The 115,343-nt window shown below is 62.4% G+C and carries 90 protein-coding genes, 1 pseudogene and 1 CRISPR repeat array (2 of these 92 cut by a window edge); of the genes and pseudogenes, 61 read left to right on the forward strand and 30 right to left on the reverse strand.

The features are described 5' to 3' along the window. The 14 genes from H7A12_00255 to H7A12_00320 form a co-directional block, all read left to right on the forward strand. On the forward strand, window positions 1-579 hold the 3' end of the coding sequence (locus H7A12_00255; protein ID MCP5319260.1) for an IS1634 family transposase. It extends 1,062 nt beyond the left edge of the window; 579 of the gene's 1,641 nt are visible here — the last part of the coding sequence; the start codon falls outside the window, past its left edge; it ends in the stop codon at window positions 577-579. Window positions 580-849: 270 nt separating this feature from the next. Continuing rightward, entirely contained in the window at window positions 850-3,552 is a 2,703-nt protein-coding gene (cas10, locus tag H7A12_00260) for a type III-A CRISPR-associated protein Cas10/Csm1 (GenBank protein ID MCP5319261.1), read from the forward strand. A 15-nt stretch (window positions 3,553-3,567) separates the two neighbouring features. Next, complete coding sequence (csm2, locus tag H7A12_00265) at window positions 3,568-4,020, forward strand: type III-A CRISPR-associated protein Csm2 (protein MCP5319262.1); 453 nt, start codon at window positions 3,568-3,570, stop codon at window positions 4,018-4,020. A gap of 27 nt (window positions 4,021-4,047) precedes the next feature. Continuing rightward, window positions 4,048-4,767: a type III-A CRISPR-associated RAMP protein Csm3 gene (gene csm3 / locus H7A12_00270; protein MCP5319263.1), complete on the forward strand. Its 720-nt coding sequence runs from the start codon at window positions 4,048-4,050 to the stop codon at window positions 4,765-4,767. A gap of 278 nt (window positions 4,768-5,045) precedes the next feature. Continuing rightward, entirely contained in the window at window positions 5,046-6,170 is a 1,125-nt protein-coding gene (locus tag H7A12_00275) for a transposase (GenBank protein ID MCP5319264.1), read from the forward strand. A 184-nt stretch (window positions 6,171-6,354) separates the two neighbouring features. Beyond that, window positions 6,355-7,209, forward strand: a complete 855-nt coding sequence (locus tag H7A12_00280) for a CRISPR-associated protein Csm4 (protein ID MCP5319265.1) — start codon at window positions 6,355-6,357, stop codon at window positions 7,207-7,209. Further along, on the forward strand, window positions 7,206-8,858 hold the full coding sequence (locus H7A12_00285) for a hypothetical protein (protein ID MCP5319266.1): 1,653 nt from the start codon (window positions 7,206-7,208) through the stop codon (window positions 8,856-8,858). The genes H7A12_00280 and H7A12_00285 overlap by 4 nt, the downstream gene beginning before the upstream one ends. Beyond that, the gene (gene cas6 / locus H7A12_00290) at window positions 8,855-9,859 is read left to right on the forward strand and encodes a CRISPR system precrRNA processing endoribonuclease RAMP protein Cas6 (GenBank protein ID MCP5319267.1); all 1,005 of its coding nucleotides are present in this window, start codon (window positions 8,855-8,857) and stop codon (window positions 9,857-9,859) included. Before H7A12_00285 ends, cas6 begins: the two co-directional genes overlap by 4 nt. A 30-nt stretch (window positions 9,860-9,889) precedes the next feature. Next, the gene (locus tag H7A12_00295) at window positions 9,890-11,062 is read left to right on the forward strand and encodes a TIGR02584 family CRISPR-associated protein (GenBank protein ID MCP5319268.1); all 1,173 of its coding nucleotides are present in this window, start codon (window positions 9,890-9,892) and stop codon (window positions 11,060-11,062) included. A gap of 113 nt (window positions 11,063-11,175) precedes the next feature. After that, on the forward strand, window positions 11,176-11,460 hold the full coding sequence (locus H7A12_00300) for a CRISPR-associated endonuclease Cas2 (protein ID MCP5319269.1): 285 nt from the start codon (window positions 11,176-11,178) through the stop codon (window positions 11,458-11,460). 11 nt (window positions 11,461-11,471) lie between these two features. Beyond that, entirely contained in the window at window positions 11,472-12,443 is a 972-nt protein-coding gene (gene cas1, locus H7A12_00305) for a CRISPR-associated endonuclease Cas1 (GenBank protein ID MCP5319270.1), read from the forward strand. Between the two features lie 4 nt (window positions 12,444-12,447). After that, entirely contained in the window at window positions 12,448-13,218 is a 771-nt protein-coding gene (locus tag H7A12_00310) for a CRISPR-associated endonuclease Cas1 (protein MCP5319271.1), read from the forward strand. Between the two features lie 20 nt (window positions 13,219-13,238). Next, window positions 13,239-13,550: a CRISPR-associated endonuclease Cas2 gene (gene cas2 / locus H7A12_00315; protein MCP5319272.1), complete on the forward strand. Its 312-nt coding sequence runs from the start codon at window positions 13,239-13,241 to the stop codon at window positions 13,548-13,550. Between the two features lie 190 nt (window positions 13,551-13,740). After that, window positions 13,741-15,591: direct repeats of the CRISPR family, unit length 36 nt; unit sequence GATTGAATCCTTCCCTGATTCCGAAGGGATTAAGAC. Window positions 15,592-16,090: 499 nt separating this feature from the next. Then, complete coding sequence (locus H7A12_00320; GenBank protein MCP5319273.1) at window positions 16,091-16,657, forward strand: peptidoglycan-binding protein; 567 nt, start codon at window positions 16,091-16,093, stop codon at window positions 16,655-16,657. Between the two features lie 129 nt (window positions 16,658-16,786). Here the strand turns inward: H7A12_00320 and H7A12_00325 are convergent, their stop codons facing one another. From H7A12_00325 to H7A12_00335, 3 genes are read right to left on the reverse strand one after another with little or no spacing between them, the layout of a single operon-like run. After that, window positions 16,787-19,183 (reverse strand): sucrose synthase, encoded by a 2,397-nt coding sequence (locus H7A12_00325; protein MCP5319274.1) that lies wholly within the window; start codon window positions 19,181-19,183, stop codon window positions 16,787-16,789. Further along, window positions 19,180-21,336: an HAD-IIB family hydrolase gene (locus tag H7A12_00330; protein ID MCP5319275.1), complete on the reverse strand. Its 2,157-nt coding sequence runs from the start codon at window positions 21,334-21,336 to the stop codon at window positions 19,180-19,182. Before H7A12_00330 ends, H7A12_00325 begins: the two co-directional genes overlap by 4 nt. Then, window positions 21,333-22,334 (reverse strand): carbohydrate kinase, encoded by a 1,002-nt coding sequence (locus H7A12_00335; GenBank protein ID MCP5319276.1) that lies wholly within the window; start codon window positions 22,332-22,334, stop codon window positions 21,333-21,335. Before H7A12_00335 ends, H7A12_00330 begins: the two co-directional genes overlap by 4 nt. Window positions 22,335-22,511: 177 nt before the next feature. Here H7A12_00335 and H7A12_00340 point away from each other — a divergent pair, with 177 nt between their 5' ends. Continuing rightward, complete coding sequence (locus H7A12_00340) at window positions 22,512-22,955, forward strand: MarR family transcriptional regulator (GenBank protein ID MCP5319277.1); 444 nt, start codon at window positions 22,512-22,514, stop codon at window positions 22,953-22,955. Between the two features lie 374 nt (window positions 22,956-23,329). On the opposite strand, the gene H7A12_00345 is transcribed toward H7A12_00340, so the two are convergent. Both H7A12_00345 and H7A12_00350 read right to left on the reverse strand, forming a co-directional pair. Next, window positions 23,330-24,742 (reverse strand): hypothetical protein, encoded by a 1,413-nt coding sequence (locus tag H7A12_00345; GenBank protein ID MCP5319278.1) that lies wholly within the window; start codon window positions 24,740-24,742, stop codon window positions 23,330-23,332. A gap of 5 nt (window positions 24,743-24,747) precedes the next feature. After that, window positions 24,748-25,515 carry a hypothetical protein gene (locus tag H7A12_00350; GenBank protein MCP5319279.1) on the reverse strand — a complete coding sequence of 256 codons (768 nt, stop codon included), beginning with the start codon at window positions 25,513-25,515 and terminating at the stop codon, window positions 24,748-24,750. A 439-nt stretch (window positions 25,516-25,954) separates the two neighbouring features. Between H7A12_00350 and H7A12_00355 the strand changes: the two genes are divergently transcribed. Genes H7A12_00355 through H7A12_00370 form a run of 4 tightly spaced genes read left to right on the forward strand, consistent with a single transcriptional unit; the run spans window position 25,955 to window position 32,716 of the window. Continuing rightward, a complete protein-coding gene (locus tag H7A12_00355; protein ID MCP5319280.1) occupies window positions 25,955-27,430 on the forward strand; it encodes a DUF3375 domain-containing protein in 1,476 nt (491 codons plus the stop codon). Between the two features lie 36 nt (window positions 27,431-27,466). Beyond that, window positions 27,467-28,156 carry a DUF4194 domain-containing protein gene (locus H7A12_00360; protein MCP5319281.1) on the forward strand — a complete coding sequence of 230 codons (690 nt, stop codon included), beginning with the start codon at window positions 27,467-27,469 and terminating at the stop codon, window positions 28,154-28,156. Further along, entirely contained in the window at window positions 28,149-31,520 is a 3,372-nt protein-coding gene (locus H7A12_00365) for an ATP-dependent exonuclease SbcCD, C subunit-like protein (protein ID MCP5319282.1), read from the forward strand. Before H7A12_00360 ends, H7A12_00365 begins: the two co-directional genes overlap by 8 nt. Continuing rightward, window positions 31,517-32,716 carry a hypothetical protein gene (locus H7A12_00370; GenBank protein ID MCP5319283.1) on the forward strand — a complete coding sequence of 400 codons (1,200 nt, stop codon included), beginning with the start codon at window positions 31,517-31,519 and terminating at the stop codon, window positions 32,714-32,716. Before H7A12_00365 ends, H7A12_00370 begins: the two co-directional genes overlap by 4 nt. 214 nt (window positions 32,717-32,930) lie before the next feature. On the opposite strand, the gene H7A12_00375 is transcribed toward H7A12_00370, so the two are convergent. The 13 genes from H7A12_00375 to H7A12_00435 form a co-directional block, all read right to left on the reverse strand. Then, the gene (locus tag H7A12_00375; GenBank protein MCP5319284.1) at window positions 32,931-34,286 is read right to left on the reverse strand and encodes an HlyD family type I secretion periplasmic adaptor subunit; all 1,356 of its coding nucleotides are present in this window, start codon (window positions 34,284-34,286) and stop codon (window positions 32,931-32,933) included. Window positions 34,287-34,509: 223 nt separating this feature from the next. Then, window positions 34,510-43,194 carry a putative Ig domain-containing protein gene (locus H7A12_00380; protein ID MCP5319285.1) on the reverse strand — a complete coding sequence of 2,895 codons (8,685 nt, stop codon included), beginning with the start codon at window positions 43,192-43,194 and terminating at the stop codon, window positions 34,510-34,512. 514 nt (window positions 43,195-43,708) lie between these two features. Next, the gene (locus H7A12_00385; protein ID MCP5319286.1) at window positions 43,709-44,158 is read right to left on the reverse strand and encodes a hypothetical protein; all 450 of its coding nucleotides are present in this window, start codon (window positions 44,156-44,158) and stop codon (window positions 43,709-43,711) included. Then, window positions 44,155-44,667 (reverse strand): hypothetical protein, encoded by a 513-nt coding sequence (locus tag H7A12_00390; protein MCP5319287.1) that lies wholly within the window; start codon window positions 44,665-44,667, stop codon window positions 44,155-44,157. Before H7A12_00390 ends, H7A12_00385 begins: the two co-directional genes overlap by 4 nt. Window positions 44,668-44,762: 95 nt before the next feature. Further along, entirely contained in the window at window positions 44,763-45,254 is a 492-nt protein-coding gene (locus H7A12_00395) for a hypothetical protein (protein ID MCP5319288.1), read from the reverse strand. After that, complete coding sequence (locus H7A12_00400) at window positions 45,251-45,706, reverse strand: hypothetical protein (GenBank protein ID MCP5319289.1); 456 nt, start codon at window positions 45,704-45,706, stop codon at window positions 45,251-45,253. The genes H7A12_00395 and H7A12_00400 overlap by 4 nt, the downstream gene beginning before the upstream one ends. Then, window positions 45,703-47,841, reverse strand: coding sequence for a peptidase domain-containing ABC transporter (locus tag H7A12_00405; protein MCP5319290.1), 2,139 nt, complete (start codon window positions 47,839-47,841; stop codon window positions 45,703-45,705). Before H7A12_00405 ends, H7A12_00400 begins: the two co-directional genes overlap by 4 nt. A 153-nt stretch (window positions 47,842-47,994) precedes the next feature. Continuing rightward, window positions 47,995-48,858, reverse strand: a complete 864-nt coding sequence (locus H7A12_00410) for an LLM class F420-dependent oxidoreductase (GenBank protein ID MCP5319291.1) — start codon at window positions 48,856-48,858, stop codon at window positions 47,995-47,997. Window positions 48,859-48,918: 60 nt separating this feature from the next. Continuing rightward, a complete protein-coding gene (locus tag H7A12_00415) occupies window positions 48,919-49,200 on the reverse strand; it encodes an STAS domain-containing protein (protein MCP5319292.1) in 282 nt (93 codons plus the stop codon). Continuing rightward, window positions 49,197-49,841, reverse strand: coding sequence for an ABC transporter substrate-binding protein (locus H7A12_00420; protein ID MCP5319293.1), 645 nt, complete (start codon window positions 49,839-49,841; stop codon window positions 49,197-49,199). The genes H7A12_00415 and H7A12_00420 overlap by 4 nt, the downstream gene beginning before the upstream one ends. Window positions 49,842-49,845: 4 nt before the next feature. Next, the gene (mlaD, locus tag H7A12_00425; GenBank protein ID MCP5319294.1) at window positions 49,846-50,352 is read right to left on the reverse strand and encodes an outer membrane lipid asymmetry maintenance protein MlaD; all 507 of its coding nucleotides are present in this window, start codon (window positions 50,350-50,352) and stop codon (window positions 49,846-49,848) included. A 12-nt stretch (window positions 50,353-50,364) separates the two neighbouring features. After that, window positions 50,365-51,153 (reverse strand): lipid asymmetry maintenance ABC transporter permease subunit MlaE, encoded by a 789-nt coding sequence (gene mlaE, locus H7A12_00430; protein MCP5319295.1) that lies wholly within the window; start codon window positions 51,151-51,153, stop codon window positions 50,365-50,367. Further along, window positions 51,150-51,962 carry an ABC transporter ATP-binding protein gene (locus tag H7A12_00435; protein MCP5319296.1) on the reverse strand — a complete coding sequence of 271 codons (813 nt, stop codon included), beginning with the start codon at window positions 51,960-51,962 and terminating at the stop codon, window positions 51,150-51,152. The genes mlaE and H7A12_00435 overlap by 4 nt, the downstream gene beginning before the upstream one ends. Window positions 51,963-52,156: 194 nt before the next feature. On the opposite strand from H7A12_00435, the gene H7A12_00440 reads away from it, so the two are divergent. The 4 genes from H7A12_00440 to H7A12_00455 are packed head-to-tail and all read left to right on the forward strand — an operon-like array spanning window position 52,157 to window position 57,080. After that, on the forward strand, window positions 52,157-53,326 hold the full coding sequence (locus tag H7A12_00440) for a sulfotransferase (protein ID MCP5319297.1): 1,170 nt from the start codon (window positions 52,157-52,159) through the stop codon (window positions 53,324-53,326). A gap of 35 nt (window positions 53,327-53,361) precedes the next feature. Then, window positions 53,362-54,387, forward strand: coding sequence for a TIGR03617 family F420-dependent LLM class oxidoreductase (locus H7A12_00445; protein MCP5319298.1), 1,026 nt, complete (start codon window positions 53,362-53,364; stop codon window positions 54,385-54,387). Between the two features lie 39 nt (window positions 54,388-54,426). After that, window positions 54,427-54,960 (forward strand): VOC family protein, encoded by a 534-nt coding sequence (locus H7A12_00450; protein ID MCP5319299.1) that lies wholly within the window; start codon window positions 54,427-54,429, stop codon window positions 54,958-54,960. Between the two features lie 38 nt (window positions 54,961-54,998). Next, window positions 54,999-57,080: a PQQ-dependent dehydrogenase, methanol/ethanol family gene (locus H7A12_00455; protein MCP5319300.1), complete on the forward strand. Its 2,082-nt coding sequence runs from the start codon at window positions 54,999-55,001 to the stop codon at window positions 57,078-57,080. A gap of 3 nt (window positions 57,081-57,083) precedes the next feature. Here the strand turns inward: H7A12_00455 and H7A12_00460 are convergent, their stop codons facing one another. Next, on the reverse strand, window positions 57,084-57,413 hold the full coding sequence (locus H7A12_00460) for a hypothetical protein (GenBank protein ID MCP5319301.1): 330 nt from the start codon (window positions 57,411-57,413) through the stop codon (window positions 57,084-57,086). 164 nt (window positions 57,414-57,577) lie between these two features. Here H7A12_00460 and queC point away from each other — a divergent pair, with 164 nt between their 5' ends. From queC to queE, 3 genes are read left to right on the forward strand one after another with little or no spacing between them, the layout of a single operon-like run. Next, window positions 57,578-58,279 (forward strand): 7-cyano-7-deazaguanine synthase QueC, encoded by a 702-nt coding sequence (queC, locus tag H7A12_00465; protein MCP5319302.1) that lies wholly within the window; start codon window positions 57,578-57,580, stop codon window positions 58,277-58,279. Beyond that, window positions 58,276-59,352 (forward strand): 6-carboxytetrahydropterin synthase, encoded by a 1,077-nt coding sequence (locus tag H7A12_00470; protein MCP5319303.1) that lies wholly within the window; start codon window positions 58,276-58,278, stop codon window positions 59,350-59,352. The genes queC and H7A12_00470 overlap by 4 nt, the downstream gene beginning before the upstream one ends. Continuing rightward, window positions 59,349-59,990: a 7-carboxy-7-deazaguanine synthase gene (queE, locus tag H7A12_00475; protein MCP5319304.1), complete on the forward strand. Its 642-nt coding sequence runs from the start codon at window positions 59,349-59,351 to the stop codon at window positions 59,988-59,990. Before H7A12_00470 ends, queE begins: the two co-directional genes overlap by 4 nt. Before the next feature lie 30 nt (window positions 59,991-60,020). Here queE and H7A12_00480 read toward each other — a convergent pair whose 3' ends face one another. The 3 genes from H7A12_00480 to H7A12_00490 all read right to left on the reverse strand — a co-directional run bounded on the left by H7A12_00480 (window position 60,021) and on the right by H7A12_00490 (window position 65,617). Continuing rightward, the gene (locus H7A12_00480; protein MCP5319305.1) at window positions 60,021-64,139 is read right to left on the reverse strand and encodes a hypothetical protein; all 4,119 of its coding nucleotides are present in this window, start codon (window positions 64,137-64,139) and stop codon (window positions 60,021-60,023) included. 66 nt (window positions 64,140-64,205) lie between these two features. Continuing rightward, complete coding sequence (locus tag H7A12_00485; protein ID MCP5319306.1) at window positions 64,206-64,760, reverse strand: hypoxanthine phosphoribosyltransferase; 555 nt, start codon at window positions 64,758-64,760, stop codon at window positions 64,206-64,208. Continuing rightward, the gene (locus tag H7A12_00490) at window positions 64,760-65,617 is read right to left on the reverse strand and encodes an SMP-30/gluconolactonase/LRE family protein (GenBank protein ID MCP5319307.1); all 858 of its coding nucleotides are present in this window, start codon (window positions 65,615-65,617) and stop codon (window positions 64,760-64,762) included. The genes H7A12_00485 and H7A12_00490 overlap by 1 nt, the downstream gene beginning before the upstream one ends. Window positions 65,618-65,700: 83 nt before the next feature. Here H7A12_00490 and H7A12_00495 point away from each other — a divergent pair, with 83 nt between their 5' ends. From H7A12_00495 to H7A12_00510, 4 genes are all read left to right on the forward strand, one after another. Further along, on the forward strand, window positions 65,701-65,970 hold the full coding sequence (locus H7A12_00495; protein ID MCP5319308.1) for a hypothetical protein: 270 nt from the start codon (window positions 65,701-65,703) through the stop codon (window positions 65,968-65,970). Continuing rightward, window positions 65,970-66,947 (forward strand): peptidyl-prolyl cis-trans isomerase, encoded by a 978-nt coding sequence (locus H7A12_00500; GenBank protein MCP5319309.1) that lies wholly within the window; start codon window positions 65,970-65,972, stop codon window positions 66,945-66,947. The genes H7A12_00495 and H7A12_00500 overlap by 1 nt, the downstream gene beginning before the upstream one ends. A gap of 443 nt (window positions 66,948-67,390) precedes the next feature. Then, window positions 67,391-68,761, forward strand: a complete 1,371-nt coding sequence (locus H7A12_00505) for a phosphotransferase family protein (protein MCP5319310.1) — start codon at window positions 67,391-67,393, stop codon at window positions 68,759-68,761. 12 nt (window positions 68,762-68,773) lie between these two features. Further along, window positions 68,774-69,181 carry a nuclear transport factor 2 family protein gene (locus H7A12_00510; protein MCP5319311.1) on the forward strand — a complete coding sequence of 136 codons (408 nt, stop codon included), beginning with the start codon at window positions 68,774-68,776 and terminating at the stop codon, window positions 69,179-69,181. A gap of 183 nt (window positions 69,182-69,364) precedes the next feature. Here H7A12_00510 and H7A12_00515 read toward each other — a convergent pair. Continuing rightward, window positions 69,365-69,565 (reverse strand): annotated as a pseudogene (locus tag H7A12_00515) (transposase). A gap of 112 nt (window positions 69,566-69,677) precedes the next feature. On the opposite strand from H7A12_00515, the gene H7A12_00520 reads away from it, so the two are divergent. From H7A12_00520 to H7A12_00565, 10 genes are all read left to right on the forward strand, one after another. Next, the gene (locus tag H7A12_00520; protein ID MCP5319312.1) at window positions 69,678-69,962 is read left to right on the forward strand and encodes a hypothetical protein; all 285 of its coding nucleotides are present in this window, start codon (window positions 69,678-69,680) and stop codon (window positions 69,960-69,962) included. 97 nt (window positions 69,963-70,059) lie between these two features. Then, on the forward strand, window positions 70,060-71,298 hold the full coding sequence (locus H7A12_00525; GenBank protein ID MCP5319313.1) for a DUF1214 domain-containing protein: 1,239 nt from the start codon (window positions 70,060-70,062) through the stop codon (window positions 71,296-71,298). 192 nt (window positions 71,299-71,490) lie between these two features. Beyond that, window positions 71,491-72,792 (forward strand): DUF1214 domain-containing protein, encoded by a 1,302-nt coding sequence (locus H7A12_00530; protein ID MCP5319314.1) that lies wholly within the window; start codon window positions 71,491-71,493, stop codon window positions 72,790-72,792. Between the two features lie 16 nt (window positions 72,793-72,808). After that, window positions 72,809-74,998: a TonB-dependent receptor gene (locus H7A12_00535; protein ID MCP5319315.1), complete on the forward strand. Its 2,190-nt coding sequence runs from the start codon at window positions 72,809-72,811 to the stop codon at window positions 74,996-74,998. Window positions 74,999-75,602: 604 nt separating this feature from the next. Next, window positions 75,603-77,354, forward strand: coding sequence for a DUF3604 domain-containing protein (locus tag H7A12_00540; GenBank protein MCP5319316.1), 1,752 nt, complete (start codon window positions 75,603-75,605; stop codon window positions 77,352-77,354). A gap of 109 nt (window positions 77,355-77,463) precedes the next feature. Continuing rightward, complete coding sequence (locus H7A12_00545; protein MCP5319317.1) at window positions 77,464-78,060, forward strand: TetR/AcrR family transcriptional regulator; 597 nt, start codon at window positions 77,464-77,466, stop codon at window positions 78,058-78,060. Between the two features lie 452 nt (window positions 78,061-78,512). Further along, window positions 78,513-79,511, forward strand: coding sequence for a HupE/UreJ family protein (locus H7A12_00550; protein MCP5319318.1), 999 nt, complete (start codon window positions 78,513-78,515; stop codon window positions 79,509-79,511). After that, a complete protein-coding gene (vanZ, locus tag H7A12_00555; GenBank protein MCP5319319.1) occupies window positions 79,508-79,897 on the forward strand; it encodes a VanZ family protein in 390 nt (129 codons plus the stop codon). Before H7A12_00550 ends, vanZ begins: the two co-directional genes overlap by 4 nt. Beyond that, complete coding sequence (locus H7A12_00560) at window positions 79,783-80,349, forward strand: NAD(P)H-dependent oxidoreductase (protein MCP5319320.1); 567 nt, start codon at window positions 79,783-79,785, stop codon at window positions 80,347-80,349. Before vanZ ends, H7A12_00560 begins: the two co-directional genes overlap by 115 nt. Window positions 80,350-80,379: 30 nt before the next feature. Further along, the gene (locus H7A12_00565) at window positions 80,380-80,988 is read left to right on the forward strand and encodes a nucleotidyltransferase family protein (GenBank protein ID MCP5319321.1); all 609 of its coding nucleotides are present in this window, start codon (window positions 80,380-80,382) and stop codon (window positions 80,986-80,988) included. A gap of 18 nt (window positions 80,989-81,006) precedes the next feature. Here the strand turns inward: H7A12_00565 and H7A12_00570 are convergent, their stop codons facing one another. Further along, window positions 81,007-81,915: a LysR family transcriptional regulator gene (locus H7A12_00570; GenBank protein ID MCP5319322.1), complete on the reverse strand. Its 909-nt coding sequence runs from the start codon at window positions 81,913-81,915 to the stop codon at window positions 81,007-81,009. Between the two features lie 105 nt (window positions 81,916-82,020). On the opposite strand from H7A12_00570, the gene leuC reads away from it, so the two are divergent. The 16 genes from leuC (at window position 82,021) to H7A12_00650 (ending at window position 100,319) form a co-directional block, all read left to right on the forward strand. Next, window positions 82,021-83,445, forward strand: a complete 1,425-nt coding sequence (gene leuC / locus H7A12_00575) for a 3-isopropylmalate dehydratase large subunit (GenBank protein MCP5319323.1) — start codon at window positions 82,021-82,023, stop codon at window positions 83,443-83,445. A gap of 14 nt (window positions 83,446-83,459) precedes the next feature. Next, window positions 83,460-84,107, forward strand: coding sequence for a 3-isopropylmalate dehydratase small subunit (gene leuD / locus H7A12_00580; protein MCP5319324.1), 648 nt, complete (start codon window positions 83,460-83,462; stop codon window positions 84,105-84,107). A 33-nt stretch (window positions 84,108-84,140) separates the two neighbouring features. Continuing rightward, window positions 84,141-85,220: a 3-isopropylmalate dehydrogenase gene (gene leuB / locus H7A12_00585; GenBank protein ID MCP5319325.1), complete on the forward strand. Its 1,080-nt coding sequence runs from the start codon at window positions 84,141-84,143 to the stop codon at window positions 85,218-85,220. Window positions 85,221-85,250: 30 nt separating this feature from the next. Next, entirely contained in the window at window positions 85,251-86,273 is a 1,023-nt protein-coding gene (locus H7A12_00590) for an aspartate-semialdehyde dehydrogenase (GenBank protein MCP5319326.1), read from the forward strand. 81 nt (window positions 86,274-86,354) lie between these two features. Next, entirely contained in the window at window positions 86,355-88,562 is a 2,208-nt protein-coding gene (locus H7A12_00595; protein MCP5319327.1) for a FimV family protein, read from the forward strand. A 4-nt stretch (window positions 88,563-88,566) separates the two neighbouring features. Next, on the forward strand, window positions 88,567-89,376 hold the full coding sequence (truA, locus tag H7A12_00600; GenBank protein ID MCP5319328.1) for a tRNA pseudouridine(38-40) synthase TruA: 810 nt from the start codon (window positions 88,567-88,569) through the stop codon (window positions 89,374-89,376). A gap of 60 nt (window positions 89,377-89,436) precedes the next feature. After that, window positions 89,437-90,063, forward strand: a complete 627-nt coding sequence (locus H7A12_00605) for a phosphoribosylanthranilate isomerase (GenBank protein ID MCP5319329.1) — start codon at window positions 89,437-89,439, stop codon at window positions 90,061-90,063. A gap of 22 nt (window positions 90,064-90,085) precedes the next feature. Next, window positions 90,086-91,012, forward strand: coding sequence for an acetyl-CoA carboxylase carboxyltransferase subunit beta (locus H7A12_00610; GenBank protein ID MCP5319330.1), 927 nt, complete (start codon window positions 90,086-90,088; stop codon window positions 91,010-91,012). Between the two features lie 26 nt (window positions 91,013-91,038). After that, window positions 91,039-92,307 carry a bifunctional tetrahydrofolate synthase/dihydrofolate synthase gene (folC, locus tag H7A12_00615; GenBank protein MCP5319331.1) on the forward strand — a complete coding sequence of 423 codons (1,269 nt, stop codon included), beginning with the start codon at window positions 91,039-91,041 and terminating at the stop codon, window positions 92,305-92,307. Between the two features lie 30 nt (window positions 92,308-92,337). Then, window positions 92,338-92,967, forward strand: a complete 630-nt coding sequence (locus H7A12_00620; GenBank protein MCP5319332.1) for an SPOR domain-containing protein — start codon at window positions 92,338-92,340, stop codon at window positions 92,965-92,967. A gap of 6 nt (window positions 92,968-92,973) precedes the next feature. Continuing rightward, a complete protein-coding gene (locus H7A12_00625; GenBank protein MCP5319333.1) occupies window positions 92,974-93,531 on the forward strand; it encodes a CvpA family protein in 558 nt (185 codons plus the stop codon). A gap of 16 nt (window positions 93,532-93,547) precedes the next feature. Next, on the forward strand, window positions 93,548-95,074 hold the full coding sequence (purF, locus tag H7A12_00630) for an amidophosphoribosyltransferase (protein ID MCP5319334.1): 1,527 nt from the start codon (window positions 93,548-93,550) through the stop codon (window positions 95,072-95,074). A 24-nt stretch (window positions 95,075-95,098) separates the two neighbouring features. Then, entirely contained in the window at window positions 95,099-96,313 is a 1,215-nt protein-coding gene (locus H7A12_00635; GenBank protein ID MCP5319335.1) for an O-succinylhomoserine sulfhydrylase, read from the forward strand. A 72-nt stretch (window positions 96,314-96,385) separates the two neighbouring features. Next, complete coding sequence (locus H7A12_00640) at window positions 96,386-97,303, forward strand: AAA family ATPase (protein ID MCP5319336.1); 918 nt, start codon at window positions 96,386-96,388, stop codon at window positions 97,301-97,303. Then, entirely contained in the window at window positions 97,303-98,295 is a 993-nt protein-coding gene (locus H7A12_00645) for a DUF58 domain-containing protein (GenBank protein MCP5319337.1), read from the forward strand. The genes H7A12_00640 and H7A12_00645 overlap by 1 nt, the downstream gene beginning before the upstream one ends. Continuing rightward, on the forward strand, window positions 98,292-100,319 hold the full coding sequence (locus H7A12_00650) for a DUF3488 domain-containing transglutaminase family protein (protein ID MCP5319338.1): 2,028 nt from the start codon (window positions 98,292-98,294) through the stop codon (window positions 100,317-100,319). The genes H7A12_00645 and H7A12_00650 overlap by 4 nt, the downstream gene beginning before the upstream one ends. Before the next feature lie 106 nt (window positions 100,320-100,425). Here the strand turns inward: H7A12_00650 and acnB are convergent, their stop codons facing one another. The 3 genes from acnB to H7A12_00665 form a co-directional block, all read right to left on the reverse strand. Then, window positions 100,426-103,068 carry a bifunctional aconitate hydratase 2/2-methylisocitrate dehydratase gene (acnB, locus tag H7A12_00655; protein MCP5319339.1) on the reverse strand — a complete coding sequence of 881 codons (2,643 nt, stop codon included), beginning with the start codon at window positions 103,066-103,068 and terminating at the stop codon, window positions 100,426-100,428. 171 nt (window positions 103,069-103,239) lie between these two features. After that, entirely contained in the window at window positions 103,240-104,013 is a 774-nt protein-coding gene (locus tag H7A12_00660; protein MCP5319340.1) for a UDP-2,3-diacylglucosamine diphosphatase, read from the reverse strand. After that, the gene (locus tag H7A12_00665) at window positions 104,010-104,501 is read right to left on the reverse strand and encodes a peptidyl-prolyl cis-trans isomerase (protein ID MCP5319341.1); all 492 of its coding nucleotides are present in this window, start codon (window positions 104,499-104,501) and stop codon (window positions 104,010-104,012) included. Before H7A12_00665 ends, H7A12_00660 begins: the two co-directional genes overlap by 4 nt. Before the next feature lie 110 nt (window positions 104,502-104,611). Between H7A12_00665 and H7A12_00670 the strand changes: the two genes are divergently transcribed. Together H7A12_00670 and H7A12_00675 are read left to right on the forward strand one after the other, a co-directional pair. Continuing rightward, window positions 104,612-106,291: a glutamine--tRNA ligase/YqeY domain fusion protein gene (locus H7A12_00670; GenBank protein ID MCP5319342.1), complete on the forward strand. Its 1,680-nt coding sequence runs from the start codon at window positions 104,612-104,614 to the stop codon at window positions 106,289-106,291. A gap of 4 nt (window positions 106,292-106,295) precedes the next feature. After that, window positions 106,296-107,705 (forward strand): cysteine--tRNA ligase, encoded by a 1,410-nt coding sequence (locus H7A12_00675; protein ID MCP5319343.1) that lies wholly within the window; start codon window positions 106,296-106,298, stop codon window positions 107,703-107,705. Between the two features lie 37 nt (window positions 107,706-107,742). Here H7A12_00675 and feoB read toward each other — a convergent pair whose 3' ends face one another. Together feoB and H7A12_00685 are read right to left on the reverse strand one after the other, a co-directional pair. After that, window positions 107,743-110,061 (reverse strand): Fe(2+) transporter permease subunit FeoB, encoded by a 2,319-nt coding sequence (feoB, locus tag H7A12_00680; GenBank protein MCP5319344.1) that lies wholly within the window; start codon window positions 110,059-110,061, stop codon window positions 107,743-107,745. Next, on the reverse strand, window positions 110,058-110,300 hold the full coding sequence (locus H7A12_00685; GenBank protein MCP5319345.1) for a ferrous iron transport protein A: 243 nt from the start codon (window positions 110,298-110,300) through the stop codon (window positions 110,058-110,060). Before H7A12_00685 ends, feoB begins: the two co-directional genes overlap by 4 nt. 125 nt (window positions 110,301-110,425) lie before the next feature. On the opposite strand from H7A12_00685, the gene mnmH reads away from it, so the two are divergent. Both mnmH and H7A12_00695 read left to right on the forward strand, forming a co-directional pair. Beyond that, complete coding sequence (gene mnmH / locus H7A12_00690; protein MCP5319346.1) at window positions 110,426-111,592, forward strand: tRNA 2-selenouridine(34) synthase MnmH; 1,167 nt, start codon at window positions 110,426-110,428, stop codon at window positions 111,590-111,592. 33 nt (window positions 111,593-111,625) lie between these two features. Continuing rightward, on the forward strand, window positions 111,626-112,882 hold the full coding sequence (locus H7A12_00695; GenBank protein MCP5319347.1) for an HD-GYP domain-containing protein: 1,257 nt from the start codon (window positions 111,626-111,628) through the stop codon (window positions 112,880-112,882). 32 nt (window positions 112,883-112,914) lie between these two features. On the opposite strand, the gene H7A12_00700 is transcribed toward H7A12_00695, so the two are convergent. Then, window positions 112,915-113,226, reverse strand: coding sequence for a hypothetical protein (locus tag H7A12_00700; GenBank protein ID MCP5319348.1), 312 nt, complete (start codon window positions 113,224-113,226; stop codon window positions 112,915-112,917). Between the two features lie 201 nt (window positions 113,227-113,427). Here H7A12_00700 and uvrA point away from each other — a divergent pair, with 201 nt between their 5' ends. Continuing rightward, window positions 113,428-115,343 carry the 5' end (the start) of an excinuclease ABC subunit UvrA gene (uvrA, locus tag H7A12_00705; GenBank protein ID MCP5319349.1) on the forward strand. It continues 3,535 nt past the right edge of the window, so the window shows 1,916 of its 5,451 coding nt (coding positions 1-1,916); it begins with the start codon at window positions 113,428-113,430; the stop codon falls past the right edge of the window.

Genomic DNA, 115,343 nt, shown 5'->3' on the forward strand with positions numbered 1-115,343 from the left:
CTTGTCGCCAAGCTCGACGCGCAGGACAAAGGCCTCACCGAACGCGGCCGCAAGGCCAGCGACCGCGGTGCCTACAGCCGCTTCCAGCAAGCCGTTGCCGAGGCCGAGTTGACTCGCTTCGTGAAGCCGCAATACCACGCCGAGCGCTTCAGCTATACCCTCGACGAGGCGGCCATCGCACGCGCGGAGACCTTCGACGGCAAGCTGGTACTGCTGACCAATGTCGAGGACTTTACAGCCGCGCAGATCGTCGAGCGCTACAAGAGCCTGGCCGACATCGAGCGCGGCTTCCGGGTGCTCAAGAGCGACCTTGCGATTGCACCGGTGTACCACCGCCTCCCGGATCGCATCCGCGCGCACGCGCTGATCTGCTTCCTGGCGCTGCTGCTGTATCGGGTGATGCGCATGCGCTTGAAGCAGCACGGCAGCGTCCACAGCCCGAAGACCGCGCTGGAGCTGCTGCGGCGAATCCAGCAGCACCGCGTCACTATCGGCACGCAACACCTGACCGGTATTGGCAAGATCACACCCCAGCAACTCCAACTCTTCGAGGCCTTGACCGTCAAAGCACCCGCCTGAAGCGCTTGTTGTGGCATTTTTGACTTACGTCACCAAGTCAAATCAAACACTTGCGTGATTAGCTGCGGAACTTGGGGCTGCTAGATTCAGTGAGTGCTTTTCGCAAGATTGCGAATTGGTTGCGTTGAATGCACAAGGATAGTCTGAAACAGCAGAAATTCAGCCTCGGCGTGCTCATCGACTCTGCTGGTGTGCAGGCTGATTCAAAGCACCTAGAACATGCCGCATATGAACTCTTCTATCAACCGCCAGGGACAGGAGCGGGGCAGGATGACCGAACGACTTGATGCAGCCAGTCGCATTGCCTTGGCGGCGATGCTTCACGATCTGGGGAAGTTCGCCGAACGAGCGAGGCCCGAAGACATCTCCGGTAGCGAAGCACGGCTGGCAGACCACGAGCAGATGTATTGTCCGCGCAAGATGGCCGGCAGCAAGTTCTGGTACACGCATAAACATGCGGCGTGGACTGCGCTTGCGCTCGATGCGATCGAGCCGTTACTGCCACCACTGAAGGGTGTTGCCGTACCACCCTTCGCCTCATGGGGTGAGCCCGGCGTAGAGGACTCGCTGATCAACGCGGCTGCCATGCACCACAAGCCCGGAACCATGCTGCAGTGGATCATCGCCACGGGTGATCGCGTGGCATCCGGTTTCGAACGTAGCGAGTGGGAAAAATACAACACCGCCGAAGATCAGCCGGAAACGGGGCGCAACCATTACCAGGCACGAATGCTGTCCTTGTTCGAGCAGATCGAGGCACCAAAGCTGGATGCGACAAGCCTGCGTTATCGCTATCCGCTGGTGCCACTGTCGCCGGAGGGGATCATTCCTCGCCTGCGCGAGGAAGTGGAGCCGGCTGATAACGCACGCGCACAACGCGAGTATCGTGTGTTGTGGGATGCATTTCTCGACGGACTGCAACGGATTCCGTCCTCGCATCGCGCCAGCCTACCGTTATGGCTGGATCATTTCGACAGTCTGTGGGCGACTTTCACACAGGCCATACCGGCTGCAACCGCGTTCGGCACCAGGCCGGATGTCTCTCTGTACGACCACTCGCGAACCGCTGCCTCCGTGGCAACCGCATTGTGGCGTTATCACCACGACTGCGGTCATGACCCAGAGCACATTGTTGCGGGCCTGCGTTCGCGTGAAGGTGTTCATGGCTGGGGCGAAGGAACGCTGTTGCTGGTTCAGGGTGACTTCTTCGGCATCCAGGATTTCATCTTCGCTCACGGTTCCGAAACGAACCGACGCGCCGCGAAGCTGCTGCGTGGACGATCTTTCTATGTGTCACTGATTACTGAATGCGCTGCTGTGCGTGTGCTCGAAGCACTCGAGTTGCCACCAACATCTCAGGTAATCAACGCGGCGGGGCGTTTTCTGATCGTTGCCCCGAACACCGAGGAGGTGCGTTCGCGTCTTGAGTCACTACGCGCGGAATTCTCGCAATGGTTCATCGAGCACACTTTCGGGCAGGCCGGCCTCGGGTTGGTCTGGCAGTCAGCTTGCTGTAACGACTTCTGTTCGCGTAACAGCAACGAGTCGTCCTCTTTCATGAGGCTCATGGGCAAGCTCGGTGCCCAGCTTGAAGACGCCAAGATGCGTCGCTTCGATCTGTGCGGCGCGGGCGCACCACCGCCAGTATTTTCCGATTACCTCGAACGTGTCGGTACTGGCGGTGGTGTCTGTGCCATCGATGGTCGTTCGCCGGCAAACTCTTTCGAAGGTGGGTTGTACCTGTCGGCATTGGCGCGTGACCAGATCCGTATTGGTAGTTATCTGGTCAGCAGCAATCGTGAGCGGGTGCTGGTTTGCAAGGAACGGCTGGACGGAGATGGATCTCTCGATGTGGCGCTGTTTGGCCTGCATGTGCATTTCAAGGCGGGTGAAGAAGCGAGTGGCCGATTCGGGGAGGCAGTTCGTAGCCGAAGCCTGCTGCGCTGCTGGGACTATTCGCTGCCGGCGGATGCAAAGGCAGCACTGTGGAACGGGTATGCGCGCAGGAACATCAGTGCCTACGTACCGTTGTTCGATCCCGCACATACGGTGGATGATGAACGTTATGACCGGCTGCGCGAAGATCATCGGGTCGACGCGCGACCCGGTATGGTCAGAACTTTTCATCATCTTGCCTGTGAAGATCGCTGGATGGATGTGAATGCACGCGGAGGCAAAGGTGCATGGCGTGGAGTACCTGCAATTGCTGCGCTGAAGGGTGATATCGACAACCTGGGTTGGTTGTTTTCGAAGGGGGTTGAAGGGTGCAGCAACGGTGGATCGACACGTGCAAGTTTTGCCCGCTGGGCATCGCTTTCCCGCCAGATCAACAACTACTTCGCGGTTTATCTTCCATGGCTCTGCCGCAGCGAATTTTCCGATACCTACACCGTATTTGCCGGTGGTGACGATTTTTTTCTTGTCGGACCGTGGCGATCGCAACTGCGACTCGCGCAACGCATGCATGATTCCTTCGCAGCGTACGTGGCACACAATCCGAAGATTCATTTTTCTGCGGGTTGTGTGGTGGTGAAGCCTTCGTTGCCTGTTCGCTACCTGGCCGATTCTGCGGAAGAGGCCCTTCACGCTGCGAAAACAGCGGGAAAAAATCGGATTACCGTATTTGGCCAAACGGTAACGTGGGATGACTACGCAGCCTTGCTCCAGGCCCAGCAGAGATTGGAAGAACTGGCGCTGGAACACGGTTTGTCGACTGCGTACGTGTATTCACTGCTCGGGCTGACAAACAAGGCGGCGGATACCTCGTTGCCGGAAAACAGTCTGTGGCGCGCGCACCTGAACTACCGGACGTGGCGGCATCTGGTGTCACGGTATCGCGGCAAGGACAACGAGGGGCGGCGCAGGCAGATCCATGAAGTGCTGATCGGCGATATCGGTGAACGCGGCATCGGACGATTCAGGGCGGATTATCGGATTGCCTTGCAGGCGCATCTTTATTCGTGGCGGGATTGAGAGGGAGAAAGTGTGATGAAACAAACTAACGGAAGTCCGAACAGGGGCGGTGCGAACCAGCCGTCAGCCGTCGAGCTTGATACCAGCCGGATACAGCTCGGCGGTGAAAAATTGCCACCAAACCTGCTCGATGAAGTGGCCGAGTCCTGCGCAAAGGCGATTGGCGTCGATATGCGCAGTGGTAACAAGGCGTCGCAACTGCGTGGTTTCTACGATGAGGTGGTGCTGTGGGAAGAGCGGGTGCGACGCGAGCCGGGTCGCTACGACGAGTACCTGCCTCTGATCCGCATGCTGGTTGCCAAGGTCACGTATGCGCGTGGTCGCGGTCACGTCACTCCAGACTTCGAAAACATGATCCGTGCTTGTGTGAAACAGTTGAAGGAGGGCAATCCGCGGTCTCTTCGGCATTTCAAGTTGTTCTTCGAGGCATTCATGGGTTTCTACAAAGTACATGGGCCACGCGGCTGATTTTGGGCAAGGAACAAGAGGCAAATCATGAAACTGAATGCGATTCATACCCTAAGGGGTGCCCTGGAACTGGTTACCGGACTGCATATTGGCGGCGGCAGTGACGAGATGCATATCGGTGGCACCGACAATCCGGTGGTGAAACACCCGTATACGCAGGAGCCCTTCATCCCGGGCTCCAGCCTCAAGGGCCGCATGCGCAGTCTGCTCGAGTGGCGTGCCGGTATTGTCGGTCCGTGCGAGGGGCAGCCACTGAGTGTCAAGGCATTGTCGAAGTTGAGCGGCGAGCAGGAGCGGCTGGCACGGCGTATCGCGCAACTGTTTGGTGTAGCCGGGCAGGCTGATGATGCACTGGCCATAGAGCTTGGGCCAACACGGCTGTCGTTCTGGGATTGCTCGTTGCAGCGTTCATGGGTGAAGGATCGCAACGAAGCAAACCAGCTCTACACCGAAAGCAAAAGCGAAAACATGATCGACCGCATTCGTGGGGGCGCCGAGCATCCACGGCAAACGGAACGCGTACCAGCGGGCGCCGTGTTTGAATTCCGGCTCAGTGTGCGTGAACTGGAAGGTGATCAGGATCTGCTGGACGATGTGCTTGCCGGGATGAAACTGATGGAGCTCGACGGCATTGGCGGATCGGGTTCGCGCGGCTACGGCAAGATTCGTTTCAGCAGCCTCGAGCTGAATGGGGACAGCGTGCAGACACGCTACGACGCCTTGCAGCCATTCGGCCAGGTTGCCTGAGTGTACGGTGACACCATGAAAATGCTGCGATGCCGACTCAGGCCGACTTCTGCGTTCGCGACACCACTGCGTGGCGACACGTTGTTCGGCCAGATGTGCTGGGCCTTGCGTCACCGCCATGGAGGGGCAGGGCTTTCCGATTGGTTGGAAGGCGAGCCTCTTGCAAAACGCATGAGGTAGCGTGGATTTTTTGCGATGGTGCGCGGAAAGGAAGGGAGAGTGGGCGGCCATTTCTGGCATGATGCAGTTGTCAAATCCAACACCATATCGCCCACGCCATGAATGCTACCCGTCGAGACCTGATCCTGCAACGCTGGCATGTCATCCAGCACGAGGTGCTTCCCGAATTGAAGCAAGACCTCGGCCAGACGACGCCGAAGCTCGAGCGATTGATCCACCTGCTGGAGTGGGTGCGGATCGAGGAATTCGTTGCCTCGTCCTGGTGCGGCGTCGGACGCCGTCCACACGATCGGGCGTGGCTCGCGAATGCCTTCGTGGCCAAGGCGGCGCTGGGGTTGACCACGACTGCGGCGCTGATCGAGCGATTGATGATCGATCGGGCTCTGCGGCGGATTTGCGGATTCCCGCTGTACCGCAAGTTGCCATCGGAAGCCACGTTTTCGCGGGCCTTCGAGGAGTTTGCGACCACGAAGTTGGCCGAGCGTGTGCATGAGACGTTGATCAAGACGCATCTCGGTGATCAGCTGATCGGTCACATCAGCCGCGACGGCACGGCGATCAAGGCGCGCGAGCGACCGGTGCGCGGTACGACGGCAACGGCGACCAATTCGATGTCGGGGCATACACCGTGCACGAAACGGGGTGGGCCACGGCGTGATGAAAAGTGCACGGTGGTCACGCGCTCGCCGATCGAGCGCCAACGCGGACAGTGCCTGGCTGAGATGCTGGCGGAGATTCCGACCGCCTGTGATCGCGGCACGAAGTCCAATGCGCAGGGCTACAAGGTCAGCTGGAACGGCTACAAGCTGCATCTCGACACCGCCGACTGTGGGGTGCCGATATCGGCGCTGCTGTCCGCGGCCTCGATGCACGACAGCCGCGCCGCGATCCCGTTGTCGCTGATCAGCGCCGAGCGCGTGACCAATCTCTACGATGTGATGGACGCCGCCTACTGCAGCCTCGATCTGCACGAGCACTGTCGTAGCCTGAACCACGTACCGCTGATCGATCACAATCCACGTGGCGGACTCAAGGAGTCGTTCGATCCGGCGGACGCCGTGCGCTACAACGAGCGCACCGTCGCCGAGCGCAGCAACGCGCGGCTCAAGGACGAGTTCGGCGGCAATCAGGTGCGCGTGCAGGGCGCCGCCAAGGTGATGAGCCATTTGATGTTCGGTGTGCTGGTGCTCAGTGCCGATCAGTTGATGCGGCTGCTCTTGTAGGTACGCTTCACCCGATCCCATCAAAGTCCTCCTCCCCACCCACGCGGGAACGGGCAGCTATCGACTGCGCCCGACAAAACGGCTCGAATGCGTCGAAATCGATCGCTGCGATCACATTCATGGGTTCGAAAATCCCGACAAAATGCTGCTACGCATGTGGTGGGACACATCAGGCGGTTGCGCAATGAAAAACGCAAAGAGTTTTGCAAGAAACTCAGGCTATACCAGCGGCGTGCCTTTCCTGGTGGTTTCTGACGCGTTTCCTGCTGGGTTCCTGCCACGTCCTTGTGTGCCGCTGGCGCAGCTGGGACTGGACCTTGAAAAACTCGAAAAACGCAAACAGATCAAGGCGCGGGTCTGGGTTCCTCTGGAATCGTTGGTCAATTCCTTGCCCGAATGGGGCAGTGCTGCTCGCACCGATAAGGAGCTCTGCGAGATCAACGGATTTGAGCGAAAGGGCGTATTGCATCAGCACAACAGCCTGAACCGGCTCACCATGACCACCGGTAAGGGAGCGGGTTTTGCGCCTTTTTCTATGCAGATGCACTGGTATGGCGAAACGACTTCGCTCGATGTGTACCTGTTGCTCGATGAAACGCGTATTGGCATGGAAGAGATACGGATCGCTCTGGTGGATGTGGGCACGATCGGTTACGGAAAGGAAGCCAGTACCGGCGCTGGGCGCTTCGACGTTCTCGAGTGTACGAAATGGCAACCACCAACGAGTGCCAACGCTTCCAACGCCTTGCTGACATTGGGTCCATGTGCACCACAGGGCGGTAACTGGAACACCGAGCGTTGCTGGTATCGGACGTTTGTTCGCTTCGGCAGGCACGGTGATGTGGGTGTGCATGGCAATGCGTTCAAGAACCCGGTGCTGCTCGCAGATACGGCAGCAATCATGACTCCCGCTGACGGTTCGCTGCCGTTGTGGATCGGGCGTGGCCTGGGCGGGGTTTCGCATAATCTGCCGGCTACGGTGCAGCAGGGTTATGCCCCGGTGTTTCCGGTTCAGCTCGGGGAGCAGGAGGCGGCATGACAACTTCCTGGATGACAAATGAAACTTTGAATGTTTCGACCCTGGGGCCATTGCACCTCGGTTGTGGAGAGGACTATCTGCCAACGGCGTATGTGATGGATGAGAATTATCTGTACGCAATTCCCGAGCTACGTTTACCGGCTGTGCTTGGAAAGCAGGCGATGGCCGAACTCGCCAAGGCCGCAATGGACGGTGGTGATGACGGTCTTCGCCGGATACAGGCTCGAATCGAGCGGGAAAAGGCGCGTCTGATTCCCTACGCAACGCATCGTGTTGTGGTACCGCAGGCGATCTTTCAACACTACAACACTCGCGTGGGGCAGGTGGCGCAGCGCGAACAGGACGGCAAGTCGGTGATAAACCGCCTGGCAATACAGCGTACCGCCCGCAATCCCATCGACCAGCGCGTGTTGCTTGCTGGCTGCGCCGTCAAAGGTGCCATTCGTACCGCCGTGCTCGACGCGCTCAATGCTGGGCACAAGGCGCCGCCCCCATCACGCGAGCTTCGTCCAGTTGAGCGTTTCGACAAGTTACAGAAGAAATTACTCGATTTCCGGGAGGTCAACGAAGATCCCTTTCGTTTGCTGAAACTCTCTGATGCTTACTATGCACACGCTGATGACCTGTTATCGGCAGAAATTCGGGTGGCGGTCAGCGTGAAACGCAAGCCGGTCGCAGGCCGCAGCGCTGCGACGATCAACACCTTCCTCGAATGTGTTGCACCGTGGCGCAGCCGATGTTTCGAATTGACGGTGAGTCTGCACGACCGCGAGCTTGCAGAGAACGATTCACGCCGCAAGGAAAGGACCGGAAAGCCGTTCAACTTGCCTAAAGATCTCGATGGCTTTTTCGATCGCTGCAACGCCTATTACCTGCCGAAGCTGCGCCAGGAACTCATCGAGCTGGGAGAGCACGGATATTTCGAACCCGAGAGCGGTGGAATACATTGGGTGAAGGAGCTTCAGAACCTTCTTGCGGGTGAACTTGGCGGTGCTCTCAAGAGCGGACAGGCTTTTCTGCTGCGTCTTGGAAAACACAGCGGCGCCGAAGACAAGACCCTGAATGGTGCCCGAGAAATTACCATTCGCGGCAAGAAGGGCGCAACGGATCAGATACGGGAGCGCACGAACGAAGTCAGGCTGGCGGCATTGCGCCAGAATGCCAACAGTGGGGTGTTGCCATTCGGCTGGGTTGTCGTCGAACGCCCCGGAACGCGGTTGCTACAGACGCATGCATTCCTGCGCCGCATGGCAGATCCGGCATATCAGCAGCTCGACCGGCTGCGTGAGTTGGACACAAAAGCCGTGGCTGCCCGCGAACAAGCTGAAATCAAGGAACGAGAGCGAATTGAGAGAGAAGAACAGGTCAGACTTGAGGCAAAAGCGAAAGAAGAGCGGCTGAAATCTCTTAGCGACAATGGGCGCGCGGTCGAAACACTGCGTCAGCGCATGGAGGCGGGCGAAGGCAAGGGGCTGGGTGCGGGCTGCACGCTTGCGTCCGACCTGAACAGGACGATCGAAAATGCCAGTGCATGGGATGCACAGGATCGCTCTGCACTACGCGAGCTGGCAGTTACCCTCTACACGCACCTTGGGATCGATCCGAAGCGCAATGACAAGGCACGCAAACGCCTGAGAACCCTTGAATGAACCTCACCGAATTCCCCGTCGCACGTTATCGCCTGGAGTGTGTGGCCGAAACGCAACACCGGTTGCCGTTCTACAGCGGTTCGATGCTGCGTGGCGTCTTCGGCCACGCGCTGCGCCGTACCGTCTGCATGACAGGGCAGCGTGAGTGCACCGGTTGTCCACTGGTGGCCACTTGCCCCTACACGCAGGTATTCGAGCCGACCGCGGCGCCTGACGTGCCACGTCATGCGACGCTGGTGCCTTATGTCGTCGAGCCGCCACCACTGGGTCGTGCAGTGGTCGAAGCGGGTGAGCATTTTCAATTTCACATGGTGCTCTTTGGCGCAGCACTCGGACAGTTGCCGTTGGTGATCTTTGCCTGGCAGCGTGCGCTCTCACGTGGCGTGAGCCGCCAGCGCAGCCAGTCGCAGCTGCTGCGTGTCGTACTCGAGGATCCGGTTGACGGAGATCTGACCGTGTATGGAGATGGGCTGGCGCGCGTGCTCGATCATTCACAGTGCGTGCAGATACCGTCTGTGTTGCCAGCGAGCAGCGAACTGAGCCTGGTGTTCAGCACCCCGACGCGACTGCAGCATCGGGGTGAACCGGTTCGTCCGTCGGGTTTTCGTGCGCGCGACCTTCTGGAAACACTGGCAAGACGGATTCAAAGGGCAGGACAGTTCGCCGGGTTGAGTGATGGCTTGCCAGATCCGCACCAGATTGGCAGAGCCGCTGATGAAGTGACGGTCGAGCACACGCTGCACTGGACCGACTGGCAGCGCTGGTCTTCGCGCCAACGTCAGGAAATGCACCTTGGTGGACTGACCGGCGAGTGCGTGTTGCGCGGCGACCTCGCACCGTTTGCCAAACTGCTCTACCTCGGGCAGTGGCTGCACCTGGGCAAGAACACGACGTTCGGCATGGGGCGGTACGAATGGATGGCCGAAGGCGTCGAAAGCCGGTATGAACCACCGAATGCAGAACCTGCAGGCTCGCACATCCGTGCGTTGCAGCACTTGTAACCCATCGTGTCGGATTCAACGGGAATCCACATGATGCGCATTGAGGGTGAATTTCCACGCCGAATACTCCTGTGCGCCTGCGGCATAACCCCGCAGGTGGTAACGGAAAGCCTGTACTGCCTGCGTGTCGCTGCCGAAGAGCGTTTTGCAGTCAACGAAGTGCATATCGTCACCACGGCCAGGGGGCGCGAGGTGGCAGAGGCGTCGCTATTGGTGGCGGGGCATTTCGCACAGCTTTGCAGGGATTACGACTTTGAAGATATCCGTTTCGATGCGTCACACATCGAAGTGATTCGTGATCCACTGGGTGGCGAACTCGATGATATTCGTAGCCCCGAAGAAAATGCGGCAGCGGCAGATTGCATCACGGAACTGATACGCCGCCTGAGCGGTGACGAAAGTGCCGCCTTGCACGTTTCCCTGGCCGGTGGGCGCAAGACGATGAGCTATTACGCTGGCTACGCTCTATCGCTTTTTGGTCGTCCTCAGGATCGACTCTCGCATGTACTGGTGAAGGAAGAATACGAAGCAGAGCCGGAGTTTTTCTATCCGACGCCGGATTCGCGTGCGATACGCTCCAGGAGCGGTAGGCACCTCGATGCTTCGCGTGCCACGCTCACCCTGGCGAACATACCGTTCGTGCGTCTGCGTGATACGCTGCCTGCGCATATCCTGTCGCAACAAACCAGTTTCAATGAGGCAGTGCGCCGTTCCAACCTGGATCAGGCCCCCGAATCCGTGGTGCTGAATTTGCACCAGCGCACTCTGCATGTGGCGGGAGAACTCGTGCCGCTGTCGGTGAAGGAACTTGCCTTCTACAGCGCTTTTGCGCGGGAATGCCAGGAAGATGATGCCGACTTCGAGGGCGGTGAGTGCAATATGCAGCTCACGCGAGCAATCGTTGAGGAACTGGTCAAAATCCTGTGCGGTTGCGAACCGGATGACAGTCTGGATGCGCTGTTCGATATGCTCGAAGATACGGAACTGGACCCACGCACCTTGCAGGCGTTGCGAGCAGGTATTGGCGTTCTTTACCTGCGGCCGATCCTGGCCGTCATTCGCGGCAAACTGGTAGAGGCGATTGGCGAACGTCTTGCGACGCGCTATGAAGTGGCTCTGCGCGCTCGTGTGGGAACAGGTTCACAAAAAATCCCGCTGTACGGTTTGCGTTTGCCTGCAGGTGCCATTCGTTTTATTTCGTGATTGTGCACACTGGTACGACACCAGTCCTTGCGTTGAAAACTTCCCAATATTGAGAAACGTGTACGCTTCATGTTTGCGGGTACGGTCTTTCCCGAGGACGTGAGGGCAAGAACATGACCCACCGCAGATTGTTTCTGGTTGCCTACGACGTGCGCCATCCCGGAAGGTTGCAGCGGACTTTGCGTGTCGTGAAGGACTACGCCTGTGGCGGCCAGAAGTCTGCGTATGAATGCTATCTCACGGATGCCGAGCGCAGCCGTATGTTGCTGCGCGTTGAATTCGAACTCGATCTGAACGAAGACCGCTTCATGGTAGTGCCCCTGCGCGCAGGTGGAGCCGTTCATTGTCTGGGAACGGCGGTTCCCGCGCGTGATGCCGGTTTTGTCTATATCGGGTGAGGGAAGTGACCATGGAAAGCCTGTTCATCGATCGGCGTGGCGTAAGTCTGGATGTGGAGGGCCAGGTGCTGCTGGTTCGACATCCGGACGAACGGAAACCGGCGAGTTTTCCGCTGCAGAATGTCGAGCGCGTGGTGATCGCGAGCAAGGCGCAACTGTCCAGCTCGGTAATCCAGGCCTGTACCCGTGCGGGTGTTTCCCTGCTTTTGCTGAATCCGCGTGCAATAGACCTTTGTGCAGTCACCATGCCCTGGCGTCACGGCAACGCAGCGCGCCGGGTTGCCCAGTATCGTTTGAACGGGACTGCCGAGTTCTGTCTCGATGCCAGCCGCGCTCTGGTTCGTTCGAAATTGTTGTCCCAGATCCGTACCCTGCGGCGCATGTTGCGTCATTACCCGGGGCAGCGTTTCGTCATTACGCGTGCGCAGGAACGCATTGGCGACTCGATACCTCGTGCGCTTCAAGCAACAGACATCTCAACGCTGCGTGGTATCGAAGGTGCTGCCGCACGCAGCTATTTTCTGGCTTTGTCCAGTTGTACGCCTACAGGGCTGAATTTCAGCGGACGCAATCGACGCCCACCCCGCGACCCCGTCAACGCGACCCTGTCATTGAGTTACGTGATTCTGCACGCTGATGCGGTAAGGGCCTTGTGTGCTGCGGGTCTCGATCCGATGCTCGGCTTCTTTCACGAACTGAGCTACAACCGCGAGTCGCTTGCCTGCGATCTGGTCGAACTGTTCCGCACTCACGTGGATTACTGGGCACTTGGCCTTTTTCGTCGACAAGTGCTGCGGGTCGAACATTTTTCACACCCGAATGATGGCACACGGGATGTTGCCTGCCTGATGGGCAAGGCAGGCCGAGCCAATTACTACCCCGAGTGGGACCGAATGGCGCGTGGTTGGCGGCTGTCGATGAGAAAGATCGCAACTCGCTGGGCTCGCACCGTGCTTCCTGCCAACGAACAGCGGGAGGAATAGCAGGATGGACCCGGTCACCGTCGTCATTGATGCTGCCGCGCTCGAGAGCATGCGGATCGACGGGCGTTCGTTGGTCGTGAAGGGACGGGGGCGTAGTGCGCAGCGCATTCCATTGCACAAAGTGCTGCGGATCGATATCACGGGATGCCCGACACATGCCTTTGATTGTCTGGTCGAACTGGCCAGCAAATCCATTCCGATTACGGTGTTTGCCACCAACGGCAGGCTTCGTGCCCAGATGTTCAATCCGCTGCCAAGTCCAAAGCCACTGGCGCACTGGATTGGCGATATGGTTGGCAACGGGCAGGAAGCCCGGTCGTATCGTGCCTGGCGGGAACATCATTTGCGCCGCCTGTTGCGCGCCTCGGGGTTACATGGGGGCAGACTGAGTACACAGTGCCATGAACACGACCGACTGCTGGACATCATGGTAGAGAAGAGTGGTCTGCGTTCCGCCTATGTGGCTTATGTTCAGGATCAGGAACCGATGTTACTCGCCCGCATTGGTGAACACCTGTTGCGTTGCGGGCTTACCCCAGGCGGGCCTGCGTACCAGCAGCTTGCCACTGACCTGGAGCTTCTTTCGCAACGCTGGTTGTGCACCAAAGCCATCGACTGGCTGGGGCGCTTGGGGAATGCGAAGCAGGTGCAACTTTTCGAGCGATTCCTGCGGGCAATAGGTTCCAATGGGCTCGATGACTGGTTGGGTCTGATGCTCGAACGGCTGAACGAGGCAGCCGTTGCCTGTGCGTTGCACCGTGACGGGGTGGATTGAAGGAAGGATGAGGCAACAGGATGAGCGAGTCACCGATGCTGCTTTGTTACGACATCCGGAATCCTCGTCGCCTGGTTCGCGTTTATCGCCGTGCCCGACGGTTTGGGCTCGCGCTTCAGTATTCGGTGTTCTATCTTGAGTTGAGCGAATCACGGCTGAATGACTTGCTGGATCAGATACATTCGGTGATCGATGAGACCGAAGATGATGTGCGTGTCTACCGGATCAGCGGGCTCCAGGCTGTTCAACAGATCGGGCGCAGCATCTTCCCGGATGGTGTGCTCGTCACGGGTTCGCGTGGCGGCGCGATGGGCATGGGGCAGGGCAAATGAATTCCCTGTCTGCGGATACTATGATCGAAATGGGTTGCCATAGACATGGCTTCACCTGTAAGGTGTCCGCCGTTGTAAAGAAATCGCGCTTCGTCAAGCTGTTTAAAAAATGAGCAACTTTCCACGAGATCGACTTTTCGTTATGGGGCTCTGTAACGCATTGATCTCGAAGGAGGAGTTTTATAGAGCGGATTGAATCCTTCCCTGATTCCGAAGGGATTAAGACGGCACGTCTGTCGCAAACTGCTTCAAAAAAAACCTGGATTGAATCCTTCCCTGATTCCGAAGGGATTAAGACCGCGCCGCAGGGTGACCTCCGCGAACGCGGAATCGATTGAATCCTTCCCTGATTCCGAAGGGATTAAGACCCCGCATACGGCGAATTATACCACGCGGCAGCAAGATTGAATCCTTCCCTGATTCCGAAGGGATTAAGACTTTCATTTCTCCTGGCCCGAAGACGGCGCCATCGCGATTGAATCCTTCCCTGATTCCGAAGGGATTAAGACGGTTTATTTCTGCCTGGGCTTGCGCCATGGACATGGATTGAATCCTTCCCTGATTCCGAAGGGATTAAGACGTCGAGTGGGTCGAGTTCCGGTACTAGCTTGACCGATTGAATCCTTCCCTGATTCCGAAGGGATTAAGACGGCAGGCAGCGCCTTGATCATCCAGTTGCTCAGGATTGAATCCTTCCCTGATTCCGAAGGGATTAAGACGAGAGCGTCGCCTTCGAGGTTTACAACCCCATCCGGATTGAATCCTTCCCTGATTCCGAAGGGATTAAGACATTGCTTGACTTGGTAATAATTCACAAAAGCGGCCTGATTGAATCCTTCCCTGATTCCGAAGGGATTAAGACTACAGATTTTGCCATTGGCGGATCTTCTGCTCGGATTGAATCCTTCCCTGATTCCGAAGGGATTAAGACTGCCCTCATTGTTGACTCTTGCGAATATTGGGATTGAATCCTTCCCTGATTCCGAAGGGATTAAGACCGACCCCGGAACGCGTTGTTCCGCATCGGCAGGCGATTGAATCCTTCCCTGATTCCGAAGGGATTAAGACATAAACCAATCCAGTTTGTCTGTAGTGCTCAGATTGAATCCTTCCCTGATTCCGAAGGGATTAAGACCACTATGTTGTGCCTCCCCCACCGGTTTCGTGTGATTGAATCCTTCCCTGATTCCGAAGGGATTAAGACTCCTCGCCATAGGGCTGGATTCTGGCTGCCTCCTGATTGAATCCTTCCCTGATTCCGAAGGGATTAAGACTGATCGCCCCTAGCGGGGCAATCATATGCTTTGGAGATTGAATCCTTCCCTGATTCCGAAGGGATTAAGACTGTGTCCCGGTGATATATTCTATCAGCCGGGGATGATTGAATCCTTCCCTGATTCCGAAGGGATTAAGACCTATGGGTTCGAGCATATGCTTTGCTGTTACCAGCGATTGAATCCTTCCCTGATTCCGAAGGGATTAAGACCGCACGACGTAATCGTGGTATGCCGCGAGCGAACAGATTGAATCCTTCCCTGATTCCGAAGGGATTAAGACGCCAGCCTCCAGCGCGTAATGTGCCAGCCGCACATCGATTGAATCCTTCCCTGATTCCGAAGGGATTAAGACGCCATGCGCGCTAACTTGCGCGCGCTATCTGGGATTGAATCCTTCCCTGATTCCGAAGGGATTAAGACCGATTCGCTGTTCAGCGTCGGCAGGCAGGCTGCGATTGAATCCTTCCCTGATTCCGAAGGGATTAAGACCGCCCTCTGTTTTGAATTGTAGCTCCCCATGATTGAATCCTTCCCTGATTCCGAAGGGATTAAGACGGAACTCTGTCCCAGTTACTTCCAGCCACTCGTGGATTGAATCCTTCCCTGATTCCGAAGGGATTAAGACCAGATGCGCGCGTCTATCCACGATACGGCTTTAGGATTGAATCCTTCCCTGATTCCGAAGGGATTAAGACGCTTTTTTCGCCGCGAGGTCTTTCCGGGCGGCGGATTGAATCCTTCCCTGATTCCGAAGGGATTTGCGGAGTGGGCGACCGCCGGTCGCCCCTACGGGCCCGATGCCATGATCGAATCTGTAGGGGCGAGCCGCGCTCGCCCGTGGCGTCCGATGTGCTGTGAGCCTTACCAAACTATCTGAGGGCCTTTTGGCCGTTTTTTTGTCACGGTTGGTGATGGACGGAAGCAAGGCCCCCTCGAAGAGCTTGCAAGAAGCCCTCCGAGGGGGTTGTCTCGTGTTCGACCAAGAATGCGAGACCGGTCCAATGTGCCATGCCCTGTTACGCGATGCCAGCTTCTGGCGGTTTTTGCAGCAGATCGATCACGACGTGGCGGAGCAGGAGAGCGCCGGCGGCTGCCCGGCGCGCGCGAGCAGCCCGGTTTGTCCGGCGCGCTTTGCTACTGAACTTCGAACTCCATTCCTTACCTAAACAATTGCAGGACGTACATGTTGGTGCAGGAGAGGTAGCCGGTTGATTGCTGACGATGTGTCCTCTTCGTGCATCACAGGATGCAGGAGTGCAAGACATGAACATCACCGGACATGCGACGAGACTGTTGATCGTGTTGTGTGCTGCGGCTTTTATCGAAGGCTGCAGTGATGATGCATCAACAGCGAAACACGAAGTGATCCAACCAGCGGCACCTCCCGTCACTCGATCGGCAACCGAACCTTCGGTATCGGGTGCGGACGACCGGGAGGAACCTCTTTTGTCGATGCCGCCAGATGAGGGAGCAGCGCAGGACCTTGCGCCACCCGATGATGCAACGGCTTCTGAGGCTGCTGACGAATCGGTCGGCGAAGTCGAGGCAATTGACAAATCAACAGCCAAGACAGCCGATGCAACGCTTTCCGCACCGATTCAAGAGCAAGAGACCGCAGGATCTGCAACCAGGCTGATACCAACGGCCGCGCAGGTCCGTCTCATGCAGCAATCACTGCGTGATGCGGGTTACGATCCCGGAGTTGTCGACGGGATAATGGGTCCGCGGACCGTATCGGCACTGAAGAGCTACCAGCAGCAGCACGGACTTGCCGTTGGCGAAGTGACCGAGGAGACGCTATCGGCACTGCAGCGAGTCGGGACGAAGTGAGCAGGAGACATATGCATGCGGGCGCGGTATCGCACCGCTCTTGGCCTTGGCTTCCCGGGCCAGGTGTGCTTCCTTCTGTGCCAACCACGAACTGTGGTTGCCCTTCCAGGGAATGCCGTGGCCGCCGTCCTAGCCATGCATACCTCCCTGTATCGACGCGACCAGCGGACGGAATTGCAGATGGTGGAACATCTGCAGATAACGCGCGGTTTCCCCGCGCTCCAGTTCGCTGACGAACTTCCAGAAACCGTAGATCCGCGCCAGGCTCATCATGCGCTGCGCATAACGGCGCCATGTGTAACGCTCACCGACGCGCGCCAGCGCGCCGCGCGAAATCCGTTCCCACTCCTCGGGCTCGCGAACGCAGCGCCGCAGGAATCCGGTGATGCGCCGCGCCGCGTCCGCGCCGTCGTTGGGATCGATATGGAAACCCGACACCCCGTCACGAATGATCTCCAGCGGGCCGCCGTGGCGGGTTGCGAACACCGGCAGTCCGGAGGCCATCGCCTCGATCACGGTCAACCCGAATGCCTCGAACAATGCCGGCTGCACGAACACGCCGCGACCGTCGGCCACGCAGCGATAGAGCTCGCCGGTCAACGCCTTGTCGAGCCGTCCGCCCAGCCAGCGCACCTGTCCGTCCAATCGGTGGCTGTCGATCAATTCGTGCATCAACCGAATCTGCTCACGCTCCTCCGCGTCATCGGATTCTGCGGCATCGACGTGGCCGCCGATCAGCAGCAGGTTGGCCGCCTCGCGCAGCGACTCGTTCTCTCCGAACCACCGGGCCAACCCCGTGAGGTTCTTGATCCGGTCCATGCGTGCCATGCTGAACACCAGCGGCTTGTCAGGATCGACAAACCGGCCTCGCCAGGGGATTCCCGGGTCGGCGTCCTGCAGCAGGTGCGCAATTGCCGGCTGCAACGAGCGCAGGCGACGCGCGGCATCGGTATAGGGGAAATAGACCCGTTCGTCGGCCCCGGGCGAGACGATGTTGAACTTCGGGTCGAAGGGATCGATACCGCTGACCACGCGATAGAGGCCCGGCATCGTGAATGCAGCGTAGCTCTCGTACTGGCCAACCGTTTCGGCGGTGCCGGCGATCTCCTGAAAGGTACTGGTGATGATGAAATCCGCACTGTTCATCGCGATCAGGTCGGCCGTGTACTGCGTCGCGAAGTGGTACTGCGCGTCGTTTTCGCGCCAGTACAGCGCCGAGTGCAGGTACTTGGTCTGCTCGAGCGCGTGCGCGATGTTGCATTGCGTGACGCCGAGCCGCTGGGACAGCAGCGAGGCGACCAGGTTGCCGTCAGAGTAGTTGCCGACGATCAGGTCCGGCCGCCCGCCGAAACGGGCCAGCGCTTCGCGTTCCACCTCCTGGGTGAAGTCCTCGAGGAAGGGCCAGATCTCGAAGCGCGAAACCCAGTCACGCACCACGCTACCGTCGGAATGCCGGAACGGTACCCGCACGATCGCCGCACCGTGGCAATCGTGGATCGGCTCGAACGCCTCCGCACAGGTCGTGTCCGCTGCTTCGGGAATCAGTCGCGTGACGACCAGGATCTGCGGCTCCACCGCAACGCCCTGCTCGGCCAGGCGGTCGCGCATCTCCTGCTCGAGTGCGCGCACCTGGTCCAGGATATAGACCACCTGCCCACCGGTGTCGGGCCGTCCGAGCACCCCGGATTGCGCGAAGTAGCCGTGCGGCGACAGGATCAGCAGTCGCGAGATCATCGGAATGCGTTCGAGGAAGGCTTCCAGCAGCTGCGCCGAGGGGGCCTCCAGAATGTCGCTCAACAGGCTCATCGACTCGGCCATACGGGCCCCGGTCGCCCCCCAGCCCGGCGCGAAACCGAGCCGACCGAGCGGCTCGGCGAGCTCCTCCCACGCGGCCGAGGGTGCGTGGCGTTCGAGCAGCGTTTGCGCCACACGCAGCGCCTCGCGCAGCGCCTGAACATCGTGGATGTGTTCGTAGATCATCAACTGCCGGCCCTCCAGCGCGTGCACGCGCAGGAACTCCAGCAGGCGCCGATTCCCGTCGGCGGCGCGCTGGAACATCACGCCTGCCAGATGACGGTTCAGGAAGTAAACCCCCTGTCCGATCGAGCGCGTCTCGCGCATCCGCGGGAACTCGCGGTTGAACGGTGCGAAGTCCACTTCCAGCGCTGGCCGCTCGGCGCCATCCGGACACACCAGGCCCTCCTTGAAGCGCAGGAACTGCGCCACATCGATTTCCTCCGGAACCGGGCTGTCGATATGGAAACGCAGGTAGCGCCACTGACCGGGCCGCTCGCGCAGCGCCAGGCACGTCCACGGTGATCGCAGCACCCCCTCCTGCAGCAGGCGCACGATGTCCTCGAATATCGAACCGGAAAGGCCATCGTCGAGTCGCTCGACCACGGATCCGAAGATTGCGCGCAGATCGCTCTGCAGCAGCAATGGCCGGCCGTCGGCGAAGCATTCGCGCACGAAACACTGCACGGCATCGCAATGCCCGGCCGCCCAGTCGCGGAAACTTTTGATCATGCCGCCCCCTCCGCATCGAGCGGATCGATGAAACCGTAATGCGCCATGCCCTCGACGATGCCGCCGGCGTAACCCGCACTCGCGAAGTAGATCTGCTCCAATCCGCGCAGCCGCTCCAGTTCGGGACTGTGGTTGCCCACGACGACGCCCATCGTGTCACCGAGCAGCATCTCCTCGTCGTTGCCGGAATCGCCCGCCACCAGGAAGTCGCGCAGCGCCATCCCCCATTTGTAGGCCAGATAGCGCACCGCCCGTCCCTTGCTGGCACGCATGGGCAGCACGTCGAGGAATTGGTCGTGCGAATACACCAGATTCGCGTGCAAGCGCTGCTCCCGCAGCAGTTCGCGCAGTTCGCGCATGACAGGCACCTCGCTCGCATCGACGTCGTAACTGAGCTTGAACTCGCGCTGGTTTTCAGGTGCCTGCGGCTGCAGCCAGGGCACCGCATCGAGCAGCTCGCGCAACGCATCACGGCGCCACAGGTGGCGGATGTGGTTGCGCCACCCCGTATCGGGCTGCAGCTCGCGTCCGTAGTGGATCTCGCTGCCCACGGAAGTGATCAGCAACTCGGGCAGTGGTACGCGCCACTGCCTGAGGATTCGCACGGTGCTCTCCAGCGGACGGCCGGTCGCGACCCCGAAGCCCAGGGTGCCGCCGTCGCGACGCAAGAGTTGCAGCAGGACATCCAGTTCCTGGCGATCGCCAAGCAAGGTGTTGTCGATATCGCTGATCAGCGTGCGCCGGCACAGGGCAAAGGGGCGGGCTGCGGGCAGCAGGCGACTCGCCTGTTCGCGTCGCACCTGCTTGCGTGTCCGCTTCAGGATCCGCTGCACGCTCTTCAGGTACTTCGTGACGTGCGCGTCCCACGTGAAGTGACGCGCCACGCCCGCGATGCCCCGCCGCGCGCGCCGTGGCCAACCCGGCAGGTCGAACACCACGTCCTCGAGTCCCCGTGCGATGGAGGTGGCGTCCAGCGGGTCGACCAGCACGCCGTTGTCACAGCTTGCGATGATGTCACGGGGACCGCCATCGGCGGTCGCCACCACCGGCAGACCGCTCGCCGCCGCCTCGATCAGCGTCAACCCGAACGGCTCGGTGAGCGCGGCGTTGACGAATACCCCTCGACGGGATGCCGCCAGCCGATACAGCTCCGGTACATCGTCGGATGCGTGCTGCTTCGGCAAGGCGACCTGGCCCCAGATGTCATGGCGATCGACCTCGAGCAGCAGGTCGGTCAGCACGGCAGCCTGATCGGATTCCAGCGTGCGTATATCGTCACGCTGTCCGGCAACGATGGCCAGATTGCTCATCGAGCGCAGGCGCGGTGAACTGGCGTATGCCGTCACCAGCCGGACCAGGTTCTTGCGCATCTCCGGCCTGCTGATCGCGAGGATCAGCGGTTTGCGCGGCTGTACGAGGAAGCGATCGATCATCGCCACGACGTGATCGGGTACGGGCACACGGCCTGCCGGCCGGAAGCGCGAGGTGTCGGTGCCCGGTGCAATGACCACGGCGTGGGCACGCTGGAAGCTGTGGTACTGCGCGTACTGCTCATCGCATTCCTGGTGCGTGCTGGTGACCACCATGCTCGCATGGGCGAGCACTTCCTCCTCGGCACCGATGCGACGCGCGAAGTTGAACTGGCGTTCGAGGGCCTGCGGCTTGCGTCCCAGGTCGAGCAGACGTCGGCGCTTGCAACGCCCCAGCGAATGGCCGGTATGCACCAGCGGCACACCGAGCAGTTGCGAGAGCTGCAGCCCCACGTAGCCGGCATCGGCGTAGTGCGAGTGGATCACGTCCGGGATGCGCCCCTCGCGCCTGATGTGCGCGGCGATGCGATCCACCAGTGAATCGAGGTGATTCCACAGGCCTTCCTTGCGCAGATACCGTGCCGGGCCGCAAGGCAGGCGCAGCAACCACGCACCGGGGCCGAGCGATTCCCGTTCACGCGCGTAATCGGCACCGATCGCCTGATCCTCGATGCGGCGCGTCACCAGATCGACGCGATCCACCGCCGGATTCCTGGCGAGTGCCCGCGCCAGCTCGAGCACGTACAGAACCTGGCCGCCTGTATCGGCGTCCCGCCCAAGCTCCGGTTTCGTGCCACGCACCAGCCCGTGCACGCTGATCATCATGATGTAGAGGGAGCTCATGCGATGTGCTCCACGGGTTCGCAGAATTCACGCCGAAACCCTTCGTAGAACTCAGGACGGTCAGGCACGGCGCCCCGGATGCGGCAGATCCCGCGCGCGAAGCGGTTCGCACGCCGTAGCCAAAGCTCCACCGGCCACCCGCGCACCAAACCGAGCAGACACACGGCCGCAAAGGCATCACCCGCACCGACGCTGTCCCGGAAATCCTCCGGCGTCGCCTCGGCCTCCGTGGCGACGAGGCTTGCGTTGCCGTCCACGGTCCACGCGCCATGCTCGCCCCGCGTCACGATCACGCGACCTATGCCGAAGCGCTCGATCAGCCGCAGCGCAACGGCACGCGGATCACCCGTACCGGTTCCAGTCAGGGCGGCAATACGGTGCAGTTCGTCTTCGTTGAGCTTCAGCACCTGAGCATGGCCGAGCGACCACTCGAGCACGTCGTGTGAAATTGCTTCCTCGCGCAGATTGACGTCGAGAAAGCCCGGGGTGACGTTCGCACCGAACAGCGAGCGCAGCGTTGCGCGGGAAACGCCACGTTGCGCGAGGGTCCCGAAGTAGATCCACGCAGGCTGCCGGCCATCCAGGACACGCAAGACCGGAGCCGGGGCAATGTAGTCCCATGCCTGCTCCGGATCGATCACGAAACGATGCCCACCGGCTTCCGGGCGGATTTCCGCATGCCCACTCGCATGGCAACCATCGAACTGGATGGCCTCGGTACCCAGGCCGAGTTCACGCAACCGTCGCAGAAGGAATTCACCGCGTGCGTCGTGGCCGACGCGACTCACCAGCAGCGGCTGGCCGTCTTGCTCATCCCGGAGCGCAGCAAGATGCGCCGCGACGTTGAAGGGCGCGCCGCCGGCAATCTCGCGATCGGGAAAACAGTCACTCAGAAGTTCGCCGAACAGCAACCACGTCGGTCGTGCGTCGCCGGTCGATCGGCTTTCGTCGATCGGCGACACGCCAGCACCATCGAGCGGCGGGGTTCGATTCCACATCATCGCCTCCGCATTTGTTTTGTATAAAAACGTTTTGTGAAATATAACATGGTGATACTACGGCTGTCGCACCCATGACACGGGCGCGCCTGCCCGCCACAATGCGGTGGATAACCCGAGCACCGATGAGCAATGCCGACCGACACCCAGACTGCCTCGCCTGAAAGAAGCCACCCGATGGATGTCTTGAAGAAGTTCCGCATCGTGGTCGGTGCGGTGCGTCGTCACACGCGGGATCTGGAACGCGCCTGTGGCATCGCCGGCGCACAGGTCTGGATGTTGGCTGCGATCGTGGAGACGCCGGGGATCACGGTGTCGGCGCTGAGCAGGGCACTGTCGATACACGTCTCGACTGCCAGCAACCTGATCGAGAGACTCGTTCAACGCGGACTGGTGGAACGCCTGCGCTGCGAGGACGACCGGCGTGCGGTCCGGGTGCGCGTGACGACAGAGGGAAAGTCCGTGCTCGCGAATGCACCGCAACCGTTGCGCGGACTGCTGCTCGATGCACTGTCCCGGTTGCCCGCGGACACGCTGTCGCGACTGGACGGCGATCTCGATTGCCTGATCGCCCATCTGAACGGTGGCGCCGACGTCGACGCAGCCAACGAACCACTCTGACGCGCCGCAGCCCTCCCTCCGCCCGCAGCGCTGGAGCAGCGAGACCGGCTATGGCAACCTGCACGCGCACTACTGCGCCGCGCCGTTTGTGCTGATGCCCGACGAGGCATTGCTGATCGAGGGCGAGTTGCCACCGTGCCGCTTCGCGAACGTGGTGCTGTGGAACCGCTACATGCAGAGCTTCGATTACACGCGTCGGCGCGTATCGCTTTCCCGCCACGGCGCACTGATCTCCTGTGCCGCCTCGAATATCTTTCCCGTCATCATGGCCACCTCGGAATGGAATGGCCAAAATCCATCCCGAACCATGCCGGTTACCCACTCGGAATTCACCAGAGCCACCATTCGCACTGGTAGACGAACGCGTTTTGCGTTCAACGATCGATCGCATTGGCTGGTGCCGGTGCATTCGCCGGTTGCGCATCAAGGCGCGTATCGGGCTTCGATGCTTTCGGCGCCCAGGTGCGAAAAGCCTGCTCGATCTCGGGCAAGGGTTTGCCGAGCGCCTTCTCAAGCAAGGCAACGGACTGCGCAGGCGCGGGCGTGAATTGTGCCGGCGTCTGTCGCTGCTGATAAGTCTGCAACACCCTTGTCAACATGCCGGCCTCCTGCAGGTACAGCATGAACATACGCGCATACGCCAGCATGTAGGCCTGCTCGTCGGGGCCGAGCCGGCGCTCGCCGGGCCACGCGGCCAGCGAGGGTTCATCCGAAAACCATGGCGAGGTGATCACGTCGTGCAGCGCCATGCGCGGGAACACATGCGAGAACTCGGCAAACACAGGCGAGCGCCAGTTGGGCGCACCGTGGTAACGGCCACCGGAAAACGTCGAGGTTTCATAGAGGCTGGCCATGCCTTCGTCCAGCCACTGCGGCGCATCACCATACGCACCGCGCAGCAGCAGATGAAACAGCTCGTGCAGAATCGTGCCGACCTGTGTCGACGGCACCATCGCCAGCACCGACAAATCGTTCTGCAACGAATACCCCAGCGTCATCGGACTGGCATCGAGGCCGTGCAGCCTGTCGGCCCACACCCGCAATTGCGGGATGTCGGGAAACAGGTAAATCGTTATGTAATGCCCAGGCGCCGGAAGCGCAAATTCACCCTGCAAAAAGACCGCGAACCGATCGAGCTGTTCGGCGATGCGCTTGAGCTGGGCATCGTCGTGCACTGCGCTGGCAATGGCGAACTGCCGACCGACATGCACCTTGAATTGTGGCGCCCGCGTCAGCAGTGCCTGCGCGATGGCATCGGGGTTCCCGACCTCGACCAGTCGCGCGGCAAATACCGCGTCATCGAGCTTGTGCTTGACTCGCACGGGGTACGCCGTCAGGCCACCCTTGTCCTGATTGCCCAGGTAAAACGTTTTGCCGCTGGCGCGCGCGGTGGCGCTGGTCCAGGCGCCGGCAAGCACGATGGTCGGCGCGCTACGCTGGCTGGTGGCGGCATTGAGCCAGTGCAGGCACAGATCGCGCTCCTGGCGAAACTTCATGCGCGTGGCTTCAGGCATGCTGTGAAAGTGATACGACCAGTCGAGCAGATCTGCGCCAGGCAATTCCGCTCCGCTCTGCCGACACCAGCTGGTGCCCAGCCAGTACGCGACATCGTAGGTGCGGCCGAACGGCACGGCATTCCAGTAGCGCGACAAACTTTCGCTGGCAGCGCTCCAGTGCTGCGCTGTCCACGCGCAGTAGCCGTTCACGTAATCGGGGTGTGGATCGACCTGCGCGAGCGATGCCGCGCCGGTCAATAAAAGCAGCAGGCCGGCAACAGCGCGCAACATGGGTTTCACCTCGAACTGGATGCAGCCGGCGGTTCCTGCAGTTGCCGCATCACACTGGCCGGCAGCGGCGGCATGGCCGCATCGATCGCACTGCCGGGCGGCGGGGCAGTGCCGGCAGATGGCGGCGCGGGCTCGACCATCGCCGGTGCATCGTGTGTCACGTTCTGCGGCGGGGCAAGCGCACCCGGGTTCACTACTTCGACCTGGCGCGGCAAATAGACTGCGGCGTCACTGGTTTCGACACTGGCCGGTACGTACAGCGTCAGGCCGATCAGCAGCGCGCCGGTAAAGGCGAGAAATACGCCGGGCGAGGAGGTCGTCAGCGAAGCCTTGATGCCGGAGCCTTCCGCGGACGCCTGCGTCACGGGTTCGCGCAGCTTGCCGAGCACGAACACACAGCCGCTGAAACACAGGATCATGCCGGTCAGAAAGCCCATCGCACGCGTCCACAGGCGCCCTTGCACGATCATCGATTGCAGCGCGAAGCGTTGTTCCAGCGCCGATTTCTCCAGCACCGCGCGCACGTACCATTCACGATAGCGATGATCGCGGGCAACTTCCCCGGACGCGGGCAGCGTGTTCATGATCGCGACCAGATCGGTCTGGCGGTATTGCACGCGTTCGGTCAAATCGGCGAACAGCCACAGCGTGGCGGCGAAGAAAAACGCTGCCATCACGATCAGGCTGGCGGTCATGAAGCGCAGCAAGCGGTTTTGCCAGCGCTGCAGCTCGCGCTCCGATTCTGCATTGGCGTTGTCAGGCGACGTAGTCATGGAGCCCCCTGCGTCGATGAATGAATAGTACATTGAAAGCCCATGTTGGCGCTGGTGTAGCGCGCTCCGGCGTCGTAACGCTCCAGGTGCGCCTGGACGTGGGGCTGGGATGTTGGCGCACGAGCCCGACCACTTCGGGCGCAATCCTCGATCGTCGGGTTCGCGAGCGTGAGGATCATCGGTTCCGCCGCCATCGTCGCGCACCACGCCGAACAGGGCAGGGTGTTGCCCGCGTGCGTCGTCGGTTCTGCAAAATTCCTCACGCGGCCTCTGCATGCGTTTCAGCCCAGCATGGGTAGCGCACCGGCTTCCTTCAGCCCGTACGCCACCACCGCCGCTCGCCCGAACACCCGTCGATGAGGCTGCGCAGGCGGCAGGCTTCTGGCAATATTCGTCGCCGTGAATGATCGAGTCGCAGCGGCGCAGCCAGACCACATCCATGGATCACACAACCCTCGCCAGTCTGCGTGACAGGCATCCGGCCTGGCGGCTGCTGGCATCGCCGCATGCGCCGCTGGTGGCGAGTTTCCTGTACCGGGTATTCGTTGCGCCGAACATGCGCGTGATCAGTGAGGCGGATCTGGTCGAGGCACTGGAAGACGAGCTGTTTGCGCTGCGCGAGCAGCTCGGAGCAGATGCCTACCCGAAAGCTGCCGCGGATTACCTGAACGACTGGTGCGCGCCGGACAAGGGCTGGCTGCGCAAGTTCTACAAGCCCGGCACCGACGAGGCGCAGTACGATCTGACGCCGGCCACCGAGAAGGCAATCGCCTGGTTGCAGTCGTTGACGGAGCGCTTGTTCGTCGGCACCGAGTCGCGCCTGCTGACGCTGTTTGCGCTGCTCGAACAGATCAGTGCCGGTACCGAAGTCGATCCGGCCAGACGTCTCGAGGATCTGCACCGCAAGCGTGATGAGCTGGATGCCGAGATCGCGCGTGTGGAGACCGGTGAGGTGCCGTTGCTCGACGACACCGCGGTGCGGGATCGCTTTCAGCAATTTCAGCAACTGGCGCGCGAGCTGCTCGCGGATTTTCGCGAAGTGGAACACAACTTCAGGCAGCTCGATCGCAAGGTGCGCGAAAAGATCGCGCTGTGGGAAGGTAGCAAGGGCACCTTGCTCGACGAGATCATGGGCGACCGCGACGCTATCGGCGATTCGGACCAGGGTCGCAGCTTTCGCGCCTTCTGGGACTTTCTGATGTCGAGCCGGCGCCAGGAGGAACTCTCCGATCGGCTGGACCAGATACTCGCACTGCCCGCGGTGGCGCTGCTGAAACCCGAGCCGCGCATCCGCCGGGTGCATCACGACTGGATGGAGGCAGGTGAACACACGCAGCGCACCGTCGCGCAGCTTTCACAGCAGTTGCGCCGTTTCCTGGACGATCGTGCCTTTCTGGAGAACCGGCGCATCCTCGATCTGTTGCATGGCATCGAGAGCAAGGCGCTGGCACTGCGTGAATCGTCACCTCCGCCCGGGGTGATGGGCATCGATGCGATGGGTGCCGAGGTCGAATTGCCGCTGGAGCGACCGTTGTTCACGCCGAGCGTGAAGCCGCGCCTGGCCGAACTGGTGGTCCTCGCCGGTGAGGAGGAGATCGACACGGCGCGGCTGTTCGACCAGATCGTGGTCGACAAGCAGCGGCTGCGTGCTTCGGTACAGCGTGCGCTGCGCAACAAGCCACAGGTCACTCTGCGCGAGCTGCTCGAAACCGAGCCGCTGCTGCACGGTCTGGCCGAGCTGGTGGGGTATCTGGAGCTGGCGCACGCCGGGGCTGAAGGTGGCGGTGCTGTCGATGGTCTGCGCGCGCTGGTCGATGAAACCGTGACGGAGCCGATCCGGTGGCAATCGCGCGATGCGCAGGAAGAGGTGGTGGTACGCGAGGCGTGCGTGCCGCGCGTGATCTTCACGCGCTGAAACCCCGTGCGGGCCGAGACGAAAGGAATACACGAGATGATGGACACCGACGAGGCGATCGAGACACTGCCCGACAGCCTCCCCGTCGTACCCGAGTTGTCACAGCTCATGGTGCAACTGCTGAAGGGGGTGCTTTATCGAGAAGACGACGAGCGGCTGTGGGCGAGCCTGCTGCGCCTGCAGGCCCGGGTGCGTGAGCAGGCTGCCGTGCTGTTGCTCGACCTGGTGCTGGACGAGGCCGAAGGCCATGCATTCCTGAAGAGCCGCCCGGAGGCGGACGAAGCGGCTGGTGCGCCACGTCTGCCGCGGCTGGTCGCTCGGCGTCAGTTGTCGTATCCGGTGAGCCTGATGCTTGCGCTGTTGCGCAAGCGCATGGCCGAATCCGACGCCGGTGGTGGCGATACGCGGCTCGTGCTTTCACGCGACGAGATCGCCGAGCTGGTGCGGGTGTTCCTGCCTGACGGTACCAACGAGGCGCGCCTGGTGGATCAGGTCGATGCAACGATCTCGAAGGTGGTGGATCTGGGTTTTCTGCGCCGGCTCAAGCCGGCAACCGGCAGCACGGATCGTGGACACGTCGAGGTACGGCGCATCCTGAAGGCCTTTGTCGACGCGCAGTGGCTGGCCGAGTTCGACGCCCGGCTCGAGGTCTACCGTACGGCACTCGCGACCGCATCCGGTGCGGGGCAGGGTGGAACCGCAAGGAGAGAGCCAAGCGATGAATGAGGCGCTGGCGCTGGATTTCGTGGGCGACGACACCCGCGTCGGCTTTCGGCTGGCCAGACTCGAGGTGCTGAACTGGGGTACCTTCGACAAACGCGTGTGGCGCTACGAGCTCGATGGGCGCAACGGGCTGCTGACGGGAGACATCGGTTCGGGCAAGTCGACGCTGGTCGATGCGGTCACCACGCTGCTGGTTCCGGCGCAGCGTGTGGCCTACAACAAGGCGGCCGGCGCCGATGCGCGCGAGCGTTCGCTGCGTTCCTACGTGCTCGGCCATTACAAGAGCGAGCGCAACGAGGCAACCGGCAGCGCACGCCCGGTGGCGCTGCGCGATGCGAGCAGTTATTCGGTGATCCTGGCCGTCTTTCGCAACGAAGGCTACGACCAGGCGGTGACGCTGGCGCAGGTGTTCTGGCTGAAGGACCCGCAGGCGCAACCGGCGCGCCTGTACGTGGCCGTGGAGCGCGAACTCGCGATCACCACCGACTTCAGCGGCTTCGGCAGCGACGTCGCCGCGCTGCGCAAGCGCCTGCGTGCCGGTGGTTGTGAACTGTTCGACAGCTTTCCGCCGTACGGGGCGTGGTTTCGGCGACGCTTCGGTATCGAACACGAGCAGGCGCTGGAGCTGTTCCACCAGACGGTATCGATGAAATCGGTGGGCAACCTCACCGACTTCGTGCGCAGCCACATGCTCGAGCCCTTCGATTCGGGGCAGCGCATCGAGGCGCTGATCCACCACTTCGACGATCTGGACCGTGCGCACCAGGCGGTGCTGAAGGCCAAGCGCCAGCTCGAGTTGCTCGGACCGCTGGTCGACGATGGCAGGCGTCACGCGGCGCTGGTCACGGCGATCCGGGGCTGGCGCGAAGGGCGTGATGCGCTGCGCGCGTACTTCGCCCGCCTGAAGGGTGAACTGCTGGACCGGCGTCTGGAACTGCTGCACGAGGAGGCGACAAGAGTCGATGCACGCATCGAACGCCTGGACAACGAGCGGGATGCGCAGCGCACCGAAGTGTCCCGACTGGAGCGTGCGTTGCGTGACAACGGCGGTGATCGTCTGGAGCAATTGGCAGCCGATATCCGCCGCCTGGAACACGAGAAGACCCAGCGCCAGCAAAAGGCCGATCGTCACAGCGCCTTGCTTGCCCGTATCGACGAGACGCCACCGGCTGACGAATCGGCCTTCTTCACCCAGTCGCAGGGCATCGCCACGCGCGCCGATGGTTTGCGCGAACGCATCGCCGATCTGGACAACCGCGAACGCGAAGAGGACTTTGCGTTTCGCAAGGGGCGCGAGCAGCACGCCGATCTGACCGCTGAGATCGAGAGCCTGCAGCGGCGCAAGAGCAATATCGACACGGCACAGGTCCGCATTCGTGAAGCGCTGTGTACCGCGCTGGCGATCGACGAGGAAGAACTGCCGTTTGCGGGTGAGCTGATCCAGGTACGCGAGGACGAGCGTGAGTGGGAGGGCGCCGCCGAGCGGCTGCTGCGCAGCTTCGGTCTGGCGTTGCTGATTCCGGACGCGCTCTACAGGACGGTCGCGGACTGGGTTGACCGCCAGCATCTGGGTGCGCGGCTGGTGTACTTCCACGTGCGCCAGAGGAAGCTCGCACCGGGGGCTGTGCTGCATCCGCAGTCGCTGGTCAGGAAACTGCTCATCAAGCCGGACTCGCCGCATTACGAGTGGCTGGAACAGGAGTTGCGCAACCGCTTCGACGTCGCGTGCAGCGACAGCGGCGAGCAGTTCCGCCGCGAGGCACGTGCGATCACGCGCGCCGGGCAGATCAAGGACCCCAGCGGACGCCATGAAAAGGACGACCGCAGCCGCATCGACGATCGCAGCCGCTACGTGCTCGGCTGGAGCAACGTCGACAAGCTGCGCACGCTGCGTGACCAGCGCGAGCGGCTGGAGCGGCAGTTGGCAACGCTCGGGCAGCGCATCGGCGAAATCCAGCAGGCGCGCAAGGATCTGCAGGGTCGGCTGGAGACGCTCGCCCGGCTGGAGGAGTTCACGCGCTTTGCGGATATCGACTGGATGAGCCCTGCGCGCGAGATTGCCGTGCTTGCCGATGAACACGCTCGACTGCAGGCGGCATCGAACGTGCTGCAGGAGCTGGGATCGCAGTTGCAGGCGGTGCAACTGCGTCTGAACGAGATCGAGGCGAAGCGCGCGGAGGCGCTCGGCAAGCGCGGTGAAATCAGGAGCCGACGCGAGGCGGCACAGGAGCTGCGCGATCAGGCGCGGATGGCGTGGGACGCAGCGCCGCTGCCCGATGCGCAGATCGAACGGCTGGACGGCTGGCGCAGCGAGGCACTCGGCGAGCACCAGCTCTCGGTCGAGTCGTGCGACAACCGCGAGCAGGAGCTGCGCAAGTGGCTGCAGGATCGCATCGACGCCGAGGACAGGCGCCTTGCCCGGCTGACTGAGCGTATCGTCAACGCGATGCGTGGTTTCAAGGAAGAGTTCAAGCTCGAAACCGTCGAGATGGACGTCAGCCTGGCGGCGCTCGGCGAGTACGAACGCCTGCTCACCGGCCTGCAGGGCGACGATCTGCCGCGTTTCGAGGCGCGTTTCAAGGAGTTGCTTAAAGTTAACACCATCCGAGAGATCGCCAACTTCAACGGTCAACTCGATCGCGAACGCGGGAAGTACAGGGAGCGGGTCGACTTCATCAACCAGTCGTTGCGGTCGATCGACTACAACCGCGACCGTTACATCAAGTTGGTTGTCCAGCCGAGTCCGGACGCGGAGATCCGCGATTTCCGGCAGGATTTGCGTGCCTGTATCGATGGAGCGACAACAGCGTCGTACGACGAGCAGTACTCGGAGGCGAAGTTCCTGCAGGTCAAGGCGATCATCGACCGTTTCCGTGGTCGCGAGGGTCTTGCAGACGTGGATCGTCGCTGGAGCACCAAGGTCACCGACGTGCGCAACTGGTTCCTGTTCTCGGCCAGCGAACGCTGGCGCGCCGATGGTGGCGAGCACGAGCACTATTCGGACTCCGGTGGCAAGTCGGGCGGGCAGAAGGAGAAACTCGCCTACACCGTGCTGGCTGCGAGCCTCGCCTACCAGTTCGGGCTGGAGTGGGGCGCGGTGCGTTCGCGTTCGTTCCGCTTCGTGGTGATCGACGAGGCGTTCGGGCGCGGCTCGGACGAGTCGGCGCAATACGGTCTGCGTCTGTTCCAGCAGCTCAACCTGCAACTGCTGATCGTCACGCCGCTGCAGAAGATCCACATCATCGAGCCCTTCGTCTCGAGCGTGGGCTTCGTGCACAACGAGGGTGGCAGTGATTCGCGGCTGCGCTGCCTGACGATAGAGGAATATCGGGTGCAGAAGTCGGCAGAAAAAGTCGCTGCCTCATGAGCTGGACAACGCCGGCCGATCTGCGGGCGCAGGTCCAGCGCCTGTGGGACCGCGGCGAACTGCTGCGCGCGGCGGTGTCGGATGGTGTTGCCTGGCCGCTGCGGCTCAACCTGAAGTCCCCGGGTGCCGCCGATCTCGCACACCGTTTCGAGGCGGTACGCGACTGGGTGCAGGTGATTGCCGCCACACCGTACGTGCGAATCGAATGGCGTGAATGGAACCATCGGGTGCAAGGCAGGCAGCGACTGCCCGCCTCGGTGTGGGTCGACGTGCTCGCGGATGCCGTTGCCTGGATCGGGAAGACGCGTCAGGTGGAGCGCTTCGGGCAACTGTGGCAGCAGACGGCGAGCGCGCAGCCGGCGCTGCTCGCGTGGCTGTCCAGGCGTTCACTGCAGGCGCTCGAACTGTACGATCGCTGGGACCGCCTGCTGGCGGTCGTCGCGTGGCTGCAGGCACATCCGCGCCCGGGTGTGTATCTGCGCCAGCTCGATGCACCCGGCGTCGACAGCAAGTTCATCGAAGCACATCGGGGTGTGCTTGGCGAGCTGCTGGATCTGGCCTTGCCAGCCGCTGCCGTCGACAGCACGGCGAGCGGGGTGTCGCAGTTCACGCGTCGCTTCGGTTTCCTGGACAAGCCGGTGCGGATCCGCTTGCGCCTGCTCGACCCGACGCTGCCCGTCCTGCCGGGCTGCAGCGGACGGTGCGATCTGACTCTGGACGCAACGAGCTTCGCTGCGCTCGCCTTGCCGGTCGAACGGGTGTTCATCACCGAAAACGAAACCAATTTCCTGGCTTTTCCTGCGCTCGAACGCGCGATCGTGTTGTTTGGCGCCGGCTACGGGTGGGAGGCGCTCGCGCAAGCGCAGTGGTTGCGCCGTTGCGCGCTGTACTACTGGGGTGATATCGATACGCACGGTTTCGCGATTCTGGATCAGTTGCGCAGTCACTTCCCGCACGTGGCATCGATGCTGATGGATCGCGAGACCTTGCTCGAACACCGTGCGCACTGGGGCGAAGAGCCCGACCCGGTGTGTCACGATCTCATGCGTCTGACGCCGGACGAGGCCGTGGTGTACGACGAGCTCCGCTTCGATCGCCTGCAGCCGCGGTTGCGGCTGGAGCAGGAGCGAATCGGTTTCGGTTGGCTGAACGGGCGGTTGCGCGAGCTGGCGCACGTTTCCACCGATCTGCCGTAGGGGCGAGCGGCCGATCTGTACGGGCGAGCGGCCGATCTGTACGGGCGAGCGGCCGATCTGTACGGGCGAGCGGCCGATCTGTACGGGCGAGCGGCCGCTCGCCCCTACGGGCACGATCCCATGCCGGCTCTGTACGGGCGACCGCCGGTCGCCCCTACGGGCACGATCCCATGCCGGCTCTGTACGGGCGACCGCCGGTCGCCCCTACGGGGTCTTATCTTTCTCTTGCTGCCTCGTGCCACGCTTTCTGCAACGGTGACAGCAGGTATTCGGCAACGGTGCGGCTGCCGAGCAGGATTTCTGCTGTCGTCTGCATGCCCACTGACAGCGGATGGCGGCGTCCGTCTGCCTCCAGTGCGTCACCGTCGAGTGTGATCAGCGCCTTGTAGCGCAAGCTCTCCATGCTGTTCGCAACCCCCTTGTCGCGCGCTTCGGTTTCGCTCTGGGCATCGGCGCTGAGGTGCTCGACGGTACCGCGCCCCATGCCGTACTTCTGGAACCGGTAGGCCGCGAACTTGAGTTGCACCGCCTGCCCAGGTCGTACGAAGCCGATGTCTTCGTTTGATACCCAGGCCTCGACCTTGAGCCTTTCCTCACGCGGCACCAGTGTCGCGAGCACGGTGCCGGGTTGCACCACGGTGCCTGTGGTGTGGGTCGCGAGATCCTTGATCACGCCGTCCTGCGGAGCCCTCAGTTCCAGCAGTTCGCGCCGGTGCTGCTGCTTCTGCAGTTCCTTGTTCAGGCGCTCGAGCTGCGCTTGTGCTTCGCTGCGCTCGGCGTGCAACTGACGCAGGTAATCGGCTTCGATCTGGAGCCGTTTCTTGCGCGATTGTTCGATGCCTGCTTCTGCGGAAGCGATCAGGTGTCGCTGCACGGCCAGATCCTGCTCCTTCTCGATGCGCTCACGCTGCTTCTCGCCGCCGGCAAGGGCTCCGGCAAAGCCGGTGCCGACCAGTCTTGCCCACGCCTGGTCCTGGGCTTCGAAGTAGGGCAGTACCGTGAGCAGGCGCTGCTTCTGCTGGCGTGCGGCCGCAAGCTCCTGTTCGGTCTTGTGCAGGCGCGCCTGCTCTTCCGCCAGCGCGGCGGCCAGTGCGTCGCGATTGGCCTGGTACTGCGCCGCCGTTTCGCGCGCCAGTTCCTGCGGTGCGGAGTCGGGTGCCTCGAACGGCCGCGCGTAGACTTCGGCATCGATACGTGCGAGTTGCAGTTGCCGGCGCGCATGTTCGGTGACGATGGCCTCCAGCTCGGCTTCGGTGATCAGCGCGTCCATGCGCATCAGGACCTGGTTCGCCCGAACCGTGTCTCCTTCGTGCACCAGGATCTGCTGCACGATGCCGGCTTCGGCGGGTTGCACGATCTTCAGATAGCTGGCCGGAACCAGCTTGCCGTCGGCGACTGCGACGACGTCGAGCCGGCCGAACCAGGCCCAGACGAACAGAAAGGCCAGCAGGGCGAGCAGGGCCCACAGCACCCGCCGGCTCTGCGGGTGCGGTGCGCTGTGCTGCAGACGGATCAACGGGGCATGAAACGCGAGGTAATCACGCGACGCCTGCCGTGTGGGAGATTGCATCGAAACCATCCGTGGCACCCTCATATCAAATCCATGGGCGAGCAGCCGCTCGCCCGTACGGGCGACCGGCGGTCGCCCCCGGATGCATGGGCGAGCGGCCGCATCCATGCATGAGCGAGCGGCATCCATGTACGGGCGAGCGGCCGCTCGCCCCTACGAGGCATCGCCCCCGCAGATGTACGGGCGAGCGGCCGCTCGCCCCTACGAGGCATCGTCCCCGCATTCAACCCGCGAGCTGCCTGACACCTTCGCGCAACCCGGTGAATTGTCTGAGCTGTGCGCCGGCAGCGAGCAGCGATACCTCATTCACGCCACCGTACGCGCTTCGGTTCGAGCCAGACAGCCAGCCTGCAAGAGCGCCGATGTCTGCACCCAGGCTCGGGCTGCTCCAGGCTGTGGCCGCCAGGCGTTGCGCATCGAGTCGGCTCAGTGCTTCTGTCAGTTCCGACCAGCAGCGGGCGAAGTTCTGCTCGCTGCTTGCAGTACTCGCAAAAGTCTCTGCGCGCAGAAAATCCTGCCACGGCGTGAAGCTGCCGCCATCTGCTTTGGCACCATTTGCGGGCGGTTCATGCCTGGCGAAGCCTTGCAGGAATCGATCGAGCAGATCGTCGTCGCGCACGGGTGTCGCTCGCTGTTCCGGCAGATTCGGCCTGCTCGGCATCGCGTTCGGATTTGCGAGGTTCTGTGCTGCTGCAGCAGCCTCTGCATAAGCCGTAGCCGACGAGTTGCTCGCTGTCGCCGACGGCACGACGGTCTTGCTGCCGACGCTGATCCGGAACACGTCCGAGGCGCTCGAGCCTGGACCGTTGCCGTCGCTCGCCGTCACGCGCACGTCGATGCCGGCAGCCTGCGTACCCGGCACCTTGCCGCTGAAGCTTTGCGTGCCCGGGTCGAAGGCGAGCCAGGCGGGCAGGGGCTTGCCGTTCGCCAGCGTGGCGCTGTAGCTCAGCGTGTCGTTTCGGTCACGGTCGCCGAATGTGTTGGCCGGAAGCTGCCATGCAAATGCCTTTCCCCTGGCGAGCTGGACGTCGGGCAGCGCGTGGCCGAGCCGCGGCACGTCATTGGTTCCGTTCACGGTCACGATCAGCTCGCTTGCGCTGCGCGCGCTTCCATTGGAGGCCGTGTAGCCGAAACGCTCGACGAGCGCTTCGCCGGTCCCGAGACCCTGCACCGCAGGCAGCAGATTGTTCAGCACGTAGGCGAAGCCGCCGTTTGGCAGCAGCGCCAGCAAGCCGTATTCGCCGAGGCGCACGCCCGGGTCTGCCACCTGGAGCATGCGAGCTTCGGGGTCGCTGTCGTTGGTCAGCACGTTGCCGAGTGCAAACAGCTTGCGGTCCTCGATGACCGTTGCGTTGTCCGTTGCCGCGAGCGGTGTCCGGTCGGGGTCTGGCGCATCGGGTCGCACGCTGACGTGAAAGCCATGATGGTTCGAAGCGCCGAGGCCGTCGGTGCCCTGGATCACGATGTCGAATTCGCCCGCGTCGTCGTTCTGCGGCGTGCCGTACAGCGTGCGCGTGGCTGCGTCGTACTGCAGCCAGTGCGGCAGGTTGTCGTGATTCGTCACACCCACGCGCAGCAACACGGCGTCGCCCTCCGGATCGCTGAACAGTCCTGCAGGAAGTACCAGCTCAAAGGGTGCTCCAGCGTACACCGTGTGATCGTCGATCGACTGCGTGAGTGTCGGTGCGCGATTCATGAACTCGCGCAGCGTGAGCGTCGTGCGGTCCTCGAACTCGAAGGTATCGACCACGGTGCCGGCGCCGGCTCCCTGCGGTGCGTAGCCAGTGACTCGCACCACGTCGCCCGCACTGCCGTAGCGCACGAGCAGGTCGTCGCCCTCGATTTCGACACGCAGATCCTCGCGGCGAATTCCCGCACCGAAACTCAGCACGTTGCCGATGCCGGCGTCTGCCGTGTCCTCGATCGTGTCTTCGCCATCCCCCGGGTTGAGCACGTAGGCATCGCGGCCTCGACCGCCGCGCAGCAGGTCGTTGCCTGCGCCTGCGGTCAGTACATCGTCACCTGCGCCGGCCTCGAGCAGGTCGTCGCCGTCGTAGCCGTACAGCCGATCACCGACGTTCGTTCCCGTCAGTGCATTGGCTGCACTGTCGCCTTCGACCACGAACATCCACGACACCAGCGTTGCGTAGTCCACCGCGGTGCCGTCGGTGAATTCGACGGATTCGACGGCGTGCCGGCCCAATGCATCCTGCGGGTCGAAGTTGCCGAGGCGCAGCACGTCGTCGCCTTCGCCGTAGGCGATGCAGAGCGCATGGCCGCCGTCTCCATCGGGCTCGAAGCGCAAGCGGTTGCGCAGCGCGTCCGCAGAAATTCCGGGACCGAAGCGCAGCACGTTTCCGGCTGCTTCGTCGCTGACATCGTCGATCGTCACCGTACCGTCGCCGAGGCCGATCACATAGGTGTCGTTGCCGGCCTCTCCGGCGAGCCAGTCACCACCGGGCGTCGCTTCGATCAGGTCGTTGCCGTCGCGGCCGCGGATGCGGTCTGCAAGTGCAGTCCCCGTGAGCACCTCGCTCTCGTCGCTGCCGACGAGGTCGAATCCGCGCCCGAGCAGTTGCCCGTACGTGATTTCGTCGCCGTCGACGCCGAAGCGGAAACGTTCGATCGCACGTGGACCCAGCGGGTTTTCGCGGTCGAAGCCCGACAGGCGTATCCGGTTGCCGCTGGCGATCAGATCGACGATCAGGAAACCTTCGTCGTCGCAGGACAGGCGCAGATCGTCGAGCGTCGTGCCATCCGGGAGCACCAGCACGTTGGGTGCGTCACCGTCCTCGCTGTCGGTGATCGTGTCCAGGCCAGCGTCGGCGTCGATCAGGTAGAGATCGCCGCCTGCGCCACCGTGCATGGCATCGTCGGCTTCGCGGCCTTCGAACCAGTCGGCAACGCGGGTGCCTTCGAGCACATCGTCGGCAGCGGTGCCGATGATGCGGATCCCGCGCTGCAGCAGCTCGTCGAACGAGAACGTGGTGTCTTCCCCCGGCAGGCTGACCTCGGCTACCGGCGCCTGCATGCCGGGTGCGCGCGGGTCGAAGCCGGCAAAGCGGATGGCGTCGGCTGCTTCGTTCAGGCGCAACAGCAGTTCGCCGCCATCGAAGGCCAGATGCAGTGCGTCGGCGCTGACATTGCCGGTCAGCACGATGCGGTTGAAATCCTGTTCGCGCCAGCTCTCGAAGAGGCTGGTCTGCAGGGGTGCGGAATGCCAGTCCTGGTGGATCAGGTAAGTATCCGAGCCTGCGCCACCGAGCAGACGATCCGAACCGCCACCGCCTTCGAGCCAGTCGTCGCCGGCACCGCCGATCAGCGTGTCGGCGAACGGTGTGCCGCTGAGCGCCCCGCCGTCGTCGTGGGCCGCTTCGGTGCGACCGCTGGCCTCGATCGTCTCCGCCACGATTTCGCTGCCGTCGTCAAAGCGGATGATGTCGATCGAGCGCGTCCGCGTGGCGCGACCAGGTTCGTAGCCACGCAGAATCAGCCTGTCGGCGGGGCTGTTGGCAAATTCGATCAGCAGATCGCCGTCCTGCTCCGAATGGCGCAGGTCCTGCGCCCGGATGCCGGGACCAAGCTGCAGGATGTTCGGCGCCTCATCGATCGCCGTATCGCTGTAGTCCCCTTCGTCGGCGTATCCGCGTTCGCCCTCGTACCAGCGTGCCGGACCGGCTTCGCCGCCACCGCTCCATGGGAGTGCACGATGTTCGTCGTCGACGATCGTGATGCCGTCACCGGCGCGATACAGGTAGGTGTCTCCACCCCAGCCGCCGTGGAGTTCGTCATGACCGCTGCTGCCGAGCAGCGTGTCGGCACCGCGGCCGCCGTACAGGATGTCGCTGCTCGCACCGCCGTCGAGCAGATCGTCGCCGTCGCCACCATCGAGCAGGTCGTCGCCGTCCCCGCCGAGGATCGTGTCGCCACCCGCGAGGCCGATCACGACATCGTTGCCGGCACCGGCCTCGAGGGCATCGTCCCCGGGCGTACCGTAGAGCGCGTCGTTGCCGTCGCTTGCGCTGTTGTCCGCGGGGTGTGCGGTTGCGAACAGATCGCCAGTCTGCGCGTAAGCGACGACTTCCAGTCCGCCTGCGGGCATCGTCCTGCCGCTGAGTTCGAAGCCGGTTCCGTCGAATGCCAGCGGTGATTCGGCCGTGGCGGTCGCGAGTGCCGCCGCGTTGGCGCGCAACCAGCCGACGAGGTCGAAGATGCGGGTGCTGCCCTGGCCATCAATGAACTGGATGCGTTCCAGACCACCGGCAGGATCATCTGCCGTGCAGTCGAGCAGGGTGATCGTCCCGCCCGCACCACCGTCGATGGGGAGTACGGTGGATCCGTCTCGCCCCGATGCAGCCCCGAGCATGGCCGGTGTGATGGTGGCTCCGAGCGAGAGTGTGTCCGTGCCGTCACCGGCGCCGAGCCGGTCATGACCATCACCGTGGTTGAAGCCGATCACGTCGTCACCGTCGCCGGCCATGATTTCATCGTCGCCGACTTCACCCGCGATCAGGTCGTCGCCAGCGCCAGTGCCGATGTAATCGTTGCCCGTGCCTGCGGCAACCCGGCTGTCGCCGCCGGCCAGGGTGATGTAATCGTCGTTGCCGCGGGCCTGCACGCTGACCGACTGGCCGCTGTAGTCGCTGATGGAATCATCGGCCTGGCTGCCCAGGATCGTGAGCGGGTCGTCCTGCTCGCGCTGTTGCCAACCCATCTTGCCGTCGTCTGCGCGTGCGATCAGGTCCGATAGTGTCCAGGTGGTGCCGTCGTCGAAGCGAAACTGCTGGATCGCTCCACGTGCGAGATCGTCTCCATTCCGGGTGCCCACGATCAGTGCGTCGTTGCCGCCGAAGCCGATGACCAGACTGTCATACCCCACGTCACCGGGCTGGGGATCCCACCACCCGCCGGCATCGCCAAGCTGCACCGACACGTCCTCCGGGCGGATCCCTGCAGCGAACACGACCGTGTCCCCGGCCACATCGAGGGATTCGCCGAAGGCCCAGTCGAGCGCCGAACCGCGTTCCAGAATGTATGTGTTGTTGCCGCTGCCGCCGAAGAGTTCGTCGCGATCGGGTCCGCCTTCGAGGGTGTCGTCACTCTCGTCGCCGTACAGATGGTCGCTTCCTGCGCCACCGGTCAGGATGTCGTCGCCCTCGCGACCGTGGATGGTGCTGTGCTTGTCCGAGCCGGTCAGAGTGTCCGCGCCGGGAGAGCCGTAGAGGATCTCCGTGTCTTCATCGACATGCAGCGTGCCCAGCACGTCGTCGCTGTCCAGCCGCGCGCCGTTGGCGAATTCGAAGGAGTCGAGGCGCTCCCGATCGCCGAGCCAGTCCGCGATACGAAGCGAATCGCCCGATGTGGCTACGGTGACGATCAGATCGTTACCGTCGTGGCTGAAGCCCGCATCGTTCGGTCCGATGCCGGTCTTGAAGACGATGCGTCCGCCGTGGTCCGCGATCACGTCGTGGCCGTCGCCGAGGCCGAAAAGGTAGCTGTCGTAGCCACCGCGATCCTGGAAGCGGTCATTGCCGCTGCCACCGTCCAGGATGTCGTCGCCGCGACCGCCCACGATGAAATCGTCGCCCGCCGTAGCGGCAATCGCACGCTGCGCGAGCTCATCACGGCTCCAGCGCGTGCCGTCGGCAAAGCGCAGTTGTTCGATGCCGATCCGGCCTGACCCGTCATCGCTCTGCCTGCGCACGCCAAGCCCACTGCCATCGGCGAGCGTGATGCGCATGTCGCCGAGCAGCGTCCAGCGTATGGTGACATCGTTCGGGGCGACGCCGCTCTCGAGTTCGACCGCGTCCTCGCCGGTGGTGTCGCCCTCATCGATCACATCGTTGCCATCGCCGAATCCGGACAGGTAGGTATCCGAGCCTGAGCCTCCCGCGAGCACGTCGTCGCCGCCAGCACCTGCCAGCACGTCGTCCCGGTCGTTGAATCCAGACAGCACGTCGTTGCCGGCATCGCCCAGCAACACGCGCGAGCGGATCGCTTCAGCGTCCCACAGCGTGCCGTCGGAAAAGGTGATTTCCTCGATCGCGTAGCGATTGCCCGCATCGAAGTGTTTGCGCACGAGGAGCGTCTCACCGGTGTCGCGGATCGTGAACTTCAGGTCGTCGGTGGTTCGCCAGCCGTTGCGGTTGACTACCCGCTCCAGGCGCACATCGTCCGCGGTCAGACCGGATTTCAGTTCGATACGGTCGCCTTCTGCCTCCAGCCACGAATCGTCGATGACGATGTCGTGACCGTCCCCGCGTCCGAAGCGGTACGCATCGCCGCTGCCGTCGTTTTCACGGATCACGCCGCTCGGGGTGAGATCGGCGCCGCCGTACAGCACGTCGTTGCCGGCCCCGCCGTCGAGGATGTCGTGAGCGGCACCGCCGAACAGGCGGTCATCGCCGGCGCCGCCTTGCAGCCCATCGTCGCCCGCTTCGCCCAGCAGCGTGTCGTCGCCGCCCAGACCGCTGAGCGTGTCGGACTGGCGTGAGCCGACGATGGTCTCTGCGTCTTCGCTGCCGGCGAACAGCACCGCCTGCACGTCGTCGAGTGTCCACCGCGTGCCGTCTGCGAATGTGATGTGTTCGATCAGCCACGGGGTCTCATCGACACGCGGGCCAGTGTGGAAATATTGTCGGAGCGTCACCCGGTCGTCCGTATCCCGGATCGCAAGGATCAGGTCCTCGCCCTGGCGGCTGAGCTTCACGTCGGCGGGTGCCACAGCGTCCCGGAAGTGCAGCGTGTCGACGTTGCCGGGTGTGGAGTCCCCGTCGAGTACCGTGTCGAGGCCGTCGCCGCGGCCGAACAGATAGCTGTCGTTACCGTTGGCATCGATGGTGGGCGTGGTGCTGCGTATCTGCCGGTAGACACCGTCCTCCAGAACCCGATGCCAGCCGCTCGAACCGATCAGCAGGTCGTTGCCGCTGCTGCCATCGATCACGTCGTCGCCGGCATTGCCGATCAGTACATCGTTACCTGCGAGGCCCACGATCGGCTCCGGCGCGGGCGAGCCGTGGATCACGTCGTTGCCGTCGCTGCTGGCTGCTACGGTCGCGCGCAGCGCGTCGTCGTGGCTCCAGGTGGTGCCGTCGTCGAACACGTATTGTCCGACGCCGTTGTGTCTGCCTGCGTACCCCTGCCGTGGTATCGAGAGCGACTCCCCGGTATCGAGCACGGTGAATATCAGCGCGTCACGTGGATCGAGGCTCAGGCCGACGTCGGCGGGAGCGAGTCCGGTGAAATGCACACGGTCGCGCCGGACCCCGTTCTCGGCCGTATCGTGGATGACGTCGTGGCCAAAGCCGCGTCCGAAGACATACAGGTCGGCTCCTGCCTCACCGTGGAGCTGGTCGTCGCCTGCACCGCCAGAGAGCAGATCGTTGCCGTAACCGCCGTAGCTGCGATCGTCTCCACCCTCGCCGAACAGGCGGTCGTTGCCGTTGAGGCCGTAGAGCGAGTCGTTGCCGTCGCCGGCAAGCAGCAGATCGGCGCTGTCGGGCAGCACGGCGATATCGTCGCTGGAACCGAGGCGCCTCAGTCCGAACTCGGCCAGCAACGCACGGGTATCGGGACTGTCGGGTAGTGATTCCAGCACGCTGTCGAAGTCGGCCAGCCCGCGCCAGTTGCTGCCGGAGAGAAAACCGCTGGCGTACCGATCCAGATCGAGCACGTCGGAGAGGTAACTCTGCGGGTCGGCGAGTTTCCGGGCAGTGAGCGCCTGGTTGAGAAGGGTGGCGTCGAGCCGGACGCCGGCATCGTCGATCACCACCGCGATCTGGTCCAGATACGGCTTCAGCCGGGTTTGCATCGCCAGGCTGGCATAGACGTTCTCCTTCAGGACGTCGTAGGCCTGTTGCAGCAGATCGAGTTGAGGCTCGGCAAGGTTCACGCGCAGGATCGGCAGGGAGAGAAACGTGGCCGCACCACCGTTGTTGCTGCTGGCTGTTGTCGCAGACGAAATGGAAAGTCCCCAGTTCGCACCGCTGGTCTGGCTCTTCTGTGTGGGCAGGTTGAAGAAGTACTGTCCGTTGAAGGCTTCGAGTACGTGGAGCTTGCGGTTCCACTCGGCGATCGCGTTGCGATAAGCCTCGCTGAGTTGCGGATCGTCGGCATCGCTGAGAAAACTCGCGCTGCTGGTAACGCGGTCAGGCCCCGTGATGACGGATGACGCCATGGTCACGTTGGCGGAACGGCGGTCGTCGCCGAATGCTTCGTACTGGATGCGGTATTTGCCGGCTGCGCGCTCTTCGAGGTTTCTCGCCATGCCGGAGGTGTTGGCCCAGACAGTCAGCAACTCGTCGAGCAGAGCCTTCTGTTCGACCCGCGTGGTGGCGGACTGGAACTCGCCGAGAACGTCGAGCAGGCTTGCCGATGTGGCGGCGGCCTGCTGCAGCTCGCGCACATTGCCTGCCCCGCCCATGTTGGGCAGGCTCCTCAGGGCTTCGGGGACCTCGATATCGACGGCGAACCGGGTAGAGAAAGTGTCGGTGGCCAGCCCGAATTCCCCCATGGGGGCGGTAGTGCCGTCGCTGCGTGTGAAGCTGCCTTCGCGCGCGAGCTGATTGCCATTGGCGAGATCCTGGTTCCTGAGCGTGTGGGCCAGATCCAGGCTGGCGATCCCTGCGTCGGCCAGCGCAATCAGTTCACCCGCATCGGTCGATCCGTCCTGGTTGGCGTCTTGCCAGAGTCTCAGTTCCGCGAAGGCGGGATCGTTCGCGTCGATCTTGCCGTCGCCGCCGGTGTCGAGTGCAGCCAGCGCCGCAAATCCATTTGCAGCGAGTGTGCCATCGGATAACGGTGTGAAATCACCGAACAGCTCGGCGCCGGTGTCGATGCCGCCATTTGCGCTTCGATCGCGAACGAGGAGGGCATCATCGCGACCGACCCAGCCGGTACGGGTCAGCACACCATCGCCATCATGGTCGAAGTGGATGCTGCCCAGACCGACGGTTTCAAAACCGTCGCCATCCAGATCGAGGACAAGAGGATCGCGCGGCCAGGCCCAGGATTTGGCGCGGTTGAATCCGTCCGGGTGCAGCCACTCATATAGCCATTTACCGATATTTTGTTTGTTTAACCATTCAATTCCAAACTTGACGCCCTTCGCCGTCCAATCCGCTGCGGCGTACATTTTTATTACCGCCTGCGCTCTGCTGGCAGTGAGCGGATCGATACCTGTTTTTCTAAGAAGTTCCGCATATAGACCCGGGTTGTTTTTCAAGGAGTTGAAAACAATATCCAAACCCTTTACCGGAACGGAAACCGTTGCACTCCACATCGCTGCTGCAGTAGCTGCAGCGGCAATTGCCACGGCTTCAGATGCCGCAGCAGCGGCTGCAACGCTGTTGCCGGACTCATGAGCATCGACGGCTCTTTGAGCCGCATCACCGATATTTGCAAATACGTTCAATCCAAACATGTTATTTCTCCTTAAATAAATTTTTTGCATGCAAAACGAATGCGCAAATAATATCGATAGACAAATAAACAAGCCCAGCCATTGCTACAAAAAAGACAATCGTGGACGGATAGCTGGCATGCATAATATTTTTGATGTCTTGAAATTCGGATACCACTCCGAGGAAAATGAGAGTCACAATGATCAGAGTTGTGATACTAGGTTTTGCGCTCCCACAAAGGAATTTATCATATAGACGAAAGGCAAAAATTCGAAATCCCTGGACAAATGCCAACAGGGTTGCGCTGATGGCAATCAGCCTGATCGAAGCAGTCTCCTCGTTGTCGGCGCGCATTAATTCCAGAATGTCAAGAGTTGAACTCCTGAACAGGATCCAAATTATCAGCAAAATGAGTTCGGGATGAAAAAACATCAGTAATCCGCTGACATTTTTAGCTGTAACCGGGTTCATCGGATTTCCCCCTTCGCCAATCTCACCTGCGCTGGATGGTTCCTCATATTCATGAGTCTGTCTATCTGTTGCGTTGGCCTCTCCATTTTGATGTTTATGAGTGGCTTCCCTGCCTTGAAAAAGGACTTCAAGTCATCTGATTTTGTAAATGCAAAGTGTTCGATTTCTATTGAAATTTGTTTATATGTATAAAAAAATATCGCTGATTCTTCCAGTATTTTCCTTAATATAAAAGGATCATCTATCCCGTAGGTGGAAATCGCTACTCCATTGGTTGCTGGGCTTACGAAAACAAGCTGTCGTTCACGACAGGTTTTTGCTGATTCGCAGGCGCCGCTTGCAATCAATAGATGTTCGATCTTTTCTGCGAGGAGCAGGCGTTCGTTTTCATGAGATCTGTCCTCTCCAGAGTTTGCATGGGGTGCGCCGTACGCCAGAAACGCCGGAATTATGGCTATTCTGAGTAGTCGAACTGCAGCTACTGAAAGGCGATTGTTGCTGTGATGCATGGGTTTTGCTCCGATCTGTCGTTAGCGCACGACCACCTTTAGTTCAATGAGAGAGTCTGGATTAGTCGCCTCGGGTTTTATATATCTGTAACTCGTCACAGTGCAGCCAGCGCGGCAAATCCGTTTGCAGCGAGTGTGCTATCGGATAACGGTCTGAAATCACCGAACAGCTCGGCGCCGGTGTCGATGCCGCCATTTGCGCTTCGGTCGCGAACGAGGAGGGCATCATCACGACCAGGCCAGCCGGTGCAATTGGCTCCATCATTATTTGGCCACCACCTTCCAGCGGCGATATAGTCGGGAGGGTTTCTGATCGAGTCTTCGATATCGCGCATCAAATATCGATATTGCTCACCCGTAAGGGTGATGGTCGGGCCGGCAATCGTGTATTCGTGCGTTTCCCTTCCATTAGAATCAGGTCCAGTAATGTCGATTTTCCTTGGCGCATTGGGTGATCCGGGAGCGACCGGAACCAGTCCGTATTCTGTTTTGCGCTCATTGGGGTGAGTAATTGCGATAAATGTATGCGGAATGAGGTTGGATCCGCCCATGTCGACTCTCATTTGTGCAGTGGCTTCCGTGCTCATTTGTTGATCTCCAGGATCAGGAATGGCTTGATGCTCTTGAAGAAAATGCCCGATTCGATGTATTCCTCATGAGTTTCGTGATAACCCCTTATTGTAATTGGTACTCCATCGGTAACTCGCAAACCGTCCGTTATGGCGAAATCAAGCACTGCGCGGAATGCATCCCTGTTGCTACCCGAAATCCCGTAAAATGTGCTGCGAACGCGATCTCCGTGTCCACCATAGGCGGGCAGCAAGTCGTAACACTTTTCCGGCGTATCGCAGAATCCTTTCGCAATCAACATTCGTTTGACCGCAGAACTCAGATTTCCGCCCTGATCCGAATATTTTTCACCCATCGCCGATGCTTCGACGCTGAATTGCAACGTCAGGAAAACAAACAGGGATGTAACCATGATGCGCACGATCCAGAGATGCTTGTTGTTCGTTCCACGCATTGTTTCCGCCGTCATGTTTCCTCCTTCACCAGACTCATCTGCATCGGATGACTTCCCATATTCACCACCTCATCCACCTGCAGGCCCTTCGGGACCTGGTGCGTGATGAACAGCATCGTCACCTTGCCCTTCAGCCGGTTGATCGTCTGGGCGAGGTGCTCGGTGGTCTGTTGGTCGAGGTTCGATACCGCCTCGTCGAAGATCAGCACCCTGGGACGCTTGAGCAGCGCACGGGCGATGGCGATGCGCTGACGCTGGCCACCGGAAAGTCCTGTACCACGTTCGCCGATTTCGGTCTGGTATCCGTTCGGCAGTTTCTCGATCGCCTCGTGGATCTCCGCCGCCTTGCATGCAGCGATCACGTCTTCGAAGTGCGCGTGTGGCTGTGCCATCACGAGGTTGTCGTACACCGTGCCGGAAAACAGCACCGTTTCCTGTGGCACAACGCCGAAGGTGGCGCGCAGTTCGTTCGCGGCGAGCTGACGGATGTCGCGACCGTCGAGGGTGATCTGTCCTTCCTGTGGCCAGTAGAATCCTTGGATCAGTTTGGCCAGGGTGCTCTTGCCGCAGCCGGACGGGCCCATCAGCACGGTCAGCTTTCCGGTGGGAATCGCAAGGCTCAGGCCGCGGTAGAGCCACGGTTGCTGATCCGAGTAGCGGAATCCCAGGCTTCTGATGACGATTCTGCCGCTCGCGCCGGGCGAACGCCGTGGTGTGAGCGTGAACGGCTCCTGTGGCGTGTCGAGGATGTCGCCAAGGCGCGCCAGCGAAACCCTGGCCTGCTGGAATTCCTGCCACAGCCCGACGAGTCGCAGCAGCGGCTGGCTCATCCGGCTGGCGAACATCTGGAAGGCGACCAGCATCCCCACCGTGAGTCCACCCGTCTGCATCACGTACCAGGCGCCAGCGATCAGGATGGCGAGTGTCATCAGTTGTTCCAGGCCGGTGGCGACCACGTTGTAGGTGTTGCCGACCTGCCGGGTGGCAAAGCTGGCCGACAGGTATTGGGCGAGATAGACGCCGTAGCGCTTGCCGAGGTCCGGTTCGAGCTGCAGGGACTTCACGGTGGCCATGCCGGCGAGGTATTCCGTGAGAAAGGCCTGATTGCGGGCGCCGAGCAGGAATTGCGTGTCGAGCCGGGTGCGAAAGACCGGCACCATGACGAGGCTGGCGACGACAATCAGCGACAGGGTGGCGATGGCGATCAGCGTGAGCTGCCAGCTGTAGGCGAACATGACCGCGAGGAAGATGATCAGGAAGGGCAGGTCGAGCAGCAGGCTTACTGCTGCGCCGGAGATGAATTCGCGCAACTGATCCACCCCGTGCATGCGTGCGACCAGGGTGCCGGTGGCGCGGTTCTCGAAGTAGGGCAATGGCAGGAGCAACAGATGGCGCAACACCTTGTCGCCGAGCACGGCGTCGATGCGACTGCCCGTATGCAGCACCAGGTACTGCCGCAGCCAGCTCATGACACTGCTGAAGACCATGAACACCAGCAGTGCAATGCCCAGCACGATCAGCGTGCTTTCGGTGTGGTGCGCGATCACCTTGTCGATGATGACCTGGGTAAACAGGGGCGTGCCCAGTCCGACGAGGTTGATGGCGAGACTCGCGAGCAGCACGTCACGCCAGATCGTCGAATGACGCAGCAGTTCGGGGATGAACCACGAGAAGCCGAACGGCCTTTTTTGCGAAGGAGGGCCGGGCTCGCCGTTGGTGGATTCCGCGATGGGCGGCGCGGATCGTGCCACCAGCAACAGGAGCGGCAGTGTTGCGGCTTGCGCTGCGGCGAGTGGCACGGTTTCCGGCGTCGATTGGCCGGGCAGCACCCACGCGATGGTGTCGTCGTCGTGCTGGACGATCAGTGCCGGCGTGAAGGCCGGAGCGTCGGGGGGCGCGGTCTCGCCAGCATCCGCTGCGTTCCGATCAGGTGCGCTCAGCAGTGCTACGGCAGGCAGCGGCAGCTCGCGCAAGTCCGCATCGGGCCAGGCTGCCAGACCGGCGTCGAGACCGAGTGTGGCCAGTGCTTCGACCAGCGTGGGCAGGTCGATGGGCGGCGGGAAACGCTTGATGGCCAGTTCGGCGTCGAACGGCTGGCGGTGGAACCCGGCGAGGCTTGCCAGCAGCCACAGCGCCGCGCGGGTGTCCATGCATCCTTGCACGTCGACCACAGAGTCCGTATGCGATCCTTGCATACACCATTCTTCTTTGTCATGGATGGTTCATGCGCGTATGCAATGGCAATCGAGGGGGCGTGTCAACGCCGACACGCTCCGGTTGCGCCTTTTCTTACCTGAGGTCGTTCAGGCGCCGAGGTGCGGGATCATTTCGGCGTAGCGGTCGATCATTGGCCTGATTGCTTCGGGCTTGTCCCACAACTCGACGTCGACGCCGACCATGACCCGGCGAATGCCGAGATCACGGTAGCGCTTCAGGGTGTCGAGATCGGGTGAACGCATCGCGATCAACGAGATCTCGACCGCGTCGGGATCGCGTCCCGCCTCGACTACGGCTGCGCGGAAACGCTGGATCGAGACCGCGAGATCGCGCAGTGCGAAATCGATGGGCATCCAGCCGTCGGCCCATTGTGCGGCGTGGCGGATCCCGGTGCGCCCCAGTACGCCGAACACGACTGGTGGCCCGCCGGCCTGCAGCGGCTTGGGGTTGCACCAGACCGGGTCGAAGTCGATGAACTCGCCATGGTATTCGGCTTGTTCGTCGCGCCACAGCGCACGCAGCGCGGCGACGGTTTCGCGCATCAGCGCGTAGCGCCGCTCCCACGGGTGAGGCGACGTGTTCGCGAATTCCTCGGCGTTCCAGCCCACGCCGCAGCCGAGGATCACGCGCCCGCCCGACAGGCGATCGAGCGTTGCGATGGTCTTGGCCTGCGAGAACGGCTCGCGCTCCATCAGCAGCGCCACCGCAGTACCTATGCGCAGTCGCGTGGTTGCCGCCGCTGCGGCCATCAGCGAGACGTAAGGGTCGCCGATGTGCTTGTACGGTTCAGGGAGCGGACCGCCGGCCGGGTAGGGCGTGCGCAGCGCGCACGGAATATGACTGTGTTCGCCGTACCACAGCGATTCGAAACCGCGCTCCTCGAGCGCGCGCGCCAGTTCGTGCGGCGGCGGGTCGAGCGGGGTATTCATCGAATTGAAGCCGATATCCATCGCGGTGGCGTTCCTCGCGGGTCCGGGAGCCGGCGCGCCGCTGCGCCGACGAATCTGGCGTTACACGCCGAGGAGTTCCTCGACGCCGTAGAGAGCGATCAGCTTCTGCAGCCCGTCGGGCAGATTGCGCAAATCCAGCGTGCCGCCATGGGCCGACGTCAGCCGGCGCAGTTCCAGCGCGAACGCGACCGCAGCCGAATCCACCTCGGTTGCGCCGCTGAAGTCCAGTGCGCGCACCTCGGCAGCGCCGGCCTCGCGTGCCTGCGCGAGCAATGCCGGTACCGTCGCCATCGTGACGGCGCCTTCGAGACGCAACGCGTCTCCCTCGCGTGTGATGCTCATGCGGTCTTTCCGGTCCCGGGTGAGGAGTTCTTGTCCTTCAGCATGCGGATCAGCCCGGCGACGCCGTTGCGGCGCGACTCGTCCGCAAAGGCATCGCGGTACGTGGTCACCAGGCTGACGCCGTCCACGGCAACGTCGTAGACCTTCCAGCCGGAATCGGTGAGCCCCATGCGGTAATCGACCGTGACCGGCTCCGAGCCGGGCTGGGTCACGCGCGAGCGCACGATGGCCTTGCGCTGGTCCTCGGACTTGCGCTGTGGGTCGAACTCGACGGTCAGGCCCTGGAACTTGCCGAGTGCGGTCGAGTAGGTGCGCACCAGCAGGGTGCGGAACTCTTCCGTCAGTTCCTCGCGTTGTGCCGGCGTGGCGCTGCGCCATGCAAGGCCTGACGCGAGTGCCGCCATGCGTACGAAGTCGAAGTGTGGCAGCACTTCGTCACGGATTGCCGCCTGTACGTCGGCACTGCCGGGGTTCGCCTTGTGCTGGTCGAGGATCGCCAGCACGTCCTGGCTGACGGAGCGCACCAGGTCGCCGGGTTCCGTGTCCGCCGACCAGGCGGGCAGGCCGGCAAGCAGTGCATACAACAACGCCGCGACGACGCCGAGGCGTTGCGTGAAACGCAGTGTTGCGGTCGAGATCATCGGTCTACTCCTTGAATTCATCGCCCGGCTGCTTGTCTTGCTTGTCGTCCTTCCCGCCGCCGGACGTGGCACTGAACAGGAATTTCGAAATCAGGTTCTCGAGTACGAGCGCACCTTGCGTGAGCTCGATCTTGTCCCCGTCCTTCAGATCCTCGGTATCGCCGCCAGGGAGCAGGCCGACGTACTGATCGCCGAGCAGGCCTGAGGTCAGGATCTTCGCCGAGGTGTCGGACGGAAACAGATAGCGCTTTTCGAGGTTCATCGTCACCACGGCCTCGAAGGTCTGGTTGTCGAACCTCACGTTGGTGACGCGCCCGACCACCACGCCGGCGCTTTTCACCGGTGCCTTGATCTTCAGCCCGCCCAGGTCGTCGAAGCGTGCGGTCAGCGTATAGGTCGCGCCGCTGGTCGAGCCGGTCAGGTTCGCTACCTGCAGCGACAGGAACACCAGGGCCGCGAGGCCGAGGGCGACGAAGACGCCAACCCAGAGATCGATAGTGGTGCGGTTCATAGTGTCAGTGGCTCATCTCATGAACATGAAGGAGGTAAGTACGAAGTCGAGTGCGAGGATCACCAGTGCCGAGGTGACGACCGTGCGTGTGGTGGCGCCCGAGACGCCTTCGGCCGTCTGCGGGGCCTGGTAGCCTTCGAACACGGCAATCCACGTCACGGCCACACCGAACACGAAGCTCTTGAGTACGCCGTTCAGCACGTCGGAGTGCAGGTCCACCGAGGACTGCATCTGCGACCAGAATTGCCCGGGATCCACACCGATCACGACGACTCCGATCAGGTAACCGCCGAGGATGCCGGTTGCGGTGAACAGCATGCCGAGCAACGGCATCGAGATCACGCCACCCCAGAAGCGTGGTGCGATCACGCGGGCGATCGGATCGACCGCCATCATTTCCATCGCATCGAGCTGCTCGGTCGCCTTCATCAGTCCGATCTCGGCCGTGATGGCGCTGCCGGCGCGGCTGGCGAACAGCAGTGCGGCGACCACCGGGCCGAGCTCGCGCACCAGCGAGAGCGCGACCAGTACGCCGAGTGCTTCCGAGGAGCCGAAACGGGCCAGCGTGTCGTAGCCCTGCAGTCCCAGCACCATGCCGACGAACAGACCGGAGACCAGGATGATCGTCAGCGACAGCACCCCGGCAAAGTAGATTTCACGCAGCGTGAGCGGCAGGCGGCGAAACGCAGCCGGCGTGTGGCGCAGCGTCGCGACCAGGAAACGGGTGGCCAGTCCAAGCCGCCAGACGGCGTTGATCGTGGTCGCGCCGATGTGGCGCAACAGCGGTGCCGGGTTCATCATGGCGCCGTTTCTCCCAGCAGATCGCGCGTGTAGTCGGGTGCAGCGTAGTGGAACGGTACCGGCCCGTCCGCCTCGCCCCAGACGAACTGGTGCACATAAGGTTCCGTCGAAGCCCTGACTTCTGCGGGCGTACCCTGGACGACCACCCGTCCGTCGGCGACGAAGTAGGCGTAATCGACGATCTTCAGCGACTCGTGGATATCGTGCGTGACGATGATCGAGGTGGCGCCGAGTGCGTCGTTGAGCTTGCGGATGAGCTGCCCGACTACCCCGAGCGAGATCGGGTCGAGACCGGCAAAGGGTTCGTCGTACATCATCAGTTCCGGGTCGAGTGCGATCGCGCGCGCGAGCGCGACGCGCCGTGCCATGCCGCCCGACAGCTCGGATGGCTTGAGATGCGCGGCACCGCGCAGGCCGACTGCCTGCAGTTTCATCAGGGCGAGATCCTGGATCAGCGACTCGTCCAGATCGGTATGCTCGCGCATCTGGAACGCGACGTTCTCGAAGCTCGTCATGTCGGTGAACAACGCACCGAACTGGAACAGCATGCTCATGCGCCGGCGCAGTGCGTAGACCTGCTGCTGGCGCATATGCCGCAGCGATTCCCCGAATACGCGCACATCGCCTTTCGAGGGCCTCAGCGCTCCGCCGATCATGCGCAGCAGCGTCGTCTTGCCGCAGCCGCTCTGGCCCATGATCGCGACCAGCTTGCCGCGCGGAATCGCGAAGTCGACGTTCGACAGTACCTGGCGCCCGGACGGGTAGGCAAACGACAGGTTCTCGAATTCGACGGCGTTTTCGGTGGGCATTGGCCTGGGGGGTCCGCGTTTCGAGGTGCGCATTCTATAAGATGCACCGCGGAAGTCGAGTTCTGAGCGAATCGGACACGTCATAGTGGCGTCTGAAGCCCTTTCCAGTACCAGGAGTGCGGGTTACCGTGGCAACCCGCCGTGTGTTCCCGCACCGCCACCGATGACCGAGCGATCATGAACGAGGGTTGAGCATGCTTTTTTACTTCGATTTCACGACCTGGCGCCGGCTGGTGTGGCTGGCGGCGCATGAAGGCAGTCCGCGCCGTCGCTTCAGGCTCTATTTCCGTCTGCTGGTTCAGATTCCGTTGCTGACCCTGTTCAACGCGCTGTGCTTCGCGCTCGATCCACTGCTGTTTCCGGGGTTGCGACGCACCGAGGTGCGCCAGCCCGTGTTCGTGATCGGGCACGCACGCAGCGGAACCACCCTGATGCACCGCCTGCTCGGTGCCGACGGCGAGCGTTTCAGCGTCTTTCGGTACTGGGAGTTGTTTGCGCCTTCGGTGCTGCAGAAGAAGGCCGTGCGCTGGCTGGCCTGCATCGATGCAGGCTGGCTCGGGGGCAGGCTGGAGCGATGGGTGGATGCGCGCGAGAAGCGGATCTTCGGCCCGTCGAACCACATTCACAAGATGGGTTACCGGCTGCCCGAGGAAGACGATTTCATGCTGACGAATTCCTGCGCATCCGGGTACTGGATGACGCAGTTGCCGTATCTGGACCAGCTCGACTTCTACTATATCGACCGGCGTCCGGCTGCGCAGCGCCAGCGGCTGATGGGCTTCTATCGCGAATGCGTGCGACGCCAGCTCTACGTGAACGGCGGCAATCGCATTCACCTCAGCAAGAACCCGACGTTCTGCGGACGCGTCGAGACGCTGCTCGAGGTGTTCCCCGATGCACGCTTCGTCGTGCTCTACCGCAATCCGCTGAAAACCATGCCCAGCCTGCTGAAACTGATGAAGTTCAGCTGGTCTGCACGCCATTTCGACGAAGCGCGGATGCTGAGTTCGTTCCGCGCGCTGGCCGAGATGTCGTTCCACAACTACACGTATCCGCTCGAGGTACTCGATCGGCATCCCGAAACTGCGCGGGCGATCGTCGATTACCGGCGCCTGGTGGCGGATCCGCGCGGAACGGTTCAGGATGTGTACGCTGCGCTCGGGATGGAAATCGGACCGGGGTTCGCCGCGGTGCTCGATGCCGAACAGGAGCGTGCCGGGCGCCACGAGACCACGCACTCGTACAGCCTGGCCGAGTTCGGGCTGGACGCCGACGAGATACGCACCCGTCTCGCACCGTTGTTCGAGCGTTTCGGCTGGGATCGGGATTCCGCGGTGTCGGAGGCGGATCGCGGCAGCGCCTGAAGGCCATACACTCACGAGAAGAGGACGAGCAGATCATGTTCACCGTTTACGCGAGCACTCCCGAGAACATGGGGCCAGCGGCGATTGCGGCGCACGCACGGCGTGCCGAGGCGCTGGGATTCGACGGCATGCAGGTGCCGGACGCGATCCACGACGGTTTCCTGCTGGCAGCACTGGCGTTGAACGCGACCGAGCGGCTGAAGGTCTGCATTTCGGTGCTGGTCGCGTTTCCGCGCAGCCCCATGAACGTCGCGCTGAGTGCCTGGGACCTGCAGGCACTGTCGGGTGGACGCTTCGAACTGGGCCTGGGAACCCAGATCAAGCAGAACATCGAGGACCGCTACAGCGCCCAGTGGAGCGCCCCGGCGCCGCGCATGCGCGAGTACATCGGTGCCTTGCGTGCGATCTTCGACGCGTTCCAGAACGGCAGCAAGCTGACGTATGTCAGCGAGCATTATCGTTTCACACGGCTGCAGCCGTTCTTCAACCCGGGGCCGATCGAACACCCGAAAGTGCCGCTGCTGATGGGCGCGGTGGGTCCGGTGATGACCGCGCTGGCGGGCGAGATCGCGGACGGCATGATCACGCACCCGACCAACACACCACCGCGCTACGTCAGCGAGGTGGTGCGCGTGCGGCTCGCGGAAGGCGCGGCGCGTGGTGGCCGTGATCTGAAGGACTTCAATCTGGTACTGGGTTCGCTGGTGGCACTCGGCCCCGATGAGAAGACCGTGCGTCGTGAGCGCGAGAAGTGGCGCAGCATGCTCGGCTTCCTCTACTCGACTCCGGCGTACTGGCCAAGCCTCGAGCTGTTCGGTTGGCAGGATCGTGGCGAGAAGCTGCTCGCGCTCACGCGCGAGAATCGCTGGGACCGGATGAAGGAAGTCATCGACGACGAGATGCTCGATGCTTTCGTGCCGTCGGGCACCTACGAATCGATCGCAGCCGAACTCGAGCGACGCTACGCGGGCCTGGCGGGGGCGATCACGCTGGTATTGCCGGATGACCCGGCCCAGGATGCGGCCTTCGCCAAAGTCGTCGCGGCATTGCGTGGCGCCTGAACACACTCGACAAGCCTGCAGCACGCGAGGAGCATGCCGATGTTCGAACCACTGTTCGGCCCGATCCGGCAATGGGGCTTTCTGGTCAAGGACATCGACGCGGCGATGCATGGCTGGGTGCAGCAACTGGGCGTTGGCCCCTGGTGGGGTTATCGCCATGTCAGCCTGCGTTCGCAGTTTCGCGGCGAGCAGGCACAGGTGCGCATGCATGTGGCGCTGGCGTACCAGGGAGGGATGCAGATCGAGCTGATCCAGCAGATCAACGACGCATCCTCTCCATACCGCTTCTTTCACGATCAGCCGCAGGCGCAGTTGCTGCACCATCTGGGCTACATGGTCGACGACACCGATGCCGCCGTGCAGAAGGCGCGGGCTGGCGGGCTGCTCGAGCATGCGATGCTCAGCAACGAGTTCGCGCGCTATGTCTATCTCGAACACGCAGCCATCAGCGGGACCTTCGTCGAGCTGATGCCGGCTGATCCTGCGTTGATCGCGAGCTTTGAGGCCTGCGCGCGTGAGGCCGGATCGTGGAACGGTGAAAACCCGTACCGTCTGCTCGACGCCGGACCCTGATCGCCGTCTGTCATGTCGCAAGGGGTTTCCGGGGAACGATGATGCTCGCGAGATTGCTGGCAGGGTGGTTGCTGGGTTGCGGCGCGTTTGCCGATGCAGCCACGGTGGACGATGCGCGGCTGCGCGCTGCCGAGCGCGATGCGGCGAACTGGATCACGCACGGACGCACCTGGAGCGAACAACGTTTCAGTCCGCTCGCGCAGATCGATGCGAAGAACGTTGCCCGGCTGGGGCTCGCGTGGAGCCGTCCGCTGGATTACGAGCGTGGCGTCGAGGCCACGCCACTGGTGGTCGACGGCGTGATGTACCTGAGCGGTCCGTGGAACGTGGTCTACGCCTTCGACGCTGCCGATGGCACGCCGCTGTGGAAGTACGACCCGCAGGTCGATCGTGTCCGTGCTGCCGAAGGTTGTTGTGGTCCGGTGAATCGTGGCGTCGCGGTGTGGGGCGGCATGGTCTACGTCGGCACGCTCGACGGACGGCTGCTCGCGATGGACGCCGCGAACGGCACGCTGCGCTGGAGCGTCGACACCTTCATCGACGACGCGCCGGGGCGCAACATCACTGGCGCACCGCGGGTGGTGAAAGGACGTGTGCTGATCGGCAACGGTGGTGCCGACATGGGCGCTCGCGGCTATGTGTCGGCCTACGACGCGCGCAGCGGGGCACTCGCCTGGCGTTTCTTCACGGTGCCTGGCAACCCCGCACTCGATTTCGAGAACGAGACGCTGGCGCGAGCCGCGAAGACCTGGAGTGGCGACGAGTGGTGGCGCTGGGGGGGAGGCGGCACCGTGTGGGATGCGATGTCCTACGATCCGGAACTCGATCTGCTCTACATAGGCGTCGGCAACTCGAGTCTCTACCCGCGTGCACGGCGCAGTCCGGGAGGCGGCGACAACCTGTTCGTTTCCTCGATCGTTGCGCTGCGCCCCGACGACGGCAGCTACGTGTGGCACTTCCAGCTCGCACCCGGTGAGCAGTGGGATTACCCGGCCACGGCGCAACTGGTGCTGATCGACGCGAAGTTCAAGGGCAAGCCACGCAAGCTGCTGGTGCAGGTGCCGAAGCACGGCTTCGTCTACGTGCTCGATCGCCGCAACGGCAAGCTGCTGTCGGCCGAGAAGTTCACGCGCGTGAGCTGGGCCGAACGCTACGACCTTGCCAGCGGACGGCCGGTCGAGAATCCGCAGGCGGACTACAGCCGCAACGGCAAGCCGACGCTGGTGTGGCCGGGCGTGTTCGGCGGGCATAACTGGAATCCGGTGTCGTGGAATCCGCGCACCGGGATGCTGTATTTCAGCGAGACACGCCTGCCGAGCGTCTACGCGATGGATCCCGGCGTGGGCTTGCGCGAACGCGGCAGGCGCTACAACACCTCGCTCGACATGACCGCGATGCCGGGCAACCCGCAGTTCATGGCCGAACAGGCCAACCCGCAGGGTTCGCTGATCGCCTGGGACGTGGCACGGGCGCGTATCGCCTGGCAGGTCGAGCAGACCTTGCCGATCAATGGCGGCACGCTGAGCACGGCGGGAAATCTGGTATTTCACGGGACGACCGACGGCCGTCTCGTTGCGTATCGTGCCGACGCTGGCACGAAGCTCTGGGAGGCACGCACCTTCGGTGCCGTGCAGGGTGGTCCGGTCAGCTATGCGGTTGGCGGACGACAGTACATTGCTGCCGGCATCGGCTGGGGTGGCGGGCACAGCGCCGCACTTGCGGATGGCGGTACGCGGGGCGGCTATCGGAACGCGTCGCGGATCACCGTATGGACGCTCGATGCGATCGGCCAGCTACCTGCGCCGCAACGCTTCAAGGGCACGATTGCGCCGCCGCCGGTCACGGCCGATGAAGCGACGCTGCGCCAGGGGCTGGCGCTGTACATGACGCACTGCGGCTATTGCCATGGTGCGGGTAGCGGCGGAGTTCCGGATCTCGACTACATGAGCGCGCGCACGCATGCGCAGTTCGACAACATCGTGCGTGGCGGGCTGCTGTCAGCGCGCGGGATGCCGGCCTTTTCCGCACAGCTGACGCAGGAGGAAACGGAGGCGATCCGCCAGTTCCTGGCCGCGCGGGCCGCGCAGGCCGTACAGGCGGGCGCTGCTCACGCGCGGTGAAGCTCAGCGGCACGGGAACGCGAGTTTCAGCGCTTCCGGTACCAGGCTGCCGGCGTCCAGGTGGCGCCGTTCAGGGTTTTCGCTCAGATAGCGAGACACGGTGTCGGTGAGCTGTCCCTTGGTTGCGCCCTCGGGTATGCACAGCGCCCTGGCCGGCAGAACGCCGCTCGCCTGCATCGCCTCGATGGTGTCCACGATGCCGGTCACGTAACCGCCGCAGTAACCGCGGTTGAAATAGTTTTCGGAGCGGCAGTCCTCGAAGAGCCGGTTGCCGGTATCGAAGCCGGCGTGGGCGGCGAGTGGCAACAGGGCGAGCGTGAGCAGACGGCGCATGGCTTCTCCGGCGGCGAAATGGCAAGTACACGTACTCTAGCGAGCGTGTCCGCGCGTTGCCAGTGCGTTGCATGAAGCGGTATTCCTCGGGCATTCCTCGGGCTGCAGGCGATGGCTGCGGGTGGCTACAATGCCAGGCTTTCGGCAGAGGGTCGCTGGAATCGATGAACAAGCGGGCAGTCGTCCTGTTGAGCGGTGGGCTCGACTCCGCGACCGTGCTGGCGCTGGCACGGCGCGAAGGCCACGAGTGTTGCGCGCTGTCGTTCCGTTATGGCCAGCGGCATGCTGTCGAGCTGCGCTGTGCCGAGCGGTTGGCGGTGGTGCTCGGCGCTGCACGGCACGTGATCGTCGATATCGATCTGCGTGTCTTCGGTGCTTCGGCGCTGACTGCAGAGATTGCGGTTCCGAAGCATCGCACCGACAGCGAGATCGACAGCGCGACGATACCGATCACGTATGTGCCGGCGCGCAACACGATATTCCTGGCGTACGCGACCGCCTGGGCCGAGGTGCTCGGTGCAGCCGACGTCTTCATCGGTGTGAACGCGCTCGATTATTCGGGTTACCCGGATTGCCGTCCCGAGTTCATCGCAGCCTTCGAACGGATGGCGAACCTCGCCACGCGCACGGGCGTGGAAGGCAGCACGAAGCTTGCGATCCACGCCCCGCTGCAGACGCTGTCCAAGGCCGCGATCATCCGTACCGGTGCTGCGCTCGGCGTGGATTTTGCGCTGACCAGCAGTTGCTACGACCCCGCACCCGATGGCAGTCCGTGCGGCGGCTGTGATTCCTGCGTGCTGCGAGCAAAAGGGTTTCGCGAGGCCGGAATGGCCGATCCCTTGCTCGCCAGGGGTGTGCCGGCATGAGTGCCGGCGGCGAATTGCTGCATGTGGCGGCCGCGCCTTTCGAAGCCGCGGTGAGCGTTCCGGTATTGCCGGCCGGTCACCGCTCGCTGCGGCTGCACGGCCACAGCTTTCTGGCGACGGTGCGTGCACGCGAGGATGCCGCGCTGCTGAATGCGTGCCTGCGAGAGGCGGTGGCACCACTCGATTACGCGCATCTGAACGAGCGGATCGCGGTTCCTACCGACGAGAACATCGCGCGCTGGATCCGTGCCGCGCTGCACGATCTCGAGGTCGATACCGTCGGCGTGCAGAGCACGCGCCATCAGGGTGTGGACCTGGACTCCCGGCAGCGTGCCCACCTGTGGCGGCGTTTTCGCTTCGAGGCGGCACACCGGTTGCCGCGAGTCCCGGAAGGACATCCGTGCGGACGCATGCACGGGCACGGTTTCGAGGTGATCCTGCACGTCGCCGAGGATCTCGCCGGGGCCGACATGGGGATCGATTTCGATCGCATCGGCACACTGTGGCAGCCGCTGCACGCACAGCTCGACCACGCCTGCCTGAACGATATCGAGGGTCTGGAGAATCCCACCAGCGAAATGCTCGCGCGCTGGATCTGGCAACGTCTGCAACCGCAGTTGCCGGCGCTGTCCTGGGTCAGCGTGTACGAAACGGTCACCGCGGGCTGTCATTACGACGGCCGACGGTTTCGCATCTGGAAGGAACAGCGTTTCGAGAGTGCGGTGAAACTGCTCACTGGCGCACCGGATGATCCGCGGCGCCGACTGCACGGGCACAGCTACATCACGCGGCTGCACCTCACGGCACCGCTCGATGCGCTGCGTGGCTGGACCATCGACTACGGCGATGTGCGCGAGGCCTTCACGCCGGTGTTTCGTGAGCTCGACCACCACACGATCGGCGTGGCGACGGGAACCGACGGCAGCCTCGCTGCGATCCTCGCGTGGATGCGCACGCGCCTGCAGGATGTGTTGCCCGCGCTCGATCGCATCGACCTGCACGCCACACCTTTCGAGGGTGCGTTGCTGCACTGGGGAGACCAGGGGCCGGCGTTGCCCGGACCTGCGCCATGAGCTACGCGGTCAAGGAAATCTTCTACACGCTGCAGGGCGAGGGGGCGAACAGTGGACGCGCCGCCGTGTTCTGCCGCTTTGCAGGCTGCAACCTGTGGTCGGGACGCGAGCAGGACCGCGCCGCTGCAGCGTGCCGTTTCTGCGACACCGATTTCGTCGGCACCGACGGCCCCGGTGGCGGGCGCTTCGCCGGTGCCGCAGCGCTGGCTGCAGCGATCGCCGCGTGCTGGCCTGCACGCGCTGCTCGTCGTGCCCAACCGCTGGTGGTGTTCACCGGTGGTGAACCGCTGCTGCAGCTCGATCGTGCGTTGATCGATGCGGTGCACGCGCTGGGCCTGGCGGTCGCGGTCGAAACCAACGGCACGCTGCCGGCACCGGCAGGGATCGACTGGCTGTGCGTATCACCCAAGGGTACGGCACCGCTTGCGCTGACCAGCGGCGACGAGCTCAAGCTCGTCTATCCGCAAGCGGACGCTCCGCCGCAGCGTTTTGCGGAGCTGGCGTTCCACGAGTTCTTCCTGCAGCCGATGGACGGGCCGGACTACGCCTTGAATCTGGCGGCGACGGTGGACTATTGCCGGCGTCACCCGCAGTGGCGCCTGGGACTGCAGACGCACAAGATCGTCGGGATTCCCTGACATTCTGCGAAGCAGTGACCCGGCGCCGCGTCACGACCTTTTCCACAGTCCACCCCTGCTCACGTTTTCCCAGCCCCAGCGCAACCAGCGCAGCAGCGCAAACGCCAGCCACAAGGCCCAGCCGAGCATCAGTGCGCGGTAGACCCACAGCGGCACACTGAGTACCCACGCACGCGGCAGGGTGGCGGCGCTGCGGTCCTGGTACCACCGCAGGTCCCAGACCGACGATCCGTTACCGGCGATCTGCATCTGCGGGTACCCGAGCAGGCCCTGCTTCACCGCGGCGAACAGCAACACGATCGCAGCCAGCGTGAGCACGAACAGACCGAGCTGCAGCGCGTTGAACTCGCGCTGCGACAGATGATCGGGCGCCACGCGACCACGCCAGCCGAGCGCGAGCAGCCAGCCCACGATCAGCAGCGCAGCCCAGACCTGCGTCTGCGTGAGTCCCACCGCGAGCAGCATCCACTGCCAGGTGCCGAGTGGTGTCCACCGCAGTCGCCCCAGCCCGAACGCGAACAGCACGATGGCAGAGAGGATGCCCCAGAACAGCACTGCCGGACCGAGCGGCAGGCCGCCCAGCAGCAATATCCAGCGATCCTGCCCCGGCGTCACGTTCACCTGCGTGTTCACGCTGGCCAGGCCAGTGTCGATCGCTGGCGTGCGGAACAGCGTGCTGATGCCGGCGTCGTCACGCAGCACGAGTTCGGCACTGCGCGTGCCTGGCGTGAGCGGCAGCGTGACCCGTTCGCCTTCCTGGCGGATCGGTTGCAGCACACCGTCGATACTGACCGACTGCAGCGTGGAGCCCGTCGGCAGCAGCACCGTGTGCTGGCCACCGCGGCTGCTGCGCAGCGTGAATGTGGCGGTGGTGTCGGTGGCGCGACGCCCGGGCACGACCTGCAGTCGCACCGCATCGAGCGTCAGCGTCGGTCCGGCGATACCCTTGGGTCGCGTCAACGTCAGCGCGACCTTCTCGCCTGGCCACGGACGCCACTCCGGCGCCCAGGTTCCGGCGTGATTCCGGTGGTGCACCACCGCGATGCCAGTGGATTCCATATGCCACTGCCGGCTTGCGTAGGCACGCCAGGTCTCGAACCACTGCGTGTTGTCTGCTGCCGTGAGTTCGATCTGAGCGGCGGGCTCCAGCGTGGACTGCCACGCTACGGAATCGGCCCCCGCAGCCAGATTGACCAGTGCCTGTCCATCCTCCACACGGATCGCGTCGGTGGTGACGGCCTCGCCGTGGAGCAGCGGAATCCTCAGTACCACCGGCACGCCGGACGGCGAGACACGCGAGACGCGCGTCAGGACGTGCCAGTCGAGATCCAGGCTCAGCGTGCGTTCGACTCGCAGCAGCGGTGGCAGTTCGCCTGCCTGCAGTGGTGCTGCCGCAGCCTGGTCCCGCTCGACGGATTGCACGCGGGTGAACTGCAGTTGCGCTCCGACGGGTTGTGCATCGGCGACGCCTTCCATGCTCCAGCCATCGAGCGTGGCGTCGATGCGCCGTGGCGCCAACGGCAGCGGCAAGTGGAAAGTGCCGGAGGCGGGTGCCGCGCCGCGCAGCAGCACCTGGTGCACGCCGGCGTCGAGGTGGATCCACAGCACACCGTCGCGTGCGCGCAGCAGGCCGGTTGCAGCGGCACCGTCGACGCTCACCTCGGCGGGTATCCAGTTGCGGGCGTTCACCGGCAGCGGCAACGCCGTGTCTTCCGCCGCGTGCAGTTCGGCGCGCAGCGTGAGGGCGGACGGCGTGAGTTCGACGCGCAGGCGGGCAAACTGCGCGCACTCGGGCAGACACTCGGGTGCCGCCAGCAGGCGCTCGTGCAGTTGTTCGAGCAGCTTCTCGTCCGGGATGTCCGCGTATGCGGGTGGTGCCTGCAGCAGCGCCGTGGGCAGCAGGCAGGCGAGTGCGAGTGCCGCGGCTGCGTTGCCGAGTGCGTTCGTTGTGCCGCTGCGCAGCCTCGCGCTGCCGATCAGCGCCACCGCGAGAGCGGCGAGCAGGAGCACGCGCAGCACGTTCAGCAGCAGGTTCATGCGCGGAGACAGCAGCGTCAGCGAGATCTGCTGGCCGCGCTGCACCGGGCCGTTCCAGCCGAGCGGCACGTCGCGCCATTGCCAGTCGGGCAGACCAGGACCGGTCTGCAGCAGCTCATCCGGATCGAACGTCGGGAGACCCGAAAGACTTTTGTGTTCCACGACGGTGGAGTCATCGATGCGTGCAGACAGCGGTCTTTGCGCGGCGCTGCCGAGTGCGGCGCCGAGGGTCGCTCGTGCGGCGTCCTGCCCGGGAACGATGTCGGCACCCGCAATCGCTTCAGTTCCCTTGCGCATCGCTTCCTGCATCACCGGTGGCGGTGCCGGCAGCGCAACGTCGCTCATCGGTTCGCTCACCATCGAGGTCTGCCCGAGCTGTGGGTAGAGCCCGGTGCGGAGCTGGTCGATCATGAACGGCACTGCGAAAAGCAGCAGCGCGACGAAGGCCAGGTTGCGGTAGGCGGCGATCAGGCGTCTGAACACGCCTTCGGGCAGTACGCGCAGCAGAGCAATCGCGCCGAGCAGGTGCAGCCACACCGCGCGTGGTGCATCCGGTTCGTGCCAGATCAGCGCGAAGGTCAGCAGCGCCAGCAGCCCGATGCGCCAATTCCACAGCGCACGCACCGCGAGCGCTCCGATCAGCACCAGGAAAATGTCGAGCAGGGTCCAGTTGCTGATCCAGGTCGGTGGTACGTTGTCGACGCCACCGGCCGCGAACAGCTTCCACCCGGGCGGCAGGTGCAGCACCGCCTCGACGTGCTGGAAGTCCTGGTCCCAGCCGACGGCGGGCAGGTGGCTGCGCGAGGCCTGGAAGCGGCTGTCGGCCTGCAGGTCGAGCTGTCCGCGGCGCACTTCGATTCCGGGCCTGCCGTCGGCACCGGCCGTGATGAGCTGCAACTCACCGTCGAGCAGCGCCTGGCCGAGCACGGTGGGCTCGTTCATGACCATGCGCCAGCCACGGTTGACGGTGCCGCCGATGCGGTCGCGAATCGTATAGCCGCCGCCGTCGAAGTCGAGCCACAGGTCGCGCTGCAGCGTCAGCGCATCGGGTGCCGGTTGTGGGTCGCCACGGCGCAACTCGTGGAGCAACAGGCGCGAGCCGGGTTGCATCAGGTAGGCGGGCAGGTCGCGCCACGACTCAGGCAGCGCGGTCTGGGTGGGATCCACCGCTGGTGGGCCGTCGAGCTCGACCAGGCGCAGTTCCGGGTGAGCCTCGAAGGACCACACCTCCTCGGCGGGCCACGGCGGCGGAGCGCTCGCGAGTTCGAGTTGTGTCACCGGGCCCGGGTAGCGTGCCGTGAGTTCGACGACCCAGCTCCCGGGACGCAGTTGCAGGCGCAGCGTGCCGTCTTTTTCCAGGCGCGCGGGCAGCCGGCTGTCGAGTTGGAGCGGAATGAATCCGGGTGGCAACGCACCGCTCAGCACTTCCTCGCGTTGTGCTCCGGATACCTGGAGTTCCAGATGGGTCACGATCTGCAGCGGTATCTCGTCGACGACGCGTCGGAACACGCGCAGCGTCAGGCGGTTGCCGCTCGGTGCGGCGTCGGGTCGTGCACCGCTTTCGCGCAACCACAGGTTGCCGGCGTCGTCGAGCTGCGGCTCGGCGACCGTGTGCTCGTCGATGCTCAGGCGCAGCAGCGCCGTATCGCGCGGGATCGGCAGCGATTCGGGCCGTCGGGGCCAGGCAAATACCCCACTGATCAGGTGCTGGCCCGGCGTGAGTCGCACCGCAGGGCGACCTTCGCGCGTGGTGACGACGGCAGGACGTTCGTCGATGCGCACATCCTGCGGCCAATGGCTCGCATCGCCGGGCAGGTTCGCCCAGCCGGTATCGTGTGCCGACCAGCGCTGGCGAAAGCGCCCGCCGTCGCGGCCGAGCTGCAGTTCGAGTTCGGTCGGCCAGCTACAGCGTCGTTCGTCGAACCGGTCGTGGACGAAGGGACAGCGCACTGCGCGGTCGGGGAACAGCACCCAGTCGACCCAGTCGCGCAACGTGGCGGGCAGCTGGGCAGGCGCCATGCGCTCGGCGTGCGTTGCAAACGGAACGGCGGCGGCAAGCAGCAGGACCAGCGCGAGCAGGATGCTGCGGTGCGGGGGGGACGCCTGTCTCATCGTGCGGTTCTCCGGACTGGTGGTTGTACGACAGGATTCTGCAGCGGATTTTCCATCTGTCTGTGCTCAGTCGAACAGTACCGTGACCTGGGGACGGTGGCTGCGGATCTCCTGCAGATCGAGCCCGCACATCTCGTGCGGGAACACCAGCCAGTCGGCGGTCTCGTGCAGCCAGAAGTCGGGGACGAGCGCGGTACGGTTGCGCTGCGGCTTGCGCCATACGGTCGCGACGCGGATATCGGCCTCGTGCGTGCACGGCAACTGTCGCAGCGCGCCGAGCGTATGCTCGATCGTGATCCCGGTATCGAACACGTCGTCGACCAGCAGGACGCGACGGCAGTCGAAGCCGGCCTCGGCCAGGGTGCCGAGCCCGTGGATACGGGTACGTGGCTCGCGCCGGTCGATGCCTGCATACAACGTGGTGCGCAGCGGCAGATGCTCGCAGTGCAGTCCGCGATAGGTCAGCGCTTCATGGAGAGCGACCGCGATCGGAGCACCGCCTCGCCACAGCCCGAGCAGCAGCGTGGGTGCGAAACCGCTGTCGATCACGCGGCGCGCGAGTCGCAGCGAGTCCTGCACGAGTTCGTCGGCGCTGATCCAGCGCTTGGTACCAACAGGGATCACGGCACGCCGGCACCGGGTACCGCAACCGGTGTGCACTCGATCCGTCCGTTGCGGGTACCGTGAGCCGCGCGCAGGCTCAGCGTCGCGGCGGTGATGCCGTACAGCGTGCGACGCTCCGGGCCACCGAGCACGCAGGCGATCGCAAAGCGTTCCCCGGTCGGTACACGATGGCTGATCCGCCCGCCGCGCTCCATGCGCAGGAACTCGTGCGTGGTCGGGGATGCGATCCACAGTGCCTGTTCGCTGTCGATGCAGATGCCGTCACATACCGCGTTGTCAGGCAGGCGACCGAACACGCGCCGGTTCGACAGGGCGCCGCTCGCGGCTATGTCGAACTCGATCACCTCGGGTGAGGCGCTCTGGCTGACGAACAGCAGCTTGCCGTCGGCGTCGATCGCCATGCCGTTGGGACACCACAATTCCTCGGCTGCGAGCACCGCCTGTCCGCCGGGTTCGATGCCTACCAGCGAGGTGCTGCGTGGCGATTCGGTTTCGTAGTCGAAGCCGAAGTTGCTGGCCCACGCACGGCCGTTGCGGTCCACCACCATGTCGTTGAGCTTGCTGCGTGATATCGGAGCGGTGGCGCAGTAGCGCTGCAGCGTGCCGTTGGCGTACCGCCAGACTTCGTGCTCCGCCATCTGCACGACCAGCAGCCCGCCGTCTGGCAGCCACCCGAGCCCGGATGGTTCGCCGGGAGTGCTGACTACGGTCTGCACCTGGCCCGTGGTGTCCACCCGCAGCACGCGCTGCTCGGTGATGTCCGACAGCCACAACGCCCCGTCGTGCCAGCGCGGGGCCTCACCGAAACCGAGCCCGGATACCCAGGGTGTCAGTGTCAGGCGTTCGGCGTCCATCGATGATTCCTCTTTCTTCCATTTCGCACGGTGATTGCGCACCATAGCGCCCCGATCGCTCGTCGCCAACAGGAGAACGGCCCATGAAGGATGCACCTGCGAAGATCACTTGTCTGGTGTTCTACGCCGCGACGCTGCTGTCGTTGCTGTTCACGTGGCCACCGGCGCTCGAGGCGATCCTGCAGTACGGAACGTTGTTCCTGCTGGTCGCGCACGCGATCGAGGTCGGCGTTGCCTGGCGTTGGCTGCGGCTGTACGAGGGACCGTTGATCCTGAGCGTGCTGTTCACGCTGCTGTTCGGCTATGTGCACTGGATGCCATACAAGCGGCGTGCGCTGGTCGAGCGCGCCTGATGCCCGGCAACGCCCGCGCGTGCGGCGTGTCGACGCAGCGCTGGCTCGGCTGGCGTCCGCTGCATTTCGTCGTGGTCGGTCTTGTCGCATGGTGGCTGCTCGGCCCACAACTTCGCGAAGTGGAGCTGCCCGCGCCGATCGTGCTCGACCCCGCGCAGATCGCCGCACTGCACGACGGCTGGGTCGCCGTGACGGGGCAGGCGCCCGATGCGGCGCAGATGCACGCACTCGAGCAGCGCGGGATCGATGACGAGATCCTGTTCCGCGAGGCACTCGCCCGCGGGCTGCAGCGCAGCGACGCGGTAGTGAGGCAGCGCCTGCTGCTGAACATGCGTTTCCTCGATCCAGAGACACAGGCCTCCGACGAGCAGTTGCTGCGCCAAGCACTGGCACTGGGACTGCATCGCAACGACGTGGTGGTACGCCGTCGGCTGGTACAAGTGATGGAGTTTTCGTTCGAGGCCCAGGCCGATCATGCGCCACCGTCCGAGGCGGAACTGGCGCGGATGTACGAACAGCGGCGCGCGGAATTCCTGCTGCCCGCCCGCTGGCGGCTTCGGCACATGTACTTCAGCAAGGAGCGTCGCGGCAGACACACGGGCGACGATGCGCGCGCAACGTTCGCTCTGCTCGAACGATCGTCCGCCGGGGAGCTGGCGGACGCGGCACGTGGCGATCCCTTCCTCGGCGGCCTGACGCTGCCGTTGCTCGACGAGCAGCAGCTGGCGGCCCAGTTCGGCAGTGCGTTTGCGCACGCAGTCGCCGCTTGCGAGCCGCAGCGCTGGTGTGGACCGCTGCGCTCGAGCTACGGCGAACATCTGGTGCTGGTCGAGGAAAGCGTTCCGGCCCGTGAGCTTCCTTTCGACGACCCGGAGGTGAGGCGTCGCCTCGAGAGCGAGGTGTTCCACGAGCGTGCGCGCGATGCGCTGGCCCGCTCGATGGTCGAACTGCGTCGACGTTACGGGGTGCAGTCCTGACAAGAGGCTGCTGTGTCCAAGCCCATCGTTTTTGCCGTCTCGCGTTTTCCCCGCCGTTTCGCAGAAGTCGCAGAGTGAGTGCTTTGTAGCCCTAATGAAAGGTGGCCGTGCGAGATCGCATAGAGATAGCAGATCTGTTTGAGTGAGACCTGACCGGCGTGCCTTTTCGCACGCAATCGTCGCTCCGCACACCAAAACCTTGACGACTGCACCCCTCTGCACCTCTCGGCATCGGGGAAGCCGACGGATGTTTGCAGAGGCCTAACTCCAGCAGGGCAACCCCTTCAAGACGAGCGAAGGCGTACATTCATCTGCTGATGACCTGCAACAAATTAGGACGCATGTCTTGTAAACTGGCTCGTCATAGCGCTAGGATTCGGCGAGTTCATCCTCGTTGCTGCCAAGTAAACAAAGATGTGTGTCCCAAGCATGAGGGTCTTGAGATGTCCAAGCTGCTGACCGAAGACGAAGTGTTCCCATGGGTGGAGAGGGAGCTAGGGGGCACAATCACGGAAGCGGTCCGCCAAGGTGGGCGCGAATCGGGAGGGCGCCCCGGTTGGTTCATCACCCTGGAGCGTAACGGCGATGCAACGCGGTATTACGTACGTGGGGATCGTGGAGGTGATTTCGGGTACACCCAGATGTACGGGTTGCAGCGCGAAGCGAAGGTGCTGCAGGTGTTGAAGGAAGAAGGGATCCCGGTACCGGAGGTGATCGCGACTTCGACCGAGCCGAATGCCCTGATCCTCAGCTTTGTAGACGGCATCAATGATTTCACCCTCATCGATAGTGCTGCGGAGCGAGACCAGATTGCTCGTGATTTTGCAGAGATCATGGCTCGTTGGCATGCAATTCCGGCAGAGAGGTTTGTGAATGCCGGTATACAGCTGCCTGTGACAGCGGTTGACTATATCGTCAAAGATCTGGAAGTGTGGGAAGCCGGTCATTTCCCGTTACTGAAGGAACCGGTTCCATTGGTTACCTTCGCCTGTCAGTGGTTACGGCGCAATATTCCTGAACCTCCTGTCCGTCCGGTTCTGGTGCAGGGCGACACGGGGCCCGGGCAGTTCATATTCAAAAATGGTCGTGTCGCCGCAGTTGTAGATTGGGAGCTGGCCGCGTTAGGTGATCCGATGAGAGAGCTGGCGCATATACGTACGAGGGATGTTTGGTACCCGACCGGCAATCTTCCAAAATGGTTTCAATATTACAGTGAGTTTTCGGGCGTGCCACTCGATGCAGCCAAAATCCGTTATTACAGCGTCATTGGGATGTTGACGACGGCCCTGGCGCTTGGACCGGTCGTACAGCATCTCAATCCCCGTGATGAACATGCGGAATGGATCGCTCAGGATGTATGGTCGAAGCGCGCTACTGCCGAGGCGCTAGCTGAGGCTGTCGGGATCCAACTTGGACCGATAGACCTCCCGCAACCGGATTCTTCGTATGTAAGCAAGTTGTTCGATGTTTTAGAGGACAATTTACGCACTGAACAACTTCCCTATATAACAGATAATTTCAGGCAGCATCGAATGCAAATGTTGATGCGGTTAATTGCACACATGAGGAATATCGGAGAAATCGGTCGTGCAATCGAAGCTCTAGAACTCGAGGATATGGGGCGGATACTGGGTGCTGTGCCAAAGAGTCTCCATGATGGGACGGTTGCCCTGGATGCGCTGGTCAAACGGGCTGGCCCTGAACTCGATGTGCCGCTCATTCAGTACTTCCATCGGCATGCACAACGCCAGGAGGCACTGATGCGCAATGGCTTGGGCCGCGCAGAACACGCGCGTATGTCAGCTTTCCTGTGACAGGGAGTGATGATGGATACAGACAAGGTAAAGGCGGTCGAGAGCTTCTTTAGGGGTATTACTGAGGCTGATGACGTTGCAATGTTGTCATTGCTTCACCCAGACGCACAGTGGGTGGTTCCGAAAACTGCAGCCCCCCCTTATGGGGGACGCCATAGAGGTGCCCGAACAATCGTCGATATGATGTTGCTTGCAGTCAAAGGTGCGTTCCTTCCACGTACGGCAGTGCATCGCATGCTTATGCTGATGAGCGATGACGAACGAGTGGTCGTTGAAACGAACATGACTGCACTGCAGGCATCGGGGCGCAAGTACGATAACCACTACGTCTTCATTTTTGAATTTCAAGATGGGCTGATAACGGAAATTCGCGAGCACGTTGATACTGCTTATGCCGTGAAATTTTTCGATGCTAAATGAATCGTGCAAGATTGACTGGGGTGTTAGGGAACCGCAGATCTATCCATGAAATTCGTCGACTCAAAGCGAAAATTATTGCCCTCGACGCGAGTTTTTGCGCAGGCTGCGGTTTTTTTGTGTGAAGCTGGCGAAATCAGCCCATTTTCACCTCAAATCGGGAGATTTTCTCCCGATTCCCCGTTTTCAAGACGCACCTCTCCCGTATGCACCTGCAAAATGCCTGCGAGCCAGCATCAGATTCGCCAACCCGAACAGCGTGAAGAGCTGCGCTTCGTTCTTCGCCAATCCCTTGTAACGCACCTTGCGGTGGCGGAACAGGTTCTTCATCACATGGAACGGATGCTCCACCTTCGCGCGCATGCTGGCCTTGGCCTTTTCCAATGCCTCGAGAGCCATGCGATAGGGGTCCATCAGAAACCGTTCACGGCGCGTGACTTTCTTCTTCGCCGCGAACTCGGCATCCGAGAAACTGATCTGCTTCATGAGGGAGAACACCGTGCTGCCGCGTGATGTGCGTATTATCGATGATCCGGCGCTCGAGCGGGCGGCTCTGGTGTCGAATAAATCAGTTTTCCCTAGGCCCGGTGAAACGCTTTTTACCAGCTTGGATGGAAAACGTATCCATCCAAGCACAGAGGAAAGAGGGGTACGACAGGGCAACCATCCATATTGTGGAGCATCAGGTGTGATCGATTACGCTGATGATTTTCGTTTTGATAAGGATTTGGTGTTGGTGTCAGAAGATGGAGCCGACCTAATAAATTGTTCAACCCATAGGTAAAAAAATTATGAAAGATGACGACGTTTCATCTCCGAATTTCTCGCGACGGACCGCAGTAGCCAGCGCATTATCCATGGCTGCCTGCGCACCAATAGGTATGCTTTTCCCGCAGAATTCCTCGATCGCTGCGCAAACAAATCCGCCAAAGTCTGATAAGGAAGTAAAGGATGTCGCGAAAGCATGGGAAATTTTTTGTAACGAATTAAAAAATGCCGGTAGAATTCCTTTGGAAATGACTTTGCCAAACAGCGAGCAGGATCGTGTTGCCGGATATTTACAGTTACTTAGAAATTTCTCGCTGGCCTTCGATCTCAACTACGAGTTCAATGATCCGCTCTTCCCCGAGTTTTCTCGATATTTTTACCCGACCAGAAAGCAAGGCGGCGATAATAGTGATGCCGTCTACATTGGCGCAGCCGTAAATGGCAATCACGATTATCGTATCTCTGGCAACATTGGAACAGCCAAGTACTTGTCCATTGTTTTAATTGAAGAAGGAAGTACGCCATGGGGCGGGCTGGGAAGTGCCCCACTTTTCCGAGATCAGATTGAAACAGATAAAGAAGGCAATTTTCAGATTATAATAAGTCCGCACGCGCATTCGGGAAATTGGATTCAGTCGAATGCGAAAACCTTTCGAGTCACGATTCGGCAGTATTTTGCGGATTGGGAAAATGAAAAGCCCATGGCGGCCACAATAGAACGCATCTCCGAACCGAAACTGCGTGCGCCCATTCTGACTCAAGAAAGACTTGCGCTCGGCATAATAAATTCTGTTCAATGGCTGCAAGATTCAATAATCTACTGGTCAAAGATGCTGGAGCGCTGGCAGCCATATCGCAATCAGTTCAAGTCGTACTGGGAGCTGGAAAAGAATGCGATAGTTGCAGCGCCCGGCGGTGACCCGCTCGTGTGCTATTGGGAATTATCTTCGGAAGATGCCCTGATTATTCGTGTTCATCCGCCAAAGTGCCCCTATTGGTGTGTGGAATTTGGTGACTGTTGGTGGGAAACGATGGATTATCGTTATCGGCTATCAAACACCAATATGCATTATGCTGCAATGGAGGAAGATGGAGAGTTGATCGTGGTCGTGTCCCATGTGGATCCGGGAGTGCCAAACTGGTTGGATTGTTCCGGATTTTCGCGGGGGTACATAACATATCGCTGGATGCTATCTGAAGATCAGCCGCTACCCCGGGTCCACCAGGTAAAGATTTCAGACCTGTTTGGCGATTTGCCAAAACAGCTCAAGAGAATCGATCACACTGAAAGGGAAAGTCAGATAAGTCAGCGGAGACGAGGTGTATTTGCTCGTTTTGGGTATGGCTTATAGAAGCATCGCGTATGAGTGCGAAGCGGCCCTGAATATTGAATGATGACGATGCGCCAAGTCGTATATGCAAGTTACCGGTGGAAGTGATCATGTCTTCGTTTGGTTGCTCATTAGCCGATATGCGGGGCGAGCGCCTCATGCATTCTTGAGCACACCAGAATAATTTCACGTAGTTGATTGAAGGAGAATGCAATGAGTAACAAAAATGACGATATATTGGTGTCACGCCGGGATTTTCAGCGCGGCATAGCGTCTTTCGCCGCTCTCGCGAGTCTGGTTCCCTCACCACTAATGGCAGCAGCTGATAGCATGGAAAAAGAAAATGAAATCGGACAGCGTGCAGACGCTATCTGCCAGAGTATCAACAATGCCGTACGGCTCGCCTTAGTGCGATCTACTGCGACTTATCCGTTGGCACAGGCAAGCGCTGTGGCGCACGTGTTGCAGAATCTCCAACTGGGCCTTGCAATGAACTATGTAAATGCGGACCCGGCTCGCCCGACGTTATTTAATTATATGGGGCCTCATGTAAAGCAAGGTGGTGATAACTCGGACGCCTTCTATTCCGGATTTGCTGTTGATCATCGCAATACATATAGATTATCCGGAAAAATCGGCTCGGCCGCATACGTATCCATTACAACGGTTGAGCGCGATGACTCCACTCCGTGGGGGGGGAGAATGGGTGCGGGGCTGTATGGGCATCAAATGCATGTAAATCCTAATGGTACGTTTGAGGTACTGATTAGCTCAACAGAACAGAAGGGAAATTGGCTCAAGATATCCGAGAAAGACTTTAGGGTGACCATTCGACAATTTTTCAGCGATTGGGAGAGCGAGAAGCCCATGGAAGCGATTGTTGAGGTGGTTAATGGGTCACGGGTTACCCCCATCCCCTATACAGCAGAGCGAGTCATGACCTCCATGGAAGCGACTGCGCAATGGTTAAATACGACCATTCGGTATTGGCAGGACGTTATGGACATGTTCCGGAAAACCCCTAACCAATTTCAGGGTTGGCGAGAACTCACTGGGGATAAGGTCAATGCCACCCCGGGAGGGGCGGTAGAAAATTGCTATTGGAATATCCCTGACGGAAAAGCGCTGGTGATGCGAGTTCGACCTCCTCAATGTAGATTCTGGAACGTGGAGTTCAATAATCCATGGTGGGAAACGATGGATTATCGCTTCCGTCTTAGTGGCACGAATAATCATTATGCCGTGCTTGAAGATGATGGTGAACTCATTCTAGTTGCCGCACATGAGGATCCGGGGGTCCCAAACTGGCTCGATACGTGCGGTCACCTCGAAGGTATGATGGGGCGTCGCTGGATGTTTGCTGATGAAAACCCGAAATTTGAAATGCAACTGGTAGATCATAAAGATCTGTTTGCGGCCCTTCCACCGACTGTAAAGAGAATTTCTGCCGATACTCGGCAGAATCAGATTGCAGCAAAGCAGAGAGCGCTCTATACACGTTTTCATACCCTCTGAATTTAAGGAAAAAGAGATGGCTATCAAGAATTCCTTTACATTGTTGATTGCGTGTGGCGCCTTGACGGGCGGCGTTACTGACGTAGTTCATGCGCAGGCTTTGGATGAGATTGTGGTCGTCGCGCAGAAAAAGGTTGAGTCCATACAGGATGTACCAATATCGATCCTTCGCTTCGATAGCGTCAAGCTAAGTGACTTGGGGATCGATGAGTTAAAGGATGTCGGTGCAATGATGCCGGGGGTCTACGTTAATACGTTTAACCAGGATCCAGGAGCTATAAGATTATATATTCGTGGAGTTGGGAATACATCAGTTCAGATTACTCAAGATCCTTCGGTAGCGTTATACCTGGATGGCGTTTACGTCGGCACGTCCTATGGCACAGGGTTTGAGGGGGTCGATATAGAGAGCATAGAGGTGTTAAGAGGACCTCAGGGGACGCTTTACGGGAGGAATTCAACGGGAGGGGCCGTCAATATCCTGTCGAGGAGAGCGTCTCCGGATGCACTGACATTTGATCAGAAATTTAGTGTTGGGAATCTTGGGCTATTTAAATCGCGCACCAGTCTTAATGTCCCGCTTGGCGAGCATTTTGCCGCGAAGCTGAATTATCTTGCCTCGAATCGGGACGGTTATGTTCATAACAGAGGCGTCGGCCAGGATTTTGGTGCCGAGGACCGAAAGTCGCTCGCTGCTGATTTGCACTGGAGCATAAGTGACAATTTATCTTTGGATTATCGTTATGAAAGAGCTGACATGCGTGATACGCAACGCTTTGAACAAATCACTAGAGTTAACCCTGCTGCGGCGCTGGCCTTCTCAACAAGGTTTGATAGGGTGAGCCGTTCTCGATTGGATTCTGTAACAGCTCTTCGTCCAATACCGAGAAATGACTTAAATATCACCGGTCATAGTTTGCATTTCAGCTGGACCATAAGCGATGATCTTGAATTTCGATCTATAACGGCTCGCAGGAAATTTGACAGTGATGCATATAGCGACGCACTTTCAACGGCTGAGGGGAATGGGCGCTTTTACTCGGGCAGCCCAACGAGCATGCGGATCTTAGTGAATTATGAGCAATTCTCTCAGGAGTTTCAGTTTGTAGGTCAATCGGGGCGCTTGGATTATGTGGCGGGAGTTTACTATTTTGATAGTGATGCGGATTGGAATAATTATCGACAGATTACACTTGGCAATGTGGTAGGTCTTAATTATTCAAATGCAAAAAACACGTCAACAGCGCTATATGGGCAGGTTACATATACACCTTCCTTGCTCGATGAGCGTCTTCACCTCACATTGGGTGCCCGTTATTCTAAAGAGGACAGGAAGGTAAGAAGAACCAACCTAAATGTTGTTCCACAGTTCGCCGGCGTAGAATACGATAAGGATTTTTCTAATATTAACCCCTCACTTACGATCGCGTATGATTTCACAGATGATATCAATATCTATGCAAAGGTAATGACGGGATTCAAGTCGGGCGGGACTGCGATGACATCCGCCAACTTGACTTTATTTGCCCAGGGATTTAAAGAAGAGGAAGTTCTTAGCTACGAACTGGGTGTTAAATCCATGTTGATGGAGAACAGTTTAAGACTCAATCTTGCGTTGTTCCGTACGGAGATGGACGGAGCCCAGACAGCGGTAAGAACCGGAGCGAACCCCAATGCGAGGGATTTTCTGCCACTTGATGATAATGTTTTTCAAGGATTGGAGATTGATGTCGAGAAGCAGCTAACGGATTCTTTGGCCATCTCGGCTGGGTACGCCTACCTGGAGACAAGTCCGGGAGCCAAATATATAGACTCTGCGGTAGGGCGTACGTTGTTGGCGAACACGTTCCCTGCTTCCCCAAGGCACAGTGTTTCGTTAATGCTGAGTCATGAAGTCCCGCTGGCCAATGGATCCCTTAGAAGCACGCTGAATTATTCCTATCAAGACAGGACCACCAGTTCGATTAATGTTGCGGACTATTCCGTTCTGCCTAGTTATTCGCTAATTAATATGTCGATCGGATGGGATGCATTCAAGATTGGGACTATGGATGGAGATTTTTCTGTTCAGTTGTGGGCGCGAAACCTTTTGGATAAGGAGTATGTGATGGTTAGCACCGCATCATGGTCTGCGTTTGGAGCGGGCTTGGTTGAAACGTTTGGGGATCCGCGGACGTATGGGATAACAGTCGGCTATCGGTTTTGATGGTTGATTTTGGCGGTTGTATCCGGAAGGCGTTGGTGGATTTTTAGTACGTGGCTTTTCGAGTTATAAATAGATGGCTGTGCTTGTTCAAAGTTATTGTTATTGGGTGGCAGATTATCATAACTCATCCGCCAGTACATTCAGCAGCTCGTGGTGGAGTGAGCCATGAATGTCAATAACAAAAATTTGTCTATGACGCGGCGTCAATCATGTTTGGCTATCGCGGCGCTTGCGATGGGTGCTACCTTGGTTCCTTGTGCGGTGTATATCGAAGCAGATGAGCGAAATATGGGGTGAGCATTTCGGGATAGGGTGACTGCCTTGTGTCTGAGTATCAAAAAGCGCAATAAAATAGTCTCTTGGGAGATCATCTGCGAAGTCGCATCGGCGCAGGTGCAGGCGAATGCAGTTCTACATGCTTTTGCGGATTCTACAGATTGGTTTTGGTGATGAATTACGTAAATGCCGATCCAGCTCAACCCACCCTAGGGAATAACGGATTTATTCGATGTTCGAGCAGTCCGTTCGGACATCGAATGAATCAGTTCTCCTTAACTATTTGTGATGAATTGAAAGAAAGGTTGTTCCTGGGCAGGGCGCGAATATGATTAAAAAAGACATGTATTATATTGCAATGATCGCTCTAAGTTTGCTGTCGTTTTTAGCTTGGGCAGACAAGGACGCTGTCGAGCGGCATTTGTATTATGGTGATTTGCACCTGCATACAAACGACTCTCTTGATTCGTTCATCTTAAATGGACCTACTCTGGAGCCTCGTGATGCCTATAGATTTGCACGCGGCGAGCGGGTGGATTACGGGGGGCGCTCTATTCAGCGAAATAGGGCACTTGATTTCATAGCAGTGACAGATCACTCTGAAAATTTGGGACTCTCATCCCAGCTCGCCGATTCTCAAAGCCAAGTGTTCAAAACGAACATAGGAAGGATATGGGCCGACAAGGGGCCATTTCAGTTTTGGGCCGCTATTGTTGAGCTTATTAGTGCGGGTAAAAGTGTTCCGGAGATCCCCCTCGAGCGTTTTTTGGCTGATGCATGGGAACAAGGAGTCAAGGCGGCCAATGAGGCCTATGTGCCCGGCAGATTCACAACTTTTATTGGTTTTGAATGGACTTCCTTTCCGGCAGGACAAAATCTTCACCGAAATATTATTTTTCGTGATGAAAAACCGCCGCAACCGTTCTCCTCTTATGAATCTCAACGCCCAGAAGATCTTTGGGCTTGGCTTGATGAGATTCGTCAGGATGGATATGAGGCGATTGCAATTCCTCATAATAGCAATGTCAGTAACGGACTGATGTATGACTGGCTGAACAGTGACGAGAAGCAGATCGACACGGCATACGCTGAAACACGTATTCGAAACGAGCCGTTGTCTGAAATCGTGCAAGGCAAAGGCCAGTCAGAGACCCATCCTTCATTATCACACGGTGATCAATTCGCTGATTTTGAGATATTCCCCCATCTACTAGCAAGTAATATTGTTGGGAAGGTGAGCGGAAGTTATATTCGTGAAGCGTGGGGACGGGGTTTGGTGCTGGCCGAACGTATTGGAATTAACCCATACCAGTTTGGGGTGGTGGGTGGGACAGACTTCCACAACGGGGTGAGTACAGAAGCGGAGGACGCTTACAGTGGTGATATGATCGGCACTGATCCTAATGCTGAAGGTTTCACTATGGAACAGGTTATCCAGCGCCTGCAACCGGGAAATAGGAGTTCTGGGGGAGTCGAGCGTCTTGAGACGGCCGGTGGCGCAATAACAGGTGCTTGGGCAGAGGAAAATACGCGGTCATCAATCTATGCTGCGTTGCGGCGGAGAGAAACTTTTGCTACATCAGGGCCACGGATCCAAGTGCGTTTTTTCGCGGGTTGGTCGTTTTCGAGTGATATCTTAGAGCGACAGCAATGGGTAGGCGAAGCGTATCGTGATGGAATTCCGATGGGTGGCGAGCTTCGAGCGGTACCTTCTGATCACGTTGTGAGCCCAGAGTTTCTGGTATGGGCAGCTAAGGAGTCTGACGGTACGCAATTGGATCGAATACAAATTGTGAAAGTATGGATTAAAAACGGTGAGCCAAAAGAGAAGGTCTTTGATGTGAGGGTCAGCTTGCCCAGCAGTAACGGCGCCGCCGAACTCGTAGCTCTTTGGCATGATCCGGAATTTCAATCTCGACATGCAGCACTCTACTATGCCCGTGTGATAGAGGTCCCCACGTTGCGTTGGTCGGCGCGACTCGCTCAGCGACACAATGTTCCTCAGCCTCCAGGTGTTCCGACATACATTCAGGAGAGAGCTTGGACGTCTCCTATTTGGTATACACCGCAGCTCCAATGACTGATGGTCCGAAAAAAACCAGGCAGGTCACTGAAATGGGATGGCTAAACGTATCCGAATGCATGCAACGAATCGAATGCCTGACATCGAGAATCGGAGAGATTGCATGGTGTCAACAGAACAGAGAACTAACCGCAGGGAACTGATCATTGAAGCTGCGGCAGCAATCATTGCTGAAGGCGGATTAGAGAGGGTTACCTTTCGGGAAATTGCCAGCAAGTGCGGGATATCTAAAGGTGTGGTTGAACATCATTTTGCTGATAAAGCGGATATTCTTAGGAAAACCTTGGAGTGGGTCAACCGACGTGGATTCGAGAAGGAGGCGCGTCTTACGCGAAGGGTAAGTGGGTTAGCTGCTGTGCGTAATCGGTTACGGTGCATCCTCCCATTAAACACAGAATCAAATAAGGAATGGAAGATCCGACTCCATTTTTGGAGCATGGCATTGGCAAATGCAGACGATCAAATCGGCATGGAAGTTCGATTGGCAGGGGCGCGTGAACGATTTGCTCGGGATGTGCGCGAGGCCGCTGAGTTGGGGGAAATCTCGCCAAATACCGATCCAATTGCTGCGGCAAATATGATTTTGCATATCATTGCTGGGGTTGCATGCAACATGCTAATTGACCCGTCATACTATAATCGGGGGTATCGAATGTCGCTAATAGATAAAATCGTGACGAGCCTTAGAGATGGATGCATCTGATATTCCTGTCGAGGCCAAGGAAGGGCTATGGGTTGGTTGTGTGGTGAAAAAAGTAGACGAGCTCATGGCTTCATGGCTTTAGGAGACAGGAATCAAGAATGTGTTGGAGGGGTTCTTTTTGAGCTGGGGATTGGTGACCGGATGGTATGTTGAGGAAAAGCAGTGTCGGGATTTCGTAGTTGGTGGCTCTTGGAAAAGGTGGGGAGGCCGGATGCGCACTTCTGTGAAGTGTGGCAGGTGGGGTGATATGGCTATCAGAAGGGTGGTAAATCTGTCGTCGTTATATCACTTTAATGTTTTTTGTGATTTGATTTGATGAGCTGTGATGAATCGAGCGCTATGGCGTTTGTTAGGTGAAAACTGATTTATTCGATGTCCGAGCAGTCCGATCGGGCGCCAGTTCTATCGAACCGTACTATCCGAAGAGCGGAGAGCGCGGGAGTGCAGTCCTGATGTGGAGCTGGCGTGCGTTCTTCGTTGTGGCTCTGCTCGCAGCAATGCATGCCCCTGCCTGGGCGCACAAGCTCGCACCGTCGCTGCTTTCGCTGGTGGAACAGGCGGATGGTCGTTACGTCGTGAGCTGGAAGACACCGCGTCTTGCGTCCACGCCGGTGCTGATCGAGCCTGTACTGCCGCACGGTTGCCGGGACCTTGGTGAGCGGTCGTCGGGCTACGAAGGGACCGGTGTACGTGTGGACTGGAGCGTGCACTGCGATGCGCCGCTGTATGGTCAGGTGTTGCGCGTGAAAGGCCTGGCCGAAAATCAATCGGCGGCGCTGGTGCGCATCGAGTGGCGCGACGGAGCGCTCACGCAGGGGATGCTGAACGCCAGCGAACCGGCACTGCGGGTGGCCGAGCGGATGACGCAGCTCGAGGTCGCCGTGAGCTACGTGAAGATGGGGGTCGAGCATATCCTCGGTGGTATCGATCACCTGCTGTTCGTGCTCGGCCTGCTGTTGCTGGTCGACGGCTGGAAGCGGCTGTTGTGGACGATCACCGCATTCACGGTCGGACACAGCATCACGCTCGCACTCGCCGCGCTGGGCTTTCTGGACTACCCGGTGGCGCTGGTGGAGTTTGCCATCGCCTTCAGCATCTTCGTGGTTGCGGTCGAACTGACGCGCGAAGCCAGCGACCGCCACTGGCTGCGCAGGCGGCCGTGGCTGGCCGCTGGCGGCTTCGGGCTGCTGCACGGCATGGGCTTCGCCGGTGCGCTGCTGGAGGTGGGGTTGCCGGAACATGACATTCCGCTCGCGCTGTTCACGTTCAATGTCGGGATAGAACTGGGACAACTGATGTTCGTTGCGATGGTGCTGATGGCACACGCTGCCTGGGCACGGCTGGCACTGCCGCGCTGGCAGTGGTTGCGCTGGGTACCGGTGTATCTGATCGGCTGCGCATCGGCCTACTGGTGTTTCGAACGCGGTGCTGCGGTGCTGGTCGGCGCATGAACTTCCTTGTAAGCATCCATCAGAGGTGGGCTGAACGTGGCGCGCGACTTGCTGTCGGCATTGCGCTGCCGCTGGCGTTTGTGATCGCGATGCTGCCCGACACACCGGGGCCGGAATTCAGCCAGGGTGACAAGCTGGTGCACGCGCTCGTGTTCTTGCTGCTGACGCTGCTCGCGCGCATCGGCTGGCCCACGCGAATGGCCTGGTGGGAGTGGCCGCTGATCCTGCTTGGCTACGGTGTCGCGATCGAGCTGGCGCAAGCCATGCTGCCATGGCGGGAGGCGTCCCTCCTGGATTGGCTGACCGACGGGGCAGGCGTGCTGGTCGCAAAGGCGGTCATTGGCTGGCAGGACCGCACCGGCGGTGCGTTGGTGCACAGACCGTGAAGAAGCTGCTGATCGTCTATCACTCGCAGAGCGGCAGCACGGAGCGTCTGGCACGCAGTGCAGCGGCGGGGGCACGCAGCGAGGAGGGTGTCGAGGTGCGCCTGCTGCGTGCTCCCGAAGCCGGTGCGGCCGATCTCGCATGGTGCGATGCGCTGTTGCTCGCGACGCCGGAGAACTTCGGTTACGCCTCCGGCGCAATGAAGGAGTTCCTCGACCGTACCTTCTATGCGGCAAGTGCCCGCGAGCTGAACCGGGCATATGCCCTGCTGATCAGTGCCGGCAACGATGGCAGCGGTGCCGTGCGACAACTGCAGCGCATCCTGCGTGGCTATCCATTGCGTGAAGTCGCGCAGGCACTGATCGTCATTGGCGAGCCCGGTGCCGAGGATCTCGAGCAGGCACACGAAACCGGGCAGGCGCTGGCAGCAGGGCTGCAGCTCGGGATCTTCTGAAACCTTGAACAGGCGCGGACTCAGCGAAAAGTGAAGGCTTCATTTCGTGTCGGAGGCATTCTGCTGGCTGCGGGAGCAGGGCGACGTTTCGGCAACGACAAGCGCCGTGCACGCCTGCACGACGGGACCACGCTGCTGCAGCGTTCGCTCGACCGGTTCGCTGCCGTGTGCGACACGACGCTGCTGGTGCTCGGTCCGCGCGAGGATGCGCAGGCACTCGGTCTGCACCCGCCGCCCGGGGTTACCGTGATGAACGCCCCGCGGAGCGCCGGTGGCATGGGCTTCTCGCTGGCCGATGCGATCGGCTGCGCCGAGGCGCAGGCCTGGGATGCCTGCCTGGTCAGCCTGGGCGACAAGCCGTTCATCTCCGAGCGCACGCTGCACACGGTCCGTGAGTTGCTGGCACGTCACGATTTCGTGGTCCCCACGCACGGTGGAGCGCACGGCCATCCGGTCGGGTTTGCGCGCAGGTACTTCGCAATGCTCGCGCGGCTCGAGGGAGACGCCGGAGCGCGCGGGCTGATCCGCGAGCACGGCGGTGAGGCCTGTTTCGTCGAGCTCGACGATGCCGGGATGCTGGCCGATGTGGATACACCGGAGCAGCTCGACCGTCTGCAGCGGCAATTCGCCGACGGCTGATCACTCCGGCAGACCCGGTCAGTCGACGCCCGCCGCAGGTTCCGCAGTGACGCCAGCGGCTTCCTGCACCAGCAGATCGATCATCGCGTGTGCCGCGCTCGACAGCGTGCGCTCGCGATGCACCACATAGCCGAGACGCCGCTGCAAACGTGTACCGGGCAGCTCCAGCGCCACCAGTTCCGCAGTGCGCATGCTGTCGGGCAGCACGGTCCAGCCCAGCCCGATCGTCGTGAGCATGCGCAGTGTCTCGAGGTAGTTGGTCGACATGCTGGCTTCGAGCCGTATGCCGCTGGCGGTGAACAGCTCCTGCAGGATCTGTCCGGTGTAAGTGCCGGTACCCGGCAGCACGGCCGGATGATTCGCGAGTTCCGCGATGCTGGTGCGTCGGCGAGCCGCCAGCGGGTGATCGCGAGCGACCATCACCGACAGCGGATCGGACCAGATCATGCGCGACTCCAGACGCTCCGAGGCTTCGACGGGCGCCAGCGTGATCACGGCCAGTTCGTGCTCGCCGTGAGCGACGGCGTCGTGGGCCTTTTCCGAATCCATGAATTCGATCGCGAGCCGCACCAGCGGGTAGCGACGCACGAAGGCGCGCAGCACCGGCGGCAGCCGGTGCAGGCCGATGTGATGGCTGGTCGCGAGCGTGAGCGGTCCGCTGACGGTTCCCGACAGATCACGGATCGCCCGTTCGGTGTCCTCGATCTCGTGGACGATGCGCTGCGCGCGCGGCAACAGGCGTCGCCCACCTTCGGTCAGCGATACGTGACGGCCGATGCGATCGAAGAGTCGTACGCCGAGGCGTGTCTCGAGCAGCGCAATCCGCTTGCTGATCGCCGGTTGGGTGAGGTGAAGGCGCTCGGCAGCCAGCGAAAACGACTCGCTCGCAGCAACTGCAAGGAAGGCACGCAACAGTTCGGTGTCCATCGAATGACAATATGGAATCCAATACATGAAAACAATGAATTTGTGTTATTGAAGGCCGTGTTCATACAATAAACCCGTCAACAGGACCACGCGGAAGAACCATCCATGGCCGGACGCACGCTCTACGACAAATTGTGGCAAAGCCACCTCGTGAAGCAACGCGAGGACGGCACTGCGCTTCTGTATATCGATCGCCATCTGATCCACGAAGTCACTTCGCCGCAGGCCTTCGAAGGGCTGGTGCTCGCAGGGCGCCGTCCGTGGCGCACCGGAGCCAACCTGGCGGTGCCCGACCACAACGTCTCGACCGACCCGGTCGAGCGCAAGGGTGGCTACGCTGCAATGAAGGACCAGGTGTCACGCATCCAGTTGCAGACACTCGACGACAACTGCGAACGCTTCGGTATCAGGGAGATTCCGCTCGCCGACCGTCGCCAGGGAATCGTGCACGTGGTGGGACCGGAGACCGGAGCGGTACTGCCGGGAATGACCGTGGTGTGCGGCGATTCGCATACATCGACGCACGGCGCCTTCGGCTGTCTTGCGCACGGCATCGGCACCAGCGAAGTCGAACACGTACTGGCGACGCAATGCCTGGTCACGCGCAAGATGAAGAACATGTTGGTGCGCATCGACGGGCAACTCGGCCCCGGTGTCACGGCGAAGGATCTGGTACTTGCCGTGATCGGACGTATCGGTACTGCTGGCGGAACCGGTCATGCGCTCGAGTTCGGCGGCGAGGCGGTGCGCGCATTGTCGATGGAAGGGCGGATGACGATCTGCAACATGGCGATAGAGGCCGGTGCGCGGGTGGGTCTGGTCGGCGTCGACGAGACCACCATCGAATACGTGCGCGGGCGCGAACTCGCACCGCAGGGAGAGATGTTCGAGCGAGCGGCTGCCGCCTGGCGCGAACTGGTGAGCGATCCAGACGCTGTGTTCGAGCGCATCGTGGAGCTGCGCGCCGAAGAAATCGAGCCCCAGGTGTCGTGGGGCACGTCTCCCGAGATGGTCGCACCGGTGTCTGGCCAGGTCCCGGATCCGGCGATGATCGATGATCCCGGCAAGCGGGCGGGAGTCGAACGCGCGCTCGAATACATGGGGCTGGCGCCAGGCATCCGCATCGACGAGATCCGGCTCGACCGGGTGTTCATCGGCTCCTGCACCAATGCGCGCATCGAGGATCTGCGCGCTGCGGCTGCGGTGGTGCAGGGGAGGCGCAAGGCCGACAACATCAAGCAGGCGATGGTCGTGCCAGGCTCCGGGCAGGTCAAGGCGCAGGCCGAGGCCGAAGGTCTCGATCGGGTGTTTCTCGAGGCGGGATTCGAGTGGCGCGAGCCGGGGTGTTCGATGTGCCTGGCGATGAACGCAGACAAGCTGCTTCCGGGCGAACATTGCGCATCGACCTCGAACCGTAATTTCGAGGGACGTCAGGGGCATGGTGGGCGCACCCACCTGGTGAGTCCGGCAATGGCGGCAGCGGCTGCCGTCGCGGGCCATTTCGTCGACGTGCGCCGGATGGCGAGCTGATCAGGAGGTTCATGATGCGTGCATTTACCGTCCACACCGGGATCGTCGCGCCGCTCGATCGCGCCAACGTCGATACCGACCTGATCATTCCGAAGCAGTTCCTGAAGTCGATCCGTCGCAGCGGCTTCGGCCCGAACCTGTTCGACGGGCTGCGCTACCTCGACGAAGGGGTGCCCGATGGCGACTGCAGCCAGCGACCGTTGAATCCGGACTTTGTGTTGAACCGGCCACGCTACAGCGCAGCGAGTGTATTGCTGACACGGCAGAACTTCGGTTGCGGTTCGAGTCGCGAACACGCGCCCTGGGCGCTCGCCGATTACGGGTTCCGGGTAGTCATCGCGCCGAGTTTCGCGGATATTTTCTTCAATAATTGCTTTCAGAATGGTTTGTTACCCATTGTTTTAAAATATGAAGTAATAGACAGGCTTTTCTGTGAGGTGGCAGAGCAGGAAGGGTATGCGGTAACCGTCGACCTGCCGCAGCAGGAGGTGCGCACACCGGGCGGAGAGCGGCTCGGCTTCGAGATCGGCGCCTTTCGCAAGTACTGCCTGCTGAACGGGCTCGACGATATCGGACTCACATTGCAGGAAACCGATGCGATCCGTGCGTTCGAGCGACGCCACCGGGAACAGGCGCCGTGGCTGTGTGATGCTCGGGTTTGAATTCAAGATATCAACTCATGAAACACGTTTAACATGATGAATATTCTCGTTTTACCTGGTGATGGAATCGGCCCCGAAGTCACCACGGAAGCCGTACGTGTGTTGCGCGTTGCGGACCAGCGCTTTGGCCTCGACGTAGAGTTGCAGACCGGGCTCATCGGTGGTGCGGCGATCGACGCGCACGGCACGCCGCTGCCGGATGAGACGCTGGCCGTGGCGCGCGCAGCCGATGCGATCCTGCTCGGCGCGGTTGGCGGACCGCGCTGGGACAAGCTCGAGCGTGCGCTGCGCCCCGAAAAGGGGTTGCTCGGAATCCGTTCGGGGCTTGGGCTGTTTGCGAACCTGCGCCCGGCGATCCTCTATCCGCAGCTTGCGGCAGCGTCGGCGCTGAAGGCAGAAGTCGTGGCAGGGCTGGACATCCTGATCGTGCGCGAACTGACCGGTGGAATCTATTTCGGCGAACCGCGCGGGATCCGTACGCTGCCGAACGGCGAGCGGCAGGGATTCAACACCGATGTGTACAGCGAGTCCGAGATCCGCCGGATCGGACGCCTGGCCTTCGAACTGGCGCGCAAGCGCGGCCATCGCGTGTGCTCGGTGGACAAGGCGAACGTGCTCGAGGTCACGGTGCTGTGGCGTGAGGTGATGGAGCAGCTCGCTCCCGAGTTTCCCGACGTGGAGCTGTCGCACATGTACGTCGACAACGCGGCGATGCAACTGGTGCGTGCACCGCGGCAGTTCGACGTGATCGCGACCGGCAATCTGTTCGGCGACATCCTGTCCGATGCGGCCGCGATGCTGACCGGCTCGATCGGCATGCTGCCGTCGGCGTCGCTGGATGCCAGCGGGAAGGGGATGTACGAACCGGTGCACGGCTCGGCGCCGGATATCGCCGGCCAGCGCAAGGCGAACCCGTTGGCTGCGGTGCTGTCGGTCGCGATGATGCTGCGCTACACCTTCGCTCACGCCGCGGCGGCGGATGCGATCGAGAAGGCGGTCGGGCGAGTGCTCGACGCGGGGTTGCGCACGGGCGACATCATGTCGCCGGGGTGCCGGCAGGTGGATACGGTGGAGATGGGCGATGCGCTGTGCGCAGCGTTGCTCCAGGACTGATCGGGAACTTCCAGGGGGAGGGTAGTAGCGATGGCCAGGACTTTTGATGTGGCGGTTGTGGGGGCGACGGGCGCGGTCGGCGAGTGCATGCTTGAGATTCTTGCAGCGCGCAGGTTCCCGATCGGCAAGGTGTATGCGCTCGCGAGCGAGCGCTCGATCGGGCGCACCGTGAAGTTCGGGCGCCAGGAACTCGAAGTCGAGAACCTGGCCGATTTCGACTTCGCCAAGGTCCAGATCGGGCTGTTTTCGCCCGGAGCCAGCGTGTCGGCGATCTACGCACCAAAGGCGGGCAAGGCGGGCTGCGTGGTGATCGACAATACCTCGCAGTTCCGGTACGACGACGACATTCCGCTGGTCATACCGGAGGTGAACGAGCACGCGATCGCGCAGTATCGCAATCGCAACATCATCGCGAATCCGAACTGCAGCACCATCCAGATGCTGGTGGCACTGAAGCCGATCTACGACGCGGTGGGCATCGAGCGCATCAACGTCGCCACGTACCAGGCGGTCTCCGGTACCGGCAAGGAGGCGATCGAGGAACTGGCGACGCAGACGGCAAACCTGCTGAACGGACGCCCGGTGGAGCCGAAGGTCTACCCGAAGCAGATCGCGTTCAACGTGCTGCCGCACATCGATTCCTTCCAGGACAACGGATATACGAAGGAAGAAATGAAGATGGTCTGGGAGACGCGCAAGATCATGGGTGACGATTCGATCCAGGTGAATCCCACCTGTGTGCGGGTTCCGGTGTTCTACGGGCACTCCGAGGCCGTGCACATCGAGACGCGTGACAAGATCAGCGCCGTCGAGGCGCAACGTCTGCTGGCGTCGGCTCCCGGCGTGGTGCTGCTCGACGAACGCAAGCCGGGGGGATACCCGACTCCGGTGGGGGACGCGAGTGGACAGGATCCGGTCTATGTGGGGCGGGTGCGCGAGGATATTTCGCATCCGCGTGGACTGGACCTGTGGGTGGTATCCGACAACCTGCGCAAAGGGGCGGCACTCAACAGCATCCAGATCGCGGAATCCTTGATAGAACGCTGTTTGTGACCAATACTCGAAGCCGCTATCGGCTTTTGGGGGAGTCACGCGCCGGCAGCACTCCCGGAGCGTTCGGATAAAGGATCCTCGATGATAAGGAAGCAGGCAGCATCCGCCATTTTCGCGGCCATCGCGTTGCAGGCGTCGTTTGCGCACGGGCTGGGGCTCGGCGACATCACGTTGCGCTCCGCGCTCGATCAGCCACTCGATGCCCGTATCCGCTTGCGCGCCGTCGGGGATCTGAGTCCGGCGCAGATCTTCGTGCACCTCGGCTCCGACAAGGATTTCGACCAGGCCGGTGTCGACCGCGTGCAGTTCCTCTCCGAGCTGCGCTTCGAGGTCAGCATCGACGGCAACGGCGACGGGGTGGTGCATGTGACCAGCGATCGCCCCGTGCGCGAACCCTATCTCGACTTCATCGTGGAGGCACGCTGGCCGACCGGTCGCGTACTGCGCGAATACACGGTGCTGCTGGATCTGCCGATATACACGGATTCGGCCGCTGCTGCGGTGACACCACCGGCGCGTGACGACGGCAGGGTCGAGCGCGGTGACGATGGCGGACTGGCGCCCGGGCAAGGCGAGTATCGCGTACGCTCCGGTGACACGCTGTGGCGGATCGCCACGCGTTCGCGCCCGGCCGGAGTGACGGTGCAGCAGATGGTGAATGCGATTCATCGCGACAACCCCCGGGCATTCATCGGCGGGGACGTGAACCGCATGCTGGCCGGAGTGGTGCTGCGCCTGCCGCAAGGCAGCGATGTGGGTACCCTGTCGGCAGCGGGCGCAACGCAGCCTGCCGCACCCGTGGCGAAGCCGGTCGAGGCAGCACCTGCCCAGTCAACCGCCCCGGCCGAGCCTGCCGCGACCGAAGCCCCCGCGACGGAGCCTGCTGACGAAGGTTACCTCGAGATCGCCGGCGACACGGTGGCACCTGCGACGAAACAGGCCGCCGGTGGCGAAAGCGGCGCACCGGGACCGAACTCGGACGCTGCGGCTGGAGGTGAACTCAGCGCGGTGCATGAAAGCCTGCTCGCAGCAGAGCGTACCAACGAGGAACTGCAGAATCGCGTCCAGGCACTGGAAGCCCAGGTTGCCGATTTCCAGAAGCTCGCCGAACTGGAGAAGGACAAGGACAAGGACAAGGAGAAAGTGGCTCCTCCCGCAGCGGCCGAGTCGCCCGGGCTGTTCGACCGGATTTTCAGCAGCACGGCAGCGCTGCTGCTGTTGGCAGTGGCGGTGCTTGCAGCAACGGTGGCCTTCCTGTTCCGACGCCGGCGCAAGGTGCATGAATTCGTACCGGTTGCGTTTGATGAACCCCGCAAGGTCGATGACCGCCCGGCAAGCATCACACCGGCTGCCGTCGTGCCGGCAGCGACGACTCTGCCGGTGGCGTCAGCGGCTCCGACTGCAGCTCCGATCGTGGTTCCGGCGGTTACCGAGGCAGCCGAGGCACCGGACCCGATAGGCGAGGCCGATATCTACCTCGCGTACGGGCGCCAGGACCGCGCCGAGGAAATTCTGCGCGATGCGCTGCGCGGGCACGTCGATCTGCCCGATGTGCGACTGAAGCTGATGGAGATCCTCGCCTCGCGTGGTGACGAGAGCGAATTCCTGCGCCACTACGGCGCGCTCGATGGTAACGCCAAGGCGCACCACGCCGCTCATTCGATTCTGGAGCAGCATGGTCTGCAGCACTGGGTGGCAGCAGTGGAACCGACCTTGGCGTCGGTCGCGGTCGAGCCGGTGCTGAATCGCGAGCAACCATTGAAGATCGATCTGGCAGCGGAGTTGCAGCAGGTTGCGGACACCCTCGGTGGAACCTCAGCGGAACGCGGCACGAGCGAACGTTCATCCCTGCTGCAGAAGACCGAACAGGTGATCGCACGCGCAGCGGCAGAACTCGACGCTGCCCCCGCGACACTCGATACGACGGTATCTGGCGAACACGATTTTGGTGAATTCGATCTGTCGCTGGATTTCGATGAGGCGACGCACGAGGGTGGCACGGCGAGCGGTGAGTTGCCGGAGTTCGATCTGCCCCTCGGCGACCTGGAACTCGGTGGCACGGACAGTGCGCCGCCGGCAGCCACTGTCGCGCCCCGGATCGATGAAGACCTGGGCTTGCTCGCGGGCAGTGACGAGGTCACCACGAAGCTCGACCTGGCACGGGCCTACATGGACATGGGTGATCTTGAAGGAGCACGCGACATCCTCGACGAGGTCGAGAGCGAGGGGACCGCAAGCCAGCGCGAGGAGGCGACAGCACTGCTCGCGCGCATCCGCAGCAATTCCTGATGTGATGGCACGCCTGGCGCAGCCACAGCGCATCGCGCTCGGTGTCGAATACCACGGTGGCAGCTTCGCGGGTTGGCAGGCGCAACGCATACCCGGACTGCTGACCGTTCAGGAAACACTGGAGTCCGCGCTGGGACGAGTGGCGGCACACCCGGTGACCACCGTGTGCGCAGGGCGCACCGACGCCGGAGTCCACGCCAGCGGCCAGGTGGTGCACTTCGATACCGACGCAGCGCGCCCGCTGCGTGCCTGGGTACTCGGTGCCAACGCACTGCTGCCACGCAGCGTCAGCGTGCAATGGACGAGAACCGTTGCATCAACGTTTCACGCGCGCTTCTCGGCCGAGTACCGTCGCTATCGCTACCTCATTCTCGGCCGTGCGCAGCGCCCGGCACTGCTCGCCGGGGCTGTGTGCCACGAGCGGCGGACACTCGATGCCGATCGCATGCACGAGGCGGCGCAGTGCCTGCTTGGAGAACGCGACTTCAGCTCGTTCCGTGGTGCGGGCTGCCAGTCGCGTACGCCGATGCGACGCATCGAGCGGATCAGCGTCGAACGCGTGGCTGACCTGGTCACGGTCGATGTCACGGCAAATGCCTTTCTGCTGCATATGGTGCGCAACATCGCCGGCTCGCTGCTTGCAATCGGACGCGGCGATCGCCCCGTGGACTGGCTGGCAGAGGTACTGGCCGCACGCGATCGCAGGCGTGCAGGGGCCACGGCGCCGGCGCAGGGGCTCTATCTGGTCGATGTCGGCTATGCCTCACACTGGGGTCTGCCAGTATCCGTGCAGCCGCCACTGCTGGTGTGCTGAGCCGGCAACTTCGCTTCTGCTAGAATCCGCTCCCCAGTACCATGCCGGAACTGAACAGCGGTGCGAATCCGGGTCAAGATCTGCGGTATAACCCGTGAGCAGGATGCCTTGCTCGCCGCCGAGGCGGGTGCCGATGCGATCGGCTTCGTGCACTGGACCCGCAGTCCGCGAGCGGTCGACGTGCAACGCGCGCGCAGCATCCAGGCGCAATTGCCGCCGTTCGTGAGCACTGTTGCGCTGTTCGTCGATCCGAGTGCCGATGCGGTATGGCAAGTGATCGAAGCCACACGACCCGACCTGCTGCAGTTCCATGGCAACGAGGAGCCTTCGTTCTGCGGTGCATTCGGGGTTCCGTACATCAAGGCACTGAAGGTCACCGATCGTGCGCCCGACGCAACGGCACTGGGCTATCATGCGCAGGCGCGCGGGTTGCTGCTCGACAGCCACGACCCGGTGGCTGTCGGCGGAACGGGACGGGCGTTCGACTGGTCGCTGGCCCCGCACGCAACGATGCGCCCGATCGTACTGGCCGGAGGGCTGAACGCTGCCAACGTCGGGCGTGCGATTGCGATCGTGCGGCCGTGGGCGGTGGATGTGAGCAGTGGCGTCGAGTCGGCGCCGGGAATCAAGGACGAGGCGCGGTTGCGCGCCTTCATGCAGGCGGTGACATCCGCCAGTGCAGACTGATCGACACTACAGGAACCCGACGATGAGCTGGCTCGACAAGATTGTTCCGGCGATGGTTCGCCGCGGTGAACCGGACCGCAAGAGCAGCGTGCCGGAGGGGCTGTGGCACAAGTGCATCAAGTGCGAGGCGGTGCTGTATCGCCCGGAACTCGAGCGCAACCTCGACGTCTGCCCCAAGTGTGACCACCACATGCGCATCGGTGCACGGCGGCGGCTCGATACTTTCCTCGACGTCGATGGCCGCAGCGAGCTGTTCAGTGATGTCGAGCCGGTCGACCGGTTGAAGTTCCGTGACCTGAAGAAGTATCGCGACCGGCTCACGCAGGCGCAGAAGGCGACTGGCGAACGTGATGCGCTGATCGCGATGCGCGGGCGGGTTGCGGGTATGGCGGTTCATGCGCTGGCATTCGAGTTCAACTTCCACGGCGGATCGATGGGTTACGCGGTGGGCGAAAAATTCACGCGCACAGCCCAGGCTTCGCTGGAACAGCATGTTCCGCTGGTGTGCTTTTCGGCGAGCGGTGGCGCGCGGATGCAGGAAGCGCTGATCTCGCTGATGCAGATGGCCAAGACCAGCGCGGTGCTGCAGCGATTGAAGGAGGCGAGCGTCCCCTACGTGTCAGTGCTCACGGATCCGATCTACGGCGGGGTGTCGGCCAGTCTCGCGATCCTCGGTGACATCAACATTGCCGAACCGCATGCTCGCGCGGGTTTTGCAGGGCCGAACATCATCGAACAGACGATCCGCCAGAAGTTGCCGCGCGGTTTCCAGCGCAGCGAGTTCCTGCTCGAGCATGGTGCGATCGACATGATCGTGCATCGCAGCGAGCTGCGAGCGCGCATCGCCTCGCTGCTGGCGAAGCTCGGTGGGCTGCCGGCACCGGCGACGGACCCGGCACCCGAACCTGTATCGGTGCCTGCAGCACCACCACCACCGGAGGGCGGCTGAACGCCATCGTCGCAGAGCGGGTGGGAGTGGTGCAGTCGCTGACCGAGTGGTTGGCGCGAATCGAGCGTGCGCATCCGGCGAACATTGCACTCGGACTCGAACGGGTCGCGGCGGTTGCGCGGCGGATGGGGTTGGAGCACGGCGAAGTCACCGTGATCACGGTGGGCGGCACGAACGGCAAGGGTTCGTGTGTCGCGGTCCTGGAACGCCTGCTGCTTGCGCGGGGAGTGCGTGTCGGTGCGTACACCTCGCCACACCTGGTGCGCTACAACGAGCGGGTGCGGGTCGACGGACGCGAGGTCAGCGACCAGGCACTGTGTGCGGCGTTTGGAGCGGTCGAGGCAGCGCGTGGAGCCACACCGCTGACGTTCTTCGAGTTCGGAACGTTGGCGGCACTGGAAATCTTCCGGCGCGAGCGCTGTGAGTGGCTGCTGCTCGAGGTGGGACTCGGCGGACGACTGGACGCGGTGAACATCGTCGATCCGGACGTGGCCGTGGTGACCTCGATCGCGGTGGATCATACCGACTGGCTGGGCGCGGACAGGCGCTCGATCGCACTCGAGAAGGCCGGCATTTTCCGTCCTGCTCGCCCGGTGGTGTGCGGTGATCGTGATCCACCGTCGACGTTGCCGGCGAGCGCCAGCGTGCTGGGTGCACCGTGGTACGCGCTCGGCGTCGATTTCGATGCACGCGAGCAGGACGGGCGCTGGTGCTGGCAGGGATGTACGGCGGACGGGATGCGGATACGGCGCGAGGTGACGCCGCCACCGGCACTGCTGGGTGACAACGTCGCGTGTGCGTTGCAGGCGTTGGCGTTGGTCGATGCGCTGCCGGACGCTGCGCTGGTGCAGGTGACCTTGCCGCAAATCACCCTGGCGGGGCGCTTGCAACGCCGTCGCCTCGGCAAGGGCGAGTGCGTGCTCGACGTGGCGCACAACCCGGCCGGTGTCGCCTGCCTCGTGCGCCGGCTCGCCGACGCCCCGGCTCGCGGATGCACGCGGATCCTGTTCGGGGCAATGCGCGACAAGGACGCTGGTGCGATGCTCGCGACACTGGCGCCACTGGCCGATGCGTGGGTCTTCCCGGCATTGTCCGAGCCGCGCGCGCTGACGGCGGCCGAGGTGCTGGCCGCGCTCGGTGCTGCACAACGAAGCAGGCCGGTCGAATGCGTGCCCGGCATCGCCCACGCCCTGGTCCGGGCCGAGCGGACGATGGTCCCCGGAGACCGGCTGGTGGTATGCGGTTCGTTCCACCTGGTGGGACCCGCACTCGAATGGTTGGATGCGCACGCGTAACGGCGCGAGGAGGGGGCAGTGACCGAGGCAATGAAGCACAGACTGGTTGGTGCGGCCGTGCTGATCGCACTCGGCGTGATCGCCTGGCCAGTGATCTTCGACAGTTCTCCGGTGCGCGAAATCAGTCAACGCAGCCAGATTCCGCCGGAGCCGCAGATCGAGCGCTTCACCGTGGCCGAGCCCGAGCGGCCGCAGTTGCCTCCGGAGCCGGATTGGGCGGCACAGCGTGATGCTGCTGCAACCGGACCCTCCGACCCTGCGGTTCAGGCCACGCCAGAGCCAGCACCGACAGACGCAGCAAGGCCCGCAGCTACGCCTGCCGTGGTGGCAGAACCGGTACGCGGCGCCGAACCGTCCGCGCGACCGGCAGCCAGGGACTTGCCGAAGGTGAAGGGTGTGACCACCGACCCCAGCGGTTTGCCGGAGCAGTGGGCGGTACAGCTTGGCGTGTTCTCGCAGCTCGCGAACGCGCGCGAGATCCAGCAACGCGCGAATGCGGCGGGTTTTCATGCGATCCTGCAATCGAGCGGCACGGCCGGAGCGCAGCAGCACCGGGTATACGTGAATCCGAAGCTCGAGCGTGCCGGTGCGGACGCCATCGCTGTCGAAGTGCAGCGCAAGCTCGGCGTCAAGGGCTATGTGACCCGTTATTATCCCTGAGCGCCGATGGTGCGGCGTTTGCTAGAATGCCGCGCAAATCACCGGACCGGAAATCACGTGGAAGCGCTGAACGCTGCCGACTGGATCATCGTGAGCGTGATCGGTGTCTCGACGCTGGTCAGCGTGTTGCGCGGCTTCGTGAGGGAAGCCTTTTCCCTTGCCGGATGGGTGCTCGCCTTCGCTGCAGCGATGCTGCTGTCGGACCGGCTCGCGTATCTGCTGGCGGGATCGATCAGTGATGAATCGGGCCGCAGGATCGTGGCGTTCGCACTGCTGTTCGTGATGACGTTGATCGCGGTCGGGCTGTGCGGACGTCTGCTGCGCGGTGTGATCCGCTTCGCCGGACTGGGTGCATTCGATCGTGTGCTCGGCATGGCGTTCGGCTTCGTGCGCGGTGTGTTCGTTCTGCTCGCAGCGATCGTGATGTTGCGCGGCCTGCTCGAGCCGGAGCGTTTCGCGTGGTGGCAGAACTCCGTGCTGCTGCCGCATCTGCTGCTGCTCGAAGGCTGGTTCAGGCAATTCACCGGCGTGTTGAGCGCCTGGCTTGCGGGCACGGGAAACTGAGGGAGGATCGCGGAGTATGTGCGGTATCGCCGGAATCGTCGGCCACAGCGCGGTCAACCAGCAGCTCTATGACGCACTGACGGTATTGCAGCACCGCGGCCAGGACGCTGCGGGAATCGTGACCGACGACCGGGGGGTATTCAAGCAGCGCAAGGCCAACGGGCTGGTGCGCGACGTGTTTCGCAACGAACACATGGAGCGTCTGAGTGGCAACGTCGGCATCGGTCACGTGCGCTACCCGACCGCCGGCAGCAACAGCTCCGCACTCGCACAGCCGTTCTACGTGAACAGTCCCTACGGCATCTGCCTGGCGCACAACGGCAATCTGACGAATTCGGTGGAGTTGCGCGAGCAGGTGTTCCAGTCCGGCCTGCGTCACATCAATACCGACTCGGACAGCGAAGTGCTGTTGAATGTGTTTGCCCACGAACTGCAACTGCTCGGCAAGCTGGCGCCCGATGCGCAGGATATTTTCACCGCGGTTTCGGGCGTGCATCGGCGTGCGCGTGGCGCCTATGCAGCCCTGGTGCTGATTGCGGGCCACGGCGTGGTGGGCTTTCGGGATCCGTGCGGAATCCGGCCGCTGATCTTCGGCGAACGCGAATCCGCCCAGGGACGCGAGTACATGATCGCCTCGGAAAGCGTGGCTCTCGACGTGCTGGGTTTTCGCGTGATCCGCGACGTGGCTCCCGGCGAGGCGGTCCACATCGACACGCACGGGCGGCTGCACACCCGGCAGTGTGCACAGAACCCGCGTCTCTCGCCGTGCATCTTCGAACACGTGTATTTCGCGCGCCCGGATTCGATCATGGACGGCATCTCGGTATACAAGGCGCGGTTGCGCCAGGGTGAGCGGCTGGCCGAGAAGATCAGACGCCTTCGGCCCGACCACGACATCGATGTCGTGATTCCGGTACCGGACACGAGCCGCGTCGCGGCGCAGGTCATCGCGTACGAGCTGGACGTGAAGTTCCGTGAAGGGCTGATGAAGAACCGCTACATCGGGCGTACGTTCATCATGCCGGGCCAGGCGATGCGCAAGCGTTCGGTACGTCAGAAGCTGAACCCCATAGAACTGGAATTCCGCGACAAGAACGTGCTGCTGGTGGATGACTCGATCGTACGCGGTACGACCTGCAACGAGATCATCCAGATGGCCCGCGACGCCGGTGCACGACGGGTGTATTTCGCGTCCGCGGCGCCTGCGGTGCGCTGGCCGAACGTCTACGGTATCGACATGCCGTCGGCGGATGAACTGGTCGCCCACGGACGCAGCGAAGACGAGGTCTGCGCGCTGATCGGAGCCGACTGGCTGGTGTACCAGGATCTCGAGGATCTGATCTCGTGCTCGCGCGACGGCAATCCACGGGTCGAGCAGTTCGACTGCTCGGTATTCGACGGCCATTACGTGACCGGCGACATCGACGGTGAGTATCTGCAACGACTGCAGGCCGAGCGCAGCGAATGCGCGCATGCGGGTGCTGATGCGACCGCGCGTACCGGTGATGGCACGTTGCTCGGCCTGCACAACCACGCGGGCTGAGCATTCACGGAGAGCATGCAACGCATGAACGACGAGGAACGACAGCGGGTACTTGCTGGCGCACGACCCGATACCCGGGCCGTGCGGTCAGGCCAGGTGCGCACCGCGGAAGGCGAGCATTCCGAAGCGCTGTTCCTGACGTCGAGCTATGTGTTCGGGTCTGCAGCGGATGCGGCTGCACGTTTCGCCGGCGGTGGCGGCAATGTCTATTCGCGCTACACGAACCCGACGGTGCGCGTGTTCGAGGAGCGCATTGCAACGCTGGAAGGCGCTGCCCAGGCAGTGGCGACCGCCTCCGGAATGGCCGCTATCCTTGCTGCGTGCATGAGCCTGCTGGAGAGTGGTTCGCATCTGCTGTGTTCACGCGATGTGTTCGGCTCGACGACGATGCTGCTGAACCGGTTCATCGCGAAGTTCGGCGTCGACGTCGACTACGTCGACGCTACCGATTACGCGGCCTGGGAGGCAGCACTGCGTCCGCGTACCCGGATGCTGTTTCTGGAGACGCCTTCGAATCCGCTGTGCGAAGTGGTGGACATCGAGCGCGTGGCGGCGATCGCGAAGGCGCATGGTGCGCTGCTGGTCGTCGACAATTGTTTTCTGACTCCCGTGTTGCAGCAGCCGCTCGCGCTCGGGGCCGATGTGGTCGTGCATTCGGCGACCAAGTACATCGATGGGCAGGGTCGCTGTCTGGGTGGCGCGCTGTGCGGCAGCCGCGAGCTGATGGAGCAGGTGGTCGCGTTCCAGCGTTCTGCAGGACCGTGCATGAGTCCGTTCAACGCCTGGGTATTCCTGAAGGGCCTCGAGACGTTGCGCATCCGCATGGAGGCGCACAGCCGCAGCGCACTCGAGCTTGCGCACTGGCTGCAGCGCCAGCCAGGGATCGTCAGCGTCAATTATCCGGGCCTGCCGACGCATCCGCAGCACGCGTTGGCGTGTCGCCAGCAGCGCGGTTTCGGCGGCGTGTTGTCGTTCACGGTCGAGGGTGGGCGCGACGCGGCGTGGCGTTTCATGGACGCCACGCGCCTGATGTCGATCACGGCGAACCTCGGCGATGCGAAGACCACGATCGTGCATCCTGCCACGACCACGCACGGGCGTCTGACGGAGCAGGAGCGCAGCCGACAGGGCATCGTACCCGGCCTGGTCCGTGTTGCGGTCGGGCTGGAAGACCCGGCAGATCTGCGGGAAGATCTGGCACGTGGCCTGTACGCGGCGAGCGATCGTTCCGCCACCTGACAAGGGCACCCGCAGATCCGGTCTTCGGAGCGGAATCACCCGGGTACAGGTCGAAGCAGCAGGGAGCAGTGCGTGCAGGACGTCATCGAAGCCATCGTGCGCGAGGTCGCTCGCGTGCTGCTCGGCAAGGATCACCAGATACGCCTGGCACTGTGCGCGCTGTTCGCCCGTGGCCATCTGCTGATCGAAGACCTGCCCGGTATGGGCAAGACCACGCTTTCGCACGCACTCGCACGCGTGCTCGGACTGGAATTCCGGCGCGTCCAGTTCACCAGCGACATGCTGCCGGGTGACATTCTCGGCGTATCGGTGTTCGATCAGGATACGCGCCGCTTCAGTTTCCACCCCGGCCCGATCTTCACCGAGGTGCTGTTGGCCGACGAGATCAACCGCAGTACACCGAAGACGCAGAGTGCCCTGCTCGAGGCGATGGCCGAACGCCAGGTCAGCATCGAAGGCGAAACGCGAGCGCTGCCTGCCGACTTCTTCGTCATCGCGACCCAGAATCCGCTTACGCAGGCCGGTACCTTTGCCTTGCCGGAATCGCAGCTCGACCGCTTCCTGATGCGCATCTCGATCGGTTATCCGGATCGCGACGCCGAGCGCGCGATCCTGGCCGGTGCGACCGCTTCGATCACGCCCGAGTCGCTCGTCGCGCGCATCACACGCGAGCAGTTGCACCGTATCCAGCGCGAGGCGGCACACGTTGCCGCATCTGCCTCGCTGCTCGACTACGTGCAGCGTCTGGTGGCGTTTTCGCGCACGGCACCCGGGTTTGCGCAAGGCCTGTCGCCGCGCGGTGCGTTGGCGTTGATGGCTGCTGCGCGCAGCTGGGCGTACATGGAAGGGCGTACCCACGTGGTGCCGGAGGACGTGCAGGCGGTGCTGCCGGCGGTCACGGCGCATCGGTTGCGGCCAGGTGCGGACTTCGAGGGGGATGGTCGTGCACTCGCCGATCGGCTGCTGCGCGAAGTGGACGTATTCGGCTGATGGCGCCAGCGCTGCTGCCGTGGCGCGCAGCCCGCTCGTTACGCGCTTACCGCGAGCGCTGGATCGCACGGCGCATACCCGCCGCTGCCGGGCATCTGCTCGGACAACGCAACCTGTTCATCTTTCCCACCGCCAGCGGTTTCGCCTTCCTGGTGCTGCTGCTGGTGCTGCTGCTGACTGGAATCAACTACCAGAGCAACCTGGTGCTTGCGCTGGCATTCCTTCTGGGCGGGTTGTTCGTCGTCGGCGTGCTGCACACCTGGGCGAACCTTGCCCAACTGCGTGTCGGCGGCAGTGGCGCCGAGCCGGTGTTTGCAGGCAGCGATGCCTGCTTCACGCTGCGACTGGGCGATACGCGCGGGCGCGCACGCGACGGGCTGCTCGTGAGCTGGGTGGATGGTGCAGCGCAGCCGGTGCGCATCCCACCCCATTCGGAGCAGACGGTGCGACTCGGTCTGGCGACCCAGCGGCGCGGCTGGCTGCAGGCACCGCGGGTACATATCGAAACCCGCTACCCGCTCGGTCTGCTGCGCGCCTGGACCTCGCTCGACCTTGCGCAGCGTTGCCTGGTCTATCCACGACCCGCTGCATTTGCCATGGCGGCGTCCGTGCGTGCCGAGGCCGCCGATGGCGTGGTGACGCAGGAGAGTGGCGACGATGACTTCTCCGGATTCCGCGACTATCGCGCCGGCGATCCGCTGCGCTACGTGGCGTGGAAGACGCTGGCCAAGGGGCAGCGGTTGCAGACCTTCGAGCGCAAGGTGTTCAGCAACCGCAGTCACTGGCTGCGCTGGAGCGATACCGAAGGCTGCGGCGATGCCGAACAGCGGTTGGCGCAACTGTGCCGGCTGGTGCTGGATTTCCACGCGAAGGACCTCGAGTACGGTCTCGAGCTGCCTGGCGAGTGGCTGGAACCGGCTCGCGGTGATGCACAGCGCAACCAGGCCCTGACTGCGTTGGCACTGTTCGGCAACGGGCCGGTCGAGCCGTGAGCGCGGTGCTGTCGCGTCGTGCGCTGGTGTGGGTGCTGTTTGCGCTGTTGCTCGCGATCGGCCCGCACGCCATGCGCCTGCCACCGTGGGTGCTGCTGGTGGGGGCGATCGCGATCGGCTGGCGTTACCGTGTGCACCAGGGAGCGTGGTCGTTCCCGGGGCGGGTCGTTCGGCTGTTGCTGGTGCTGATGGCTTTCCTGGCGGTTGGCCTGCAGTGGCACGCCTTGCACGGGCTCGAGCCGACGGTTGCGTTGCTGGTGATTGCGGCGGTGCTGAAGGCAATCGAGCTGCGCAGCCTGCGCGATTGCTTCGTGATCGTATTCGTTGCGTATTTCCTGGTCGCCTGCCAGTTGTTGTTCGAACAGGAAATGCCGTACGCAGCGTATGCGCTGCTGGCAAGCATCGGGGTCACCGCGGCGCTGGTCGCCTGCCAGCAGGGCGAGGCGGCGGCGGGTTTCCCGAATCCGCTGGCAGTGGCCGTGCGGATGCTGCTGCAGGCGCTGCCGCTGATGCTGCTGCTGTTCGTGCTGTTCCCGCGCATCGCACCGCTGTGGTCGATTCCGCGCGACAGCACGGCCGCGCGCACCGGGCCGAGTGCAACCATGTCGCCCGGAGATGTGGCGCGCCTTGGCGCGTCGCCCGAGTTGGCGTTTCGCGTGAGCTTCGACACCAGCGTGCCAGCGCCGCGCGAGCTGTACTGGCGTGGCCTGGTGTTGTCGGCGTTCGATGGCAGGCAGTGGCGCCAGGGCATGCTCGCACGCATGGAGTCCGAATTTGCATTGGGCGGTGCAGCGCATCCGGGCTTGCAGCGCGCCCGGTGGCTGCCCGGCGGTGCCAGCAGCAGCTACGAGGTGATCCTCGAACCAAGCAACCAGCCGTGGCTGTATGTGCTTGGCTATCCGACGGGCTTCGACGCGGCTTTGCGCCTTGGCAGTGATTACCGGCTGATGTACTCGCGCCCCGTGGCACAGCGGCTGCGCTACCGGGTGCAGGCCGACCTGGCGGCAACGCTCGAACCGGAACTCTCGCTCTTGCGCAGGCAGGCGGAACTGCAACTGCCGAAGGGTTTCAATCCGCGGGCACTCGCACAGGCCTCGGCATGGCGCGCGGAGACGGGTAGCGATGAGGTGTACATAGGGCGACTGCTGCGCTGGTTTCACGACGAGGGCTTTGTGTATACGATGTCGCCGCCATTGCTCGGTCGCGACAGCGTCGACGAGTTCCTGTTCGGCGAGCGGCGCGGTTTCTGCGAGCACTACGCGAGCGCGTTCACCGTGTTGCTGCGTGCGGCCGGCATACCCGCACGCGTCGTCGTCGGCTACCAGGGCGGCGAACGCAACCCCTGGCAGGGGTACTTGCTGGTGCATCAGTACGATGCCCATGCCTGGAGCGAGGCCTGGTTGCCCGGGCGTGGCTGGGTGCGCTTCGATCCGACCGCAGCGGTGTCGCCCGAGCGCATCGAAGCGGGCGTTGGCGACGCGCTTGGCGCCGAGTTCCTGGCAACCAGTCCGCTCACCATCGAGCGCTATCGCAACGTCCGCCTGCTCGGCTGGCTGCGCATGCGCTGGGACACGCTGGGTTACTACTGGGCACGGTCGGTGCTGAACTACGACGGCGAACGCCAGAGCCTCTTTCTCACCGATCTGCTTGGCCGTATCACCCCGGCACGGGTGATTGCACTCTTGCTGGGCTGTGGCGCGCTGGTCCTGCTGCTGGTTGCAGCCAGCCTGTTCGGTGTCCGGACGGCACGAGCGCGCCGCGACCCCGCGCTTGCCGCCTATCTGCGCGCCTGCGCCCGGCTGGCCGCGATCGGCATGCCACGTCAGGCAGGCGAGGCGCCGGGTGCCTACGCTGCGCGCATCGGCAGTGCCAGACCCGACCTGGCCCCTGCCTTCGCAGCAATCAGCACGCTGTTCGCCCGGCTGGCCTATGCGAACCTGGCAGAAGAAGAACGGCGTCAAGGCGAACTCCGACTGCAGGTCGAGCTTCGCGGCTTCCGGCCACGGCGTATCAGGGAGCCATGACCCACAGTTCACGTCTCGACGTATTCGTGTCCGTTCCCGGTGTCGCACTGCTCATTCGCTGCTCCGGGACGTGCGGAACAGCGAATGCTGCAGTGGGGAGTGACTGTTATACGGCTACTTCGACGATCTCGACCGCTGCGATCCGCTTGCCTTCCTCGGCACCCTGTCGGAACGACTCGATACGATCGAAATTCATGTAGCGGTAGATGTCGGCCGCCATCGAATCGATCTTGCGCGCGTACTCCATGTACTCATCGACCGTTGGCACGCGCCCCAGGATCGCCCCTACGGAGGCCAGTTCGGCCGACGTCAGGTAGACGTTCGCGCCTTCACCGAGGCGGTTCGGGAAGTTGCGTGTCGAGGTGGACAGCACCGTCGATTCAGGTGCCACGCGTGCCTGGTTGCCCATGCACAGCGAACAGCCGGGCATCTCGGTGCGCGCCCCGACGCGGCCGTAGATGTTGTAGTAGCCTTCCTCCATCAGCGTGTGCTGGTCCATGCGTGTCGGCGGTGCGATCCACATCCGCGTCGGAATCACTCCCTTGAATTTCTCGAGCAGTTTGCCCGCCGCACGGAAGTGGCCGATGTTGGTCATGCACGAGCCGAGGAACACCTCGTCGACCTTGTCGCCGGCAACCTCGGACAGCAGGCGCGCATCGTCGGGGTCGTTCGGTGCACACACCACGGGTTCGCGCACGTCGGCAAGGTCGATCTCGATCACCGTGGCGTATTCGGCGTCCGGGTCAGCCTGCAGCAGGGAGGGCTTGGCGAGCCATGCTTCCATCGCGCGGGCGCGCCGCTCCAGCGTACGCGCATCACCGTAACCCTGCCCGATCATCCAGCGCAGCAGCGTGACGTTCGAGCGCAGGTATTCGGCGATGGTTTCGGGTGAAAGCCGGATCGTACAGCCGGCAGCCGAACGCTCTGCGGATGCGTCCGAAAGTTCGAAGGCCTGTTCGACGGTCAGGTTTTCGAGGCCTTCGATTTCGAGGATGCGTCCGGAGAAAACGTTTTTCTTTCCTTTCTTCTCTACCGTCAGCAAGCCTTGCCTGATCGCGTAGTAGGGAATCGCATGCACGAGGTCGCGCAGCGTGATTCCGGGTTGCATCTTGCCCTTGAAGCGCACCAGCACCGATTCCGGCATGTCGAGCGGCATCACGCCGGTTGCGGCAGCGAAGGCGACCAGGCCGGAGCCGGCCGGGAACGAGATGCCGATCGGGAATCGCGTGTGCGAGTCGCCCCCGGTGCCGACGGTGTCGGGCAACAGCATGCGGTTCAGCCAGCTGTGGATGATGCCGTCACCGGGGCGCAGCGACACGCCACCGCGCGTCATGATGAAGTCGGGCAGCGTGTGCTGCGTCTCGATATCGACCGGCTTCGGGTACGCCGCCGTGTGACAGAAGCTCTGCATCACCAGGTCGGCCGAGAAGCCGAGGCAGGCGAGATCCTTCAGTTCATCGCGTGTCATCGGGCCGGTGGTGTCCTGCGAACCCACCGTCGTCATGTGCGGCTCGCAATACGTACCCGGACGGATCCCGGCGACGCCGCAGGCGCGGCCGACCATCTTCTGCGCCAGCGTGTAGCCCTTGCCGGTGTCCGCTGGCTGTGGCGGTACACGGAACAGCCTGGACGGCGGCAGGTCGAGCGCCTCGCGCGCCTTGCGCGTCAGGCCACGTCCGACGATCAGGTTGATGCGCCCGCCAGCGCGTACTTCGTCGAGCAGCACATCGGATTTCAGTTCGAAGCGCGACAGTTCTTCACCGCTGGTCGCATTGCGGATCACGCCATCGTAGGGGCGCACCTCGATCACGTCGCCCATGTTCAGGCGTTCCACCGGCGCCTCGAAAACCAGCGCGCCGGCGTCTTCCATCGTGTTGTAGAAGATCGGTGCAACCTTGCCCCCGATGCACACACCGCCGCAGCGCTTGTTCGGTACGCCGGGGATGTCATCGCCGAAAAACCACAGTACCGAGTTGGTGGCCGACTTGCGGCTCGAACCGGTTCCCACGACGTCGCCGACGAAGGCGATCGGATGACCCTTCTTCTTCAGTTCCTCGATCTGGCGGATCGGGCCGACTGCTCCGGGCTCGTCGGGCTGCAAGCCTTCACGAGCCATCTTGAACATCGCGAGCGCGTGCAGCGGGATGTCGGGGCGGCTCCAGGCATCCGGCGCCGGTGACAGGTCGTCGGTATTCGTCTCGCCGCTGACCTTGAATACCGTGGTCCGGATCGACTCGGGCACGGCCGGGCGGCTGGTGAACCACTCGCCTTCAGCCCAGGACGTCAGTACCGCGCTGGCGTGCGTATTGCCCGCCGCGTGCCGTTCGACGACATCATGGAAGGCGTCGAACATCAGCAGCGTGCCCTTGAGCTGCTCGGCAGCCAGCGGGCCGAGTTCGACGTCGTCGAGCGCTGTGACCAGGGTTTCGATGTTATAGCCACCGAGCATGCTGCCGAGCAGGCGAATCGCGTGCGCACGGTCGATCAGCGGTGAGCGGGCCTCGCGACGCACGATCGCACTGAGAAACGCCGCTTTGACGTAAGCGGCCTCGTCGACACCGGGCGGCACACGGTTGCTGATCAGATCGACCAGGAACGCCTCTTCGCCGGCAGGCGGGTTCTCGAGCAACTCGACGAGCTGGGCGGTCCACTCGGCGCTGAGCGGCTTTGGAACGATGCCCTGGGCGGCGCGTTCGGCGACATGGCTGCGATAGGCTTCGAGCACGGCAGGTTTCCTCGATCGATGCATCGGATGGTGGGGTTTGCTGCGCCTGGGCGCGGCAAATCGGGCCCGCAGTATAGAGGATGCAGCGGGTGCAGTTGAATCGCCGGATGCCCGGCATAAGGTCTGGAAATGGCGCGGTGCAGAGCGTGTCGCAAAACATTGCGCGGCGTGTGACGAGGCCTTTGGCGTCATCCTTCACGGCAGGGTCCAGCGTTCGCAGGACGGTGCTTGCGCGTCGATGTCGAAATCGAGCAACTGCGCTTCGCCGCCCGCGGGCCAGTGCACGTAGCGCGCGATGCTGCCGTCCCAGTCACCGAGGACCAGGCGTGTTCCGTGCGTGTGCACGTGGCGGGCCGGGCGGTGCGTATGCCCGTGAATCAGCAGTCGCGCATGGTGGGCCAGCAGTGCGTCGTCGACCGTGGCGGGCACGACGTCGAGCAGGGGCGTGGGTTTGGCCGCGGTATGCGTGCGACTGCTGCGGCGAAGCCGGGCTGCGATGCGCCGGCGAACCGCCACGGGCAGCGTCATCAGCAGCCTGCGTGTCAGCGGCGAGCGGATGAAGCGCCGGTAGCGCTGGTAGCCGTGATCGGCACTGCACAGTGCGTCGCCGTGCGCGAGCAGCACGCGTTGCCCTTCGATGCTGCGACAACACGGGTCGGGCAGCAGCGTCGCACCGACGCGCTCGGCAAAGCGCGCGCCGAGCAGCAGATCGCGGTTGCCGGGCATCAGGCAGATGCGGACTCCGGCACGCGTGCGTGCAGCCAGCGCATCGACGACGGATTGCGCGAAGCTGGACTCGTCGTCGTCACCGAGCCACGCGTCGAACAGATCGCCGAGGATGTAGAGTTCATCGCCGGGATGCGTATGGGTGGCAAGGAAACGCATGAACGCCTGGCGGCTCGCCGGGCGTTCCGTGCCGAGGTGCAGGTCCGAGATGAACAGCCGGTTCATCTGCGGGGCAGGATTCAAGCGATGCTGACGCGCTCGATCGTGATGGTTTCGCGCGGCACGTCCTGGTGATAGCCGCGATTGCCGGTAGCCACCTCGCGAATCCGGTCGACCACGTCCATGCCTGCGGTGACCTGTCCGAATACCGCGTAGCCCCAGCCTTGCGGGGTCGGCGCGCTGTGATCCAGAAACTTGTTGTCGGCAACGTTGATGAAGAACTGGGCCGTGGCCGAGTGCGGGTCGTTGGTGCGTGCCATCGCGATCGTGCCGGACTTGTTCTTCAGTCCGTTGTTCGCCTCGTTCCCGATCGGTGCACGCGTGCCTTTCTGTTCCAGATCCGCAGTCAACCCGCCACCCTGGATCATGAAGCCGTCGATCACGCGGTGAAATACGGTGCCGTCGTAGAAGCCGTCGCGCGCGTACTGCAGAAAGTTCTCGACCGTCTGCGGCGCCTTTTCCGCGTCGAGTTCGAGAGTGATATCGCCCATGGATGTGTGCAGAGTGACCATTGTCGTACCGTTCATGAAAAGAGCGGCAATCATATCGGGTTTTGTTTCGGCCACCTACCCCGGCGGGTATAATCGCCGGCCACAAATTTTGCCGTAGATCCGTGGTTTCGATGAGTGAATCCCAGCGTGTTTCGAACTTCCTGCGCACCATCATCCGCGACGACCTGGAGTCGGGCCGGGTGCCTGCGGTGCTCACGCGTTTCCCGCCGGAGCCGAACGGTTACCTGCACATCGGACACGCGAAATCGATCTGCGTGAACTTCGGACTTGCCGAGGAATTCGGTGGACGCTGCAACTTGCGCTTCGACGATACCAACCCGGCGACCGAGGACAGCGAATACGTCGAGGCGATCATTCGCGATGTGCAATGGCTGGGTTTCGCGTGGAACGGCGAGGTGCGTTATGCCAGCGATTATTTCGGGACGCTCTACGAATGGGCACAGCACCTGGTGCGCAACGGTCTCGCCTACGTCTGCGAACTCGACCCGGAGCAGATGCGACTCTACCGGGGGACGCTGACCGAACCCGGGCGCGACAGTCCGTACCGTGATCGTCCGTCTGCGGCGAGCCTGGCGCTGCTCGAGCGCATGCGTGCCGGCGAAATCGAAGAAGGGCGCATGACGCTGCGGGCACGCATCGACATGAAGTCGCCGAACCTCAACCTGCGTGATCCGGTGCTCTACCGGATCAAGCACGCGGCGCATCACCGCACCGGCACGGCCTGGTGCATCTACCCGTCCTACGATTTCGCGCACGGGCAGGAGGACGCGATCGAAAGCATCACGCACTCGATCTGCACGCTCGAGTTCGAGGACCATCGGCCGCTGTACGACTGGTTCATCGAACACTTGCCGGTGCCCGCACAGCCACGGCAGTTCGAATTCGCACGCCTGAATCTCAGCTATACGGTCACCAGCAAGCGCAAGCTGCGTCAACTCGTCACCGAAGGCCGTGTCGATGGCTGGGACGACCCGCGCATGCCGACGCTGTCGGGCCTGCGCCGACGCGGCGTTCCGCCGGGTGCCATCCGTGACTTCGTCGAGCGCACCGGAGTCAGCCGTACCGACGGCGTGGTCGACCTCGGCATGCTCGAATACTGCATCCGCGACGAACTGGACAAGAGCGCGCCACGCGCGATGTGCGTGCTGCGGCCGCTGAAGGTCACGCTGCACAACTATCCAGCCGATCGATACGAGGAACTGACGGCGCCCGCACATCCGTCGCGCCCGGAGCTCGGACAGCGGGTGTTGCCGTTCGGGCGTGAACTGTGGATCGACCGCGAGGATTTCCGCACGGAGGCGGGCAAGGACTTCAAGCGTCTGGTCAGCGGTGGCGAGGTACGCCTGCGCAACGCCTACGTGATCCGTGCCGATGAAGTGGTTCGCGACGCTCACGGCGAGGTCGTCGAGCTGCGCTGCAGCTACGATTCCGACACACTGGGACGCAACCCGTCCGACGGGCGCAAGGTGAAGGGCGTGATCCACTGGGTCGAGGCCACGCGGGCGATCGACTGCGAGGTGCGGCTTTACGATCGCCTGTTCCTCGACCCTCAGCCGGATGCTGCCGAGCAGGGCTTTCTGCACAACCTGAATCCGGACAGCCTGCAGGTGTTGCGCGGCTGCAAGGCCGAACCCGGACTGGCAGGACTCGCTGCAGGCAGCACCTGCCAGTTCGAACGGGAAGGCTATTTCTGCCGCGATCCCGACGCAGGAGCCGAGGGTTCGGTGGTGTTCAACCGCACGATCGGGCTGCGCGACGTGTGGTCCGGCTCGACTGCGGCGAAGGGGTAGGGTGATGGCGCTGCGCATTCACAATTCCATGAACCGGCGCACCGGGGAATTCCGCCCGCTGGTACCCGGTCGGATCGGGATGTACGTCTGCGGCATCACGGTCTACGACTACTGTCATATCGGGCACGCACGGCTGCTGGTTGCCTTCGACGTGGTCGCGCGCTACCTGCGCGCCAGCGGCTGGCAACTCGACTACGTGCGCAACATCACCGATATCGACGACAAGATCATCCGTCGCGCGGGTGAAAATGCCGAGACCATCGAGTCGCTCACGGAGCGCATGATCACGGCGATGCACGAGGACGAGCGCGCACTCGGCAATCTGCCGCCCGACCGGGAACCACGCGCCACGGCGCATATCGATGCCATCCTGGCGATCGTCGCGCGGCTGGTGGAATCGGGGCATGCGTATCAGGCGGCGAACGGTGATGTGTATTACCGCGTGGCGCGCTTTGCCGGGTACGGCAAGCTGTCGGGGCGAAATCCCGACGATCTGCTGGCCGGTGCACGCGTCGAGGTCGGGGAGGACAAGGAAGACCCGCGCGACTTCGTGCTGTGGAAGGCCGCCAAGGCGGGCGAGCCAGCGTGGGACTCGCCGTGGGGTGCCGGGCGACCTGGCTGGCACATCGAATGTTCGGCGATGTCGATGCGTTGCCTTGGCGAGACCTTCGATATTCATGGGGGCGGTCCCGACCTGATCTTTCCGCATCACGAGAACGAGATCGCACAGTCCGAAGCGGCTACCGGCAAGTGTTTTGCGAACTACTGGATGCACGTCGGACCGTTGCGCGTGGATGACGAGAAGATGTCGAAGTCGCTCGGCAACTTCTTCACGATCCGCGATGTGCTGCAGCGCCACCAGCCCGAGGTGCTGCGTTTCCTGCTGCTCGCCAGCCACTACCGCAGCCCGATGAACTACGCGGAGTCGAGCCTGCAGGCGGCGCGTCAGGCGCTGGAGCGCTTCTATGCCGCGCTGCGCGACTTCGGCGACGTCGCAGCGCTCACGCCGATGGCGATGGCGATGGCCGGCAGTGTGTACCTCGAGCGCTTCTGCGCAGCGATGGACGACGACTTCAACACCCCGGCAGCGCTCGCGACGATGCACGAGCTCGCACGCGAACTGAATGCGGTGGCGCGCGCGGGGGACGCCGTGCAGGCGCGCCGCCTGGCCGGGGAACTGCGCGGGCTGGGTGCGATCCTCGGCCTGCTCGGTGACGATCCGCTCGCGTTTCGTCGTGGCGGAGACGGCGCAGGCGACGATGCGCCGATCGACAAGCGGGTGGCCGAGCGAGTGCAGGCCAAGAAGGCGCGGGATTTCGCGCGCGCAGACGCAATCCGGGACGAGTTGCGCGCACAGGGCATCGTGATCGAGGATACCCGCGAAGGATCGATCTGGCGTCGCGAACCGGTGTGAATTCCATGCCCCGTGCGGCGGGCGATGCAAGCGTGATTCAGAGGTTGATCACCGGTATCAGCCGATCGTCGCCGTGGCGTTTCTCGCCGAGGTGCATCAGCCACATGTAGCTGCCGGCCAGCGCGGCCAGGCAGCCGGCGATCCACAGCGCCGACGCGAGCGGATGCGCCGCGACGGTGCCACCCTGGTAGACGATCACGGCCAGCGTGTACGCGATCACCGTATTCCAGGTGGCCGAAAAGAACGCCCAGAAGCCGCCGATTTCCTTGTGCAAGGCACCGAGCGTCGCCACGCAGGGCATGTACAGCAGCACGAACAGCACGTAGGCAAACGCACCGATCTGCCCGTCGAACATGCGTGCCATCAGGCTGAAGGTCGTCCCGTGCAAGCCTTCCGCTGCGATCAACGCTTCGCGGTCACCGACGTTGCCGAGTCCGAGCGGATCCCCGAGCTTGCTTCCGAGTGCCGCAAGATTCGTCTTCACCGACGCGAAGGCCTCGTCCAGCATCTCGCGCGCACCGGTCGGCGGAGCAATTTCCCCGTCGCCCTGCGCCATCGTCGTATACAGGGCGTCCAGCGTGCCCACCACGACTTCCTTGGCGAAGACGCCGCTGAAGATGCCGACCGTTGCCGGCCAGTTGTGCTCATCGAGCCCCATCGGAGTGAACAACGGTGTGATCGTCTTGCCGATCTGCGACAGCAGCGAGCGGTCGGTGTTCTGGTTGCCGAAGCTCCCGTCGACGCCGATCGAATTCACGAAGTTCAGCACCAGCACCACGCTCACGATGGCCTTGCCGGCACGCAGCACGAAACCCTTGAGGCGGAACCAGGTATGCAGCAGCAGACCGCGCAGCGTGGGTACGTGGTACGGTGGCAGCTCGAGCAGGAACGGCGAGAGGTCGCGGTACATCAGCCGGCGTCGCAGCAGCATTCCGGTGCCGATCGCGAGTGCGATACCGATCAGATACAGGGCAAACACGACGTTCTGGCCGTTGCGCGGGAACAGTGCCGCGGCAAACAGCGCATAGACCGTCAGCCGCGCACCGCAGGACATGAATGGGGCCATCATTGCCGTGAGCAGCCGGTCCTGTCGGGTATCCAGGCTGCGCGTGGCCATCACGGCAGGCACGTTGCAGCCAAAGCCGACGATCAGCGGCACGAAGGCCTTGCCGGGGAGGCCGACCGTGCGCATCAGTCGGTCGAGGATGAACGCGGCGCGCGCCATGTAACCGGAGTCCTCGAGGAAGCTCTGGAACAGGAACAGCGCGGCGATGATCGGGATGAAGCTTGCGACCAGTTGCACGCCGCCGCCGGCGCCGTCCGCGATCGCGGCGATCAGCCACGGCGGAAAACCGGCCGCGTCCATCAGCGAGCGCGGCAGTTCGACGAACAGGGCTCCGGCCGCCAGGTCGAAGAAATCGATGAATGCCCCGCCCACGTTGATCGTGAACGTGAACATCAGGTACATCACGGCAAACAGCAGCGGGAACGCGAGCACACGGTTCAGCAGCAATCGATCCAGAAGCTCGGTGATATTGACCCGCTTGCCTTTTTCGCTGCGCACCGCCTGGTCCACGATCTGCCCGATGGTGTGGTAGCGTGCGGCGATCAGCGCATCGCCGGCGTTGCCGCCGAGGCCAGCCTCGATTTCGTCGATGACCGGCAGCAGCCGCGAGCGCGCGGGCTCGCCGATGCGCTCGAGCGCTGCGGCGTCACGGGCCAGCAGCGCAGCGGCGAGCAGCCGGCCGTTGGGACCGGCCTGCGTGGGGTCGAGGGCAGACTGCACCTGCAGCAGAGCGCTCTCCAATGTGGCGTCCAGTGCGAAGCGTGCCGGGGGTGGCTGTGCGGTCTGCAACTCGGCACAGATGGCCTCGATCAATGCGCGGATGCCGTCGCCGCGATTGGCGACCAGCGGAACTACCGGACAGCCGAGACAGGTCGCCAGGCGGTGCGGGTCGACGTGCAGCCCCTGCGAATGGGCCACATCGATCATGTTCAGTGCAACCACCACCGGCAGGCTGGCGTCGAAGATCTGCGCGCTCAGATACAGGCCGCGTGCGATCGTTGCAGCGTCGATGATGTTGACGATCAGATCCGCTTCGCGTGACAGCACGTAGGCTTGCGCGATCTGCTGGTCGATCGCGTCGTCGTCACGCGAGACATGCAGCGAGAAGGTCCCCGGCAGGTCGACGACGCGGATCTGCAGTCCCTCGTGCGTGAAAGTGCCGGTCTTGCGCTCGACGGTCACGCCGGGCCAGTTGCCCACGCTCTGGTGAGTCCCGGTGAGGCGGTTGAAGAGCGTGGTCTTGCCGCAGTTCGGATTGCCGACCAGCGCGATCGTGAACGGCTTCGTCACAGCACCTCCACCTGCAGGGTGCCTGCTTCGGCACGACGCAGGCTCAAGCGGAACCCGCGCACCATGATCTGGACCGGATCGCCCAGCGGAGCCTGGCGCATCACGGTGAACTCGGTCCCCGGCGTAAGTCCCATGCTGAGCAGGCGGTTACGGTAGTACTCGGGCATCGGGCCGAAGCCCTTGACCCGGGCCTGGTCGCCGGGTTGCAGGTTTGTGAATTCGGTGCTGGAGCTTTGCATGCATGCAGCTTATAAAACAATGGGAATGATTCGCAACAAGCCATGCCGTGCAAATGCCACGCATCCCCACTGTGGCAGGCACGCCTGCGCCCGGCTAGCATCTTCAGACGAGGCTGCATGATGGATTGGATATGACTTTTGGCGTGGTCACTGCGTCCGAATTCGATCGGTTGCTGTGCAAGGGGACAGCGCTCATCGACGTGCGTGCCGAAATCGAGTTCGACCACGGCGCGATTCCAGGTGCGGTGAACCTGCCGATCCTCGACACGAACGAACGTGAGCAGGTGGGAACCTGCTACAAGCGCGAAGGGCAACAGGCCGCGGTCGCGCTGGGCCACCGCCTGGTGAGCGGGCATACACGTGCGCAACGCACGGCGCGCTGGTGCGATTTCCTGCGGATGCATCCGGATGCTGTGCTGCATTGCTGGCGCGGCGGCATGCGTTCTCGTCTCGCTGCGGAGTGGATCAGCGTCGAGGGCGTCCCGGTACGGGTGGTCGAGGGCGGTTACAAGGCGTTGCGTCTGCACCTGTTGCACGAACTCGAGGTGCTGGCGCCACAGGCGGCACTGGTCGTCATAGGCGGGCGTACGGGGTCGGCGAAGACCGCGTTGATCCGGGAGCTTGCGGGCGGCATCGACCTCGAGGGTTTCGCGCATCACCGTGGCTCGAGCTTCGGCAGACGCGTGAGCGTGCCCCCCTCGCAGGCTGGCTTCGAAAACGCGCTTGCGGTGGCATTGTTGCACCAGCGCCTCGACGCAGCCGGCGCCACGCTGTTTCTCGAAGACGAAAGCCGCCAGATCGGACCGGTCACGGTCCCGCAGGACCTGCATCGCACAATGAAGGCGGCCCCGCTGGTGATCGTCGAGTCGAGGTTCGAGGAAAGAGTGGACCGGATCCTCACCGAGTACATCCACGAAGACCTGAGCGACTGGCTTGCGGCCGATCCCGAACACGGTTTCGTGCGCTTCGGCCGTGCCCTGCACGACGGCCTGACACGCATCGCACGTCGGCTTGGCGGCGATCGTCACCGCACGGCAGAGGGGCTGCTGCACGCGGCGCTCGAGCGCCACCGGCAGGAAGGCGACACGCACGCGCACCGTGCGTGGATCGCGCTGCTGCTGCACGAGTACTACGACCCGATGTACGAATACCAGCTTGGCAAGGCAGCCGATCGCGTGGTGTTCCGCGGCGACTTCGAGGCTGTGCGGGCGTGGTGTTGTGAAACACGTCTCGCGAGCAAGACCCGAGCGTGGAAAGCCCGGCAGGGACCGACTATATATAGCGATCGTTGATCACAGTGATGAGCGCATGGCGCGGGGAGCCTGATGTCGACGGTGGCTCGGTCAAGGCAGGGGTATTTCCATGCAGCAGTGCGCCGCGAACGCATCGCGGTCGATGCGCTGCAAGTGGGTATGCGGGTGGTCGAACTCGATCGCCCGTTGACCGAGACGCCGTTCCTGTTCCAGGGGTTTGCGGTCGAGAACGTGCAGCAGATCGCGGAAATCGCCCGTTACTGCGAGGAAGTGATCGTCGAGTACGACGATGCCGAGTGGGTGCCACCCGTCGATCGTGCCGTCTTGAAGCCGCCGTCGCGCAAGCCATTGCCGTTCCCGAAACGTCCTCCGGACACCATCGCCTATCAGCAGGCATCGGAGCTGCAGAGCGATGCGCGCGCGCTGACCCGCTCACTGATGGACGATGTGCGCCTCGGGCGTGCCATCAACATCCAGGAGGTGAAGGCGACGGTGTCCAGCGCCGTACGGCAGATCATCGACAGCCCGGATGCGATGCTCTGGCTGGCACGGATCCGTGATCGTGACGCCTATACCTCCGAGCATTGTGTGAACGTCGGCCTGCTTGCGATCAATTTCGGGCGTCACCTGGGTTATGGCGAGGACGATCTCAACGCCATCGGGTTTGCAGCGATGCTGCACGACGTCGGCAAGACACTGACTCCGCTCGAGGTGCTGAACAAGGAAGGCGCACTGACCCAGCCGGAATTCGAGCTCATGAAACAGCACCCGGTCGACGGGCGTACCATCCTGATGGCGCACCGCAACCTGAGCCATGGCGCGGTCGACGTTGCTTACGGGCATCACGAAGCGCTCGACGGCAGTGGTTATCCGCGCAAACTGAAGGCGGCGGGGATTTGCCGCATGACACGAATCGTCACGCTGTGTGACGTCTACGACGCCGTCACATCGGATCGCTGCTACCGCAAGGGGTTGGCGTCGCTGCGCGGACTCGATGTGCTGCGACGGGGTGCCGGCAGCAAATACGACGAGCAACTCGTCGACGAGTTCGTGCGCTGCATCGGACTTTACCCGACCGGCAGCATCGTGCAGCTCGTCAACGGCAGCCACGGCATCGTGCTCAGCACCAACTACCGCAACCGCCATCTGCCCCGGGTGTTGCTGGTACGCGACGAGCAGCAACAGCCATGCCGCGAGCGGGTGCTGGATCTGGAGAGCCTCTCGGGGCAACCCGGCATGGAAGGCTGGCTGATCCGCTCCGTGATCGCCAACGGCACCCACGGCATCCGTGTCGAGGAATACGTGCGTCGCGGCGTGCAGATCCTGTAGTGGCTGCCTCGTGAGCTGAGCTGCAGGAGTGATCAGTTACGCTTTGTTTCCGTCGCCGGCTTGATGGCTTCGCGGGTTCCGGCGCTGCGATAGCCTGCCGCCATGGCGGCGTCGATTTCCGTCTTGCTGTAACCCTTGTGTTCGCACTTCTGCATGGCGTGGTGCATGCGCGTCTTCGGTGACTTGCAGCGCGTGTTGCTGGCACCGAACCGCCCGTTGCATTCGGCCCAGATGTGCGTGCGTTCGGTCAGGGTTTCCAGGCAGTTCGGGCCGAACAGCGGCAGTGCCGAGGCGGGAGTGGCAAACATCCCCGCAAGACAGAGAGCGATGACGGTTCGGTTCACGGTCGACGGCATGCAGTGCATTCCCGGGTTCACGGTGTCGCGAAGTATAGTCCAGCGGTCGCCCGTGGGACGCTCGGCGTAGCGGTAGCACGCACGCAGCACCGGCTCCGGTTCGTCCTTGCAACGTTGCAGCCCGGCGCCGTGGTCGGCGAAGATTCACGGGCGGGCCCTGCCAGGTCCGTCCGGACAGGCAGTGCAGGCATGGACCCCCACGTGGAAGATTCGATCAGCATCAGCGGCGCGCGCCAGAACAACCTGCGCAACATCGACCTCGAACTGCCGCTCGGCATGTTCACCGTCATAACCGGCGTCAGCGGTTCGGGCAAGTCCTCGCTCGCGTTCGACACCATCTATGCCGAGGGACAGCGGCGCTACGTGGAAACGTTCTCGCCGTACGCGCGCCAGTTCCTCGACCGCATGGATCGCCCGCAGGTCGACGCGATTCGCGGCATTCCGCCGGCGATCGCGATCGAGCAGAGCGCATCGGTGCGCACTTCACGCTCCACGGTCGGCACGATGACCGAACTGAACGATTACCTGAAGCTGCTGTACGCGCGTGCGGCAACGCTGCACTGCGATGGCTGTGGGCGAGCGGTTGGGGCCGACAGCCCGGCCAGCGTTGCTGCACGTCTGCTGGCCGACCCGCGTCTCGCCGACACGATCGCGACCATCACGTTTGACGTCGAACCGCTCCCCGGAATGGACGCCGGGCAACTGCGTGCTGTGCTCGCGGCGCAGGGATACACGCGTGTCGAGGAAAGCGGGCAGGGGCTGCTCGTGCAGCAGGACCGCGTGCGCCTGCGCGAGGAGAACCGCTCCCGCCTGCTGGAGAGCCTGGAAACAGCATTGCGGCTCGGACGTGGTCGCATCGCAGTGCGCACCGGCGAGAGCAACGACGCGTTGCGGTTTTCCGATTCGCTGCACTGTGCAGACTGCGATATCGCGTATGCAACCCTGCCGGCAGCGGCATTCTCGTTCAACTCGCCGCTCGGGGCATGCGCGACGTGCCGTGGCTTCGGGCGCACGATCGGTATCGACTATCGCCTGGTGATACCCGACCCGACGCGCACGCTGGGTGGCGGTGCGATCAAGCCGTTGCAGACAGGTGCGTGGCGCGAGTGCCAGCAGGATCTGGAACGCTACGCACATCGGCGTGGGGTTGCGCTGGACGTGCCGTGGAGTGAGCTGTCCGCAGCCGATCGCAACTGGGTGATCGAAGGAGAAGGAGGATTCGACGATGGCGTCTGGTACGGCACGCGCCGCTTCTTCGAATATCTCGAATCGAAGAGCTACAAGATGCACATCCGTGTGCTGCTGTCGAAATACCGCAGCTACGAGACATGCGCGAGCTGCCACGGCGCACGACTGAAGCCCGAAGCGCTGCGCTGGCGGCTGCACGGCGCTGCCGAGGGCGGTGGACCGGGGCTCGACTATCACGCCTTCTCGCTGCTTCCGGTCACGCGCGCGCTGGAATTCATCGACACGCTGCAGTTACCCGGAGCAGCAGACGAGGCGAGTGCTCTGGTGCTGGCCGAAATCCGCTCGCGCCTGCGCTTCCTGGTCGAGGTGGGGGCCGGCTATCTGACGCTGGATCGCCAGTCGCGCACGCTGAGTGGCGGCGAGGTGCAGCGGATCAACCTGACGACCGCGCTCGGCAGCTCGCTGGTCAATACCCTGTTCGTTCTCGACGAGCCGAGCATCGGGCTGCATCCGCGCGACGTGGGGCGCGTGGTCGAGGTACTGAAGCGCCTGCGCGATGCCGGCAATACCTTGCTGGTGGTCGAGCACGATCCGCAATTGATGCTCGCAGCGGATCGCCTGATCGATATGGGACCCGGGCCGGGGCGAGCCGGTGGTGCAATCGTCTATCACGGTCCGGCGCGCGGGATTGCTGCCGTGGCCGGGTCGCTGACGGGTGCGTACCTGCGCGGAGATCGGGCGATCACGCGCCGACGCCGGATGGTCGATGCAGTGAGCGGTGCCTGCCTGACCCTGCTCGGCGCGAGCGCGAACAACCTGCGCGGTATCGACGTGCGGCTGCCGCTTGGTGCGCTGGTCTGCGTGACCGGGGTCAGCGGTTCGGGGAAGTCGACGCTGGTCGGCGATGTGCTCCATCG

The organism is Pseudomonadales bacterium (assembly GCA_024234165.1).
Classification (GTDB): domain Bacteria; phylum Pseudomonadota; class Gammaproteobacteria; order Pseudomonadales; family UBA5518; genus UBA5518.

What these genes read in the sequence shown, in the direction of transcription:
- H7A12_00470 (MCP5319303.1), top strand. Translation starts at nt 58,276, where the DNA reads ATGAGTGCCGGCGGCGAATTGCTGCATGTGGCGGCCGCGCCTTTCGAA.
- H7A12_00595 (MCP5319327.1), top strand. Translation starts at nt 86,355, where the DNA reads ATGATAAGGAAGCAGGCAGCATCCGCCATTTTCGCGGCCATCGCGTTG.
- H7A12_00350 (MCP5319279.1), bottom strand. Translation starts at nt 25,515, where the DNA reads ATGACTACGTCGCCTGACAACGCCAATGCAGAATCGGAGCGCGAGCTG.
- H7A12_00535 (MCP5319315.1), top strand. Translation starts at nt 72,809, where the DNA reads ATGGCTATCAAGAATTCCTTTACATTGTTGATTGCGTGTGGCGCCTTG.
- H7A12_00530 (MCP5319314.1), top strand. Translation starts at nt 71,491, where the DNA reads ATGAGTAACAAAAATGACGATATATTGGTGTCACGCCGGGATTTTCAG.
- H7A12_00435 (MCP5319296.1), bottom strand. Translation starts at nt 51,962, where the DNA reads ATGCCCACCGAAAACGCCGTCGAATTCGAGAACCTGTCGTTTGCCTAC.
- H7A12_00345 (MCP5319278.1), bottom strand. Translation starts at nt 24,742, where the DNA reads ATGTTGCGCGCTGTTGCCGGCCTGCTGCTTTTATTGACCGGCGCGGCA.
- acnB (MCP5319339.1), bottom strand. Translation starts at nt 103,068, where the DNA reads ATGCATCGATCGAGGAAACCTGCCGTGCTCGAAGCCTATCGCAGCCAT.
- queE (MCP5319304.1), top strand. Translation starts at nt 59,349, where the DNA reads ATGAGCTACGCGGTCAAGGAAATCTTCTACACGCTGCAGGGCGAGGGG.
- H7A12_00675 (MCP5319343.1), top strand. Translation starts at nt 106,296, where the DNA reads ATGGCGCTGCGCATTCACAATTCCATGAACCGGCGCACCGGGGAATTC.
- H7A12_00280 (MCP5319265.1), top strand. Translation starts at nt 6,355, where the DNA reads ATGAAAAACGCAAAGAGTTTTGCAAGAAACTCAGGCTATACCAGCGGC.
- purF (MCP5319334.1), top strand. Translation starts at nt 93,548, where the DNA reads ATGTGCGGTATCGCCGGAATCGTCGGCCACAGCGCGGTCAACCAGCAG.
- H7A12_00620 (MCP5319332.1), top strand. Translation starts at nt 92,338, where the DNA reads ATGAAGCACAGACTGGTTGGTGCGGCCGTGCTGATCGCACTCGGCGTG.
- H7A12_00330 (MCP5319275.1), bottom strand. Translation starts at nt 21,336, where the DNA reads ATGAGCTCCCTCTACATCATGATGATCAGCGTGCACGGGCTGGTGCGT.
- H7A12_00355 (MCP5319280.1), top strand. Translation starts at nt 25,955, where the DNA reads ATGGATCACACAACCCTCGCCAGTCTGCGTGACAGGCATCCGGCCTGG.
- H7A12_00440 (MCP5319297.1), top strand. Translation starts at nt 52,157, where the DNA reads ATGCTTTTTTACTTCGATTTCACGACCTGGCGCCGGCTGGTGTGGCTG.
- H7A12_00525 (MCP5319313.1), top strand. Translation starts at nt 70,060, where the DNA reads ATGCTTTTCCCGCAGAATTCCTCGATCGCTGCGCAAACAAATCCGCCA.
- H7A12_00460 (MCP5319301.1), bottom strand. Translation starts at nt 57,413, where the DNA reads ATGCGCCGTCTGCTCACGCTCGCCCTGTTGCCACTCGCCGCCCACGCC.
- H7A12_00450 (MCP5319299.1), top strand. Translation starts at nt 54,427, where the DNA reads ATGTTCGAACCACTGTTCGGCCCGATCCGGCAATGGGGCTTTCTGGTC.
- H7A12_00590 (MCP5319326.1), top strand. Translation starts at nt 85,251, where the DNA reads ATGGCCAGGACTTTTGATGTGGCGGTTGTGGGGGCGACGGGCGCGGTC.
- cas10 (MCP5319261.1), top strand. Translation starts at nt 850, where the DNA reads ATGACCGAACGACTTGATGCAGCCAGTCGCATTGCCTTGGCGGCGATG.
- H7A12_00335 (MCP5319276.1), bottom strand. Translation starts at nt 22,334, where the DNA reads ATGTGGAATCGAACCCCGCCGCTCGATGGTGCTGGCGTGTCGCCGATC.
- H7A12_00400 (MCP5319289.1), bottom strand. Translation starts at nt 45,706, where the DNA reads ATGACGGCGGAAACAATGCGTGGAACGAACAACAAGCATCTCTGGATC.
- H7A12_00635 (MCP5319335.1), top strand. Translation starts at nt 95,099, where the DNA reads ATGAACGACGAGGAACGACAGCGGGTACTTGCTGGCGCACGACCCGAT.
- H7A12_00285 (MCP5319266.1), top strand. Translation starts at nt 7,206, where the DNA reads ATGACAACTTCCTGGATGACAAATGAAACTTTGAATGTTTCGACCCTG.
- mlaD (MCP5319294.1), bottom strand. Translation starts at nt 50,352, where the DNA reads ATGAACCGCACCACTATCGATCTCTGGGTTGGCGTCTTCGTCGCCCTC.
- H7A12_00480 (MCP5319305.1), bottom strand. Translation starts at nt 64,139, where the DNA reads ATGAGACAGGCGTCCCCCCCGCACCGCAGCATCCTGCTCGCGCTGGTC.
- queC (MCP5319302.1), top strand. Translation starts at nt 57,578, where the DNA reads ATGAACAAGCGGGCAGTCGTCCTGTTGAGCGGTGGGCTCGACTCCGCG.
- H7A12_00455 (MCP5319300.1), top strand. Translation starts at nt 54,999, where the DNA reads ATGATGCTCGCGAGATTGCTGGCAGGGTGGTTGCTGGGTTGCGGCGCG.
- H7A12_00340 (MCP5319277.1), top strand. Translation starts at nt 22,512, where the DNA reads ATGGATGTCTTGAAGAAGTTCCGCATCGTGGTCGGTGCGGTGCGTCGT.
- H7A12_00685 (MCP5319345.1), bottom strand. Translation starts at nt 110,300, where the DNA reads ATGCAAAGCTCCAGCACCGAATTCACAAACCTGCAACCCGGCGACCAG.
- H7A12_00490 (MCP5319307.1), bottom strand. Translation starts at nt 65,617, where the DNA reads ATGGACGCCGAACGCCTGACACTGACACCCTGGGTATCCGGGCTCGGT.
- csm3 (MCP5319263.1), top strand. Translation starts at nt 4,048, where the DNA reads ATGAAACTGAATGCGATTCATACCCTAAGGGGTGCCCTGGAACTGGTT.
- truA (MCP5319328.1), top strand. Translation starts at nt 88,567, where the DNA reads ATGGCACGCCTGGCGCAGCCACAGCGCATCGCGCTCGGTGTCGAATAC.
- H7A12_00405 (MCP5319290.1), bottom strand. Translation starts at nt 47,841, where the DNA reads ATGGACACCCGCGCGGCGCTGTGGCTGCTGGCAAGCCTCGCCGGGTTC.
- H7A12_00310 (MCP5319271.1), top strand. Translation starts at nt 12,448, where the DNA reads ATGGACCCGGTCACCGTCGTCATTGATGCTGCCGCGCTCGAGAGCATG.
- csm2 (MCP5319262.1), top strand. Translation starts at nt 3,568, where the DNA reads ATGAAACAAACTAACGGAAGTCCGAACAGGGGCGGTGCGAACCAGCCG.
- H7A12_00645 (MCP5319337.1), top strand. Translation starts at nt 97,303, where the DNA reads ATGGCGCCAGCGCTGCTGCCGTGGCGCGCAGCCCGCTCGTTACGCGCT.
- H7A12_00500 (MCP5319309.1), top strand. Translation starts at nt 65,970, where the DNA reads ATGCCCGGCAACGCCCGCGCGTGCGGCGTGTCGACGCAGCGCTGGCTC.
- leuC (MCP5319323.1), top strand. Translation starts at nt 82,021, where the DNA reads ATGGCCGGACGCACGCTCTACGACAAATTGTGGCAAAGCCACCTCGTG.
- H7A12_00570 (MCP5319322.1), bottom strand. Translation starts at nt 81,915, where the DNA reads ATGGACACCGAACTGTTGCGTGCCTTCCTTGCAGTTGCTGCGAGCGAG.
- H7A12_00395 (MCP5319288.1), bottom strand. Translation starts at nt 45,254, where the DNA reads ATGAGCACGGAAGCCACTGCACAAATGAGAGTCGACATGGGCGGATCC.
- H7A12_00445 (MCP5319298.1), top strand. Translation starts at nt 53,362, where the DNA reads ATGTTCACCGTTTACGCGAGCACTCCCGAGAACATGGGGCCAGCGGCG.
- H7A12_00370 (MCP5319283.1), top strand. Translation starts at nt 31,517, where the DNA reads ATGAGCTGGACAACGCCGGCCGATCTGCGGGCGCAGGTCCAGCGCCTG.
- H7A12_00410 (MCP5319291.1), bottom strand. Translation starts at nt 48,858, where the DNA reads ATGGATATCGGCTTCAATTCGATGAATACCCCGCTCGACCCGCCGCCG.
- cas1 (MCP5319270.1), top strand. Translation starts at nt 11,472, where the DNA reads ATGGAAAGCCTGTTCATCGATCGGCGTGGCGTAAGTCTGGATGTGGAG.
- cas6 (MCP5319267.1), top strand. Translation starts at nt 8,855, where the DNA reads ATGAACCTCACCGAATTCCCCGTCGCACGTTATCGCCTGGAGTGTGTG.
- H7A12_00510 (MCP5319311.1), top strand. Translation starts at nt 68,774, where the DNA reads ATGGATACAGACAAGGTAAAGGCGGTCGAGAGCTTCTTTAGGGGTATT.
- leuD (MCP5319324.1), top strand. Translation starts at nt 83,460, where the DNA reads ATGCGTGCATTTACCGTCCACACCGGGATCGTCGCGCCGCTCGATCGC.
- H7A12_00365 (MCP5319282.1), top strand. Translation starts at nt 28,149, where the DNA reads ATGAATGAGGCGCTGGCGCTGGATTTCGTGGGCGACGACACCCGCGTC.
- H7A12_00390 (MCP5319287.1), bottom strand. Translation starts at nt 44,667, where the DNA reads ATGCATCACAGCAACAATCGCCTTTCAGTAGCTGCAGTTCGACTACTC.
- H7A12_00325 (MCP5319274.1), bottom strand. Translation starts at nt 19,183, where the DNA reads ATGATCAAAAGTTTCCGCGACTGGGCGGCCGGGCATTGCGATGCCGTG.
- H7A12_00625 (MCP5319333.1), top strand. Translation starts at nt 92,974, where the DNA reads ATGGTGCGGCGTTTGCTAGAATGCCGCGCAAATCACCGGACCGGAAAT.
- H7A12_00420 (MCP5319293.1), bottom strand. Translation starts at nt 49,841, where the DNA reads ATGATCTCGACCGCAACACTGCGTTTCACGCAACGCCTCGGCGTCGTC.
- H7A12_00505 (MCP5319310.1), top strand. Translation starts at nt 67,391, where the DNA reads ATGTCCAAGCTGCTGACCGAAGACGAAGTGTTCCCATGGGTGGAGAGG.
- mlaE (MCP5319295.1), bottom strand. Translation starts at nt 51,153, where the DNA reads ATGATGAACCCGGCACCGCTGTTGCGCCACATCGGCGCGACCACGATC.
- H7A12_00375 (MCP5319284.1), bottom strand. Translation starts at nt 34,286, where the DNA reads ATGCAATCTCCCACACGGCAGGCGTCGCGTGATTACCTCGCGTTTCAT.
- leuB (MCP5319325.1), top strand. Translation starts at nt 84,141, where the DNA reads ATGATGAATATTCTCGTTTTACCTGGTGATGGAATCGGCCCCGAAGTC.
- H7A12_00320 (MCP5319273.1), top strand. Translation starts at nt 16,091, where the DNA reads ATGAACATCACCGGACATGCGACGAGACTGTTGATCGTGTTGTGTGCT.
- vanZ (MCP5319319.1), top strand. Translation starts at nt 79,508, where the DNA reads ATGAACTTCCTTGTAAGCATCCATCAGAGGTGGGCTGAACGTGGCGCG.
- H7A12_00540 (MCP5319316.1), top strand. Translation starts at nt 75,603, where the DNA reads ATGATTAAAAAAGACATGTATTATATTGCAATGATCGCTCTAAGTTTG.
- H7A12_00415 (MCP5319292.1), bottom strand. Translation starts at nt 49,200, where the DNA reads ATGAGCATCACACGCGAGGGAGACGCGTTGCGTCTCGAAGGCGCCGTC.
- H7A12_00610 (MCP5319330.1), top strand. Translation starts at nt 90,086, where the DNA reads ATGAGCTGGCTCGACAAGATTGTTCCGGCGATGGTTCGCCGCGGTGAA.
- H7A12_00560 (MCP5319320.1), top strand. Translation starts at nt 79,783, where the DNA reads ATGGCGGGAGGCGTCCCTCCTGGATTGGCTGACCGACGGGGCAGGCGT.
- H7A12_00275 (MCP5319264.1), top strand. Translation starts at nt 5,046, where the DNA reads ATGAATGCTACCCGTCGAGACCTGATCCTGCAACGCTGGCATGTCATC.
- H7A12_00550 (MCP5319318.1), top strand. Translation starts at nt 78,513, where the DNA reads ATGTGGAGCTGGCGTGCGTTCTTCGTTGTGGCTCTGCTCGCAGCAATG.
- cas2 (MCP5319272.1), top strand. Translation starts at nt 13,239, where the DNA reads ATGAGCGAGTCACCGATGCTGCTTTGTTACGACATCCGGAATCCTCGT.
- H7A12_00360 (MCP5319281.1), top strand. Translation starts at nt 27,467, where the DNA reads ATGATGGACACCGACGAGGCGATCGAGACACTGCCCGACAGCCTCCCC.
- H7A12_00695 (MCP5319347.1), top strand. Translation starts at nt 111,626, where the DNA reads ATGTCGACGGTGGCTCGGTCAAGGCAGGGGTATTTCCATGCAGCAGTG.
- H7A12_00670 (MCP5319342.1), top strand. Translation starts at nt 104,612, where the DNA reads ATGAGTGAATCCCAGCGTGTTTCGAACTTCCTGCGCACCATCATCCGC.
- H7A12_00665 (MCP5319341.1), bottom strand. Translation starts at nt 104,501, where the DNA reads ATGGTCACTCTGCACACATCCATGGGCGATATCACTCTCGAACTCGAC.
- H7A12_00495 (MCP5319308.1), top strand. Translation starts at nt 65,701, where the DNA reads ATGAAGGATGCACCTGCGAAGATCACTTGTCTGGTGTTCTACGCCGCG.
- H7A12_00300 (MCP5319269.1), top strand. Translation starts at nt 11,176, where the DNA reads ATGACCCACCGCAGATTGTTTCTGGTTGCCTACGACGTGCGCCATCCC.
- H7A12_00295 (MCP5319268.1), top strand. Translation starts at nt 9,890, where the DNA reads ATGATGCGCATTGAGGGTGAATTTCCACGCCGAATACTCCTGTGCGCC.
- H7A12_00385 (MCP5319286.1), bottom strand. Translation starts at nt 44,158, where the DNA reads ATGAACCCGGTTACAGCTAAAAATGTCAGCGGATTACTGATGTTTTTT.